Raw genomic sequence first — 112,909 nt, 5'->3', positions numbered from 1 at the left:
CCGCGTCGTCGGCGCTGCCGCTCTTGACCGGCCGCTGCTCCTTCGCGCCGCCGGCCGCGCTGACCGCCTCGCCGCCGAAGCCGCCCAGGATCACGTTGAAGAACGAGCGGTTCATGGCCTTGCACATGATGTAGCTCAGGATCGCGCCCGAAGAGCCCACCAGCGAACCGGCCACGATCAGCATCGCGTTGTTCAGGCTGAAGCCGATGCCCGCGGCCGCCCAGCCGGAGTAGCTGTTGAGCATCGACACCACCACCGGCATGTCGGCGCCGCCGATCGGGATGATGATGAGCACGCCCATCACGAAGGCCAGCGCCAGCATCGCGAAGAAGGCCGGCCAGCTTTCGGTGAACATGAACACCAGCCCGAGCCCGATCATGGCCAGGCCGAGCACGAGGTTCAGCATGTGCTGGCCCGCGAACTGCACTGGCGCGCCCTGGAACAGCCGGAACTTGTAGGTGCCCGAGAGCTTGCCGAAGGCGATGACCGAGCCGCTGAAGGTGATGGCGCCGATGGCCGCGCCCAGGAACAGCTCGAGCCGGTTGCCGGTGGGAATGGCCGCGCCCTTGGCGAGGCCTTCCAGCATGGCCGCGGGTTCGACCACGGCCGCGACCGCGATGAACACCGCCGCCAGGCCGATCATGCTGTGGAAGAAGGCCACCAGCTCGGGCATCTTGGTCATCTCGACCGTCTTGGCGCGGTAGGCGCCGTAGCCGCCACCGGCCACCAGCCCCAGCAACACCCAGCCCAGGCCCGTGAGGTGGCCGCCGGCCAGCTTGTAGATCAACGCGCCGGTGGTCACCACCGCGATGGCCATGCCGGTCATGCCGAAGACGTTGCCGCGGATGGAAGTGGTGGGATGGCTCAGGCCCTTGAGGGCCTGGATGAAGCAGACGCTCGCAACGAGGTACAGCAGCGTGACGACGTTCATGCTCATTGGGAGGCTCCCGCTTCGGCCTTCGGTGCGGCCTTCTTCTCTTTCTTCCTGAACATCTCGAGCATGCGCCGCGTGACGAGGAAGCCGCCGAAGATGTTCACCGCCGCGAGCGCCACCGCGAGCACGCCCATGGTCTTGCCCAGCGTGGTTTCGGTGAGCGCGGCCGCCAGCATGGCGCCCACGATCACGATGGCCGAGATCGCGTTGGTCACGGCCATCAGCGGCGTGTGCAGCGCGGGCGTGACGGTCCACACCACGTGGTAGCCCACGTAGATGGCCAGCACGAAGATGATGAGGTTGATGACGGTATGGGAAACGGGATCCATGATTTGTTCTCCTCGCGTGACCGCTTATTTCTTCGTGACCTGGCCGTCCTGCGCGACGCGGCAGGCGGCGACGATGTCGTCCTCGAGGTCGATCTTGAGCGCGCCCTCCTTCGTGACGATGAGCTTGAGGAAGTCGAGCACGTTGCGCGCATAGAGCGCCGACGCGTCGGCCGCCACCAGCGCCGGCAGGTTGGTTTCGCCCACGATGGTCACGCCGTGCTTGACCACCGTCTTGTCGGCCTCCGACAGCGGGCAGTTGCCGCCGACGCCCTCGGGGCCCTTGCCGGCCGCGATGTCGACGATCACGGAACCGGGCTTCATGGCCTTGACCATGTCCTCGGTGATGAGCGTGGGCGCGGCGCGCCCCGGGATGAGCGCGGTGCTGATGACAATGTCGGCCAGCGCCACGCGCTTGGCCACCTCGACCTGCTGGCGCGCGAGCCAGCTCGCGGGCATGGGCTTGGCGTAGCCGCCGACGCCGACGGCGGCTTCCTTCTCTTCGTCGGTGTCGTAGGACACCTCGATGAACTTGCCGCCGAGCGACTCGATCTGTTCCTTCACGCTCGGGCGCACGTCGGAAGCCTCGATCACGGCGCCCAGGCGCTTGGCGGTGGCAATGGCCTGCAGGCCCGCCACGCCGACGCCCAGGATGACGACGCGCGCCGCCTTCACGGTGCCGGCGGCGGTCATCAGCATCGGGAAGAAGCGCTGGTACTTGTCGGCCGCGATCATCACGGCCTTGTAGCCGGCGATGTTGGCCTGCGAACTGAGCACGTCCATGCTCTGGGCGCGGGTGGTGCGCGGCGCGGCTTCGAGCGCGAAGGCCGTGAGGCCGGCACTGGCCAGGCGCTGCAGGCCCGCGGCGTCGAAGGGATTGAGCATGCCGATGACCACGGTGCCGGGCTTCATGAGCGCGGTTTCGGCATCGGTGGGCGTGCGCACCTTGAGCACCATGTCGGCCGCGAACGCGGCGTTCATGTTGACGATCTCGGCACCGGCGGCCTCGTAGGCGGCATCGGTGACGCTGGCCGCAATGCCCGCACCCGACTGCACGCGGATCGCGTGCCCCGAGGCGACTAGTTTCTTCACCGTCTCGGGCGTCACGGCCACACGGGTTTCGCCGGCCGTCGTCTCGGCAGGCACGCCTATCAGCATAGAGATCTCCTCAGGGCAAGGGCAATACGGGAACGCGGCCAGAGCTTACAGCAAGATTACGGCTGCGCTGTCGCCAAAATCCACCGGCTGTTCGCCGCTTGATGACCGTAGTCATTGCATGTGTAGCTATATAAATGGTAGCGAAGCTGGCGCATCGGAACCGGCGTGCCCGGACATTGGTTGTTTCCCTGCACCTGATCTCCGCCCCCTGAGGTGCCCCAGTCGCCAAGCGCCGCCGCTCAACGCCCTCTTGCCGCCAATAAGCACGTATTTGTTTGCAATTGCTCCCAACCACAAGAAAAATAGCTTCATTTCGTGCATTAGTTGCACGAAGGCTTTTTTCCGAAGACGCAGATAGATACACTTCTTTCGCTCAAAAGCCCGCAGAGGCAAATTCGGCAGGAAGAAGGGGATGGAATGCGTATTGCAGTACTTGATCACGAGCCCGATCAGCTTCAGCTGATCTCCCAAGCGATATCGGGGCTCGGCCACGAATGTCACTCGTACACCGAAGGGCGCGCCTTGCTCCAGGCGCTGCGCCGGCAAACCTTCGATCTCCTGATCCTCGACTGGAACCCGCCGGACATCCACGGCATCGAGCTCGTGAAAACCGCCCGCAACGAGCTCAGGAGCCGCGCGCCCATTCTTTTCGTGACCACGACGCGCGACGAGACCGACGTGGTCGAAGGGCTCAATGCGGGCGCCGACGACTTCATGGTCGCGCCGGCCCGCGCCACCGAGCTCGAAGCCCGCGTCAATGCGCTGCTGCGCCGGTCCTATCCCGCGCAGCACGAAGCGGAACTGGTGTGCGGCCCTTATCACTTCTACCCGCCCGCGCGCGTCCTCAAGGTGAATGGCGCGCCGGTCGAACTGAAGAACCGCGAATACGCGCTCGCGCTGTTCCTGTTCCAGAACCTCGGCCGGCTGCTGTCGCGCGAGCATCTTCACGAGGCGGTGTGGGGCGTTGGCACGGCGGCCCTGTCGCGGACGCTGGACACCCATATCTCCCGCCTCCGGACCAAGCTGGGCCTGGGCCCCGCCAGCGGCTTCCTGCTGCTGGCCATCTACGGCCTGGGCTACCGGCTGGAAATGATCGCGCCGAACACGCACCCGGAAAGCCTCACGCGCTGAAGCTCGGGAATCTCCGCCCCGATACGGGCTCCAAATGGCTTCAGGCTCCTGTGGGCCTCACAAGGAATGAAGCCGATGAAAGTTCTCACGAGGCTGCTGCTGGCCGCCGCATTGTGCTGGGGCGCCTTCGGCACAGCCGCCGCGCAGGATGTGGAAGCCAGCGACCTGGTGCAGGGCGGCATGCGGGCCATCCAGATGATCGACCAGGGCAAGACCGGCGAACTCTGGGACGGCGCCACGCCCGCGACCCGCAAGCGCATCGCGCGCACCGACTTCGCCGCCAAGGTTTCCAGGAGCCGTTCGCCGCTGGGAGCGCCCTTGCAGCGGACCTGGGTGGCGATCAACCGCCAGGCCGTGGCCGACCCTGATGCCGAAACGGCCGGCCAGTATGTCAGCATCGAGTACGAGACCCGTTTCAGCAACAAGCCGGATGGCACCCTGCGCGAACTCGTGAGCTTTCATCTCGATCGCGACCGCATCTGGCGCTTCAGCGGCTACGTGCTGCGCTAAAGAGCCCAAGACAATGACGACCCCGCGCTGGAAACCCAACGTCACCGTGGCCGCGGTGATCGAGCAGAACGGCCGCTTCCTGCTGGTCGAGGAGCACACCGCCCAGGGGCTCAGGCTCAATACCCCGGCGGGACACCTCGACCCCGGCGAATCGCCCATCGAAGGCTGCGCCCGCGAAACGCTCGAGGAAACCGCCCACGCCTTCACGCCCACCGCGCTGATCGGCATCTACATGGCGCGCTCGAGCCATCGGACGGGCAGCAAGGAAGACGTGACCTACATGCGTTTTGCCTTTGCCGGCACCCTCGGCGCGAGGGAAGCAGGCCGCGCCCTCGACGAAGGCATCGTGCGCACCGTCTGGATGAGCGCCGACGAAATCCGCGCCAGCGTGCCGCGGCACCGCAGCCCGCTGCTGCTGCAGAGCGTCGAAGACCATCTGGCCGGACAGCGTTACCCGCTCGACCTGATCCACGTTCACGAATCGGTGCGTTGACAGACCCTAGACGATGACCCCGCCGCCAAGGCAGCGCTCGCCGTCGTAGAGCACGGCCGACTGCCCCGGCGTGACGGCCCACTGCGGCTCGCCGAAGCGCAGGCTGAACCTTGCCGCCGCGTTGCCGCCGCCTTCTTCCAGTTCGCAGGCGGCGTCGGCCTGGCGGTAGCGCGCCTTCGACCCGTAGCGGCCCGGTGCGGGCGCCTCGCCCGAGACCCAGCTCGCATCGCCGGCCGCCAGCGCCGAGGACAGCAGCCAGGGATGGTCGTGGCCCTGCACCACCCAGAGCGTGTTCTTCTCGACGTCCTTGCGTGCCACGAACCACGGCGAGTGGTCGCCCGAGCCGCGCTGCGCGCCCTTCTCCTTGACGCCGCCGATGCCCAGTCCCTGCCGTTGGCCCAGCGTGTAGAAGCTCAGGCCCTGGTGCTCGCCGAGCTTGCGCCCGCGATCGTCCCTGATCGGGCCCGGTTCCTTCGAGATGTAGCGGTTGAGGAACTCGCGGAACGGCCGCTCGCCGATGAAGCAGATGCCGGTGGAATCCTTCTTCTTCGCGTTGGGCAGGCCGATCTCTTCCGCGATGCGGCGCACCTCGGTCTTGTGCAGCTCGCCCACGGGAAACAGCGTCTTCGACAGCTGCGCCTGGTTCAGCCGGTGCAGGAAGTAGCTCTGGTCCTTGGAGGGATCGAGCCCCTTGAGCAGTTCGTGCCTGCCCGTGGCCTCGTTCAGCCGCACGCGCGCGTAGTGGCCGGTGGCGATCTTCTCGGCGCCCAGGCGCATCGCATGGTCGAGGAAGGCCTTGAACTTGATCTCGGCATTGCACAGCACGTCGGGGTTGGGCGTGCGGCCGGCCTTGTACTCGCGCAGGAACTCGGCGAACACGCGATCCTTGTAGTCGGCCGCGAAGTTGACGTGCTCGATCTCGATGCCCAGCACGTCGGCCACGCTGGCAGCGTCCACGAAGTCGATGTTCGACGAGCAGTATTCGCTGTCGTCGTCGTCTTCCCAGTTCTTCATGAAGATGCCGACCACCTCGTGCCCCTGCTGCTTGAGCAGGTGCGCCGTGACCGCGGAATCGACCCCGCCGCTCAGTCCCACCACGATCCGTTGCTTTGCCATAAGCCCGCCATTGTCCCAGCCCCGCGCCTGGGCGGCCGGCGTGGGGGGAATCAGCCCTGGCTGCGCAAACCGGCCAGCAGCTCGTAGGAGCGCAGCCGCGCCACGTGGTCGAACACCTGCGAGGTGATCATCAGCTCGTCGGCGCCCGTGCGCTCGATGAAGGCCTGCACGCCTTCGCGCACCCTGGCGGGCGAACCCACGGCCGAGCACGACAGCACCGAATCGAGCAGCGCGTTCTCCGCCGGCCCGACCTTCTGCCGATAGCCCTCGACGGGCGGCGGCAGGCGCCCCGGCCGGCCGCTGCGCAGGTTCACGAAGGCCTGCTGCCACGACGTGGCCCGGAATTCGGCCTCTTCGTCGGTGTCGGCCACGAACACGTTGAAGCCCAGCATCACGTAAGGCTTCTGCAGCTGCGCCGAAGGCTTGAAGGTCTCGCGGTAGATCTGGATCGCCTGCATCAGCTGCTGTGGCGCGAAGTGCGAGGCAAAGGCGTAGGGCAAGCCCAGGTGCGCGGCCAGCTGGGCGCCGAAGGTGCTCGATCCGAGGATCCATACCGGCACCTCGAGCCCCGCGCCCGGCACCGCGCGCACGGGCTGCTGCGGCGCCTTGGACATGAAGTCCATGAGCTCGACCACGTCCTGCGGAAACTGGTCGGCATCGGATTCGAGGTTGCGGCGCAGCGCACGCGCCGTGCGCTGGTCGGAGCCGGGCGCGCGGCCCAGGCCGAGGTCGATGCGCCCCGGATACAGCGACTCCAGCGTGCCGAACTGCTCGGCGATCACCAGCGGCGAATGGTTGGGCAGCATCACGCCGCCGGCGCCGATGCGGATCGTCGAAGTGCCGGCGCCCACGTAGGCGAGCAGCACCGCGGTGGCCGCGCTCGCGATGCCCGGCATGCCGTGGTGCTCGGCCAGCCAGTAGCGCCGGTAGCCCAGCTTCTCCCCGTGCTGCGCGAGCGAAAGCGAGTTGCGGAACGACTGCGCGGCGTCGCTGCCTTCGGTGATCGGGGAGAGGTCGAGGATCGAGAACGGAATCATGGGCCGGATGATGGCGCGATCCGGCGATCCTTGCTCGTGCAAGCCATTGCGTGCTCTGCTAGGGCCTACGGGCTCCGCTTGCGCCACTGGCCCAGGTCGGCCTCAATGCGTTCGTTGATGTTGCCGCTCCATTGGGCACCGAAGCCGGCCGCGCGCAGCAGCTCGACGATGCGCCTGCCGAGCGCGACGGTGTTGGCCTCGCGCTGGTCGATCTCGGGAATCATGCCGCCGCTGAACGCCAGATGCAGGCGCCCGGTGCGCACGGCGGTGTCGAGATCTTGCGAGTGATAGAAGCAGCAGCCGCGAATGCCCGAGGCAAGCCGGCCCGCGGCGCGCCACTGCTCGCGCACGTCGTCGTGGCCATCGGCCAGCGAGTTGCCGGCGCGATGCAGCGCAATGATCTTCTCGCTGCGCAGCTGGGCGAACACCGCTTCGAGCCGGTCGTATTCGGTCTGCGCGGGCCAGGAGGCCTCGGCGGCGCGCTTGGCGGCGCAGGCGCGCGCCGCCTCGGCCTTGACCCAGGCACGGTCTTCGGCCGTGAGCTCGTCGGGGTCGAGGTACTCGTCGGTGATCATCCATTCGATGTCGCCGTCGGGATGGAAGCCGCACCACGCCAGGCCGTGAATGCGTTCGCGCGTGTCTTCGGGGTCGAGCGTGAGGGCCATGCGTGCTCAGTTCAACCTGCCAGGCGCACGAAGGCGTCGGCTTCGAACCGGCCGGCAGCGTCTTTCAGAACCAGGGTGCAGCTCACGTTGTGGATATTTTGCGGACGGGAGGCCATCGAACCCGCGGTCGATCGATCACCCCCGCCGCGACGGGCACCATCGTACCGGGCTGCGGCCGAACCTCGATGTCCGCTCGCGGAGGCGTCCACCGATTTGTAAGGCGAAAGCATTTGTCCGCGTGGCAAATCAACCACGCCCGGCCCGGCGGGCCGCCGCCGCGCGTGCGGCCAATGGCAAAAAGCCGGCCCATGCTTTCGCATGGCCGGCTTCTGGAGGGCTGGCGCTCGCCGAGCGCCGGGGCCGATTACAGCGGCAGCGCGTCGCCGCGGGCAGCAGCGCGGGCGGCGGCACGCACCGTGGCGCGGTCCACCGTGCTGGCGACGATCGGGGCGACGCCCGACGAAGCGCCTTCGGCGTACGGATCGGCGCTGCGGGCCGCGACAGCGGCTTCTGCACGGACCGCGTCGCGGCTGGTCGACGAAACGAACACCTGGGCCGGGCCTGCATTGGCGCCGGTGGCGTACGGGTTGGCGCTGTGCGCGGCAGCCACGGCCTGGCCGGCGACGTCGGCGCGGCTGGCGGCCGAGGTCAGCTGATGCACGCCTTCATAGGTTTCGGCATGGGCGGCACCGGCAACGGCCATGAGGGCAACAGCAACGGCGGAGAGGATCTTCGAGGCGGTCATTTTGATTTCCTTCAATTCAGTTCAGTTTTGACTTTGGATGATTTCGAACCGGTCTTGGGTGGGTCACCGTCCCTCTTCCTGGGGGGCGGCCACCTCGCTCGGGGCCCTGTTCACCCAGATCGGCTTGGGGGCCGGTCTGTGAGATGAATTGTGCGCCGTGTTCTAAGTAAAAACCCTTAGCAAAAGGAACCACGGCGTTCACGGAAAGGAAACAATCGCTCCGCCAAAGCGGGGACCGGGGCCATGGAGACGCCGGCCTTCGTGGACTGGAAAAACTGCCCCCCTCAAGCGCTGCGGCTAAAGTAGTCGCCCCAAACCGGCCCATCCAGCCACACATACAACACAAGGAACATCAGCCATGGGCGCACAGTGGAAAGCAAAGCACAAGGACCTGGCCGCCAATGCCAAGGGCCGCCTGTTCGGAAAACTGGCCAAGGAAATCATGGTGGCCGCGCGCAGCGGCGCCGATCCGGCCTCCAATGCGCGCCTGCGGCTGGTGGTCGAGCAGGCCCGCAAGGTCTCGATGCCCAAGGACACGCTGGACCGCGCCATCAAGAAGGGCGCGGGGCTCACCGGCGAGGCGGTGCACTTCGAGCATGTGATCTACGAAGGCTTTGCGCCGCACCAGGTGCCCGTGATGGTCGAATGCCTGACCGACAACGTGAACCGCACCGCGCCTGAAATGCGCGTGCTGTTCCGCAAGGGCCAGCTCGGCACCTCGGGCTCGGTGTCGTGGGACTTCGACCACGTGGGCATGATCGAGGCCGAGCCTTCGCGTGCGGATGCCGATGCCGAAGTGGCCGCCATCGAAGCCGGCGCGCAAGACTTCGAGGCGGCCGGTGAAGGCGGCGCCACGGTGTTCCTGACCGACCCCACCGACCTCGACCTGGTGAGCCGTGCGCTGCCGGCCCAGGGCTTCACGGTGCTGTCGGCCAAGCTGGGCTACAAGCCCAGGAACCCGGTCGATCCGGCCAGCCTGAGCGCGGAACACCTCGAGGAAGTCGAAGTCTTCCTGGCGGCCATCGATGCGAACGACGACGTGCAGAACGTGTTCGTGGGCCTTGCAGGCTGAGCCGCTGCCTCTCGTTCGACGGAGAGTCCGGTGAGCAGCCCCGAGAACGCGGCCCCCCGTACGCTCGCCGGCCAGTGCCTCTGCGGCGCGGTCCGCTACACCGTGGCCGACGAGTTCGCCTATGCGCTGAACTGCCACTGCGCCGATTGCAGGCGCGCGACCGGCTCGGCCTTCAAGCCTTTCGCCGGCATCGCGCGGCACAAGCTGGCCATTGCACAAGGCCAGGACGAACTCCTGGTCTTCGGCGAGGAAGACGCGGGCAACGTGCACTGCCGCCGATGCGGCTCGCTGCTCTACTCGGTGGTGCGCGACGGCTTGTTCGTGCATGTGACCCTGGGCACGCTGGTCGACGACCCTTCGATCCGCCCGCGCGCGCACATCTTCGTGGGCTCGAAGGCGCCCTGGTTCACGATCACCGACAACCTGCCCCAATACACAGGCCACGTCGACGACGCCGGCTGAGTCCCGCCTCTCCTACGCCACCCGCTCCCCACGCTTGAGCGGCAGCCAGAGCGTGAACAGCGTGCCCTGCGGCCCCGAGCGCCACGAGACCGCCCCCCCGATGGCCTGCGCCCGCCGCTGCTGGTTCTGCATGCCGCGACCGCCGGCGCCGGCCATGGCCTTCTCGACGTCGAAGCCCTGGCCGTTGTCCTCGATGCTCACCCGCACGCCCGACGCTTGGCGCTCGGTGCCCACCCGGATCCCGGTGGCGCGGGTATGGCGCAACACGTTGGCGATGCTCTCCTGCACGATGCGCAGGATGTGCAGTGCGCTGGTCGGGTCGAGCCAGTCCAGCGCCGGAAGCTCCTGCACCTCCCATTGCAATGCCACGCCCGAACTCTCGAGCCGAGGCCCGAGCCGGTAGCGCAGCGTGGCCAGCAGCAGCAACAGGTCGTCCTCGAGCGGCTCCATCGAATCGATGGTGAGCTTGAGATCGTCGAGGCAGCTCTTGAGCATTTGCGAAACCTTGTCGTCGCTCATGCTGCCGCCTTCCACGGAGCGGATGGCGCTGATCAGCGAAGAGCCCAGGCCGTCGTGCATGTCCTGCATCAGGCGCTGGCGCTCGTCACTGATGGTTTGCATCTTCTCGACCTCGCGCAGCCGCCGATGGCTGAGCTCGAGCTCGGCTTCGCGGGCCTCGAGGCGCCGGGCCAGGCTGGCGTTGACCCGCTCCACCTCGGCAATGGCACTGACGTAGCGCCGGTACATCAGCACCCCGAAGACGCTGAACGTGACCGCGTTGGTGTAGGCGCCCAGGTACCAGCCCTCGGGGCTCACGAAATTGTTCTGCAGCAGCCAGTCGGACACGCCCAGCAGCACGCACACGCCGATGCCCACGGCCACCAGGCGGCCTTCGCCGGACCGGCGCCAGGCGCTGACACCACCCACGAGCGCAACGGCGACACCCATCAGTGCCGCGCCGATGTAGATCAACGGCGTCACCTGCGGCGTGTTCCTCAATATCGCAAGCCCCGGCAGCGTCAGCACGCCGGTCAGGGCCGTCCATGCCACCACCGCGCAGGTCAGCCATTTGAGCCGACGGCCATGCAGCTGGCGCAGCGCGAAGTGCACCACCGCGACCAGCCAGAACAGGGAGTTGACGGTCAGCCAGGCGAACCAGTCGTTGGCGACCGGAACGCCGACATAGAAATGCAGGCTGCGCAGGAAGGACGTGGTCGCCAGGTTGAAGAAGAGCAGGTAGCCGGTCTCGTGGCTGCGCCTGAACCACACGAACAGCGCGAACACGCCCACGGCCATGAAGGCCGCGCTGAGCATGGCCGGCAGCTCCTGCTGGAGCCACTGCCGCATCCGATGCCGGGCTTCCAGCGCTTCGACGGGACCGAGCCACAGCGATGAAACCGCCACCTGCGCGCTTTGCGTGTGTTCCATCCGCACGAGGATCTCGTTCAACGGCGCGCCGTCGGACGCCTTGTTCAGCAAGACCCACAGCGGCGTGCGGGTGCTGTTCCACAACGGCCCCTGCACCTGGGCACGGTGGACCAGCCGTCCATTGGCATACACCGCAATGGTGCCGTCCGTCTTGATGCGCGCGCCATACAGCGCGAGCGGCGCCGGCGTGGCAGGCAGGCCGTGCGTGGAAAGCCGCAGCCAGGTGATGCGGGTTTCGCCCGTCGATGTGCTGCCATCGGCCTGGCGCAGCAAGGCGATGGGCAGGGCCAGCGGCAGCTCGACCGGCTGCCAGGCGGGAGGCAGGGCCTCGCCGTCCACGGCAAGCGGCATCGCACGGAAGCCGGGCGCATCTTCCACCTGCCAGTCGGCATGCGTCAGGTGCAGCGCCGCGGTTTCCTGTCCAGCGTCGGATGCGCTGAAAAAGGCGGCCATGACCACCAGCAGCGCTATCGAGACAACGAGCACCACGTTCGCCCAGAACGATGCGAAGCGGTATCTGGAGAAGTGTTCGAGCAGCCGCGCATGCAGCCGGCGCGCAGATCCGAGGCTCATGCGAGGCTCATCCGCGTGCGGCCTGCCTGGTCCGGCTCAGGAAAAACAGCCGGAAGCAGGTGCGTTCCCGGCAAGCCGCGCGGCTGAAGCAGCGATGGAACGGCTTCAGCCACGGTGCGATTCAACTCAGAACGGAATGTCGTCGTCCATGTCGTCGAAGCCCGACGACGACTTGGCCGGAGCCTGGCGCGGTGCCGGCGCCGGAGCACGCGGTGCTGCCGCGGCCGGTGCGCGGGGCGCGTAGCCACCGCCACCACCGCTGCCTTGCGAGTAGCCGCCGCCACCGCCGCCCTGCGCGTAGCCGCCGTCGTCCTCGGGGCCGCCCGACGGGCCGCCCTGGCCCTGGCGGCTGCCCAGCATCTGCATCTGGTCGGCGCGGATCTCGGTGGTGTATTTTTCGATGCCGTCCTTGTCGGTCCACTTGCGCGTGCGCAGGCTGCCTTCGACATAGACCTGCGAGCCCTTGCGCAGGTACTGGCCGGCGATTTCGGCCAGGCGGCCGTTGAAGACGATGCGGTGCCACTCGGTGGCTTCGCGCATTTCGCCGCTTTGCTTGTCTTTCCAGCGATCGGTGGTGGCCACGGTGACGTTCGCGACCTGGTCGCCGCTCGGGAAGGTACGCATTTCGGGGTCGCGCCCCAGATTGCCGACGACGATGACTTTGTTGACCGATGCCATATGCACTGCCCCTGATAAGTAGATGAAGGAGGAGGAAGAGAACCCTAGATTGTGCCCGATGCCGGCCGGCCGGGACCCCTTCGAAGCACCGTCTCCGTAAAACCGCCGCAACCCGCCCGCTCGCCATGAAATGCCGCTCGGACTATCATGTCCGGTTGCCCTCGGACGATCGCCCCCTTGAATTCCAAAGCCATTGAAGACTTCGCGGAGCGCGCACGCGACGCGGAACTCGAACGTGACACCTACCTCGGCGCGGTGCTTGCGCAGCAGCGCATCAGCATCCGCGGTGCCCGCACCCACAACCTGAAGAACGTCGACCTCGACATCCCGCGCAACAAGCTGGTGGTGATCACCGGCCTGTCGGGCTCGGGCAAGTCGAGCCTGGCCTTCGACACGCTGTATGCCGAAGGCCAGCGGCGCTACGTGGAAAGCCTCTCGGCCTATGCGCGGCAGTTCCTGCAGCTCATGGACAAGCCCGATGTGGACGTGATCGAGGGCCTGTCGCCCGCCATCAGCATCGAGCAGAAGGCCACCAGCCACAACCCGCGCTCCACCGTGGGCACGGTGACCGAGATCCACGACTACCTGCGCCTGCTCTACGCCCGCGCCGGCACGCCCTACTGCCCCGAGCACCACCTGCCGCTGCAGGCGCAGACCGTGTCGCAAATGGTCGATGCCACGCTCGCGATCCCTGACGAGCCCCGCCTGATGATCCTGGCGCCGGTGGCGCGCGAGAAGAAGGGCGAGTTCCTCGAGCTCTTCGCCGAAATGCAGGCCGCGGGCTACGTGCGCTTTCGCGTCGACGGGCAAACGTACGAATACAACGACCTGCCGAAGCTCAAGAAGACCGAAAAGCACGACATCGACGTGGTGATCGACCGGCTGCGCGCGCGCCCCGACATGCAGCAGCGCCTGGCCGAGAGCTTCGAAGCGGCCCTGCGGCTGGCCGAAGGCCGCGCCATCGCGCTGGAGCTGGGCACCGAGGGCGCGCCCGACAAGGAGCACCTGTTCAACGCCAAGTTCGCCTGCCCGATCTGCCACTACTCGCTGTCGGAGCTGGAGCCGCGCCTCTTCTCGTTCAACTCGCCCGTGGGCGCCTGTCCGAGCTGCGACGGCCTCGGCCACCGCGAGGTGTTCGACCCGGCGCGCGTGGTGGCCTTCCCCTCTCTCTCGCTGGCCAGCGGCGCCATCAAGGGCTGGGACCGCCGCAACGGCTACTACTTCAGCATGATCGAGAGCGTTGCGAAGCACTACAAGTTCGACGTCGACGCGCCCTTCGAATCATTGCCCGCCTCGGTGCAGCAGGTGCTGCTGCAAGGCTCGGCGGCCGAGGAGATCAAGTTCAACTACACCATGGAATCGGGCAACTTCGCGGGCAAGAAGCTCACGAAGAAGCATCCCTTCGAGGGGATCATCCCGAACATGGCGCGGCGCTACCGCGAGACCGACTCGGTGATGGTGCGCGAAGACCTCGCGCGCTTTCGCAACCTGCAGCCGTGTCCCGACTGCGGCGGCTCGCGGCTGCGGCCCGAGGCGCGCAACGTGTTCCTGGTGGACGAATCGGCTCGGCCCGCGGATGGCGGCGAGCCGCCGCGCATGGCGATCTTCGAGCTCAGCCACCTAACCTTGCGCGATTCGCTGGCCTGGTTCCAGACGCTCAAGCTGCGCGGCGCCAAGGCCGACATCGCCGACAAGGTGGTGCGCGAGATCGGCCTGCGCCTGAAGTTCCTCAACGACGTGGGCCTGAACTACCTGAGCCTGGACCGCAGCGCCGAAACGCTCTCGGGCGGCGAGGCGCAGCGCATCCGGCTCGCCTCGCAGATCGGCTCGGGCCTGACGGGCGTGATGTACGTGCTCGACGAGCCCAGCATCGGCCTGCACCAGCGCGACAACGACCGGCTGATCGGCACGCTGAAGCACCTGCGCGACATCGGCAACAGCGTGATCGTGGTCGAGCACGACGAGGACATGATCCACGCCGCCGACCACGTGATCGACATGGGCCCCGGCGCGGGCATCCACGGCGGGCGCGTGATGGCGCAGGGCAGCTATGCCCAGGTGGCGGCCAACCCCGATTCGCTGACCGGCCAGTACCTTTCGGGCGCGAAGAAGATCGAAGTGCCGAAGCGCCGCACCGCGTGGCTGCCGGTCGTGAAGAAGCCCGCCTTCAACGAAGGCAGGAAGGCCTCGCGCTTTCCGCCGAGCCCCGCGGCCGAGCGGCGCGCCGCACGCGAAGCGGCGCACCTGGCCTCGCAGACCGACCTGCAGGAAATCCGCGTGGTCGGCGCCACCGGCAACAACCTGCAGAACGTGAGCGTGGCCTTCCCCGTCGGCCTGCTCACCTGCGTGACGGGCGTCTCGGGCTCGGGCAAGTCGACGCTGGTGAACGACACCCTCTACACCGCCGTGGCGCGCACGCTCTACCGCGCGCACGAGGAGCCGGCCGCGCATGAATCGGTCGAGGGCATCGAGTATTTCGACAAGGTCATCAACGTCGACCAGAGCCCCATCGGCCGCACGCCGCGCAGCAACCCGGCCACCTACACCGGCCTGTTCACGCCGATCCGCGAGCTGATGGCCGAGACCAACACCGCGCGCGAACGCGGCTACGGCCCGGGCCGCTTCAGCTTCAACGTGGCGGGCGGGCGCTGCGAGGCCTGCCAGGGCGACGGCGTGGTGAAGGTCGAGATGCACTTCCTGCCCGACGTGTACGTGCCCTGCGAGGTGTGCCACGGCCAGCGCTACAACCGCGAGACGCTCGAGGTTCTGTACAAGGGCAGGAACATCGCGCAGATCCTCGAGATGACGGTCGAGACCGCGCACGAGTTCCTGAAGGCCGTGCCGACCATCGAGCGCAAGCTGCGCACCCTGCTCGACGTGGGCCTCTCCTACATCAAGCTCGGCCAGTCGGCCACCACGCTGTCGGGCGGCGAGGCGCAGCGCGTGAAGCTGGCGCTGGAGCTCAGCAAGCGCGACACCGGCCGCACGCTCTACATCCTCGACGAGCCGACCACCGGCCTGCACTTTGCCGACATCGAACTGCTGCTCAAGGTGCTGCACCAGCTGCGCGACGCGGGCAACACCATCGTCGTGATCGAGCACAACCTGGACGTCATCAAGACGGCCGACTGGCTGATCGACATGGGCCCCGAGGGCGGCGCCGGCGGCGGCACGGTGGTGGGCGAAGGCACGCCGGAAGACATCGCGGCGAACGAGGCGAGCCACACGGGGCGCTACCTCAAGCGGCTGCTGTAGCCGGGCCTGCTCCCAGCACGAATGCGCGGGCCGCGCCACAATCGCGGCCCATGCCTTCCTTCACGCCACGCCAGTTCGTCCTGCTCGTTCTCCTGACCCTTGCATGGGGGTTCAACTGGCCCGTGATGAAGCTCGGCGTGGCGGACTATCCGCCACTCGCCTTCCGCGCCATTTCGATCTGGCTCGGCGTGCCGGTGCTGGGGCTCGCGCTGGTGTGGATGAAGGTGCCGTTCCGCGTGCCGCGCCGCGCATGGCCCGAGCTGGTCTGGCTGGGCGCCACCAACATGTTCATCTGGCACGCCTGCATCATCCTCGCGGTGAAAGCCCTCTCGGGCGGGCGCGCCGCGATCCTGGGCTACACGATGCCGGTGTTCTCCGCGGTGATCGGCGCGCTGCTGTTCTCGGCCGTGCTCACGCGGCGCTCATGGGTGGGCGTGGGCGCGTGCGCGATCGGCGTGGGGCTCCTGCTGTGGCACGAGCTCACCGACCTCGCGGGGCGGCCCGGCTACGTGGCGCTCGCATTGGTGGCGGCCGCGACATGGGCGCTGGGCACGCAGCTGCTGCGCCGCTCGCGCATCGGGCTGCCGACGCTCACGCTGTCGTTCTGGATGACGGCGATGACCGCGGTGGTGATCAGCGTGCTTTCGCTGACCTTCGAACGCGATCAACTGCGGTGGCCCGGCCCGGTGACCTGGGGCTCGATCGGCTACAACGCCGTGCTGATCTTCGGCTTCGCACATGCGGCATGGTTCTACCTCGCGCGCGGCCTGCCGCCGGTGGCCTCGACCTTGAGCGTGATGTTCATTCCGGTGCTGGGCGTGTTCAGCGGCGCGGTGTGGCTCGGCGAAGTGGTGCACTGGCAGGACTGGGTGGCCGTGGCGCTGATGATGGTGGCGATTGCCTCGGTGCTCTGGCCCTCGCGCAGCGCCGCCAAGGCCTGAAGAAAAATCAGGTCGTCGTCTGCACGTGCAGGCGGCTCGTCTTGCAGCGGTGCAGCGCGCGGTAGTGCTCCAGCGGCCGGCCGTTGGCGCCGTAGGCAATCGACTCGATGCGCAGCAGCGGCTCGGGCTGCGGCAGATCGAGCAGCCTGCAGGTTTCGGCATCGGGCAGCACCGCGTCGATCCAGCGCTCGGCGCGCACCAGGCGCAGCCCGTACTGCCGGCGCAGCACGTCGTAGAGCGACCGGTCCTCCAGCCGCGCACGGTGCAGGCCGGGCGCCAGGTCCGCCGGCACCGCCGTTTCGACGAGCAGGCGCAGCTCGCCATCCACGCTGCGCAGGCGCTTGAGGGCCACCACCTGCGTGTCGTCGGCCAGGCCCAGCGATGCGGCTTCGTGCTCGGTGGGTGCGCGCAGTTCCTGCGCGAGGATCTGCGTGCGCACCGAGCGGCCCTTGCGCTCCATCTCGTCGGAGAAGCCGAGCACGGTGGAGACGAAATCCTCGTCGCGTTCGCGCGCCGATACAAAAGCGCCGCGGCCCTTGATCTTGTAGATGAGGTTGTTGCGCACCAGGTCGGCCAATGCCTCGCGCACCACGATGCGCGAGATGCCGAACTGGTCGCCGAGCTCCGCCTCCGAAGGCAGCTTGGCGCCGATGGGCAGCACGCCCTGCAGTATCTGCAGCCGGATGGCGTCGCGGAACTGCGCCCACAGCGGCGATTCGGAATTGCGGTCGAGCACGGTCGAGATGTCGTTGGGACTGTTCACTTTTAGGCTTGGCCGAGGACTGAGCTGGCCATCAATGATGCATCGAAAGAAGGTGCCTCGCCGGCCGCCACCGGGTGCAGGCGCACGTTGTGCCGCTCGCGCAGCGCGGTGGCGCAGGCGCACAGCTCGTTGTGGGCGTGGATGGCGTCCCAGCCCAGCGCCTCGGCCGCCACGCCCGCGATCTCGGCGAGCGCGGCATCGGTGACGAGGCCGCGAATGGCCAGCAGCGTGCGGCGAATGACGAGGTCGTCCAGGTGCACCACGCCGGTCTCCAGGCACAGGTAGGAGAGCTCGGCGGCCGAGTAATCGGGCGCATGCTGCAGCGGCACGTCGCCCGAGGCCGCCAGGCGCTGCGCGAGCGGCAATGCCTTCGAGCCATAGCGGCCGAGCAGGGTCAGTGCGCGCGTGCGGTCCATGCCGGAGGCGGCCATCATCTTTTCGACGAAGCGATCGGCCGCCGGCGCATCGGCCGGCAGTTCCGCGCCGCCGCCGATGGGCAGCAGCGCGGTCGATGCGGTGCGCGAGCGGCCGAGCAGCTGCAGCACTTCGTCGGTGGCTTCCTCGGCCAGCGAGCGGAAGGTGGTCCACTTGCCGCCGACGAGGCCGACGATGGCGATGTCGCGCGTCGCGTTCGGCGGATCGACCACCACCGAGTGGTCGCGCGAGATCTGGCCCGGCTTGTCGGCCTCCGAACGCGCGAGCGGACGCACGCCGACATAGGTGTAGACCACGTCGCCGCGGCCAAAGGCCATGTTCGGGAAGACCTCGCGCAGCACGTCGATCAGGTAGTCGACCTCGGCCGGCTCGGTGACGATCTGGTCCGGGTCTTCGACCGGGATGTCGGTGGAGCCCACCAGCACGCGGTCCAGGAACGGATAGACGATGCACACGCGCCCGTCGACCGCCTCGAAGTAGGCCATGCGGCCGTCGAGCGCGTCGCGCAGCGCGGGATGGTCGAGCACGAGGTGCGAGCCCTTGGTGCCCATCACGCGCGGGCCGGCGCCGCCGAGCACGGCCGCGCTGCGGTCGAGCCAGGCACCGGTGGCGTTCACCACGCTGTCGGCGGTCACGCGCACGAGTGCACCGGTGATCTCGTCGCGCAAGGTGAGGATGTTGCCCGCGCAGCCCATCACGCGGCAGTAGTTGGCGGCCGCGGAGCGCGGCTGGTCGCGGCAGGCATCGGCTATCAGTTCGAGGATGAGCCACTCGGGATGGCTGATCCACGCATCGAAGAAGGTGGCAGTCCAGCGGATGGCCGCGCGGAACAGGCCGCGGTCGGCCAATGGCACGCGGCTGATGCGGTGCCCCGGCATCACGCGCTGGCGGCGTCCCAGCAGGTCGTAGAGCCGCAGGCCCAGCGCCACGGCCAGCAGGCCGCGCGTGCGCTGCGGCGGCGTCCGGCCGAAGAACTTGAGTGCGCTGCTCATCAGCCCGCCGAAGAAGCTGGCGAGCGGCACCACCGTCTTGAGCGGCCGCACCAGGTGCGGCGCATTGCGCAGCAGCAGGTTGCGCTCGCGCGTGGCTTCGGCCACCAGCGAGAAGCTGCCGTTCTCCAGGTAGCGCAGGCCGCCGTGGATCATGCGCGAGGGCGCGCTGCTGGCGCCGGCGCCGAAGTCGCCCTTGTCGACGATCAGGCAGTCGACGCGCTGCAGCGACAGATCGCGGAACACGCCCACGCCGTTGATGCCGGCGCCGACGATCACGGTGGAGAAATGGCGCCCCGCGAGCGAAGCCGGGCGCACGAAGGGAAGTTGCCAGGCGCTCATTTCGCGCTTTCCGCAACGTGGGCGAATACAGGTGACATGCTGTCGATCAGTTCGTTGAAACCGGCGTTGAAGTCCGCGTGGGCGCGTGCCTCCCGCGCATCGGGTTCGATCGCGTCGCAGGGCGCGAGCAGGGGGCTGCCCTGCGCTGCGTCGTCGAGCCCTTGCGACATGGCGGCATAGAGCGCGGCGCCGCGCGCGCCGGTCTCATCGTCGGCGCAGCGCTCGACCGGACGCCCGAGAAAGGCTGCCAGCAGCCGCACGAGGCGCGCATCGCTCGCGCCGCCGCCGAGCACCGTCGTCTGGCCCACGGCGAGGCCGCCCGCGGCCAGTCGCGCCGTGTGCCGCGCATGCAGCGCCGCCACGGCATCGACCACGGCGCGCGCCATGTCGGCGCGCGTGTGATGGCTCTTGAGCCCCACGAGGCCGGCCGTCACGCCGCTGCCGCCATTGACGAAGGGCAGGAAGCGCAGGCCGTTGGCGCCCAGCGGCACCGCCATGGCCAGGTCGAGCACCGCACGCGCATCGGGCAGCGCAAGCGCGCCAGCGAGCCAGGCGATGTTGGCCATCGAAGACGGGCTGTTTTCCATGTAGAGCCGTGCGTTGCCGCGGCCGAAATTCACGATGGCGGCAACGGCGGGCTTGGGCGCCATCACCGGGCCGATGACCGCATTCACGCACCAGGTGCCGAACACCGATACGGCGCGGCCGCGGCCTTCCGCGCGGATCGCGGTCATCGAGGCGAGCAGGTCGATGGCGCCCATCGCCACCGGAATGCCCGCGGGCAGGCCGCACAGCGCGGCCTCGGCGGGCAGGAGCTTTCCGATCACGGTGCCGCTCGGCACGATAGGGCCGAAGGCGCGCGCGCCGAGGTCCGCAATGCCCGAGGCCTCGAGGGCCGTGCGCGACCAGGTGCCGGTGGCAAGCGACACCAGGCCGGCGGTGCTCGCATCGCTGGCGTCGGTGGCGATCTCGCCTGTCAAGAGGAAGCCGAGGTAGTCCTTGGCGAACAGCAGGCGGCGCAGTTCGCCGCGCTGCACGGCATCCGCACCCAGCAACTCGGCCGCGATCACCGTGGGCTGTCCGGGCCAGGGGCTGCAGCCCACGTCCTCGAACAACTGCGCGCCGTGGCTCGCGGCCAGCGCGCGCGCCCGGGCATCGGCGCGCTGGTCGGTGGAGGCGACGGCGCGTCCGCCCACGAGCTGGTTGCCGGCGTCGAGCGCGTAGAGACCGGCGCCGTGGCCGGTGCAGGCCATGGCGCGAACCTCGGCCGCGCGCGGGCCGAGCTGGCGGGCGATGTCCTGCAGCACCCGGGTCAGCGCGGCGCGGATCGCGGGCGCACCCACCTCGCAGCCTCCGCCGGGCAGCCGGTCGTGCGGCAAGGGCATGCGGGACAAGGCGACGGTACGGCCGCTGCCGGTTTCGAGGGCCAGCGCTTTCAGGCTGCTCGAGCCCATGTCGACGCCGATCAATATGTGTGACTTCATGTCATAACAGCTTCGGCGAGTTGAAAGCAGCTTGCCAGTAGAGTTTCCCCTAGTTATCGCGGCGAACGACCCGCGATTACATTCTACCTGTCATAACAGCTGTCGTGACAATGAGGTCCCAAAGATCTGCTCCCCCAAGGCAGGTCGCAAGCTCTGCCAGTCAACGCGAGGAGACAAAGAATGAGGCGAAATTTCCTGAAGTCCGCTGCGGCCGCCGGTATCGGCCTGGCCGGCACCAGCGCATTTGCGCAGTCCACCCCCACGGCCGCCACCACCGGATTGCGCGGCAACGCCAGCGACGTCTACGTGATGAACGTGATGGTGTCGGGCGTCGAATACTGGTTTCCGGTCTACGAAATGATGAAGCAGCTCGGCCGCACGCTGGGCGTGCGCACGCGCTATACCGGCACGCCCGAGTACGACGTCAACAAGCAGCTGGCCTCGTTCGAGCAGGAGCTGGCGCGCAAGCCCGCGGGCATCCTGCTGCACCCGATGAACCCGGACCCGTTCATCGAGCCGATCAACCGGGCGGTGGCCATGGGCATCCCGGTCGTGACCTTCGCGGCCGACTCGCCCAACTCCAAGCGCGCCTCCTTCGTCACCTCGGACAACGACCGCGAGGGCACGCAGGCGGCCGACGCGATCGCAGCGGCGCTGGGCGGCAAGGGCGAATACGCAGTGCTCGAGAACCCCGGCCAGGACAACCACGACCGCCGCATCGCGGCCTTCGTCAACCGCATGAAGACCAAGCACGCGGGCATGAAGCTGGTCGGCCGCGCCGCCAGCAACCAGGACCCGAGCAAGGCCTACCAGGCGGTGCTGAGCCTGGCGCAGGCCAACCCGAACCTGGGTGCGCTGTTCATGCCCGAGGCCAACTCGGCCCTGGGTGCCGCGCAGGCCAAGATCGAATCGAAGAAGAACATCCGCGTGATGTGCTGCGACGTGAACGCCAAGATCCTCGACATGATCAAGGCCGGCGACGTGTTCGGCGCCATCAACCCCAACCAGGGCATGCAGGGCTACATGGGCATGATGATGCTGTTCTTGGCCAAGAACCCGCAGCTCATCGATCCGATGAACGACGCCAAGCGCAACGGCACCAATCCCATGTCGGTGCCGTTCCTGGACAACGGCCTGTCGGTGGTCAGCAAGGCCAACGCGGACGACTTCTACTGGGACAAATACCTCGCGCGCCGCGGCACCAAGGGAATTGGAGAGTGAGCGCACTGCTCGAACTGCGCGGCATCAGCAAGCGCTTCGGCGCTTCGCGCGCGCTCTCGGGCGTGGACTTCTCGCTGCACGCGGGCGAGATCCACGCGCTGTGCGGCGAGAACGGCGCGGGGAAGTCGACGCTGATGAACATCATCGACGGCATCCACCGCCCCGACGAGGGCGACATCCTGCTCAACGGCGCGAAGGTGGTGATCGACGGCCCGGCGCATGCGATGCGCCTGGGCATCGGCCTGGTGCACCAGGAGATCGCGCTGTGCGCCGACGCCACGGTGGCCGAGAACATCTTCATGCCGGAGATCAACGCCGGCAAGCAGGCCTGGATGAACTACGCCAGCCTGAATGCGCGCGCCGCCAAGGTGCTGGCGCGGCTCGGGCAGGACATAGCTCCCGCCACGCCCGTGCGCGAGCTGAGCATCTCGAGCCAGCAGCTGGTGGAGATTGCCAAGGCGCTCACGCTGGACTGCAAGGTGCTGATCCTCGACGAGCCCACGGCCGCGCTCACCGACAACGAGTCGGCCGCCCTCTTCCGCGTACTGCACGACCTGAAGGCGCAGGGCATCGGCATCATCTACATCAGCCACCGCATGGCGGAGATCTTCACGCACGGCGACCGGGTCACCGTGCTGCGCGACGGGCGCAACGTGCACTGCGGACCGCTGGCCGGCCTGACCGCGGACGAGCTGGTCCGCCGCATGGTGGGGCGCGACCTCGGCAACTACTACCCGCCGAAGCAAGAGGCCACCGAATCGTCCGGCCCGGTGTTCGAAGTGAACGACATCGCCGACGGCGAGCGCGTGCACGGCATCTCGTTTGCGCTGAAACGCGGCGAGATCCTCGGCATTGCCGGGCTGATGGGCGCCGGCCGCAGCGAACTGGCGGAGACCGTGTGCGGCCTGCGCACCGCCACGCGCGGCACGGTGCGCCTGCACGGCAAGGCGCTCGCGATCCGCACGTACAGCGACGCGCTGCGCGAAGGCATCGCCTATCTCAGCGAAGACCGCAAGGCGGCGGGTGTTTTTCTCGACCTGCCGATCGCGCAGAACATCTCGTCGATGGCGCTGCGGCGCGTGAGTTCCGGCTGGGGCCTGCTGCAGCGCTCGGCCGAACACCGCCTGGCCCGGGAGCTGGGCGCCAAGCTCAACCTCAAGTCGGACGGCGTGGCGATCGAGGTGTCGAGCCTGTCGGGCGGCAACCAGCAGAAGGTGGCGATTGCCAAGCTGCTGGCCACCAACCCCATGGTGCTGCTGATGGACGAGCCCACGCGCGGCGTGGACGTGGGCGCCAAGTCGGAGATCCACCACATCCTGCGCGAGCTCGCGAACCAGGGCGTGGGCGTGATCGTGATTTCTTCGGAGCTGCCCGAGATCATCGGCCTGTGCGACCGGGCACTGGTGATCCGCGACGGAAGGCTGGCCGGCGAATTGAATTCCAACGAAATGACGGAGGAAGCCCTGCTGCGGCTGGCCTCCGGACTCTGCGAACAGGAGATGGCATGAACTACCCGGCACAACTCGATGCGGGCCTTGCACCGCGCCCATCGGGAGGCGGCCCCGTGAAACCCGCCAACAAGCTCACGAGCATGCGCGAGATGGGCCTGCTGCTGATCATTGCGGTGCTGTGCGTGGCGATGAGCTTCGCATCGCCCTACTTCCTCACCTGGGACAACGTGCGCGCCATGCTGTTGTCCTTCTCGATCGAAGGCATCGTGGTGGTGGGCATGACCATTCTGCTGATCGTCGGCGGCATCGACCTGTCGGTGGGCTCGGTGGTCTGCTTCGCGATGGTGGTCACGGGCAAGCTGTTCCTGATGGGCGTGGACCCATGGATCGCGAGCCTGGTGGCCATCGGTGCGAGCGGGCTCGTCGGCGCGATGATCGGCGGCTGCGTCACGCGCATCGGGCTGAACCATTTCATCGCCTCTCTGGCCTTCATGGTGATCGTGCGCGGGCTGTGCCTGGCGCTCACGCAGGGCACGCCGCAGTCGCTGTTCTCGCTGCCGGCCGAGTTCAAGTTCATCGGGCAGGGCACGCTGTTCGGCATTCCTGCCGTCATCCTGATCTTCGTGGCGATCGTGGTCGTGAGCGACTTCGTGCTGCGCCGCTCGACCTTGCTGCGGCGCGTGTTCTACACCGGCAGCAACGAGAAGGCCGCGCTGTACTCGGGCATTCGCGTGGGCCGCGTGAAATTCTGGGTCACGGTGCTGTGCTCCGCATCGGCGGGCCTGGCCGGCGTGATCTACACGGCCCGCTTCGGCGCCGCCACGCCCACCTTCGGCGTGGGCATGGAGCTCAACGTGATTGCCGCCGCGGTGATCGGCGGCGCGAGCCTCAAGGGCGGATCGGGCACGGTGCTGGGCGCGGTGCTCGGCCTGGCGCTGCTGTCGGTGGTGACCAGCTCGCTGATCCTGCTCGACGTGTCGCCCTACTGGCAGGACGTGATCAAGGGCCTGATCCTGCTCGCGGCCGTGACCATCGACCACCTCCTGAACACGAGAAAGACAACGCGATGACGATGATGAAGAAGACAACGCTGGGCCCGTCGGGCATCGAATGCTCGGCCATCGGCCTGGGCACCTGGGCGATGGGCGGATGGATGTGGGGCGGCGGCGACAATGCCGCGGCCGTGGTCGCCATCCAGGCTTCGCTGGACGCGGGCGTGAACCTGATCGACACCGCGCCGGCCTACGGCCTGGGGCGCTCCGAAAGCATCGTGGGCACCGCGCTCAAGGGACGCCGCCACGAGGCCGTGATCGCGACCAAGTGCGGCCTGGTGTGGCACACGCAAAAGGGCACGCACTTCTTCGAGGAAGACGGCCACCCCGTGTACCGCTACCTCGGCCGCGAGTCGATCTTCCATGAATGCGACGAGAGCCTGAAGCGCCTGCAGACCGACTACATCGACCTCTACATCACGCACTGGCAGGACAGCACCACGCCCGTGGCCGAGACCATGGATGCGCTGCTCGCGCTCAAGAAGCAGGGAAAGATCCGCGCCATCGGCGTGAGCAACGTGAGCCCCGAGACGCTCGCCGAATATCTGCGCCATGGCCCGGTCGATGCAGCGCAGGAGCGCTACAGCCTGATCGACCGCGAGATCGAGCAGACACTGGCGCCCTTGTGCAGCGAGCACGGCGTGGCGGTGCTGGGCTATTCGTCGCTGGCGCTGGGCCTGCTCGCCGGCCCGATCGACCCCGGACGCGAGTTCAAGGGCGACGACCAGCGCGCCACCAACCCGCGCTTCGGCGAGGCCAACCGTTCGAAGCTCAAGGCCTTCTTCGAGGAGCTCGAGCCGCTGCGGGCGCGGCTCGGCTGTTCTTTCGGCCAGTTGATGATCGCCTGGACCATTGCACGCGGCACCATTTCGGTGGCGCTGTGCGGCGCGCGCGTGCGGCAGCAGGCGATCGAGAACGCCGGCGCCGGCGCGGTCGAGCTGGGCCAGGACGCCCTGCAGCTGATCGACGGTGCGGCGAAACACCATCTCGGCAACCTCGCCTGACACCCCCTTCAATTCCGATCCCAACAAGGAGTTCCTTCCCATGTCGAAAGACAAGACAGCGCGGCTCAACCGGCTGCTGAACAACGGCCGCTGCCTGGACATCGCACTCGACCATGGCGTGTGCAACGAGCCCTCGTTCCTCAACGGGCTCGAAGACATGCCCCAGGTCATCGACAGGCTCGTGGCCGCCGGGCCCGACGCCATCCAGCTCAACTACGGCCAGTCCGACCTGCTGCAGGATCGCCCGGGCCGCGACAAGCCAGCGCTCGTGATGCGCATCGACATGGGCAACCCCTACAACGCCACCGCGCACCGCGTGATGTGGGCCGTGCTGCAGAACGAGCACGATCCGGTGCTGCCCGCGATCCAGCGCGATGCGGCCTGCGTGGTGGTGAACCTGTTCATGCTGCCGAACGAGCCCGACCTGTTCCGCCAGTGCGTGCAGAACATCGCACGCGTGCGCGCCGACTGCGACCGCTACGGCATGCCGCTGATGATCGAACCGCTCGTGATGCGCCCGCACAGCGAGCAGGGCGGCTACATGGTCGACGGCGATGCCGAAAAAATCGTCACGCTGGTGCGCCTTGCACGCGAGATGGGCGCCGACATCGTCAAGGCCGATCCGACCAGCGATCCGAAAGATTTCCACCGCGTGGTGCAGGCCGCGCGCTGCCCCGTGCTCGTGCGCGGCGGCGGGCGCGAAGACCTGCAGCAGGTGTTCGCGCGCTCGCGCGTCCTGATGGACCAGGGCGCCGTCGGCATGGTGTACGGGCGCAACGTCTACCAGCATGCCAACCCCTCGGCGGTGGTGAGTGCGCTGATGGCCATGATCCACCGCGGCGCGAGCGCCGAGGCGGCCTGGGCGCTCTACGAATCGGGCGGCGCGAAGTAAGGCAAGGAAAAGCGCCGGCGCAAAAACAAAAAAAGTCAGCACGGCAGGCGATGCACCCGTCGCCTGCCGGGGTGCGTCCTGCGCGCGCACTGGAGAGGGATCGAGCAATGGGTTGCCCTGCGAACTTCTAACAACCTGGAGGCGACGATGAAGATCCGGTATTTCCTGATGGCGTTCCTGGCCCCGCTCGTCACATTGCTGACGCATGCGGCCATCACCGGGGTCAGTCCGATGACGACCCTCAACAACATGGCAACGGCCGCAGCCGAAGCCGTCGCCGACCCGCTCCCGCTGCAGGGGCCGGGCCTGGGCAATCTCACCTATACATCGGCGGAACTCTTCAAGCCGGTGTCGATGATCACGAGCCTCGCGCACCCGCTCGATCCGGCGCACAGCAGCGCCTACGAGTCGCGCGAGGTGCCCGCCACGTACCCGGGCCGCAAGGACTACGGCATGAACGCGGGCATCATGGTCAACGGCTACTTCCTCACTTCCTTCGCGCCGGACAGCGGCCTGGGCCCGGGGGGCTTCCTGCTGTACGACGTGTCGAACCCGCGCCAGATCCAGCTGGTCAAGAAGATCTACGAACCCGAGGCCCGCACCAAGGAGTTCCGCGAAACGCACTCCTTCGGCACAGCGAAGATCGGCGGCAAGACGTACGTGGTGTTGCCCAGCATCTACGGCGTCGAGTTCTGGGACTTCACCGACATCAATGACATCAAGCAGGTGAAGAAGCTGGCGCTGCCCGGCGTCAACGCCGGCGACTACGAAGACGTCAGCTGGCAGCTCTGGTGGCAGGCGCCCTACCTGTACGTGGCCTCGGCGGGCCGCGGCATCTTCATCGTCGATGCCGGGGACCCCGTGAACGCCGTGGTTGCGAACCGCGGCGCCGGCAAGCCCAACCCGGTGCCCACGGGCGAACTCGGCAACTTCCGGATCGGTCCGATCTTCACCATGGGCAACCACATGGTGCTGACCGCGATGGAAAGCAACGGCGGATTCGCGAGCCTGGATATCTCCGATCCGCTCAACCCCAAGGTGCTCGATTCCATCGTGGGCACCACGCCGTTCTACTACGCCACCTGCTTCGACGGCAGGAACCTGCACGCCTCGACGCGCGGCAGCGGCGCCAGGATGTACAGCTACGACCTGAGCGACCGCTCGCGCTTCGTGGCCGAGGACAACCGGCTGGTCATCGACGAACAGCTGTATTGCGCCACGCAGGACAACTATGTGATCCAGGGCGCGCAAACGCGCATCCACAAGGTCGACGTGAGCAATCCGCTCAATCACGTGGAGGTGGGCCGCGGCAGCATCCTGCGCGAGGACGACCCGAACTTCTCGCATTCGGACAACGGCCAGGTCGCGATGTTCGGCAACCTCGTCTTCGTGGGCAACGACCACGGCTCGGGCAGCGGCTTCGTCGTGCATGCGGTGGACCCCGACACCACCAGACCTGAAGTGAAACAGGTTTCGCCGGCCAACGGCGCGAAGCAGCAGGCGCTGACCTCGCGCATCGGCCTGGGCATGACCGACAGCATCCGGCCCGAGAGCGTCAACGCCAACACCTTCATCGTGCGGGCGGTGGGCGGCAACACGCTGGCGGGCACCTACAGCGTGCAGCTGGGCATCATCAACTTCCACCCCGAGCAGCCGCTGTCGCCGGGCACCAGCTATGAAGTGTTCCTGCCCGCCAACGGCGTGAAGGACTATGCGGGCAACGCCATCGGCGCGGACTACAAGTCGACCTTCAACACCGGCAACGCGACCGACATCAACCTGATGCACTACTGGACGCTGGCGGGCAACCTCTCCGACCAGATCGGCAACAACAACGGCACGCCGGTCTCGGGCGACGCGTTCGAAAGCATCGGCATGAGCTTCGCGAACCGCACCGCCGGTGTGCCGCTGAAGAACGATTCGGTGGCCACCGTGCTCGGCGGCACCGCCTCGCTGAGCTTCTACATGAAGACCACGCAGGCGGGCGGCCCGAACTCCTGGACCGCGCCCGGCATCTTCGGGCGCGACCAGTCGGGCGGCGCGGACGACGTGTTCTGGGGCTGGCTCGACGGCAACGGGCGCATCAAGCTGTCGGTGGGCAATGACGCCGGCACCACCTCCACGGCGGTGGTGAACGACGGCAGCTGGCACCACGTGGTGTTGACGCGCGACGCCGCCTCGGGTGCGCAGGCGGTATACGTCGATGGCGTGAAGACCACGTCCACCGGGCTCACGGGCAACAAGGGCCTGTCGAACAAGTTCCAGGTGCTGGGCCAGATCCAGGGCAACGCTGCGCTCTTCAAGGGCACGCTGGCGGAGGTGCGCGTCTACGGCCGCGTGCTCACCGACAGCGAGGTGGGCACGCTGCGTGGGCAGGCCATCATCGGCGACCCGGGCATTGGCGGCGGGCCGAAGATCGTCAACGGCCAGCTGGTCTTCGACCCGGCCACGCTCGGCAGCAGCGGCGCGCAGTTCCGCTGGAACTTCGGTGACGGCACGCAAACGGCCTACTCCACCCAGCCGCGCTACACCTATACCTACACACGGCCGGGGCACTACACCGTGACGCTGACGGTGCGCGACGCGAGCGGCCGCGAGACCTTCTACACCTACAACCTCACGGTGATCGTCCCGGTCACGGCGCGGGCGCCCACGCACACGACCAACATCGCAGGCGATGCGAATTCGGTCTACTCGCTCAACCCCGACAGCGGCACGGTCGCCGCCATCGATGCGCAGACCCTGGCAAAGCGCTGGGAAGTACGCGTGGGCGACGAGCCGAAGACGCTGGCCGTGGGCCCCGATGGGCGCATCTGGGTCACGGTGCAGGGCGAGGACAAGCTGGTGGCGCTCAGCGCGGCCGACGGCAGCCTCTCGGCCACCGTGCCGCTGGCCTACGGCAGCGGCCCCTACGGCGTGGCCTTCACGCCTGACGGCGCGAAGGGCCTGCTGACGCTGGAGAGCAAGTCGGTGCTGATGAGTTTCGACCCGAGCAACGGCACCACCACCGGCGCGGTCGCCCTCGAAGGCAGCCTGCGCGGCATTGCCGTGAGCTCCGACGCGCAGGTGGCCTACGTCACCCGCTTCAAGTCAAGGATGACGGGCGGCCAGCTGCACAAGGTGAACCTGCAGAGCATGAGCGCGATGCCCACGATCGCGCTGCCGGTGGACACCACCACGGTGGACACCGAGAGCCGCGCGCGCGGCGTGGCCAACTACCTGAGCCAAGTGGTGATCTCGCCCGACGGCAGGCGCGCGGTGCTGCCTTCGAAGAAGGACAACATCGTGCGCGGCCGCTTCCGTGACGGTGTGGACCTGACGCACGACCAGAGCGTGCGCTCCATCCTCTCGCAGGTCGACCTGCAGGCGGCCGCAGAAGTGTTCGACGAGCAGATCGACTTCGACGACCGCGCACCGGCGCGCGCGGCGCTGTTCTCTCCGCCCGGGGACTACCTCTTCGTGGCGCAGATGGAAGGCAACCGCGTCGCCATCGTCGACCCGTACAGCCGGGCGGTGCGCGGCGAGATCAACGCGAGCAGCGCGCCGCACGGCCTCTACCTGGACGCAGCGCGCAAGCGGCTGTTCGTCAACAACTTTCTCGCGCGCTCGGTGTCGGTGCACGACGTGGCCTCGGTGCTGTCGTCGGAATCCGCCGCCGCGATCTTTCTCCAGAACGTCTCGACGGTGGCGCAGGAGCCCATGGCGGCCGCGGCCTTGCGCGGCAAGCAGGTGTTCTACAACGCGTCCGACCGGCGCATGAGCAAGGACAACTACATCTCCTGCGCGAGCTGCCACGCGGACGCCGGCGACGACGGCATGGTGTGGGACTTCACGCAGCGCGGCGAAGGCTTGCGCCGCACCATCAGCCTCATGGGCCGGCGCGGCGCGGGCCACGGCAAGATGCACTGGACCGCCAACTTCGACGAAGTGCAGGACTTCGAGAATGACATCCGCAACGAATTCGGCGGCACCGGCTTCCTGACGAATGCGGATTTCGCCGCCACGGCCGACCCCTTGGGCGCGCCCAAGGCCGGCAAGAGTGCACAACTCGACGATCTCGCGGCCTACCTGAGTTCGCTGAACAAGTACATGCGCAGCCCGGCGCGTGCGGCGGACGGCAGCCTGAGCGTCGAAGCGGTGCGAGGCCAGACGGTGTTCAACACGGCACAGTGCGCCACCTGCCACACCGGAGGCACTTTCCGCGACGGTCTGCGGCACGACGTGGGCACGATCCAGCTCTCCTCCGGCAAGGGCATCAACCAGCCGCTGGCGGGCCTGGGCTTCGACACGCCGACGCTCTCGGGCACCTGGAACACCACCGCCTTCTTCCACAACGGGCAGGCGGCCACCTTGCAGGACGTGCTGAACAGCGGCCACGGCAATGCATCGAGCCTGCCGGCGCCGGATGTGGTGGCGCTGCGCGAGTACGTGCGCTCGCTGGACACGGCCCCGGCGGTGGTCACGCGGATCCGCTCGGACCTCAACCCGACGATGTGCGTGAACATCAAGGGCGGGGCGACCGCAAGCGGCACCGTGGCGGTGCAGTGGCCCTGCGGCACCGCGAGCAACGAGAAGTTCACGGTGACGTCGATCACCGGCGGCTATGTGCAGCTCGTGGCCGAGCACAGCGGCCTGTGCCTGGCGCAGAACGGCACCGCGACGACCAACGCGCCGGTGGTGCAGCTGGCATGCACGGCGGGCAGCACGGCGCAGTGGAGCCTGGTCGGCGGCACCCTCCGCAACCGCGGCTCGGGCTCGTGCCTCGACGTGCCCAATGGCTCGACGACGCAGGACACGGCGCTGATCACGTGGACCTGCAATGGGGGCAACAACCAGAACTGGACGCAGCTGCCTTAGGGCTGCCTTAGGGCTGCCTTAGGGCTTACTCTTGTTTCGGGGCGCTCTGGTTCAGGGCGCTGTTGTCCAGGGCGCGCTGCCGGTGTATCGCTGATCAGCGACCGCTCTGATAACGATCACGCCGATGGGGTGCCTTGCGCAGCGAAATAAAGGAGGAGCCGAAGGCGGGGGACATTCGCGGAGCAAGGCACCCCGTCGGCGGGATCGCGCCCACCATCCACAAGCAGCGGCCCGGCGGGGCCGCTCCTACGGTCGCCGTTTTCACCCCAAGCATGACCTCCCAGGTCATCGACCGCACGCACCCACTCTGGGAAAGTACCTCCATCGATCAACCACAGGAGAAAACACCATGACCGGCTTCAACATCCTTCCCCTCGCAGTCGCCCTGCTCATCGGCGTGGCAGCGCTCGGCTCCTGCCTGGGCATCGGGCTGGTCGGCCAGAAGTTTCTCGAAAGCACCGCGCGCCAGCCCGAGCTGGTCGACACGCTGCAGACCAAGTTCTTCCTGGTCGCGGGCGTGACCGACGGCGCATTCATCATCGCCACCGGCATCGGCCTGTGGTTTGCAACCGCCAATCCCTTCGGCTGAATCCGGGAAAGGGCCTACGGAAAACGGACCCCGCGCACCAGGAAGTGACACGAACCACTGGCACCATTCGTGCTAGCACCGTTGACATCGAATTGTTTATGGTTAAAGTATTTAGCTATCAACGGTTCGATGTCTTCGGTGCTGCATGGCGCAGTGCCGGGGCGTCGTTTCACCCTTCCTCTGCCGGAGAATCCATGAGCCACCCGTCCCCGAAGTCGCCCGCGCTGCCGCGCACCCTGCTTTCGCTGCTGCTCTGCGGTGCAGCCCTTGGTGGCGCGGCATCGGCCATGGCCGCGCCCGTGAAGGTGGGCCTGGCGCTCGACATCTCGGGCCCGTTCGCGGCATTGGGCGCCGAGGCGCGCGACGGCTTCGCGCTCGGCATCAAGCAGCTGGGCGGCAAGCTCGGCGGGCAGGACGTGGAGTTCGTGCAGGCCGACATGGCCGGCAGCCCCGACCAGGCCAAGCAGCTGGTCGACCGCATGATCCAGCGCGACAAGATCGACATCTTCAGCGGCCCGATCGGCTCCAACGTCGCGCTGGCCGTGGGCCCGACGCTGTTCAACGCCAAGGTGCCGTACCTCTCGGCCAATGCCGGCCCGAGCCAGTTCGCGGGCGCGCAGTGCAATGCCTACTTCTTCGGCACCGCCTACCAGAACGACCAGTTCCACGAGGCCGCCGGCAAGTTCGCGCAGGACCGCGGCTTCAAGAAGACCGTGCTGATCGCCCCCAACTACCCGGCGGGCAAGGATGCGCTGGGCGGCTTCAAGCGCCAGTTCAAGGGCCAGGTGGCCGACGAGCTCTACACCAAGCTCGGTCAGATCGACTACGCCGCCGAACTCGCGCAGCTGCGCGCGGCGAAGCCCGACTCGATCTACTTCTTCCTGCCCGGCGCGATGGGCATCAACTTCATCAAGCAGTTCGTGGGCGCGGGCCTGTCGAAGGACATCACGCTCGTGACCAGCGGCTTCTCGGCCGACGAGGACGTGATCGGCGCGGTGGGCGAGCCGATGCTCGGCCTGTTCAACACCTCGCACTGGGCGCACGACCTCGACAACGCCGCCAACAAGGCCTTCGTGGCCGCGTTCCGCAAGGAATACAACGGCCGCTATCCGTCGGTGTATGCGGCGCAGGCCTATGACGCGATCCTGGCGATGGACGCGGCCGTGAAGCAATCGGGAGGCAACGCCCAGAACCGCGAAGCCGTGGTCGCCGCGCTGAAGAAGGCCAACTACGCATCGACGCGCGGCAGCTTCAAGTACGCGAACAACCACTATCCGGTCGAGAACTTCTACCTGCGCGTGATCGGCAAGGACGCGCAGGGCAAGGTCACGAACAAGCTGATCAACACGGTTCTCACGAACTACGGCGACTCGTACGCCGACAAGTGTCCCCTCAAGTGAGCGGCATCCTCGTTCTCGAGCAGCTGCTCAACGGCCTCGGCTACGGGCTGATGCTGTTCCTGCTGGCGGCGGGGCTGACGCTGGTGTTCGGCATCATGGATGTGCTGAACCTCGCGCATGGCTCGCTCTTCATGTCGGGCGCGTACGTGGCGGCCGAGGCGCACACGCGCACCGGTTCGTTCACGGCGGCCATCGTCATCGCGGTGGCGGTCACCGTGGTGGTGGCGCTGCTTCTGGAAGTGCTGCTGATGCGGCGCCTCTACACGCGCGACCACCTCGCGCAGGTGCTGGCCACCTTCGGGGTGATCCTGGTGGCCGACGACATCGTCAAGATGGCCTGGGGCCCGTCGCCGGTGATGGCGCCGACGCCGGCCGCGCTGTCGGGGCCGATCGAGCTGGTGGACGGCCTGCCCTACCCGTCCTACCGGCTCGTGATCCTCGCCGGCGGGCTGCTGGTGGCGCTCGCGCTCTACCTCCTGGTCAACCACACGCGCATCGGCATGCGGGTGCGCGCGGGCGCGTCCGACCGGCCGATGGCCGAGCTGATGGGGGTGCGCGTGGGCCGCATCTTCAACGGCGTGTTCCTGCTCGGCGCGGCGCTGGCCGCGCTGGCCGGCGCGCTGATGGGGCCGATCGTCGCGGTGCAGGTGGGCATGGGCGAGGCCATCCTGATCCCGGCGCTGGTGGTGCTGGTGATCGGCGGCATCGGTTCGGTGCGCGGCGCCTTCGTGGCCGCACTGATGGTGGGCGTGGTCGACACCATCGGCCGCGCCTTCGTGCCGATGCTTCTGCGCGCCACGCTGCCGCCGGCCACCGCGGCCGACCTGGGACCGCTGTTCGCCGAAGTCGCGATGTACGCGCTGATGGTGATCGTCCTGATCTTCCGGCCTTCGGGCCTCTTCTCGGCCCGGTCATGAAATCGTCCTCACGCTCTCTCGGCCTCGGGCTGCTCCTCCTGCTTCTCGCGGCCTTTCCGCTGGTCGCGCCCTTGTTCGGGCTCGATTTCTACATCGGATTCGTGCGGCGCGTGCTCGTGGTGGCGCTGGCCGCGGCCAGCCTCAATTTCATCCTCGGCTTCGGCGGCATGGTGGCGCTCGGGCATGCGGGCTTCATCGGCATGGGCGCCTACACGGTGGTGGCGCTCAGCGATGCGGGCGTGGTGTCGGCCTGGGTGATGTGGCCCGCGGCCGCGCTCGTCGCCGGCCTGGTCGCGGCGCTGATCGGCACGGTGGCGCTGCGCACGCGCGGCGTGTACTTCATCATGACCACGCTGGCCTTTGCGCAGATGCTGTACTTCGTGGTGGTGTCGCTGCGGCGCTATGGCGGCGACGACGGCTACACGCTGATGAGCCGGCCCGGTTTGCTGCCAGGGCTCGACCTGGGCAACGAATCGAACTTCTACTGGGTGGTGCTGGTCATCGTGGCGCTCGCGCTCTGGTGGCTGCACCGCGCGACGCAATCGCGCTTCGGCCATGCGCTCATGGGCATCCGCGACAACGAGACACGCATGCGGGCGCTGGGCTACCCGGTGTTCAAGCTGCAGCTCGTGGCGTTTGCGATCGCCGGCGCCATCGCGGGGCTGGCCGGCGCGCTGCTCGCGGGCGGCAATGGTTTCGTGAGCCCGGCGACGATGCACTGGACGCAGTCGGCCACGCTGCTGGTGATGGTGGTGATCGGCGGGCTCGGGCGCAGCTGGGGCGGGCCTGTCGGCGCCGTGGTCTGGCTGGTGCTCGAGGAAGCGCTGAAGCAGCACACGGAGCATTGGCACATGCCGCTCGGGCTGCTGTTGATCGCTGTCGCGCTGTGGGCACCGAAGGGGCTTGCTGCTCTTTATCGGCGCCGCCTGCCCCTCACCCCCACCCTCTCCCCAGAGGGGCGAGGGAGCAAGGCAACACCATGAGCCTTTTCAGGATCGAAGGGTTGGTCAAGCGCTTCGGCGGCTTGCTCGCAACCGACCATGTGAACCTCACCGTGGAGCGCGGCGAAGTGCATGCGCTGATCGGGCCGAACGGCGCGGGCAAGACCACGCTGGTCAACCTGATCACCGGGCTGCTCAAGGCCGATGCCGGGCGCATCCTGCTCGACGAGAAGGACATCACCGGCTTCAAGGACCACCAGCGCGTGGCAGCCGGCATGTCGCGCTGCTTCCAGGTGACGCGCGTGTTCGCCAAGGAAACGGTGCACGACAACCTCATGCTCGCGGCGCAGGCCCATGCGGGCAGCAGCCTGCGCTTCATGGCACCACGCGCGACGGAACGCGGCCTGGTGGAACGCGCCGTGGCGCTGGCCGACCGCGTGGGCCTCGGCAGCGAACGCCACCGCATCGCGGGCACGCTACCGCACGGCGCGCAGCGCGCGCTCGACGTGGCGCTGGCGCTCGCGGCCGAACCCAAGCTGCTGCTGCTCGACGAGCCGATGGCCGGCATGGGCCCGGACGAGTCGGCGCGCATGGTGGACCTGATCGAATCGCTGCGCGAATCGATGGCGATCCTGCTGATCGAGCACGACATGGACGCGGTGTTCCGCCTGGCCGACCGGCTCACGGTGCTGGTGCAGGGGCGCGTGCTGATGAGCGGCACGGCCGACGAAGTGCGCGGGCATCCCGATGTGCAGGCGGTGTACCTCGGTACGGAAGCAGAGGGACACGCATGAGCGCGACGACGAGAACGACCAAGGCCTTGCTCGAAGCGAAATCCATCGAGGCCGGCTACGGCGCGAGCCAGGTGCTGTTCGGCATCGACCTCACCATCGGCGCGGGCGAAGTGCTCGCGCTGCTGGGCCGCAACGGCATGGGCAAGAGCACGCTGCTGAAGGTGCTGACCGGCACGCTGGCGCCGATGCGCGGCAGCGTGCATTTCGGCAGCGACGCCATCGGCGGCCACAAGCCCGATGCCATCGCCCGGCGCGGCGTGGCCATCGTGCCCGAGGGGCGGCACGTGTTCCCGAATCTCAGCGTCGAAGAGCACCTGCGCGCGTTCGCGCGGCCGCGTCCGGGCAGCGCGCCGCGCTGGACGGTCGAGGCGCTCTACGGCCTGTTCCCGCGCCTCGCGGAACGCAAGGCCAACGCGGGCAACCAGCTCTCGGGCGGCGAGCAGCAGATGCTGGCGATTGCGCGGGCGCTGTCCACGCATCCGCGCCTCTTGATCCTCGACGAAGCCACCGAGGGCCTCGCCCCGGTGATCCGCGAGGAGATCTGGCACTGCATCGCCACGCTCAAGGCCGAGGGCGAAGCGATCCTGGTGGTCGACAAGTACGTGCAGCGCCTGCTGCCGCTGGCCGACCGCCATGTGATCCTCGAACGCGGGCGCGTGGTGTGGCAGGGCGATTCGGCCGCGCTCGATGCCGACCGGTCGCTCTGGACGCGCTACCTGGGCGTGTAGGTCTCGGTTCGCTACAGCGGACGGCACGCCAGGAAGTTGGCCCACGTCACGTTGTCGCGGCCGATCCACTGGCTGTCCCAGCGCGTGCGCAGGCCCGCCGCTGCAAGCGCTTCGGCGAACCGGTCCTTCGCCCAGTACACGGTCTGGTAGTCGCCGTTCGTCTCGCCTTCGCCGATGCGCATGGCCGCCAGGAAAACCCCGCCGGGCTCGAGTGCGTCGAACACCTTGCGCAGGACCGGAGCGATCTGCGCGCGATCGACATGGATCAGCACGCACATCGCGAGGATCGCGCTGTAGGGTCCGCCCAGCGCATCCGTGACGACGTTGAGCAGCTCGCCCTTCTTGCCGCGCTCCGCCTGCAGATCGAGAAACGCCTGAACCGCATCGGTGCGCCTGACGACCCCGCCCAGGGCCTCGACGAAGTCGGCGTCCTGCCCCGAACCGGAACCGATCTCGAGCACGGCGCCGCCGGCGGGCACGAGTTGCATCATCCGGCGCAGCGCATCCTCGATCTCGGGTGGCCGGTGGCCCGCGATGATCGCGTTGTATTCGCGGGCGGACGCTTCGTAGGACTCGATGGTGCGGTGCATGTTCTTCAGCACCGGGGCGGGAATTTTCATGGAACCCTTTCCGCTCCATCGGACATCCGACGGGAACTGGAAAGGCTAGATGCAAGGCACCACCCGGCTCATGAGGAAAATCACCTAGCTCATTCGGGCGCAGCGTCGAGCCGCAGGATCAGGTCGCGGCTGGCCTGGTTGAGCCCGGCGACCTCCACCACGCTGCCGTGCTTGCGCAGACGCTCGACCACCTTGTTGAGCGCGGCCACCGCGGTCACGTCCCAGAGATGGGCTTGCGACACGTCGATGTGCACCGGCGCGCCGTCGATCTCGCGCACGTCGAAGGCATCCACCAGCATGTCGGCCGAGGCGAAGAACACCTGGCCCGTGACGCGGTAGACCCGCGCGCCGCCTTCGCCGGTTTCCTGGTGCACGTGCAGCAGCCGCGCCACCTTGAAGGTGAAGAACACGCCGCTGAGCATCACGCCGGTGGCCACGCCCGCGGCCAGGTTGTCGGTGGCGACGGTAACGGCCACCGTCGCGAGCATCACCGCGCTCGACATGCGCGGATGGCGCACCAGCGCGCGCAGCGAACCCCAGTCGAAAGTCGAGGCCGAGACCATCACCATGATCGCGACCAGCGCCGCCACCGGCACCTGCGACACCCAGGGCTTGAGCAGCACCATGAGGATCAGCAGGAACGCGCCCGCGAACAGCGTCGACAGCCGTCCGCGGCCGCCGTAGCGCACGTTGCTCACGGTCTGGCCGATCATTCCGCAGCCCGCGATGCCGCCGAAGAAGCTTGCCGCCACGTTGGCCACGCCGAGGCCGCTGCATTCGCGGTTCTTGGAGCTCGGCGTGTCGGTGAGGTCGTCCACCACGCTGGCGGTCATCATCGATTCGAGCAGGCCGACCATCGCGATGGCGAAGGCCGGCAGTGCGATGATGCGCAGCGTCTCGAGCGTCAGCGGCACCGACGGGAACGCAAGGGCCGGCAGCGCATCGGGCAAGTGCCCCAGGTCGGCCACGGTCTTGAGCGGCAGGTCCAGCCATAGCCCGGCGAGCGTCACCACCACGATGCACACCAGCGGCGACGGCACGGCCGTGGTGATGCGCGGCAGCAGGTAGATGATGGCCAGACCCAGGCCCACCATGGCCCAGGTCGCGGTGTTGGCGCCAATGAAGTGCGGCATCTGCGCCGCGAAGATCAGGATCGCGAGCGCGTTGACGAAACCCGTGCGCACCGAGGTGGAGACGAAGCGCATCAGCACGCCGAGCCGCAGCAACCCGAACACGATCTGCATCGCACCCGCCAGCACGCCGGCCGCCAGCAGGTACTGCAGCCCGTGCGCATGCACCAGCGGCGCGGCCACCAGTGCCACCGAGCCGGCCGCGGCCGACACCATGGCCGGCCGCCCGCCCGTGAAGGCGATGACGATGCCGATGATGAAAGACGCGAACAGCCCGACCGCCGGATCGACGCCAGCCACGAAGGAGAAGGCAATGACTTCGGGAATGAGCGCGAAGGTGGCGACGGCGCCGGCCATGAGTTCGCGCGGAATGCTCGGGCACCACTCGGTGCGCAGGCGGCTGTGTGGAGAAGACATGGATGGAGAAAACAGCCCGTGCGCGGCGACAGGGGCCGCGCCTCACGGGCAGGTGGTCTCGATTGTAGGTAGAGCCTCGGGCACCCGGCCGCTGGCCGTCACACCGAGCGCGTGATGCCGCCGTCCACGCGCAGGTTCTGCCCCGTGATGTAGCCCGCGCCTTCGGACGCGAGAAAGCCGATCACGGCCGCGATCTCGCTGCTCTTGCCGTAGCGGCCCATCGGAATGCGCGAGCGGAACTCGGGCTTCTCGGGCAGGCTGTCGATGAAGCCGGGCAGCACGTTGTTCATGCGCACGTTGTCCGCCGCGTACTTGTCGGCGAACAGCTTGGTGAACGCCGCGAGGCCGGCGCGGAACACGCCCGAGGTCGGAAACACGGGGTCGGGCTCGAAGGCGGCGAAGGTCGAGATGTTGATGATCGTGCCCCCGCCCTGCTTCACCATCAGCGGCGCCACGAGCCGCGCGGGGCGCACCGCGCTCAGCAGGTAGACGTCCATGCCGCGGTGCCAGTCTTCGTCGGTGATGTCGAGGATCGGCGCGCGCGGACCATGGCCCGCGCTGTTGACTAGCACGTCGACGCGGCCCCATTCGCCGGCCACCCGGTCCACGAGCCGCTTGAGGTCGTCGTTCGATTGGTTGGAGCCGGTCACGCCGATGCCGCCGAGTTCGGCGGCCAGCGCCTCGCCCTTGCCCGAAGACGAGAGGATGGCGACGCGAAAACCGTCGTCCGCGAGTTTGCGCGCCGCGGCCGCGCCCATGCCGCTGCCGCCGGCGGTGACGATGGCTACTTTTTTCTGTGCTTCGGAAGACATGTGGGTCCTTGGTTCATGCAAAGCTCGCAATTTAGCCAAGGATTCGGGGCGCTTGCACAGGCTGGGGCTCGGGCGCCGTTGTTCAGGGCGCGTGTACAGGCCACCGGGTACTCCCCTCCGCGAATGCGGAGCAAGGTACCCCGTCGGCGGGAGTGCGCCCTGAACCGCGCCCTACACCGCAGGCAAGGTCGCCTGCATCGAAGCACGCTGATTGAACGCATCGAACCACTTCGCGCTGTTCGGCGCACCCGCGCGCCAGTCGACCGCGGGGAAGCGGAAGTCCATGTAGCCCAGCGCACAGCCGAAGGCGATGGTGCCGATGTCGACGCGGCCGCCGAAAGAAGGCGCCGCCGTTTCGAGCCATTCGAGCCCGGTGCGCACCTTGGCCAGCTGACCGTCGGTCCACTCGGCCCAGCGCAGCTCCTCGGGGCGCAGCATGTTCTCGTAGCGGGCGAGCAATGCGGCGGCGGTCATGCCGTCGGCGAGCGCGAGTTCGGTCAGGCGCGCCCAGCGCTCCTTGCCGCCGGCGGGAAAGAGCTGGCCCGATTGCGTGGCGTCGAGGTACTCGCAGATCACGCGGCTGTCGAACAGCACCTGGCCGTCGTCGGTGATGAAGGTCGGCACCTGGCCGAGCGGGTTCTTCGGAATGATGGTGGCATCGCGCTTCACCGGACCGGCCGCGCTGGGCAGCTTCTCGATGCGGTCGGCGATGCCGAGCTCGTGGGCCACGACCATGCACTTGCGCACGAAGGGGGAAGCGGGGGAGAAGAAGATTTGCATGATGAGGTATGTGTTTTTCAGGCGTGTTCGACGGTGCCGCGGGCCAGGTGCATGCCGGCCACCCAGCCGAAGGTTAGCGCGGGCCCGAGCGTGATGCCCGGCGCAGGATATTCGCCGCCCATGACCGAGTGCATGTCGTTGCCCGCAACGTAGAGGCCGGCGATGGGCGCGCCCTGCGCATCGAGCGCGCGGGCGTTGCCGTCGGCGCGGATACCGAGCGCTGTGCCGATGTCGCCGGGGTACACCTTCACCGCATAGAACGGCGCCTGCTTCACCGGCGCGAGGCAGGCATTGGGCTGGTGATCGGGATCGCCGAGGTAGCGGTTGTAGGCGTCGCCGCCCTTGCCGAAGGCCGGGTCCTGCCCCTGCGCGGCGAGTGGGTTGTAGCGCGCGACGGTGCCCGCGAGGCCGGCCGGGTCCACGCCTGCCTGCTTCGCCAGGTCTTCCAGCGTGTCGGCGCGATAGAGATATCCTGCGCGCACGAGGTGCTCGCGCGGGCGACCGCCGGGCAATGCAAGGCCCAGGCCCCACTTCTCCATGAACGCGCTGTCGCACACCAGCAGCGCGGGAATGCTGGTAGCTTTGTCGTTCCCTCGGTACATGCCGCGCACGAATTCGTGGTACGAGGTCGCTTCGTTGACGAAGCGCTCGCCGCGCGCGTCGACGGCGATGAGGCCGGGCTTGGCCCGGTCCCACACGAGGTGCGGGTAACGCAGCACGCTGCCGTCGGGCCGCGTCAGCAGCGACACCGGCGCCCACAGCGCCGGCCCCGCGTGGCCCGTGCCGAGCACGCCGCCGGCCTGCTGCGCCATGGCGATGCCTTCGCCGGCATTGTCTTGCGGCGACATCGAATAAGGCCCGGTGGGCACTGGATAGTGCTGGCCGCGCATGGCCGCATTCCATGGAAATCCGCCGGTGGCGATGACCACGCCGCGCCGCGCATGCACCGTGATCTCCTTGCCGTCGCGGCACAGCTTCACGCCGGTGACCGTGCCGTTCGCATCCGTCTCCAGGCCGAGCGCCGGCGTGTCGAGCCAGAACGGAACGCCCTGCTGCAGCACGCTGTGAAAAAGCCGTGCCGCAAGCGCATTGCCCAGCAGCAGCCGCGTGCCACGGTGATGGCCGCTGAGGCGGTCACCAAAGTAGCGCAGCAACATCTTCACGCCGTTCTTCCATGAGGCGAACGAGCGCCAGACGCCGAGCAGATGCTTCACGTCGGTCATGTTGACCATCATTCCCCCGAGCACACAGAACTCGGGCAGGGGATCGCGCAATGTCTTGAAGTGCGCGCCGAGCAGCCGGCCGTCGAACTCGATGGGGTCGAGCGAACGGCCGCCCATGGCGGCGCCTTCGCGGTCGGGGTAGTAGTCGGGCGAGTAGGTGCGCGCGGCCAGTTGCACGTCGGTGCGCTCGCGCAGGTAGCGCAGCGCACGCGGACCTGCGTCGAGGAATGCGTGGCGCACTGCCTCGTCGCCGGCCGCGCCGACGGTGTTTTGCAGGTAGGTCCAGGCCTTGTCATGCGTGTCGGGATGGCCGGCCGCCTCCGCCTGGTCGTTGAGCGGCACCCAGACCGCACCGCCGGAGATTGCGGTCGAGCCGCCGATGCGGTCGGTCTTCTCCACCACCAGCACGTCGAGGCCTTCGAGCTTCGCGGTGAGCGCAGCCGAGAGTCCGCCCGCACCACTGCCGATGACCACGACGTCGTATTCGCTCTTCTCTTGCTGCTGCGCCATCAGGACCCCGAGCCGCCAAGCGACTTGCCGCCGTCGACGAAGAGCACCTGCCCGGTCACGAAGCAGGTCGCGGGCGACGCGAAGAAGGCGACTGCGTGCGCCACATCCTCGGGCTTGCCCGCGGCCCCCGTGGGCTGCAGCGCGAGCTGCGCGGCCAGCCGCTCGGGCGACAGCGCGCGCAGCAGCGGCGTGTCGATGAGTCCCGGCGCGATGGCGTTGACCATGATGCCGCGCGGCGCCAGCTCCATCGCGCTGGCGCGTGTGTAGCCGACCAGCGCGGCCTTCGAGGCCACGTAGTGCGGATGGTTCTTCGCGCCGAGGTACGCGCGCGACGCGATGTTGACGATGCGCGCGCCGTTGCCCATCTTGCGCGCAGCCTCCTGCGTGAGCGTGGCCACGGCCAGCAGGTTGACTTCGTACATGCGGCGGAAGTCGGCCGATGTCACGTCGAGGAATGCACGCTCGTCGAAGATGCCCGCGTTGTTGACCAGCGCCGCGAGCGGCGGCAACTGCTGCACCATCGCGCGCACCGCAGCCTCGTCGGTCAGATCGATGGCGCGGCACTCGACATCGAGCCCCGCCGCGCGCAGCACGGCGGTTTCGCGCCCGGCAAGCTCGCCGTTGTAGTCGGCCATCACCACGCGCCAGCCGTCGCGCGCCATGCGCTCGACGATGGCGCGGCCCATGCCGCTGGCGCCGCCGGTCACGAGGACGAGCGGTTTGTCTTGACTGGTGTTGTTCATGGTTGTTCCATTGGAAGGCAGCGCTCAGACCGCCAGGTAGCCACCATCGACCGGCAGCACCACGCCATTGACGTAGCTGGCCATCGAGGACGCAAGAAAGACAACCGGCCCGGCGATCTCGTCGGCCTCGCCGTGGCGCTTGGCGGGCACGCGGCTCAGGTACCAGTCGGTGCCGTGCTCGGTCTCGCGCTGGCCCGCGGTCATGTCGGTGACCATGAGCCCCGGCGCGACGGCATTCACGCGCACTCCGTAGGGTGCGAGGTCGCGCGCGAGCACCTGCGTGAGCGAGCGCACGCCACCCTTCGCCACCACGTAGCCGGCCGAAGAGATGCCCGCACCGAAGGCCACGATGGACGACAGGTTGACGATGTTGCCGCGCGTGCGCTTGAGCGCCGGCACGAAGGATTGCGTGACGTTGAAGACGCCCTGCAGGTTGACCGACATCACGCGGTCCCAGGCCTCGCGCGCGCCGGGCTCGTCGAACTTCGAGCGCGCGGAGATGCCGGCGTTGTTCACGAGGATGTCGATGTCCCCATGCGACGCGGCAATGCGCGCAGCAAGCGCATCGACCGCAGCCGCATCGCTCACGTCGACGCTTTCCGCATCGGCTCGGCCGCCGGCTTCGCGGATCGATGCGGCCACCTGCCGTGCGACTTCCAGATCGCGGTCGACCACGACCACAAGCGCGCCTTCAGAGGCCATGCGGCGCGCGATGGCCTCGCCCAGGCCGCGCGCGGCACCGGTGACGAGCGAGAGTTTGTCTTTGAGAAGCATGAACTGTCCTTCAGGGGGAAACGGCGTCAGACGCCGAGGTAGGCGCGCCGCACGGCCTCGTCGTTCGCGAGCCGGGCAGCAGGCCCGTGCAGGGAGATCTCGCCGTTCTCCAGGATGTAGCCGTAGCTCGACACCGCCAGCGCGAGCTGCACGTTCTGCTCGACCAGCAGGATGGTGATCTTCTGCTCGCGGTGCAGCCGCTCGATGATCTCGAACATCTGCTCGACCAGCAGCGGCGACAGGCCCATCGACGGTTCGTCGAACAGCATCACGCGCGGCCGCGCCATCACCGCGCGGCCGATCGCCAGCATCTGCTGCTCGCCGCCCGAAAGCGTGGCGGCCATCTGGTGCTGACGCTCCTTGAGGCGCGGGAACATCGTGTAGACCGCTTCGAGATCGCTGCGGATGCCCGCGCGGTCACGGCGCAGGTAGGCGCCGAGGTCGAGGTTCTCGCGCACGCTCATGTCGCGGAACACCTGGCGGCCCTCGGGCACCTGCACGATGCCGCGCTTGACCAGCGCGTCGGAGCCGAGCCTGTCGATGCGCTCGCCGGCCAGGCGCACCTCGCCGTGCGTGCAGTCCACGAGGTTCGAGATGCAGTTGAGCGTGGTCGTCTTGCCCGCACCATTGCTGCCGAGCAGCGCGACGATCTCGCCCTCGGGCACGTCGACCGACACGTTGCACAGCGCCTGGATGCGGCCATACGCGGCCGAGATCGAGCGCAGCGACAACAAGGCTTCAGCCATGTGCGGCCCCTTTTTCATTTCCTTTTCCCAGATAGGCTTCGATGACGCGGGCGTTGCTGCCGATCTCCGCAGGCGTGCCTTCCGCGATCTTTTCTCCGAAAGCCATCACGGTGATGCGGTCCGAGATCGACATCACGAGCTGCATCACGTGCTCGACCAGAAGCACGGTAATGCCGTCGCGCGCGACCAGTTCCTTCAGCAGGCGGTCGAGGCTTTCGATCTCGCGGTTGCGCAGGCCGGCAGCGGGCTCGTCGAGCAGCAGCAGCTTGGGGCGAATGGCGAGCGCCCGTGCGAGTTCGAGCAGCTTCTGGCGGCCGAAGTCGAGATCGCGCGCCGGCTGGTGCCGCTCGCCGGCCAGGCCCACGCGCTCCAGCAGGTGCAGCGCGAAGTCCTCGGTCTCGCGGTCGGGGCGGCGCAGCAGCCGGCCGAGCGTGTTGGCCCCGTGCGCATGGGTGCCGAGCAGCACGTTCTCCAGCACCGACAGTTCGGCGAATAGCTCCAGGTTCTGGAAGGTGCGCGCGATGCCGAGGGACGCCATGCGGTGCGGCGACACGCGCGTGAGCTCGCGCCCTTCGAAGCTGACGCTGCCGCTCGTGGGCGTGTAGAAGCGCGAGATGCAGTTGAAGGTGGTCGACTTGCCCGCGCCGTTGGGCCCGATGAGTGCATGGATACGGCCCTGCTCCACCTGGAACGACAGCCCGTTCACCGCCTTGAGGCCGCCGAACACCACGCTGACGTCGCGCACGTCGAGAAATGCCGTGGCGTTCATGCCTGCTTCTCCATCACGGCCACCGATGCGGCGCGCTGTTGCTTGCGGCGCGCCGCGAAGAGCGATGCCATGCCCTTGGGCAGGAACATCATGAAGAGCATGAGGATGCCGCCGTAAATGATTTCCTGGTACGAAGGGGCCTGCCGCAGCAGCTCCGACACCAGGCCGAACACGATGGCGCCCGCCACCGCGCCGCGCACCGATCCGAGCCCGCCGACCACCACCATCGTGAGGATCAGGATCGTGGTCTGGAAGCCCAGGCTCTCGGGATGGATGAACGAGGTGAAAAGCGTGTACATGCCGCCCGCCACGCCCGCGAAGGCCGCCGACAGCACGAAGGCCGTGACCTTGACCGCGCGCGTGTTCACGCCCATGGCAATGGCCGCCACGTCGCTCTCGCGCACCGCGCGAAACGACGAGCCCAGCCGCGAACGCGACAGCGCCACCGTGAGCCACAGCATCAGCGCCGCGATGGCCACCACGAAGGGGTAGGCCTGCAGGTCGTTCATCAACTGGTAGCCGCCAAGGGAGGCCGGCTTCATCTGCAGGCCGTTGGAGCCGTTGGTCACCCGCTCCCAGTTCAGGAACACCCATTGCATCGCCTCGCCGAACGCGAAGGTCGCGAGCGCCAGGTAGATGTCGCGCATGCGCAGGGCCAGCAGGCCGATCACCCAGCCCAGCACGGCCGAAAGCACCGCACCCGCGAGGATCGACACGAAGAACGGCGGCTGCCACTGGTTGTTGATGAGCCCCGCCGTGTAGATGCCGATGCCGAAGAAGGCCGCATGCGACAGCGCGAACTGCCCCGTCTCGCCGATGACCAGGTGCATGCCGAGCGCGAGCACTGTGAACACCATCAGCAGATTGACCACGTACAGCACATAGCCGCTGGTGGTGAAGGGCAGCACCGCGAGCACCACCGCCATGGCGAGCAGCACCGTGCGATCCCACCAGGGAGAAGAAATCGAAGAGGCACTCATACCTTCTTCACCTGCGGCTTGCCGCCGAGCAGCCCCTGCGGACGCACCAGCAGCACCACCATGATCGCCACGAAGGGCGCGACCACGATGGCGTTGGACGAGATGAACAGCCCCACCAGGTTCTCGACGATGCCGATGATGAAGCCGCCGACCACAGCGCCCGGCAGGCTGGCGAAGCCGCCGACGATGGCGGCCGCGTAGGCCAGGATCGCGATGTGCCCGATGTCGGGCGTGATGAGGATCTTGGGCGTGATGAGCAGCGCCGAGATGGCCGAGATGACGCCCGTGAGCGCCCAGATCTTCATGCGGATCGTGCCGAGCTTCACGCCCACGATCTGTGCGCCGCGCGGGTTCATGCCCACCGCGCGCATGGCCTGCCCGGTGCGGGTGCGCGTGAACATCAGGTACAGCAGCACCATCACCACCACGGCCGAGCCAAAGATGGCCAGGTCGAGCAGCGTGAGCGAGGCCTGCCCGATCATGACCGGGTCCTGCGGCACCAGCGAAGGCAGCGAGCGCGGCGTGTCGCCCAGCCCCGTCTTGCGCACCAGGCCCTTAAGCAGGTAGGCGAAGCCCAGCGTGGCGATGACGAGCTGCACGCCTACGCCGCGCGACGCGGTCACGCGCTGCATCACCACGCGCTGGAACGCTGCGGCGAGCAAGGCGGTGACCGCGATGCTCGCAAGCACCGCGCCCCAATAGGGCCAGCCCCATACCACCAGCGGGAAGAGCGCCGCGTAGCCGCCGGCCATGAAGATCTCGCCCTGCGAGAAGTTCGGCACGTCGGTGGTCTTGAAGACCATCACGATCGCCACCGCGAGCAGCGCATAGACGCTGCCCGTGACGATGCCGGACAGCACGCCCTGCTGCACGAAAAGCCAGATGTCGGAAGGGCTCATGCGATGCTCGCCCTCAGGGCTTGTACTTCCACACGCTCTTGTAGCTGCCCGGCACCAGCGCCATGTTGCTGCCGTCGAACTTGATGTAGATCGCCGCCTCCTGCGCCGCGCGGTCGTCCGGGCCGAATTCGATCGGGCCGGCCATCACGCCGGAGTCGAACTTCATCGTCGAGAGCGCCGCCAGCACCTTCTCGCGCGTGGGGTTCGGGCCCGCGGCCTTCAGAGCGTTGACCACCGCCATCGCCGATGGAATGCCGTAGGGCATGTAGGTCTGCGGGTAGCCGGGTTTCGAGGCCAGGTCTGGGTAGGCGGCCTTGTACATGTCGTACACCCACTTGAGCTTGGGGCCGCCGGGAAGGTCGGCCAGCACTTCCTGGATGTAGACGTTCTTGAAGGCGTCCTTGTTGCCCACGTTCTCCACCAGTTGCTTCAGGTCGGCGGTGGAGTTGACGGCCAGCACGATGGGCTTGTTGAAGCCCAGTTCGAAAGCGCGCTTGACAATCAGGCTCACGGGTCGCGCATAGGTCGTGAGCAGCAGCACGTCGGGGTTGGCAGCCTTGATCTTGAGCATGGGCGCCGTGACGTCGGTGATGTTCGGATTGACCGACTGCACCTGCAGGTCGACGCCGCCGAGCGCCTTGGCCTGCGCCTGGGCCGATTCGAGGTTCCAGCCGCCGTAGGCGTCGTCGTGGTTGATGTAGCCGATCTTCTTCGCCTTGAGCTGCTCGCTCGCGAACTGCACCATGGAGCCGCCCACGGCGTGCTGCGAGATCGAGAACGCGCCGTAGATGTACCTCGACGGCGGATACAGCGCCCCGTCGCCCGAGGCGTTGAGCATCACGAGCGGGATCTTCGCGCGCTCGACGTATTCGCGCGCGCCCACCACGGCCGCGGAGCACGAGCCGCCGTTGAGCAGGAACACCTGGTCCTGCTCGGTGAGCTTCTTCACCGCGGCCAGCAGGTCGTTGGCGTTGCAGCGGTCGTCCTCCACCACGAGCTCGATCTTGCGGCCGTTCACACCGCCTTCCTTGTTGACCTTGTCGTAGTACATCCTGGCGGCGTTGATCACGTCGAAGCCGTAGTTCATCGACGCGCCCGACATCGGCGAGAACATGCCGATCTTGATGGTCTTGTCGGTGAGGCCGGGTTCGGACTGCGCGAACGCGGCGGGCACCAGCGCGCACAGTGCCGCGCTGGTGGCCAGGGCCGAAAGCAGGTTCTTCTTCATGGTGCTGTCTCCGTTGGAATAAAGGGAAGGCGGGCCGTGGGCCCTACTGCATGCGGTAGCCGCCGTTGACGTCGATCACGTTGCCCGTGATGTAGGCCGCCTGCTCCGAGGCAAGGTAATCGACCGCACCCGCCACGTCGTCCACCGTGCCGATGCGCCCGAGCGGGATGTTGGCGGCCGCCGCCTCCAGCGCGCCGCTGCTGCGCACGGTGCCGCGCAGCATGTCGGTGTCGATGAGGCCGGGCGCCACCGCGTTGACGGTCACGCCCAGGTGCGCCGATTCGCGCGCCATGGCCTTGGTGAGGCCGAGCACCGCCGACTTCGCGCCGATGTAGGTCGCGCTCGAACGGTAGCCGCCGAGCTGTGCCGCCACCGAGCCGAAGGTGACGATGCGGCCATGCGCCACAGGTGCCACCTCGCGGCGGCGCAGGTAGGCGCGCCCGCACAGGAACACGCTGCGTGCGTTCACTGCGAAGGTGCGTTCCCAGTCTTCGAGCGTGGTGTCCTTGATGAGCGAGCGCTCGCCGCCGGGCATCAGCAAGATGCCGGCCACGCAGACCAGCGCGGCGACCGGACCGAGCTTGCTTTCGACGTCGTCGAATGCGGCTTCGACGGCAGCCTCTTCGCTCACGTCGAACTGGCGGAAGTGGTGGCCTTCGCCGAGAGCCTCTGCCACGGCGCGGGCGTTGTCGCCGTCGATGTCGGCCACAACGACGCGATAGCCGCTGGCCGCGAGACGGCGGCACACGGCCTCGCCGATACCCCGGCCGCCACCGGTCACGAGGGCCAGCCGGCCGTGGGGTTGTGCATGATGTTCCGCCATGGCAGCAGGGTCTCCGGGCCGCGCTCATGCGGCTTGAAAGTTGATCGAGGATCGCATTGTGTATACATGGCAACATGAATGCGCCCTCGTTTTCCCTAATAACTCGAACCATTGCCCAAATTTACAGGCATCATGTATACCTGACATGGACACACTCTCTCAACAAGTCACCGAGACGCTGCGCGCCTGGATCCTTCACGGGCGGCTTGCGCCCGGCATGCGCGTGGAGGAAGTGCCCATCGCGGAAAGCCTCAAGGTGTCGCGCACGCCAGTGCGCACCGCGCTGGCCGCGCTGGCAATGGAGGGGCTGATCGATCACCAGCCGAAGAAGGGTTACCTCGTGCGCTCGTTCGCGCTCGAGGACATCCTGGCGGCCTACGAGGTGCGCTCGGTGCTCGAGGGGCTGGCCTGCCGGCGCTTTGCCGCGCTCGGCGTGGACGAGCCGACCGCCGCGCTACTGCACGAATGCCTGCGCGAAGGCGACGAAATACTTGCGAAGGGCAAGCTGCTGGTGGAAGACCTCGCGCCCTATCAGCAGATGAACGTGCGACTGCACAACGCGCTGATGCAGGGCGCCCGCAATCCGTGGGTGATGCGCTTCGGCGCGCAGGCGCAGGCGGTGCCCTTCGCGTCGGACCGGATCATGCTGTGGAACGACCACGGCGTGATCCTGCGTTCGCACGACGACCACCACCGCATCGTGCATGCGGTGATTTCGGGCGACGCGGCACGCGCGGAGCAATTGATGCGCGAGCATGTGTACTACGCGGGCATCCTGCTGCGCGACAACTACCAGCGGCTGCTCGACGAGCGCAGCCGCGACGGCGCCTCGGGACCGCTGACCGCCGAAACGCCGCCATAGCGGCAACCAGCCCTTCAGCGCCTGACGCGCAGCATGCCCTCTTGCGCCGTGGACGCCACCAGCCGCCCGTCGCGCGTGAACAGGCTGCCGCGGCACAGGCCGCGCGCGCCGCTGGCGCTCGGCGAATCCAGCACGTAGAGCAGCCAGTCGTCCATGCGGAAATCGCGGTGGAACCACATCGCGTGGTCGAGGCTCGCGGGGCGCACCTGGCCGCTCATGAAGCTCAGGCCGTGCGGCAGCATCGCAGCGCGCAGCAGGCCGTGGTCGGAGGCATAGGCGAGCAGCGCGCGGTGCACCACCGGGTCGTCGGGCAGCGGCGCGATGGCGCGCATCCAGATCGCGCTTTCGGACGGACGCACCTCCGGCGTCAGCAGATCGTCGGCCTCGACGCGGCGGTATTCGATGCCGTGCGGCTCCAGGCCCTTGATGCGCCAGCGTTCGGGCAGGCGCTCGCCAAGCGCGAGGCGCTGGTCGAGTTCGCTCGCGAGCCCCTCGGGACCAACGACAGTGGGCATGTCGAACTGGTGCTCGACGCCGTCGTCCACCGTCTGGAAGGAGGCCGACATCTCGAAGATGATGCGTTCCTGCTGGCGCGCCACCACGTGCCGCGTGGTGAAGCTGCGGCCGTCGCGCACGCGGTCCACGCTGTATTCGATGGGTGCATGCTCGCCCGGCAGGAGGAAGTAGGCGTGCATCGAATGCACGGGGCGGTCGGCACCGACCGTGAGGCTCGCGGCCGCGAGCGACTGGCCGAGCACCTGGCCGCCGAACACGGCGGGCGTGCCGATGTCTTCGCTCTGGGCCAGGAAGCGGTCGCCCCCGAGCGGCTCGAGCTGCATGAGCGCGACGAGTTCGTCGACAAGGCGGGCGGCGGTGGCGGGATCGGTGGTCATCGGGGGCGTTCAATGCGAAAGAAGCAACCCTCGACCATAGCAAAGGCCGCGCCCGCGGGCTGTCGCGGGGCGGTCAGTACCCGCCAGGGGCTCAGCGATCGAGATCGGCGCCGTCGGCGGCCAGCTTCTTCTGAAGCGCAGACACGTCGACGTCCGCGAACTTCGCGCTGGCGCCCAGCGAAGCCGCGGCCGTACCCGCCGCCTGCCCCATCACGAAGCAGCCGCCGCTCGCACGCGCAGCCGACTGGCCTGCGTGCGTCATGGCGGCGCAGCGGCCAGCCACCAGCAGGTTGTCGACCGTGCGCGGCACCAGCATGCGCCAGGGCAGCTGGTTGTAGGTGCGGTTGCCGTCGCGCGGGAAGGCCCACTCGATGCGGCCGTCCGCATGCATTTCCATGGGCCAGGCATTGATGCCGATGCTGTCGTCGAACCTGGCCGAAGACAGGATGTCCTCGCCCGTGAGCGCATAGAGGCCCTCGATGCGGCGCGTTTCGCGGATGCCGACCTGCGGCGCGATCTCGACGATGGCCGCCCCGGCGAAGCCCGGCACCTCGGCCTTCATGAACTTGAAGTACTCGGCAATCTGGCGCCGGCCTTCGAGTTCGCCTTCGGTGAGTTCGCGCGCATCGACGCCGTTCATCGCGCGGCCGGCTGCATTGCGGATCTGCGTAACGTTGGCACGCCATTCGCGCGGATCGATGTTGGGCCGCAGGATCGCGCCTTCGCGCGGAAATTGGTAGACACCGGGCTTGCGCTCCTGCACCTGCGCCATCAACTCGTTGATGGCCTTGAACTCGCCCACGGCCGCGAGTGCGGGCTGCGCATCGACCTGCCCGACGCGGAACATCGTGGTCGGAAACAGGCCGCTGCCATGGCCGTCGCCCACTTCGAAAGGCACGCCCGCAAAAGCCGCCACGTCGGCGTCGCCGCTGGCGTCGACGAAGGCGTTGGCGCGAATCGCCTGCCGGCCCGACTTGGTTTCGACCACCAGCGCCGCGATGCGGTCGCCCTCGCGCACCACCGCGGCCGCCCAGGCGTGGAACAGCAGGTGCACGCCGGCGTCGAGCAGCAATTGGTCGGCCGCGATCTTGTAGGCCGAGGTGTCGTAGGAGCGCACGCGGATGCGGCCCTGCATCCCGTCCTGGGGGGTGTTGAGGCCGCCCAGCGCGTCGATGCGTGCCAGCAGGTCGTCGGCCACGCCGCGCACCAGCAGCGTCATCTCGCCGTTGCGCCTGCCGTAGAGGCCCGCGAAGTTGGTCACGCCGCCCGCGGTGCCCATGCCGCCGAGGAAGCCGTAGCGCTCCACCAGCAGCGTGTTCGCGCCGTGGCGCGCCGCGCTCACGGCGGCGGCAATGCCGGCCGGGCCGCCGCCGACCACCACCACGTCGTATTCGCCGAAGACCGGCAGCTCGCGCGCCGGTTCGCTCAGGGTCTTCTTCTGCTGGACGGCGGTCATCACTGGATCTTGATGCCGCGGGTCGAGATGATGCGGGTCATGATCGCCGCTTCTTCCTTCACGCGCAGGCGCATGCCGTCGGGCGAGGTGCCCACCGCCTGCCAGCCTTGTTCGAATAGCTTCCGGCGCACTTCGGGCTGCTTCATGATCACCTCGATCTCGCGGCTGATGCGCGCCTGCGCGGTCTTCGAGAGGCTGGCGGGCCCGAGCAGTGCCACCCACACCTCGAGGTTGAAGTCGCGCACGCCGGCTTCGGCGAGCGGCGGCAGCTCGGGCACCAGCGCGCTGCGGCCGCCCGTGAGGCCGATGGCCTTGAGCTTGCCGGCGCGCACCTGCGGCATGGCCACGCCCGGCGGGATGAGGGCCATCTGCACCTGGTCGCCGAGCATCGCGGTCACGACCTGCGGGTTGCCCTGGTAGGGCACGTGCTCGGGATTGAAGCCGGCCACGCGGCTCTTGAGCAGTTCCATGCCCAGGTGCCCGACCGAGCCCACGCCCACCGACCCGTAGTTCCACTTGTCGCCGCCCTTGCGCGCCGCATCGAAGAAGGCGGTGCCCGAGGGCAGGCTGTTCTGCGCCACCAGCACCAGCGGGGCCGTGGCAATCAGCGAGAGGTAGGTGAAATCCTTCGCGGGGTCGTAGGGCAGCCGCGGGTACAGCATCTTCGACGAGGTGAGATTGCCGTTGATGACGATGCCCAGCGTGTGGTCATCGGTGGCCTTGGCCACCATGTCGGCCGCGATGTTGCCGGAGGCACCGGGCTTGTTGTCCACCACCACGGGCTGGCCGAGCGCCTTGGCCAGCGGCTCGGCGATGGTGCGGGCGGCGATGTCGGGCGTGGAGCCGCCCGGAAAGCCCACGAGCAGGCGGATGGGCTTGGTGGGCCAGGCATTGTTCTGTGCGCTGGCCGCCAGCGGCAGCGCGGCGGCGGCCAGGCCGCAGGCGATCAGGAGGGCTCTCTTGGTGGCGTGCATGGAAGGTGAAAATGAAATGTGAAAAAACGTAATAGTAATGAGGGCCGCTAGTCGAGGCTGATGTTGCCCCGGCGGACCAGTTCGCCATACACCTTGGACTTGGCCTCGGCGTTGCGCTCGATCTCTTCGGGCGACCAGGCCAGCGGCTCGAAGGCGAAAGTGTCGAAGCGGGCGCGGATCTCGGGATCGGCAATGACCTTGGCCACGTCGGCGTTGATCTTTGCCTTGACGGCCGCCGGCACGCCCTTGGGCGCGAGCAGCGAGACGAAGGAGTTGACCTCGAGCGAGGCCGGTCCGCCCGCCTCGGCCATGGTCGGCACGTCGGGCATCTGCGGAATCCGCCTGGGCGCGGCAATGGCCAGGTAGCGCAGCTTGCCGGCCTTGTAGATGCCCTGGCTCGACGGAATGCTGGCAAAGCTCCACGGCACTTCGCCCGTGCCCACGTTGGAGAACAGCTGCGACACCTCGCGGAACGGCGCATGCCGCATGCGGATGCCGCTGAGCGCCTCCAGCTGCTGCGCGCCCAGGTGGCCCGGGCTGCCCACGCCCCAGGAGCCGTAGACGATGGCGTCGGGGCTGGCCTTGGCGGCCGCGATCAGGTCGCTCATGTTCTTCCACTTCGACTCGCTCGAAACGGCCACGAAGAAGGGCGTGCGAAACAGCGAGGCCACGGGGTCGAAGTGCTGCAGCGTCACGAAGTTGCGCGACTTGTACAGGTGCGGCAGCGCCGCGATGTGCTCGCTGTCCAGCTGCAGCAGCGTGTAGCCGTCGGGCGCCGCGCGCCGTGCCTGGTCGATGGCGATGAAGCCGCCGCCGCCCGGCCGGTTGTCGATCAGCACGCGCTGGTTCCACAGCCGCGAGAGCTTGTCGGACACCAGCCGCAGCACCGCGTCGGGCCCGCTGCCGGCGGCGAAGGGCGTGACCAGCGTGACCGGCTTGTTCGGATAGTCGCCGGCCTGCGCCAGCGCGCCGGTGGCGGCGGCCAGCGACGCCAGGGCCAGGATGCCGGTGCGCAGTGCGCGCGTCGAAAAGGTCATGACTTGTTGTCTCCTGGGCCTGTGGCCTCGAATGGTGATGATGAAAGAAACCCGCTCGATCAGTGTGGCGAAAGCACGGCGGCCGCCTCGCTGCCGGGCACCGCGACGGAGCGCAGCAGCGGCGGCGGCGCGTCGTCCATGCAATGCTCGGGCCGCCAGGCATAGAGCCACTCGACCGCATCGTAGAAGCGTTCGGGCGTGCGGCCCACCCAGAGGCTGTTGCGCACCAGCCGCTCCACGCCCTTGGCGTGATAGAGCCGGCCCATCTCGCGCACCGACAGCACCACGCGGGCGGTACGGGGAATGCGTGCGGCCTCGTAGAGCTTGAAGGCGGCCGGCATGTCGAAATCGCAGGCCTGCACCGCGGCGCCCAGCGTGACCGCGTCCTCGAGCGCCATGCAGGCGCCCTGCGCGAGGTACTGCATCATCGGATGCGCGGCATCCCCGAGCAGCGTGGCCGGGCCGTCGCTCCAGCGCTCCACCGGATCGCGGTCGGCCGTGCTCCAGCGGCGCCACGACGTGGGCCGGTCGAGCAACTGGCGGGGGCGCGCATGCACGCCCTCGAAATAGGAGTGCACTTCCTCCTTGCTGCCTTCGGAAACGCCCCACTCTTCCTGCTCGCGGCTGTGGAAGGTGACGACCAGGTTGTATTGCTCGCCATGGCGCAGCGGATAGTGCACCAGGTGGCAGTTGGGGCCGGCCCAGACCACGGGCGCGTTCCAGCGCAGGTCGGCCGGCATGTCAGCCACCGGCACCACCGCGCGGTAGACCACGTGGCCGGAAACGCGCGCCTCGTCGCCGACGAGCCTGGCGCGCACCACCGACTTCACGCCGTCGCAGCCCACGATGGCATCGGCCTTGAAGCGCCGGCCGTCGCGCGTGGTGGCGACCACGCCCTGCGTCTTGCCCGCGCCGATGTCGAGGGACTCGACCTGTGCCGAGGTGTGGAAGCGGATCAGCGGATGCTGCTTCACGGCCTCGTGGATGGCACCGTGCAGGTCGGCGCGGTGGCTCACCGCATAGGGGTTCCTGAAGCGCGCGCGGAAGGCTTCGCCCACCGGCACCGAGGCCACTTCGCCGCAGTCGACCGCATCCATCATCACGAGCCGGTCGGTGAAGACCGAGTTGCGGCGCACCGCCTCGCCCACGCCGAGCGCGTCGAGCGCCGCGAAGGCATTGGGGCCGAGCTGCAGGCCGGCGCCGATCTCGCCGATGGTGGCGCTCTGCTCGAGCAGGTCGATGGAAACGCCGAGCCGCGCCAGCGCCAGCGCGGCGGCCATGCCGCCGATGCCGCCGCCGACGAGCAGCACGGTGGGGGGATTCTTCGGGAGAGATGTGCTCATCGCGGGGCCTTCTGCGCTGCGTTTGCTCAGTCGATGCGGACGGTGAGCGACGGGAGCCTGTCGATGCTCACCTTGAGGGTCTGGCCGGGCTTCACCGCGCCCACACCCTCGGGCGTGCCCGTGAAGATCAGGTCGCCGGGCTGCAGCGTGAAGAGCGTCGAGAGATTGGCGATCACCTCGTTGACCGACCAGATCAGGTGCGTGATGTCGCTGTTCTGGCGCACCTGGCCGTCCACTTCGAGCCTGATGGCGCCGGCATTGATCTCGCCCATGTCGGCCAGCGTGCGCAGCGGCGCGATGGGCGCCGAGAAATCGAAGGCCTTGCCGATTTCCCACGGCCGGCCGGCTTCGCGCATCTTCATCTGCAGGTCGCGGCGCGTCATGTCCAGGCCCACGGCATAGCTGTGGATGTGGCCGGCTGCCTGCTCCACCGCGATGTCCTTGCCGCCCTTGCCGATGGCCACCACGAGCTCGGCTTCGTAGTGGTAGTTGCTCGTGAGCGGCGGGTACGGAATGGCGCCGGTTTCGCCTTCGGCCACCGGCACCACCGAGGCGTCGTCGTTGGGCTTGCAGAAGAAGAACGGCGGCTCGCGGTCGGGGTCGAAGCCCATCTCGCGCGCATGCGCCGCGTAGTTGCGGCCCACGCAATAGACCCGGCGCACCGGGAACAGGTCGCTCGAACCCACGATGGGCAGGCCGACGACGGAAGGAGGCGTGAAGACGAAGGACATGAAGGCTCCTGCCGCGCGCGGCGGCACATGGTCAAGACAAGGAAAAAAAGGAGAAAAGAGGTTCGGGCGGCTCTCAGGCTTCGTCGAGGAAGGCCTCGCGCAGGATGCCCATGGCCTGCTGCACGGGACGGTCGGAGAAGCTGAAGAGCACCACGTCCTCGCCGGGCGCCGAAAGCCGCAGCGGCGCCCACGAGGGCACCACGAAGGTGTCGCGCGGGCCGAACTCGAAGCGCCGGCCCGCGATCTCGGCAATGCCGCGGCCTTCGACCACGCTGTAGACGGTGCCATCGGTGGCGCGATGCGTCTTGCCCGCGAAGCCCCGGGGCAGCAGCTGCAGCTGGGTGCCGATGGTGGGCATCGGCGCGCCGCCCGTCAGCGGGTTGATGTAGCGCAGCTTGTGGCCCAGCCAGGCATCGGGCGCTTCCTGCTTCTGCAGCAGGGCCAGCACCTCGCGGCTGCGCGCATAGGGGTAGTTGAAGATCGGCGAGGTGGCGGACCCGTGGTCGTGGCGCACCGGCACCATGTTGTGGCCGAAGCGCGCCAGGCTGTTGCCTTCGGGGCGCACCACGTGCTGCACCTTGGCGTCGTCGTTCTCGGCAAAGCCGGCGTCGAAGAAGCGCAGCATCGGAATGTCGAGCCCGTCGAGCCAGACCACCGGCTCCACCATGCCGCCGACGCCCTCGTTGCCGTGGTCGTGCCAGGCCCAGGAAGGCGTGATGATGAAGTCGCCCGGGTACATGGTGGTGCGCTCGCCGCCCACCGTGGTGTAGGCCCCCTTACCGTCGACGATGAAGCGCAGCGCAGACTGCACATGGCGGTGCGAGGGCGCGACCTCGCCCGGCATGATGAGCTGCAGGCCGGCGTAGATCGACTGCGTGATCGACGAGCTGCCGGGCAGCGCCGGGTTCTCGAGCACGAGCACGCGGCGCACCGCTTCCTCGGCGGTGATGAGCGCCGCCGATTCCATCAGCAGCGGGCGGATCTCGTCGTAGCGCCAGAGCGCCGGCACGCAGGGCGTGGCGGGCTCGCGCGGCACCAGCGCATGCAGCGACTCCCACAGCGGCGTGAGGTTCAGCGGGCGAATGCGCTCGTAGTAGTCGCGGCGCTCCGCGGCATTGGCAGGCGCCGGGGCGGCGGGTTTCTGGGCGGTGGGGTTCATGAATGGCGGTTCCGGCCGTCGTGCGGCGGTTGTCTCCGGGAAGCGGCCATCTTCCGCCGGTACTACTATTGGCGCAATGGGGTCATGGCGATAGGCCTGATCTTGTTTATTGATAGTGGTGGCGGCAAAGGAGTTGTTTCATGGCCCAGCTCGATCTCGAATGGCTGCTGGCGTTCGACGAGGTCTACAAGACGGCCAACGTGTCGAGCGCCGCCGAGCGGCTCGGCATTTCCCAGTCGGCGGCCAGCACCGCGCTGGCCCGGCTGCGCACGCATTTCGGCGACAAGCTGTTCGTGCGCACCTCGCGCGGCATGGAGCCCACGCCCTACGCGCGGCAGATCCAGCCGCTGGTGCAGGACATCCTCGACCGGCTGAACCGCGCCAAGGGCGGACGCGCCAGCTTCGACCCCGCCAGCGCGGCGCGCAGCTTTCGCATCTGCATGACCGACATCAGCGAGGTGGTGCTGCTGCCCGGCCTGCTCGACCATCTGCGGCGCAAGGCCCCCGGCGTGCGCATCGAGACCGAGATCATCTCCACCGAGAGCGGACGCCGGCTCGAGGACGGCGCGGTGGACCTGGCGGTGGGCTTCATGCCGCAGCTGGACGCGGGCTTCTACCAGCAGACGCTCTTCATGCAGAACTTCGTCTGCCTGGCCGCGCGCAACCATCCGCGCATCGGCGAGCGGCTCACGCGCAAACGCTTCGAGACCGAGGCGCATGCGGTGGTGGCCTCATCGGGCACCGGCCACGCCATCGTCGACAAGACCATCGCCCGGCTGGGGCTCAGGCGCAACGTGGTGGCCAGCCTGTCGAGCTTCCTGAGCGTGGCACGCATCGTGGCGCACACGGAGCTGATCGTGATCGTGCCCAGCATCCTCGGCAAGGTGCTGGCCACGCAGGAGCCGGTGAAGCTGCTGGAGCCGCCCTTCGAGCTGCCGGCCTACGCCGTCAAGCAGCACTGGCACGAGCGCTTCCACGCGGACGCCGGCAACGCCTGGCTCCGGCGCACACTGGCGGAGCTGTTCGGCGGCGGCGGCTGAACGTGCGTGCCGCGCCGACCGGCGGCGCGCGCCGCGGTGGGCACTCGCTCGCATAATCGGAACCCCATCCACGGCCCACAAAAAAAGGCGGCGCATGTCCTCCATCACCCTTCGCTTTCTGGCCGAGCCCAGCACCGTCAACTTCGGCGGAAAGGTCCATGGCGGCACCGTCATGAAATGGATCGACGAGGCCGGCTACGCCTGCGCCACCAGCTGGGCCAAGCGCTACTGCGTGACGGCCTTCATCGGCAGCATCCGCTTTCACCATCCGATCATGATCGGCGACCTGGTCGAGGTCGAGGCCCGGCTGGCCTACACCGGCACCACCAGCATGAACATCTCGGTCGAGGTGCGAAGCGGCGACATGAAGGGCGGCACCATGGACAAGACCACCGAATGCCTGATCGTCTTCGTCTCGGTCGATTCGCACGGCCGCCCCCTGCCGGTGCAGCCCTTCGTGCCCGGCACGCCCGGCGAAATGGCGCTTGCCGAACGCGCCAAGACCCATCTGGACGCCAGCCGCGCCGCCGGGCAATAGGCACGCCCCCAGTCTTCGCGCACTTCGTGTCGCTACGCCAACCCCCTACCGGGGGCAACACCAGCGGCCCGGCAAAGCCGGTTCCGCGGTGTTCCACGAAGGATCCAGGTCATAGATACAAAGCCCTAAAAACAAGCGGGCCGAGCGGCTAGAGTCGCTCGTTGGTTTCACAGGAACATTCGCACCATGGCTACCCAGGACGACGACCACGGCAACAAGGGCTCCGACCGCATCAAGGATTCGGCCCAGCAGATCTGGCTTGCGGGGCTTGGCGCCTTCGCCAAGATGCAGCAGGAAGGCAGCAAGGCTTTCGAGGCGCTGGTGAAGGATGGCGCCGGCATGCAGAAGAAGACCCAGCAGGCCGCGGAGGAAACCCTGGCGCAGGCGCAGACGCGCATGGCCGGCTTCGCGAGCGAATTCGGCACCAAGGCCGCGGGCCAGTGGGGCAAGCTCGAGAACATCTTCGAAGAACGCGTGGCGCGCGCACTCGAAAAGCTGGGCATCCCCTCGGCCGCCGAGCACGCCGCGCTGCAGGCCCGTGTGGCGGCGCTCGAGGCCGAGCTGCAGCGCCGCCAGGGCAAGCCCACCGCGACCACGGCACGCACCGCGAGCCGCAAGACCGCGGGTCGCAGCGCAGCACCGGCGGCCGCCACCAAAAAGACCGTGCGGCGCGGCACCAAGGCGGGCTGAAACCCTCCCCGGCCGACTTTTTTTGCGGCGGTGCACAACGCGTGCCGCCGCAAAACATTGCCCTGCACCGTTCATGGTGCGGTGCACATACGCTAGAGTGTCCCCAAGAGATAAAAAACGGGGACTGACATGGCCAAGAAGGCGCCACGCCGCACAGCGCAACGCATCCTCGAAGCCGCACTGGAGTTGTTCAACCGCTTCGGGGAACCTAACGTCTCCACCACGCTGGTGGCGGGCGAACTCAACATCAGCCCCGGCAATCTCTACTACCACTACCCCGCCAAGGAAGAGCTGATCAACAAGCTCTACGAAGGCTACGAGGCCGAGCTCAACGAGCTCCTGCATGCCAGCGAAGGCGTGCACGATGTGGAAGACGCCTGGTTCTTCATGCACAGCCTGTTCGAGCTGATCTGGCGTTACCGCTTTCTCTACCGCGACCTGAACGACCTGCTGAGCAAAAACCGGCATCTCGAAACGCAGTTCCAGCTGGTGCTCAAGAACAAGGCGCGCGCCATCCGCGTGCTGATCGCGGGGCTGAGCCGGGCCGGGCACCTGGACATCGATGCCCACGAGGTCGACACACTCGCCCAGAGCATGGTGGTGGTGCTGACCTACTGGCTCAGCTACGAATACGTGCGCAATCCGCGCGAGGCGCTGGAACCCGCCCACGCCCAGGGCGCGCTGATGCGCGGCGGCCAGCACACGCTGCATCTGCTCGCGCCCTATCTCGGAGGCGAGCAGCGGCGGCATTTGCTGACACTCAGCCATGCCTACAGCGGCGAAGATTCGGCAAGCACGCCGCCTCCAGCCGCGACAGTCGATTTGGCAGCCCAGGCCTAGACCATGCCCCAGTCAAACTTCAAACCGCTTTCGCTGATGTCAGTCAGTCCCATGACCGCGGGAGAGGAACCCTGGACGCCACTGCCCTACACGGACGCGCCGCGCTACGACGCGCAGACGCTGCTGTCGCATTGGTCCCGGCTGCACGCCGGCCACGCCTTGCCGCCTCCGCCCGGCGAACATCCGCTGGCCGACGGCTGGGCGCTGTATCACAGCGGCGAATTCGAGCGCGCCGCCGCGCTCGGCCTCGCGCACGGCGCGGATGGCCTGTTGCTGGCCAACCAGGCCACCGCCGTCTATGCCAACTACCTCGAGCCACGCGAATCGGTCCGGCTTTCGATGTTCCGCCAGGTCATCGAGCGGGCCGCCGCGCAGGCCACCGCCGAGCCCGACAACTGCCATGCGCTCTACTGGCAAGCCTATGCGCTCGGGCGCTACAGCCAGGGCATCAGCGTGGCGCGCGCCCTGGCGCAGGGCCTCGGCAGCAAGCTCAAGGGCGCACTCGAGCGCGTGATCGAACTGCAGCCGCTCCATGCCGATGCGCACGTCGCGCTGGCCGCCTTCCACGCCGAGGTGATCGACAAGGTGGGTGCGCTGGTCGGCCGCATGACCTACGGCGTGCGCGCCGAAATGTCGGTCGAGCTGTTCGAGCGCGGCCTGGAACTGCATCCCCATTCGCCCAGCGCGCTGATGGAATACGGCCGCGCGCTGCTCATGCTGCATGGCGACGCACACATGGGCGAGGCCACGCAGCTCTACGAAAAAGCCGCGGCGCTGCAGCCGGCGGACGCGAAGGAACGGCTGGACGTGGAACTGGCGCGGGCCGGGCTGGCGGACTGAGGCCGGTTGGTACCGGCGAGTACCGTGCGCTTTAAGATGCGGGTTTCCCGCTTTTCAATCGACCACCATGTCCGACCTCAACGCCCTGTTCGAAGCCGCCCAGGCCAACTCCAAGCTGCTGGCGGAGCGCCCCGACAACCCGACGCTGCTCAAGATCTACGGCCTCTTCAAGCAGGCCACCGAGGGCGACAACACGGCCAAGAAGCCCAGCTTCAGCGACATCGTCGCGCGCGCCAAGTGGGACGCCTGGACCGCGCAAAAAGGCCTGGGTGCCGACGAGGCGAAGCAGAAGTACATCGACCTGATCGAATCGCTGCGAGCCTGACCCGCACCGCTCAGCCGACGATCCCGCGCGCATGCAGCGCGGCGATCTGCTCCGCGTTGAGGCCGATCTCCTTCAAGACCGCGTCGGTGTCCGCGCCCAGCGCCGGCGCGTTGTACCGGTGGCTGGCCGGCGTGAGCGAGAGCTTGGGCACGAAGCCCGGCACCGCAAGCGCGCTGCCGTCGGGCATCCTCACCTGCTGCAGCATGCCGCGCGCGGCGTAGTGCGGGTCGGCCGCGATGTCGGCAATGGTGTAGATGCGGCCGGCCGGCACGTGCGCGGCGGCCAGTGCGGCGAGCACCTCGTCCACCGAGCGCTCTGCGGCCCAGTCGCCGATGGCGGCATCGAGCATCTCCACCTGCGCCACCCGGCCCGTGTTGCCGGCCAATGACGGATCGGCCGCGAGGTCGGGCCGGCCGATGCATTCCATCAGCCGGCGGAAGATGCTGTCGCCATTGCCCGCGACGATGGCGTAGCCGCCGTCGGCGCAGCGGTAGGCGTTGGTCGGCGCGATGCCGGGCAGCGCACTGCCGGCCGCCTCGCGCACCGCGCCGAACGCGCCGTACTCGGGCAGCAGGCTTTCCATGCAGTTGAACACCGCCTCGTAGAGCGCCACGTCGACCACCTGGCCCCTGCCCTTCGGGTAGTTGGCGCTGACGGTCGCGTGGCGGTGCTGCATCGCCACCAGCACGCCGATCACGCCGTGCAATGAAGCCAGCGTGTCGCCGATCGACACGCCCACGCGCACCGGTACGCGGCCGGGCTCCCCCGTGAGATGGCGCAGCCCGCCCATCGCCTCGGCCACCACGCCGAAGCCCGGCCGGTCGCGGTAGGGGCCGGTCTGGCCGTAGCCGCTGATGCGCAGCATCACGAGCGCGGGGTTGGCGGCCAGCAGTTCGTCCGGGCCGAGACCCCAGCCTTCCATCGCGCCGGGGCGGAAGTTCTCGACCAACACGTCGGCCTCGGCGGCCAGCTGCCGCACCACGGCCTGTGCCTCGGCCTGGCGCAGGTCGAGCGCGAGCGAACGCTTGTTGCGCGACTGCACCTGCCACCACACCGAGGTGCCGTCCTTCAGGAGCCGCCAGCTGCGCAGCGGATCGCCCGCGCCCGGCGGCTCGATCTTGATGACCTCGGCGCCGAAGTCGGCCAGCGTACGCGCCGCGAAGGGCCCCGCGATCAGCTGCCCGAGCTCGATGACCTTGAGGCCGGCCAGCGGGCCCGCGGGCGAGGGAGAAGAAGAGGTGTTCGTCATGGCGCCAGAGTGTGCCGTGCCGCTGCCGGGCCTTCACGAGGGCGGGAAAACACCTATGAATTCTTGACATGCCATTTCCGGCGCTTGCGGCAGTGCAGCAATCTCTCCGCGGCGCCGCCTCTCCCCCCGAGGAGAAAGGCGTTTGCTGCAATGCAATGCCTTCGCCCGCGGGCTTGCACAAAGGTCAAGAAAGTATCAGTTTCGAGCACCATCTCTGGTTGTTGGCGTCCGGCGCGATTCGTACAGTGCGCCCCGAGACAAGGAAAAAGGAACGTCCATGCAGCCCGATCTGGAAATCGTCGAAGTCCGCGGTGACGAATCGTTCACCGCCTGGGCGCACGGCTATCCGTATCGCACGGTGCGCTGGCATTTCCACCCCGAGTACGAGATCCAGCTGATCGTCGAGACCCGGGGCGTGTATTTCGTCGGCGACCACGTCGGCCACTTCGAGCCCGGCAACCTCGTGCTCATGGGCCCCGACCTGCCGCACAACTGGATCAGCGACGTGCCCGCGGGCCAGAGCGTGGAGCGGCGCGGCATCGTGATCCAGTTTCCGGCCGGGCTGGCGAAGAACATGGCGGCCACCTTTCCCGAGTTCGAGCGCATTGCGCCGCTGCTCGCCGAATCGGGTTCGGGCCTGCTCTTCTCGGCCGAAACCGCCGCCGCCGCCAAGCCCCTGATGGAGTCGCTGCTGGAAGCGCGCGGACTGCGCCGCGTGATCCTGCTGCTTTCGCTGCTCGAACTGCTGGTGGACAGCCGCGACCGCCAGCGGCTCGCGAGCCCCGCGTTCAAGCCCGATCCCAAGGCCTTCATGTCGCACGCCATCAACAACGTGCTCGCGCACATCGCGGCCAACCTCGGCGACGACCTGCGCGAGCCGATGCTGGCCGAGCTGGTGGGCCAGAGCCCGAGCGCGTTCTCGCGTTCGTTCCGCAAGCACACCGGCCAATCGTTCGTGCGCTACGTGAACCGGCTGCGCATCAGCCGCGCCTGCGAGCTGCTCACCAGCAGCGAGAAGCCGGTGCTCGACGTCTGCATGGACGTGGGCTTCAACAACGTGTCGAACTTCAACCGGCAGTTCCTGCTGCACAAGCGCATGCCGCCGACCAAGTTCCGCAATTTTCATCGCATGCAGGCCGCGCAAGCCGCGAACCTGCGTGCCGCCAGCCCGCCGTAGCCGGCCTTCCCTGTTTCCCGCGTCGTCATCGGCGCGGCGCTTCGGGCGCCGCGCGGGGCGCGCCTTTGCCCGCGCTTTTCCAAGACAGCCACAACCCCAGGAGACAGCCACCATGAAGAACCTTCTCAAAGCCACCGCCCTCGTCGCCGCACTGGCCTGCGGCGCATCCGCCGCACAGGCGCAGACCCCGAAGCAGCCGCTGCGCATCGGCATGACCTTCCAGGAACTCAACAACCCCTACTTCGTGACGATGAAGCAGGCGCTCGAAGAGGCCGCGGCCAGCATCGGCGCGACCGTGGTCACCACCGATGCGCGGCACGACGTGGCCAAGCAGATCGGCGACGTGGAGGACATGATCCAGAAGAAGATCGACATCCTGCTGCTGAACCCGACCGACTCCACCGGCGTGCAGTCGGCCGTGCGCTCGGCCAAGAAGGCGGGGCTGATCGTGGTGGCGGTGGATGCCAACGCGCAGGGCCCGGTCGACTCGTTCGTCGGCTCGAAGAACATCGACGCAGGCCGGCTCGCCTGCGAATACCTCGCGAAGAGCATCGGCGAGAAAGGCGACGTGGCCATCCTCGACGGCATTCCGGTCGTGCCGATCCTGGAGCGCGTGAAAGGCTGCCGCGAAGCGCTCGCCAAGTACCCCGGCATCAAGGTGGTAAGCACGCAGAACGGCAAGCAGGAGCGCGCCACCGCACTCACCGTCACCGAGAACATCCTGCAGGCCAACGGCAACCTGAAAGGCATCTTCAGCGTGAACGATGGCGGCTCGATGGGCGCGCTCGCCGCCATCGAGGCCAGCGGCAAGGACGTGAAGCTCGCCAGCGTGGACGGCGCGCCCGAAGCCATCAAGGCCATGCAGAAGCCGGGCTCGAAGTTCATCGCCACCACCGCGCAGTACCCGCGCGACCAGATCCGCCTGGCCATCGGCATCGCGCTTGCCAGGAAGTGGGGCGCCAACGTGCCGGCCGCCGTGCCGGTGGACGTGAAGCTGATCGACGCCGAGGGCGCGAAGACCTTCAGCTGGTAACCGGGCCTGGCCATGACCTCCTCCGCACAAGAGATGCTCCGGCTGGAAGGCGTGTCCAAGCGCTTTCCGGGCGTGAAGGCGCTCTCGGGCATCGACCTCTCGATCCGCAAGGGCGAGGTGCATGCGCTGCTCGGCGAGAACGGCGCGGGCAAGTCGACGCTGATGAAGATCCTCGGCGGCATCTACCAGGCCGACGAAGGGCGCATCTTCATCGAGGGCAGCGAGCGCCAGTTCGCAGGCTACGGCGACGCGATCGCGGCGGGCATCGGGATCATCTTCCAGGAGTTCAGCCTGGTGCCGTACCTGAACGCGGTGGAGAACATCTTTCTCGGCCGCTACCTGAGGAACCGCTTCGGGCTGATGGACAAGGCGGCGATGAAGCGTTCGGCGCAGGCGCTGTTCGACGAGCTGGGCGTGCAGATCGACCTCGGCGTGCCGATCTGCCGGCTCTCGGTGGCGCAGCAGCAGTTCGTGGAGATCGGCAAGGCGCTGTCGCTCGATGCGAAGCTGCTGGTGCTCGACGAGCCCACCGCCACGCTCACGCCCAACGAGGCCGGCCACCTGTTCAGGATCATGCGCGAGCTGCGTGCCAGGGGCGTGGCGATGATCTTCATCTCGCACCACCTCGACGAGATCTTCGAGGTGTGCGACCGCATCAGCGTGCTGCGCGACGGCGCCAATGCGGGGCATGCAGAGGTGGGCGCGACCGACGTGGATGCGCTGGTCGAGATGATGGTCGGCCGCAGGATCGAGCACAGCTTTCCGTCCAAGCCGCAGCCCGCGCCGCGGGGGCGCAAGGTGCTCGAGGTGCCCGAGATCCAGCTCGCCAAGGGCGGGCCGGTCAACAGCTTCGACCTGCATGAAGGCGAGATCCTCGGCTTCGCCGGGCTGGTCGGTTCGGGCCGCACCGAGCTCGCGCTGGGCATGATGGGCGCCGACCGCGTGCACCGCAAGACGGTGCTGCGCGACGGCCGGCCCGTGCGGCTGAACGACCCGACGCAGGCGCTCGCGAACGGCATCGGCCTGTTGCCCGAGAGCCGCAAGGTCGAGGGGCTGATCACCGACTTCACGATCCGCTTCAACATCTCGATGAACAACCTCGGCAGCCACAAGCGCGCGGGGCTCGTGAGCCAGAGGTCGGAAAAGCAATCGGCCACCGGACTCTCGAAGCGTGTGGGCGTGAAGGCGCCGGGCATCGAGACGCGCGTGGCCACGCTGTCGGGCGGCAACCAGCAGAAGGTGGTGATCGCGCGCTGGCTCGGCCACGATTGCGAGGTGCTGATCTTCGACGAGCCCACGCGCGGCATCGACGTGGGCGCCAAGGCCGAGATCTACGGCCTGATGCGCGAACTCACGTGGCAGGGCAAGGCCATCATCATGATCTCGAGCGAGCTGCCCGAGATCGTCGGCATGTGCGACCGCGTGGCGGTGTTCTCGGGCGGGTCCATCGTGGCCACGCTCGAGGGCGACGCCATCAATTCGGGCGACATCATGCGGCACGCTACTTCGTCTGGGGGCTTGCAATGATTGAGCAGCTTTGCTTTCCCTTGCGTCGCGTTGTGCTTGACACGCGCCGTTCAGGGCGCGATCCCGCCGACGGGGGACATTCGCGGAGGGGAGTACCCGGTGGCCTGTGCACACACCCTGAACAACAGCGCCCATCTTCAAGCAATGCGCCATGGAGCACCTGAAATGAATGCAACCGCCACCCACCCGACACCGCCGGCGCCTGATGGAGGACTCTTCACCCAGCTGCGCCGCTCCACGGCCTTTCTTCCACTGGTAGGACTGGTAGCGATTTCGGTCTTCATGATCGTCGCGACCGACAACTTTCTCTCGTGGGGCAACGTGCAGAACATCGCGCTGCAGTCGTCGATCAACGCCATCATCGCGGTCGGCATGACGGCCGCGATCCTCACCGGCGGCATCGATCTCTCGGTCGGCGCGGTGGTGGCACTGTCCGGCACGCTGGCCTCGGGAATGATGGTGCAGTTCGGGCTGCCGCCCATGCTCGCCGTGCCGCTGGGCCTGGCCGTCGGCGTCGTGATCGGCCTCTTCAACGGCTACTGCGTCGCCTACCTGCGCATGCCACCGATCATCGTGACGCTGGCCACGATGGGCATCGCGCGCGGCATTGCGCTGATCTATACCGGCGGCTATCCGATCGATGGACTGCCCGACTCGTTCGCCTTCCTCGGCGGCGGCGTGCTCGCGGGCATCAAGGTGCCGATCCTCATCATGCTGGCGACCTACCTCGTGGCGTACGTGCTGCTCAACATGGCGCCCTTCGGCCGCTACGTGTATGCCATCGGCGGCAACGAGGAGGCGACGCGGCTCTCGGGCGTGCGCGTGTCGCGCTACAAACTGCTGGTGTATGCGCTGAGCGGCTTCACCGCCGCCGTCGCGGGCATCGTGCAGGCGGCGCGCGTGACCAGCGGCCAGCCCGGCGTGGGCGTGGGCTTCGAGCTCGATGCGATCGCGGCGGTGGTGATGGGCGGAACGTCGATTGCCGGAGGGCGCGGCGCGATCGTCGGCACGCTGGTCGGTGCGCTGCTGCTGGGCGTGCTGAACAACGGGCTCAACATGATCGGCGTGTCGCCGTACCTGCAATTGATCATCAAGGGCGGGATCGTCTTGCTCGCCATCTTCATCAGCCGCGAAGCCAAGAGATGAGCTCGCCCCCAGTCTTCGCGCACTTCGTGTCGCTTCGCCCACCCCCTACCGGGGGCAACACCAGCGGCCCGGCAAAGCCGGGTCCGCGGTGTTTCACGAACAACCCCAACCCTTTCGAGAAAAGAGAATCATGAGCTATCAGAAACTCCAGCCCGGCGCCTCGGGCGCCATCGGCCAACTCGCCGCCATGCAGGCCGTCGTCTGCCACGGCCCCAAGGACTACCGCCTCGAAACCGTCGCGATGCCCAGTATCGGCCCGAACGAGCTGCTGATCTCCATCGCCGCCTGCGGCATCTGCGCCTCCGACTGCAAATGCCACTCGGGCGCGAAGATGTTCTGGGGCGGCGACGGACAGCCCGCGTGGGTCAAGGCGCCCGTGATCCCAGGCCACGAGTTCTTCGGCTATGTCGAAGCGCTCGGCGAAGGCGCGGCCGAGCACTTCGGCGTGGAGAAAGGCGACCGCGTGATCGCCGAGCAGATCGTGCCCTGCGGCAAGTGCCGCTTCTGCACTTCGGGCAAGTACTGGATGTGCGAGGTGCACAACATCTTCGGCTTCCAGCGCATCGTGGCCGATGGCGGCATGGCCGACTGCATGCGGCTGCCGCCGACCTCGCGCGTGCACAAGATCCCCGACGGCATCTCGCTCGAGGACGCGGCCATCATCGAGCCGCTCTCGTGCGCGATCCACACGGTGAACCGCGGTGACATCCAGTTCGACGACGTGGTCGTGATCGCCGGCGCCGGCCCGCTCGGCCTGATGATGGTGCAGGCCGCGGCACTCAAGACGCCGAAGAAGCTGATCGTGATCGACCTCGTGCCCGAGCGCCTCGCGCTGGCCAGGAAGTTCGGCGCCGACGTGACGATCAATCCCAGGACCGAGAACGCCGACGCCATCGTCAAGGGCCTGACCGAAGGCTACGGCTGCGACGTGTACATCGAGACCACCGGCGCGCCCATCGGCGTGACGCAGGGGCTGGAGATGATCCGCAAGCTCGGCCGCTTCGTCGAGTTCAGTGTGTTCGGCTCGGAGACCAGCGCCGACTGGTCGATCATCGGCGACCGCAAGGAGCTCGACGTGCGAGGCGCGCACCTGGGGCCGTACTGCTACCCGATTGCCATCGACCTGCTGGCGCGCGGGCTCGTCACCTCGAAGGGCATCGTGACGCACGACTTTCCGCTGACCGAATGGGAACGCGCCTTCGCGCTGGCAAACTCGCTCGATTCCATCAAGGTGCTGCTCAAGCCGCAGCCACGCACAACATGAAATACGTGATCGGCGTCGACATCGGCACGCAGAGCACCAAATGCCTGCTGGTCGGCATCGACGGCAAGGTGCATGCGCAGGCCAGCGTCGCCTACCAGCCCGAAACGCCCAAGCCGCTGTGGGCGCAGCAGGACTGCGCTGTGTGGTTCGACGCGGTATGCGAGAGCGTGCGCGCCTGCGTGGCGAAGAGCGGCATCGCATCGCCAGACATCGCGGCGATGTGCGTGAGCAGCCTGTATGGCGGCGCGGGCATCCCGGTCGATGAGGCGATGCAGCCGCTGCACCCCTGCCTGATCTGGATGGACCGGCGCGCCACCGCCGAGGTCGATGCGGTGAATGCGAACGTCGATGTGGCACGCTTGCAGGCGATCACCGGCAACGGCGTCGACAGCTACCATGGCTTCACCAAGATGCTGTGGATCCGCGAGCACCTGCCCGAGGTGTGGGCGAAGACGTGCTATTTCCTGCCGCCGAACAGCTACGTCAACTGGCGGCTCACCGGCGAGCTGGCCGTGGACCACAGCTCGGCCGGCAACATCGGCGGCGTGTACGACGCGGCGCAGCGCAGCTGGTCCCATGAGGCGCTCGGCATGCTGGGCATTCCGGCGCGCATGATGCCGCCGCGCCTGGTCGAGTCGAGCGATGTGGTGGGTGGGCTGAGCGCCGAATGGGCCGCGAAGCTCGGCCTCGCCGAAGGCATGCCGCTGATGGCCGGCGGCGTCGATGCGGCCGTGGCCACCTTCTGTGCGGGCGTCACCGGCAGCGGGGATCACGTGGCGATGATCGGCACCAGCATGTGCTGGGGCTTCGTGAGCCCGACGGTGGATGCGCGCCACAGGCTCATCACGATGCCGCACGTCTACCGCGGCGCGGACCGCAGCTATGTGTTCGGCGGTGCGATCACTGCGGGTGCGGCCGTGACGTGGTTCCGCGAGACCTTCTGCCAGGCCGAGGTGGCTGAGGCCGCGCGCACCGGCGAGGACGCGCATGCGCTGATCGAGCGCAAGGCCATCGAGGTGCCGCCCGGCGCCGAAGGCCTGGTCTTCCTGCCCTACCTGATGGGCGAGCGCAGCCCGATCTGGGACGCGCAGGCCAAGGGTGCCTTCATCGGCCTCTCGCTCGCGCACAGCCGCGCGCACCTGTACCGCGCGGTGCTCGAGGGCGTGAGCTTCGCGCTGCAGCACAACATCGAGGCCGGCCGGCAAAGCGGCCAGCCGCTGGACGATCGGCTGATCGTGGTCGGCGGTGCGGCGCATTCGGACCTGTGGATGCAGATCGTCGCGGACGTCACGGGCTATCCGGTGTTCACCATCGAGGAAGAGGTCGAGGCAGCCCTCGGTGCGGCGATGCTCGCGGCGCTCGGCGCGGGGCTGGTCGATGCGGCCACTGCGGAGCGCGGCTGGGTCACGCTGGCGGAACGCGCGCGGCCCGAGGCTGCGGCGCAAGCTGTCTATCGCGAGCGCTTCGAGATCTACAAGTCGCTTTATCCGGCGTTGCGCGATGCGATGCATCGGCTGAAATGAACCCATTCAGGGCGCGATCACGCCGACCGGGGACATTCGCGGAGGGGAGTACCCGGTGGCCTGTGCACGCGCCCCGAATGCACCCGAGGACATCACATCACCGCACCCGAAACAACTGACATGACCACCTCTTTCGATTTTTCGGGCCGACGCGCACTGGTCACCGGCGCCAGCAGCGGCATCGGCCGCGCAGTAGCCGTGCGGCTCGCGCAATCAGGCGCAGCCGTGACGGCCGTGGGACGCAATGCCGTCGCACTCGACGCACTGCACGCAGCAGCCGGCTGCACCCCCCTGACGGTCGACGTGGCCAACGCAGCCGAACTGGAACGCGCACTCGCCACGTTGCCAGCCTTCGACCTCGTGGTGAACTGCGCCGGCATTGCGCTGCTCGAACCGGCGCTCGACCTGCAAGCCGAAAGCTTCGACGCCGTGATGGCCGTCAACGCACGCGCAGCAGCCTTGGTCGCCTCGCGCTGCGGCAAGGCGATGATCGCGGCCGGCGTGCGCGGCAGCATCGTCAACGTGTCGAGCCAGGCCTCGCTGGTCGCGCTCGACGCGCACCTTTGCTATTGCGCATCGAAGGCCGCGATGGATGCGGTCACGCGCTCGCTGTGCCTCGAATTCGGGCCGCACGGCATTCGCGTGAACAGCGTGAATCCGACCGTCACGCTCACGCCCATGGCCGAGCAGGCCTGGGCCGATCCCGCCAAGAGCGCGGCGGCGCTCGGGAACATTCCGCTGGGAAGATTTGCGCAGGTCGAAGAGGTGGTGGCGCCGGTCCTGTTCCTGCTCTCCGACAGCGCATCGATGATCAGCGGCGTGGCGCTGCCGGTGGACGGCGGCTACACCATCGTCTGATCGACGCCCGCTCAGGCGAAGCGGGTGCCGCCACCGCCACTGGGCGATTCCAGCAAGGCATCGAGCTTGCGCGCGATCTTCTGCTCGATCTGGTCGCTGAAGCTGCTGAACAGAAAGCCCAGCGTCGCCTCCAGCGTCAGCGTGTCCGCCGTGACCTCGACTGTTCCGTCGATGCCTGCGCGGCTGAACTGCGCGACGTCGCAGGTCTCGCCCTCGGTGTAGGTACATTCCAGGCCGTAGTCCTGCCCGACCTGCTGGATCCATTGGCGTGCGACTTCGCGTGCGCCGGCAATGCCGAGTGCGTGGTTTCGTTCGATATGGATGTCAGGCACCGTGCTCTCCGTTGTTGTTGTCGTCATGGCTGGAATTCGTCTGCAGCATTCCTGTGGCCGTCTGCAACGCGTTGCGCCGTTCCTCCATCGTCGGCAGCGCAGCGATGCGGCGGACCTCCTTGTAGAAGCGCGGCCAGTTGCGGTTCTCGCGCGCGAACAAGGCCTCGAAGCCCGGAACCAGGTCGTCGTAGGCACCCTGGGCCCCGAAAGTCGCATTGTTGGCGCGCGCCACCCAGACATCGTAGGCGCCCTGGCGCGGGCCCTGCCATTCTGTGCGCAGCCTCGCGTAGCGCTCGCGAAAGGCGTCCATCGCCGCCTTCTTCATGGCGTCGACCGCGCTCCAGTCGCCGGCCTTGGCCGCTGCGGATTCGTAAGCCTCGTTGAGCGCGCGGCGCGTTTCGAGGGCCAGCGCGCGAAACTGCTGGCGCTGCGCGTCGAAGCGCGCGTACTCGCTGCGCGCCGCCTCGCTGGCCTCGCGCTGCAGCCACATCGCGCCGCCGATGCGTTCCACCGCGGTGGCGTACGACTCGTTGAAGACGATGTCGCCGGGCACGTAGAGCACCTGGTGCGCGAGTTCGTGGAACACGATGCGGGCCAGTTCGCCTTCGGGGTAGCCGATGAAGGTGGAAAGCAGCGGATCGCCGCCGGCCCAGTTCATCCAGCCCAGCGTGGAATACGCCGGCACGGGGTACACCGCCGCTTCCAGGCCCTTGGCGTGCTGCGCCTCGGCCTCGGCCTTGGCGGCGGCCTCGTCGTAGTAGCCGCGGTAACCCACGCAGCCCGCCACCGGGAAGCACCAGTTCTTGAGCGTGAGCGAATACGGCGGCGCGGCCACCACGTTCCACACTGCCGCGCGGCGGTGCAGATCCGCGTACGACGTGTAGCTGGAGTTGTCGGGCAGGGCCAGTTCGGTGACGGCGAAGCGGCGGATGCGCTGCGCGAGTTCGAGCTTGGCCTTCAGCGGCGCGGAAACGGCGGGGTCCGCCAGCCATTCGGGCACCGGCTTGGCAACCCGCAGGATGCCGAGGTGGCCGCTGGCCGACTGCCAGTAGTAGCCGAGGTCGGCGCAGCCACCGAGCAGCAGTGCGGCGGCCAGCGTGATGGCGCGCTCAGGCCTCACTCCGGCCCGCTCCCGGCGGCGGAGGAAGAAGGAGCAACACGCTCGACCTCGACCAGGCAGTCGTAGAACGTCGGCCCGCGGCCGATGTCGGTCAGGCGCTGGCTGGTGAGCTGGTTGACGTTGGTGCCGTCCAGGCCGAGCTTGCGCCACCAGATGCCCATGCCGTGCACCACGCCCGGCCGCGCGCGGCGCGACACCTCGGCGCGGCAGCGGTGCTCTCCGCGCTTGTTGAACACGCGGACCACGGCACCGTCCTCGATGCCGCGGGCAGCGGCGTCGGCCTCGTGGATCTCGAGCAGCGGCTCGCCCTCGATGGCGCGCAGGCTCGTCACGTTGACGAAGGTCGAGTTGAGGAAATTGCGCGCCGGCGGCGAGATCATGGCGAGCGGAAACTCGGTGGAGCTGCCCGCCGGTTCGTAGTTGGGCAGATGGTCGGGCAGCCCGTCCATGCCTTGCGCCTGAAGGCGTGCGCTGAAGAACTCGCAGCGGCCCGAGGGCGTCGGGAAGCGGCCTTCGGCAAAAGGCGCTTCGGGCAGCTTCAGGCTGGTGAAGCCTTGTTCCAGCAGCTGCGCGTGGTCGATGGCGCCCGGTGCAAAGGCGCTGCGGCACAGCGCCTCGTCGTCGTCCGAGAAGCAGGGCTCGTCGAAGCCCATGCGGCGCGCGAGTTCGCGGAACACCCAGGCATTGCTGCGCGCTTCGCCGCGCGGCGCCACCGCGGGCCGGTTCAGCAGCACGTCGGTGTGGCCGTAGCTGCAGTGGATGTCCCAGTGCTCGAGCTGGGTGGTGGCGGGCAGCAGGTAGTCGGCGTAGTCGGCGGTGTCGGTGCGGAACTGCTCCAGCACCACGGTGAAGAGATCTTCGCGCGCGAAGCCCGCCACCACCTTGCCCGACTCGGGCGCCACCGCGACCGGGTTGCTGTTGTAGACCACGATGGCCTTCACGGGCCTGGCCTCGTCGAGCAGCGCATCGCCGATGGTGCTCATGTTGATGGTGCGCGGCTGGCGGCCGGCGAGCAGGTCGGGGCGCTGCAGCGCGGCCCGGTCGGCCGGAAAGTGGCCCGAACTGCTCAACAGGAGCCCGCCCGCGCGGTCGCGCCAGGCGCCCACCAGCGCGGGCAGGCAGGCGATGGCGCGCGCCGCGTTGCCGCCGCCGCGCACGCGCTGCATGCCGTAGTTCAGGCGGATCGCGGCCGGCCGGGTGGTGCCGTAGGCCTGCGCCAGCGCCACGATCTGCGCCTCGGGCACGCCGCACACGGCGGCCGCGCGCGAAGGCGGCCATTGCAGTGCGCGCTCCCGCAACTGCTCCCAGCCCAGCGTGTGGTCGGCGATGAAGCCGTGGTCGAGCCAGTCGTGCACGATGAGTTCGTGCATCAGCGCCAGGGCCAGTGCGGCGTCGGTGCCGGGCAGCAGGGCGATGTGCTCGTCGCACTTGTCGGCGGTTTCGGTCTTGCGCGGGTCGATGCACACCAGCCGCGCACCGGCCCGCCTGGCGGCCTGGGCGTGGCGCCAGAAATGCAGGTTGCTGGCAATGGAGTTGCTGCCCCAGATCAGGATCAGCTTCGCCTCGGCGAAGAACTCGATGCGCATGCCCACCTTGGCGCCCAGGGTGTGGACCATCGCCTCGCCGCCGGCCATGGAGCAGATGGTGCGGTCCAGCAGCGTCGCGCCCAGCTTGTGGAAAAAACGACGATCCATCGACTCGCCCTGCACCAGGCCCATGGTGCCGGCGTAACTGTAAGGCACAATTGTTTCCGGATCTGTCTGCAATGCACGAAGATGCGCGGCGATGTCGTCAAGAGCGACGTCCCAGCTCACAGGTTCGAACTGACCGCTGCCCTTGGGACCGGACCGCCTCATGGGCTGGACGAGCCTTTCGGCATGGTCGTTGCGTTCGATGTAGCGCGAAACCTTGGTGCAGAGAACGCCAGCGGTGTGCGGATGGGCCGGATTGCCCTGCAGCTTCACGGCCACGCCGTCCCTGACGGTGGTGACCAGCGCGCAGGTGTCCGGACAGTCGTGCGGACAGGCGCCCAGGACCGTGGAAGTGTTGGTGGGGGGGACAGCAGTTGCGGAGACCGGGGCATCGACCATCCGGCAAGTCTAAAGTTTTCCAGGCAGTGGCGCGGCAAGGCGCGAAGGAGGTTTCACATGATCAATCGCAGGCATTTTTCCCTGGCCACCGGCGCGGCGGCGCTGGGCGGCTTTCAATTGGCACGGGCGCAAGGCGATGTGCCGCTCGTGCTCGGCCAATCGGCCCCCTTCACCGGCCCGGCGGCGCAGCTCGGCATCCAGTTCCACCAGGGCGCCAAGCTGTTCCTGGACCAATACAACGCCCAGCCCGGCCGGCGCAACGTGCTCATCAAGAACCTGGACGACGGCTACGAACCCGACCGCTGCGCCGCCAACACGCAAAAGCTGATCGAGGAAGACGTGTTCGCGCTCTTCGGCTACATCGGCACGCCGACCAGCATGGCGGCGCTGCCGCTCGCGGTGAAGGAGAAGGTGCCTTTCGTCGCGCCTTTTACCGGCGCGATGGCGCTGCGCGAACCCTTCCACAGGAACGTGTTCCACCTGCGCGCCTCGTACAACGACGAGACCGCGCTGATCGTGAAGCAGCTCACGCACCTGGGCCTGAAGAAGATCGCGGTCTTCTACCAGAACGACGCCTACGGCAAGGCCGGGCTCGACGGCGTGACGCTGGCGCTCTCGCAGCAGGAGCTCAAGCCGGTGGCGCTGGCCACGGTGGAGCGCAATTCGGTCGACGTGGCGTCGGCGGTGAAAAGCATCACGGCGGCGCGGCCCGACGCGGTGGTCCAGGTGGGCGCCTACAAGGCCTGCGCGGCCTTCATCCGCCAGGCGCGCAAGGCGGGCTACGGCGGTACTTTCTTCAATGTGTCTTTCGTGGGCACCCAGGCGCTGGCCGACGAGCTCGGCAAGGAAGGCGCGGGCGTGATGGTGACGCAGGTGGTGCCCTCGCCCTACAACCCGGCCAACGCGATCACGCGCGAATTCAGCGAGGCGGTGAAGAAGGCCGGCGCCGGGGCGAGCGCCAATTTCTCGAGCATGGAGGGCTACCTCGCCGCCAAGGTGCTGACCGAGGGCCTGCGCCGCACGCCGGGCAAGGCCTCGCGCGACGGCCTCGTCGCGGGGCTGGAAAGCATCGACCGGCAGCAGTTCGGCGGCTTCGAGGTGTCGTTTTCGGCCAAGAACCACGTGGGATCGAAGTTCGTCGAACTGTCGATGATCACTGCCGACGGCCGGGTAAGAACCTGAGCGGCCCCGCCCAGGCTCAGCCGCTCAGGCCGTCGACGGCCTGGAACATCGCCTGCCGCGCCTGGCTGACGACCTGCCCGCGCCAGGCGTCGGTGTCGGTATAGAAGGCCTCGCGCATTCGCGCGCGGATGCCATTGGCCAGATCGGCCGGTGCCTCGGGGTGCTTGTGCAGCCAGTGGTCGGCGCGCAGGGCAGCCAGGACTTCCAGCATGGGCAGCGTGCCGTATTCGAGCGCGATGCCGGTGTATTCGGCCTGCGGGCACTCCTGGTGCGCGGTGTCCCACATCAGCCCGCGCAGCAGCGCCGCGCTCGAAGAACCGTCGTAGATCGACGTGACGGGCGCCGCGGGCGTGCCCCACCAGGCATTGGCGCGCGCGTAGGCGGCCTTGTCGTCCCGGCAGGCAAAGATGCGCTCGCCAAGGCCGTTCGGGCCGAGCCCCGTGTGCAGGTCGATCCAGGCCAGCCGGCGCGCACTTGCGGCATGCCGGCGCAGCACGCCGCGCAGCGTCTTGTTGCTCCAGGTCTGCGCCTTGCCGCCGAAGAACAGGCCGTCCTCGAACTGATACTGCCCGCTGGTGATGGCCTCCTGGTAGGCGTCGGCGCCATGCTTGCCGATCCACTTCTCGATGGCGGCCTGGTTCTCCGGCGTGGGCGGCCAGGTGTCGGGCACGAGCAGCGGGTGCAGCTTGGCGTAGGGCTCGTTGACCGGAAGCGGCTTCGAGAAATCGACGAAGTTGCGGTTCAGGTCGACCTTCTCCTGCGTGACGCGCCGGCCGTACGAAAAACCGTGCGGGTTGAGCGCATGCACATAGAGCACCGCCACGCCCTGCGCCCTGGCCTTCTCGCGCCATTCGGCGTCGTGCAGGGCGAACACCTGCACGCCGCTGCCGCAATGGCCCTCCACGCCGTGGCAGGCGCTGGAGACGATCAGCAGGCGCTCGGCGTCCGCAGCGCCGTCGAGCGCCACGTCCATCGAGAGCTCCTCGCCGCCCTGCCCCTTGCCCGGGTGCGCGTGCGGCTCGACCGTGAGGCCCGCGCTCACGCAGGCCTGCAGGAACTTCTGGCGTGCCTGGGCGTAGCGCGGCGAAAACGCCTCGCCGATGCCGATCAAGGCGCGGCTCCTCCGGGCTTCAGGAACTGCTCGGCCAGTTGCACCCAGCAGGTGGCGCCCAGGGGAATGAGGTCGTCGTTGAAGTCGTAGCTCGCGTTGTGCAGCGTGCACGGCCCTTCGCCGTGATGCACGTCGCGGTGCGAGCCGTCGCCGTTGCCGATGAAGGCATAGGCGCCGGGCTTGGCCTGCAGCATGAAGGCAAAGTCCTCGGAGGTCATGGCGGCTTCCTGCCGCAGCACGTTCTCGGCGCCGACGATCTCGCCCATCACGCGGCGCGCGAAGTTGGCCTCGGCCTCGGTGTTGATGGTGGGCGGGTAGTAGCGCTCGAAGCGGAAGTCGCAGGCGGCGTCGTGCGCGGCGCAGATGTGTTCGGCGATCTGCCTCATGCGCGATTCGATCATGTCGAGCACCTCGATCGAGAAGGTGCGCACCGTGCCCGTCAGCTCGCAGTTGTCGGGGATCACGTTGTTGGTTTCGCCGGCATGGATGGTGGTGACCGAGATCACGGCCGAGTCGGTCGGCTTCATCTTGCGCGTGAGGATGGTCTGGAACGCCTGCACGATCTCGCAGGCGATCGGCACCGGGTCGATGCCGGTCTGCGGCAGCGCGGCATGGCCGCCCTTGCCGATGACGTTGACGTAGAACTTGTTGCCCGACGCCATCACCGGCCCCGGGCTCACCGCGAACTGGCCGGCCTTCATGCCGGGCCAGTTGTGCATGCCGAAGACGGCGTCCATCGGGAACTGCTCGAAGAGCCCTTCCTTGATCATCTCGCGCGCGCCGCCGCCGCCCTCTTCGGCCGGCTGGAAGATCAGGTAGACGGTGCCGTCGAAATTGCGGTTCTTGGCCAGGTGCTGCGCAGCGGCCAGCAGCATGGCGGTGTGGCCGTCGTGCCCGCAGGCGTGCATCTTGCCGTGGTGCGTGCTGGCGTGGGCGAAGGTGTTGAGCTCGGTGACGGGCAGCGCGTCCATGTCGGCGCGCAGGCCGACGGCGCGGTTGCTGGTGCCGTTCTTGACGATGCCCACCACGCCGGTGGTGCCCAGGCCGCGGTGGATGGGAATGCCCCATTCGGCGAGCTTGCCTGCCACCACGTCGGCGGTGCGGACTTCTTCGAAGCAGAGTTCGGGATGGGCGTGGAGGTCGCGCCGCACGGCGGCGATGCCGGCCGCCTGCGTGACGAGCGAATCGATGAGTTTCATGGGCACAGTCTATGCAATAAGCACGCCCCCAAGGCTACGCCTTCCCCCTACCGGGGGCAACACCAGCGGCCCGGCAAAGCCGGTTCCGCGGTGTTCCACGAACAGAAACTCAACGGCCGAGGCTCTTCAGGTAGTCGGCGCGTGCAGCGATCGCGGTGTCGGTGAAGTCGGTGAACACGCCGTCCACGCCGAGCTTGTAGTAGACCGCGTACTCGTTCCTGCCGTCCTTGTTGTAGTCGGCCGCCAAGCGGCGCGATTCGTTGCGGAAGGTAAACGGGTGTACGAAGAGCCCTGCCTTGTGCGCATCGGCAACGAGCGTGGTGGGCGAGACCGAGGTGGCGTCGGCATCGTTGATCTTGCCGTCCTTGTTGACGTCCAGCGGCTTGCCATCGGAGCCGATGCTGCCCTTGATGCTCACGATGTAGCGCTTCCACGGGCCGATGCCGTCGGCATAGGTCTTGATCTCGGCCAGGCCTGCGGGCGTGACCATGACGTCGAAGTTGCGCTTGTCGCCCGCCTTGGTCCATTCGTAGGGGCGGTCGACCGGCACGGCGTAGGTCATGGCGCCGGTCTTCATGTCGATGCCGTCGCCGTCGATCAGCTGGATGAGCCGGGTGTTCAGGCCCTTGGCCTTCATGTACTTGAGGCTGCCGGGCTCGAAGGACTGCACGTAGATGGGCGCGGTCTTGCTGTTCCAGCCGGCGGCGTTGATGGCGGCGATCACCTTGTCTTCCATCGGCAGCCCCAGGTCGCGGAAGTAGGTCGGGTTCTTGGTCTCGGGGTAGATCGCGATGGTGCGGCCGGTTTCCTTCGATTTGGCCTTGGCAAAGTCGATGATCTCCTGGAAGGTGGGGATCTTGAACTTGCCGTTGAATTCCTGCGGCCGCTCGGCGTCGGTCGAGATGCCGCCCAGCGTCTTGATCTCGGCCAGCGTGAAGTCGTTGCTGAACCAGCCGGTCTGGGTTTCGCCGTCGACCTTGATGGTCTTCTTGCGCGGGGCGAAGCGCGGGTGCTTCGCCACGTCGGTGCTGATGGCCAGGTTGGGGTCGTGGCGGGCGATGAGCACGCCGTCCTTGGTGGAGACCAGGTCCATCTCGATCACGTCGGCGCCGAGTTCGATGGCGCGCGCATAGGCTTCGAGCGTCTGCTCGGGCAGGTAGCCCGAGGCACCCCGGTGCGCGATGACCAGCGGCGGGTTGCCGTCGAGCGTGAGCAGCTTGTTTGCGGGGCCGGTGGTGCTGCAGGCCGCCAGGCCAAGGGCGACGGTCGCGGCAAGGGCGAAGTGAACGGTGCGCATCGTCTTTTTCTCCATCCAAAAGAGGCGCAGGGTACCCGCTGTGCATGACAACCTGGGCGCCCGTCGGCGCGCGGCGCCGACTTCTTGGACAATGTGTTGCATGTCCCCTACGCTTTCCCCCCAAAGCCTCGCACTGGCCCAGACGCTGGTGCGCATGAACACCGTCAGCGCGAACAGCAACCTCCAGCTGATCGACCTTGCTCAAAGCCACCTGGCCGCCCTGGGCGTGAAGAGCCGCATCACCTACAACGCCGAGCGCACCAAGGCCAACCTGTTCGCCACCCTCGGTGAAGGCAAGCCGGCCGGCGTGATCGTCTCGGGGCACACCGACACGGTGCCGTGGGACGGGCAGGACTGGAGCGTCGACCCGCTTTCCGCCACGGTGCAGAACGAGCGTCTCTATGGCCGCGGCTCGGCCGACATGAAGAGCTTCATTGCCATCGCCTTGTCCAATGCCAGGCGTTTCCTCGAAAGCGACTCGCCCTTCGCCGTGCACTTCGCGTTCAGCTATGAAGAAGAGATCGGCTGCTTCGGCGTGAAGGAACTCATCGCCGACATGCGCGACGCCGGCATCAAGCCCCTCGCCTGCATCGTGGGCGAACCCACCAGCATGGTGCCGGCCATCGCGCACAAGGGCGTGTACCGCTACCGCTGCTGCGTGCGCGGCAAGGAGGCGCATTCGTCGCTCACGCCTAAATCCGTCAACGCCATCGAGATGGCTGCCCGCGTGGTCGGCAAGGTGCGCGACATGGCCGAAGGCTTCGAGCGCAGCGAACCGCGCTACGAAGGCTTCGACGTGCCCTTCAGCACCGCGAGCGTGGGCCAGTTCCATGGCGGCATTGCCGACAACGTGGTGCCGCGCGATGCCGAGTTCCGCTACGAATTCCGCGACCTGCCCACAGCCGATGCGAAGCGCATGCAGGCCGACGTGCGGGCCTACGCCGAGGGCCTCGAGCCCGCGATGAAGAAGGTGGCGCCCGATGCGGGCTTCAGCTTCGAGACCATCTGCGAGATCCCGAGCTTCCTCGGTGCGGCCACGGATCCGGTCACGCTGCTCGCGCAGCGCCTGGCGGGCGAGGACCGCACCACGCTGGTGGCCTTCGGCACCGAAGCGGGACTGTTCAAGAACGCCGGCATCCCCACCGTGGTGTGCGGCCCGGGCAGCATCGAGCAGGCGCACCAGCCCGACGAATTCGTGAGCCTCGAACAACTCGCGCGCTGCGAGCTGTTCATGGAGCGCCTCGCGACCTCGCACACCATTGGCTGAAGACCACGGCAGCGGCGCGCTGCAGCGGATGAAGCGCGTCGCGCTCGGCCTGCTGTGCGCGGCGGCCCTGCTCTATGCGCTGGCCAGCGCGCTGCATGCGCAGCATCCGGCCTGGGGCTACGTGGCCGCGTTCGCCGAAGCCGCGATGGTCGGCGCCATTGCCGACTGGTTCGCCGTGGTGGCCCTGTTCCGGCATCCGCTCGGCCTGCCGATTCCGCACACCGCGATCATCCCGAGCAACAAGGACCGCATCGGCGCCAAGCTGGCCGGCTTCATCTGCAACAACTTCCTGAGCACCGCGCAGGTGCTCGCCAAGCTGCGGCAGTTCGACGCGGCCGGGCGCATCGCCGACTGGCTGGCACGGCCCGCCAGCGGCCAGAAGCTCGGCGAATGGGGCGTGGCGGCCGCGCGCTACGGGCTCTCGGCATTCGACGACGAGCGCGTGCGCGGCTTCATGGGACGCGCCGCCGCGGCGGGCCTCGAGAAGATCGATCTCTCGCGACTGATGGGCCAGGCGCTGGATGCGCTCACGGCCGGCGGGCGCCACCAGGCACTGCTCGACGACGTGCTGCAGCAGGTGGCCGGCCTGCTCGAAGGCGAGGAAGTGCAGGCGCACATCACGGAAGCCATTGCGCGCGAGATCAAGACGCTGCGATACGTGGGCCTGGACCAGGTGGCGGCCAAGCTCGCCACGCGCAAGATCGTGGCGGCCGTGGCGCGCACCATCGCCGAACTCGCGGCCGAGCCCGACCATCCGATGCGCCGGCGCTTCGACCATTTCGTCGACGACTTCGTGGTGCGGCTCAAGCTCGACCCCGAATTCCAGCAGCGCGGCGAGCAGATCCGCGCCGAACTGATGGCGCATCCCGCGCTCGGCGACTACCTGCACGGCATCTGGGGCGAGCTGCTGGCCTGGCTGCATGACGATCTCGGCCGGGGCGACTCCACGATCCGCCGGCGCATCGCATCGATGGCGGGCGCGCTCGGCACGCGGCTGCAGGCCGACGAGGCGATCCGCCGCTGGATCAACGAGCAGATCGAAGCGGCCGCGCCGCTGGCCATCGAGCGCTACCGCGAGGACATCCGCCGCTACATCGAAGAGCGCGTCGGGGAATGGAACGCCAGCGAGATGACCGACGAGCTGGAGCGCCACATCGGTCGCGACCTGCAGTTCATCCGCATCAACGGCACGCTGGTGGGCGGGCTGGTCGGCCTCTCGATCCACACGGTGACGCAGCTTCTTCGTGGATGAGCCTCCGCTGAAGGGCGGGTAATCCGCAGCGAACGAAAGTCCGCATGTCCCGGGAGAGACTGCGCCATCTCCCCTGCCTGCTTCTAGACTGCCTGCACGTCGCAAGACAGGACGCATCCACGAGAAGGAGAGAAGACATGCCCCGCCGCCCGCTGCGCGCCGCCGCACTCATCGCCATCCTCGCCCTGCTGGGCGCCTGCGGCACCATCGCACCGCCGCCACCGCCCACCCGGCCCGCCTCGTGGTCCGAGCCCGAAGCACTGGTCGCGCCGTCCTCGTTCGCCGGCGTCCACGGCCTGGCCATCGACCAGAAGGGCCGCCTGCTCGCGGGCTCGGTGCTCGGCAACACGCTGTGGGAGGTCGACCGCAGCACCGGCGCGGCCAAGGTCCTGGTCGACGCGCCCGAAGGCCAGGCCGACGACATCGCGGTCGGCCCCAAGGGCGAGCTGGCATGGACCAACTACCTCATGGGCATGCTGCGCTACCGCGAGAGCGACGGCGCGCCGATGCGCGTGCTCGCCAAGGATCTGCCCGGCCTCAACTCGCTGGACTTCGACCGCAGCAGCGGCAAGCTCTACGCCTCGCAGGTGTTCCTGGGCGACGCGCTCTGGGAAATCGACCGCACGGGCCAGAAGCCGCCGCGGCTCATCAAGAAGGACATGGGCGGCTTCAACGGCTTCGAGGTCGGCCCCGACGGCATGCTCTACGGGCCGCTGTGGTTCAAGGGCCAGGTGGTGAAGATAGCTCCCGCCGACGGCGCCATGACCGTGATCGCCGACGGTTTCAAGATCCCGGCCGCCGCCAACCTCGACGGCAAGGGCAACCTCTGGGTGGTCGATGCGCGCAGCGGCGAGCTGGTCAAGGTGGACCTCGCCACGGGCCGCAAGACCGTCGCCAGGCAATTGCGTCCGTCGCTCGACAACCTGGCCATCGCCCCCGACGGCACGATCTACGTGTCGAACATGGCCAACAACGAAGTGCAGGCCTTCGACCCCGCCACCGGCGCGCTGCGCGCGCTCACCAGCGGCAAGCTCGCGGCGCCGGCGGGGCTCAAGATCGAGGGCCACACGCTCTGGGTGGCCGATGTGTTCGGCTTCCGGCAGGTGGATGTGCGCTCGGGCGAGGTGCGCGACGTGTTCCGCATGCAGCGCGACCCCGAACTCGACTATCCGTTCGCGGTCGGCCTCTCGGGCACGCGCTTCGCGCTGGCCTCGTGGTTCACCGGCACCGTGCAGCTGGTGGATCGCCAGACGCTCAGGACCGTCGAAACCATCCACGGGCTGAAGGCGCCGTTCGACGCCATTCCCATGGCCGACGGCAGCGTGATCTATGCCGAGATCGCCACCGGCAGCATCACCCGTGCACGGGGCCCGCATTTTGCAGAGAAGCAAGTGCTCGCCAGCGGGCTGGGCGGCCCGGTGCAGATGATCGTCGGCCAGGACGGCGCGCTCTACGTCACCGAAGCCGCCGGCAAGCTGACCCGCATTCCGCTCGACGCCAGCGCCCCGCTGCGCGCGATTGCCGAAGGCCTGGCGCTGCCCGAAGGCGTGGCGCAGACACCCTGGGGCAGCTTCATCGTGGCCGAAAGCGCGGCGCGCCGGCTGGTGGAGATCGATCCGCTCAACGGTTCGCGCCGTACGGTGGCGGAAAACCTGCCGATCGGGATGGCCGCGGGACCGGGCCTGCCGCCGCCTTACGTGGTGACGGGGGTCGCGGTGGGCGGCGATGGGAGCATCTACATGTCGGCCGACAGGAACAACGCGATCTATCGAATCCGTCCAAAAAATTGAAACGGCGGCAAGGCATGAAGAAGTGATTTACTTTTAAAAACAACTATTACAAACTCCTGGGCGGACGACTCGTTACACATTTGGCCGCCCGACCGGCGGCGGCGAGTCGTTCTTTTTTCAGGAGAAGAAAAGACATGACACCTCTCGTCGTAGGCCAACTGCTGTCACCCGAGTATTCGCTCGGGCTGGTGGCGCTCTCGTTCCTCATCTCGTTCGCGGGCTCCCTGGTGGCACTGATCTGCGCGGGGCGCATGGTCGGCGCCGACGGCAAACCCAACCTCGCGGTCGTCGCCTGCGCCGCCGTGGCGCTGGGCGGCATCGGCATCTGGTCGATGCACTTCATCGGCATGCTGGCCTATCGCCTGCCGGTGGGCATTTCGTACAACGTGCCGCTGACGGTCGTTTCCCTGGTGGCGGCCATCCTGATCTCGGGCATTGCGCTCTACATGGCGGGCGGCCGACGCAGGTTCAGCCGGGCCGGCTGGCTGGCCGGAAGCCTGCTCGCGGGGCTGGGCGTGTGCGTGATGCACTACATGGGCATGTTCGCGATGAACATGCGCGCCTCGATGGACTTCGACCCCACCATGGTGGCGCTGTCGGTGGCCATTGCCATCACCGCGGCCGGCGCGGCCCTGTGGCTGGCCTTCAACCTGCGCCGGCTGAGCCACCAGATCGCCGCGGCGGCCGTGATGGGCGTGGCCGTCTGCACCATGCACTACGTGGGCATGAGCGCGGCCAGCATGATCTGCATCGCGGCCGCCCCCACCGACGCGCTGGCCATCGGCGGCAGCTACATGGGCCTGTCGGTGTTCGGCACGGCCGGCGCGGTGCTGATCTTCATCTACTGGGTGATCACGGGCACCAGCCTGGACGCGCCAGCGGTTTCGCGCCGGGCCCGCACCAGCTAATTGGCGCAAGCCGGGCGCGCGCCGGCGCCCTAGAGTCAATGCAGAGCGAAAGCGATCTGCATTGACTCCTCCATGCCCGTCATCGAATCCCGGCTGAACGCGGCCAGCGAATCCTTCCAGGCCCATCGCGCCGGCATGCTGGCCTTGCTCGGGCAGGTGCGCGCGCACGAGGCCCGCGCGGCGGCGGCTTCGAACGCCTCGGCCGAGCGCTTTGCCCGGCGCGGCCAATTGCTGCCGCGCGAACGGCTCGCGCTGCTGCTGGACACCGGCGCCCCCTTTCTGCCGCTGGCCTCGCTCGCAGGGCTGGGACACGACAACGAAGACCTCGGCCGGAGCGTGCCCGGCGGCGGCGTGATCGCGGGCATCGGCCGGGTCTCGGGTGTGCGCTGCATGGTCAGCGCCTCCGACTCGGGCATCGACGCCGGCGCGCTGCAGCCCATGGGGCTGGACAAGCAGCTGCGCGTGCAGGAAATCGCGCTCGAGAACAAGCTGCCCTACGTCCAGCTGGTGGAAAGCGCGGGCGCCAATCTCATGCAATACCGGGTGCAGGACTTCGTGCGCGGCGGCGGCATCTTCCGCAACCTGGCACGGCTTTCCGCCGCCGGCCTGCCCGTGGTGACGGTGACGCACGGCTCATCGACCGCGGGCGGCGCCTACCAGACTGGCCTTTCAGACTACATCGTGATGGTGCGCGACCGCACCCGCGCCTTCCTGGCCGGCCCGCCGCTGCTCAAGGCGGCCACCGGCGAAATCGCCACCGAAGAGGAACTGGGCGGTGCCGTGATGCACACCCACATTTCAGGCCTCGGCGACTACCTGGCCGAGGGCGACCGCGACGCCATCCGCATCGCGCGCTCGATCCTCGGCGGCATCGACTGGGCGCGCGACGAGGCGCCGCGCCGGTTCGCGCCGCCGCTCTACGCGGCCGAGGAACTGCTCGGCATCATGCCGAGCGACGGCCGGCGGCCGGTGGACATGCGCGAGGTGATCGCGCGCATTGCCGACGGCTCCGAGTTCCTCGAATTCAGCGCGCACTACGGCAGCGCCACGGTGTGCGGGCAGATGCGGCTCGAAGGCCATGCGGTGGGCATCGTCACCAACAACGGGCCCATCGACTCCGACGGCGCCACCAAGGCCACGCACTTCATCCAGGCCTGCTGCCAGTCGCGCACGCCCATCGTGTATCTGCAGAACATCACCGGCTACATGGTGGGCCGCGCGCACGAGGAGGCCGGCATCATCAAGCACGGCGCCAAGATGATCCAGGCCGTGACCAGCGCCACGGTGCCGCAGGTCACGCTGCATTGCGGCGCCTCCTATGGTGCGGGCAACTACGGCATGTGCGGCCGCGGCTTCGCGCCGCGCTTCTGCTTCTCGTGGCCCAACGCGCGCACCGCGGTGATGGGCGGCGAGCAGGCGGCGCAGACCATGGCCATCGTGATGGAGGCCGGCATGGCGCGAAAGAACGGGGGCAAGGATGCGGTCGACCACGCGAAGATCGACGCCATGCGCCAGCAGATCCTCGAGCGCTTCGAGCGGCAGACGAGCGTGTTCACCACCAGTGCGATGCTGCTCGACGACGGCGTGATCGACCCGCGCGACACGCGCGCGGTGCTGGCCGAAGTGCTTTCGGTGTGCCGCGATGCCGATGCGCGTGTGCCGCAGGCGATGCAGTTCTCGGTGGCGCGGCCATGAGCGCAGCGCCGGGCCGCCCCAAGCAAGCTCGCGCCGCAGCGCGAAGCGCGGAGGCTTCCCGATGTTTCCACAAGATCCTCGTCGCCAACCGCGGCGAGATCGCGGTGCGCGTGATGCGCACCGCGCGCGCCTTGGGCTATCGCACGGTGGCCGTGTATTCGAGCGCCGACGCCGATGCGGAGCATGTGCGGCAGGCCGACCAGGCCGTGTGGATCGGCGAGCCGCTGCCTGCGCAAAGCTATCTGAACATCGTCGCCATCGTCGAAGCCGCGCGTTCGAGCGGCGCCGAAGCGGTCCATCCGGGCTACGGCTTCCTGGCAGAGAACGCCGAGTTCGCGCAGGCCTGCCGCGATGCGAGGCTGGTCTTCATCGGCCCTTCGCCTGAAGCCATTCGCGCCATGGGCGACAAGGCGGGCGCGAAGCGGCTGATGCAGGCGGCCGGCGTGCCCTGCATTCCCGGCTACCAGGGTGAAGACCAGAGCGCGGCCACGCTCGCTGCCGAAGCCGCGCGCATCGGCTGGCCCGTGATGATCAAGGCGACCGCCGGCGGCGGCGGGCGCGGCATGCGGCTCGCGCCTTCGGCCGATGCCTTTGCCGAACTGCTGCAGAGCGCGCAGTCCGAGGCGCTCCATGCCTTCGGCGACGCGACGGTGATCCTGGAGCGCGCCATCGCCGCGCCGCGCCACATCGAGATCCAGGTGTTCGCCGACCGGCACGGCAACGCCATCCACCTTGGCGAGCGCGACTGCTCGGTGCAGCGCCGGCATCAGAAGCTGATCGAGGAAACGCCCTCCCCCGCCGTCTCCGGGGCATTGCGCGAGCGCATGGGCGCGACGGCGGTGGCGGCGGCCGAGGCCATCGGCTACGAAGGCGCGGGCACGCTCGAATTCCTGCTCGATGCGAAGGGAGAGTACTGGTTCATGGAAATGAACACCCGGCTGCAGGTGGAGCATCCGGTGACCGAAGCCGTGACGGGACTCGACCTGGTCGAGCTGCAGCTGCGCATTGCGGCGGGCGAGCCGCTGCCTCTTGCACAGCAGGACGTGCGCATGAGCGGCCATGCCATCGAAGTGCGGCTGTGTGCAGAAGTTCCGCAGCAGGGCTTCGTGCCGCAAAGCGGCACGCTGGCCGCGTGGCGCCCCTCGGCCGCCCTGCGCATCGAACACGCGCTGCGAGACGGCGCCGCGGTGCCGCCCTTCTACGATTCGATGATCGCCAAGCTGGTGGCCCACGGCCGCACGCGCGAAGAAGCGAGACGCCGGCTGATCGCGGGGCTGCAGGACACGGTGGCATTGGGCCTTGCGACCAACCAGCGCTTCCTTCAGCGCGCGCTGTCGCATCCGGCGTTTGCCGGCGGTTCGGCCACGACGGCGTTCATTGCCGAACACGCCGAGGCATTGCTTGCGCCCGATCCCGCCATGGAGCGCCGCGCCGCATGGCTGGCGGCGCTGCTGCTGCAGCTGGGCGAACGCGGATGGCCCTCGCCGCTCGCGCATACGCTGCCCAACGCCTTGCGCTTTTCGCTCGACGGCATGGTGCATGCGGCGCGCGTGACGCCGCAGGGTGCGGGCCGTTTCGATGTCGCCCTCGATGCAGCGGCACCGGCCCGGATCGAACTTCTTTCGCTGGCCGGCGATGGCGCCTTGTGCTTCTCGTGCGATGGCGTCTCGGAGCAGGCCATGGCGGTGCGCGAATCCGCCGTTCGCCAGTGGATCCATTTCCGCGGCCAGGCCTTCGAATTCCAGGACCTCACGCATGTCGCGGTGCCGCGCACCGGCGCCGCGGGTGGCGACGGCCTGCTGCGCGCCTCGATGAACGGCCGCGTCGTCGCGCTGCTCGTGGCGGAAGGCGACGCCGTCGCCGCCGGCCAGCCGATCGCCACGCTCGAGGCGATGAAGATGGAACATGTGCACTGTGCACCGCGCGCCGGCCGTGTCGCCGCGTTGCATGTGACGGTGGGCGCGCAGGTGGCCGCGCGCCATGTGGTGGCCGAGATTGCCGACGCATGACGGCGCACACTGCGCCTTTGAAGTCTTTCCGGAAGCCTGACGCATGAATGCCTCTTCCCGTTATCGCTCCGTGTTCTCGCCCGGCCTGTTCGCCGGGCAGGTGATCGTCGTCACAGGCGGCGGCTCGGGCATCGGCCGCTGCACGGCACACGAACTCGCATCGCTGGGCGCGCAGGTGGTGCTGGTCGGCCGCAAGGCCGAAAAGCTGCAGCAGGTGCAGGCCGAGATCGCGGGCGCCGGTGGCAAGGCCAGCATCCAGGCCTTCGACATCCGGCAGGAAGAAGCCGTGCGCGCTGCCATCGCCGACATCGTTGCAACGCACGGCCGCATCGACGGTCTCGTCAACAACGCGGGCGGCCAGTACATCACGCCGCTCGCCGCCATCTCGGCCAAGGGCTGGGAGGCGGTGATCCACACCAATCTCACAGGCGGCTTCCTGGTCGCGCGCGAATGCTTCGTGCAGAGCATGCAGGCCAGGGGCGGCGCCATCGTCAACATCGTGGCCGACATGTGGGGCTCGATGCCCCACATGGGCCACAGCGGTGCCGCGCGCGCGGGCATGGTGAGCTTCACCGAGACCGCCGCCCTCGAATGGGCCGCAAGCGGCGTGCGCGTGAACGCCGTGGCACCGGGCTACATCGCGTCGAGCGGCATGGACCACTACCCGACCGAGGCCGGCGACATGCTGCGCGCTATGCGCGACACCGTGCCCGCGGGCCGCTTCGGCAACGAGGCAGAGACCTCCGCCGCCATCGCCTTCCTGCTGAGCCCGGCGGCGAGCTTCATCAGCGGCAGCGTGCTGCGCGTGGACGGCGCGCGGCCGCAGGTGCGCATGGGCTGGCCGATGGCACTGCCCGATGCACAGGTGCGGCAGCGCACCGCCGTGCGGCCTTTCGACGGCTTTCACCTGGCGCGGACGCCGCGCGTGTTCCAGGACGGCGGCGAACCGAACGATTGATTGGAGACAACCGCATGCAGTACACCCACGAGCACCTCGAGATCCAGAAGACGCTGCGCCGCTTCATCGACGACGAAATCAATCCGCACGTGGACGAATGGGAAGAGGCCGAGATCTTTCCCGCGCACGAGGTCTTCAGGAAGCTCGGCAGCCTGGGCATGCTGGGCCTCAACAAGCCCGAGGCCTTCGGCGGCGCCGGGCTCGACTATTCGTATGCCATGGCCATGGCCGAAGCGCTGGGCCACGTGAGCTGCGGCGGCGTGCCCATGGCCATCGGCGTGCAGACCGACATGTGCACGCCCGCGCTCGCGCGTTTCGGCAGCGACGAGCTGCGCCGCGAGTTCCTGGCGCCCGCCATCGCAGGCGACACGGTCGGCTGCATCGGCGTGAGCGAGCCCGGCGCGGGCAGCGACGTGGCGGGCCTCAAGAGCCATGCGCGCAAAGACGGCGGCGACTACCTCATCAGCGGCCAGAAGATGTGGATCACCAACAGCCTGCAGGCCGACTGGATGTGCATGCTGGTCAACACCGGCGATGGACCGGTGCACCGCAACAAGTCGCTCGTGATGGTGCCGATGGACAGCCCCGGCATCGAGAAGGCGAAGAAGATCCGCAAGATCGGCATGCACTCGAGTGATACCGGCCTGATCTATTTCGACAACGTGCGCGTGCCGCAGCGCTACCGCATCGGCGAGGAAGGCCAGGGCTTCGTCTACCAGATGCAGCAGTTCCAGGAAGAGCGCCTGTGGGCCGCCGCGAGCTCTCTCGAACCGATGGAGGACTGCATCGCGCAGACCATCGAATGGGCGCAGCAGCGCCAGATGTTCGGCGCCACGCTGGCCGACCAGCAGTGGGTGCAGTTCAAGCTGGCCGAACTGAAGACCGAGGTGGAAGCGCTGCGCGCCCTCGCCTACCGCGCCTGCGAGCTGCACGTGCAGGGCCAGGACGTGCTCGAACTGGCCTCGATGGCCAAGCTCAAGACCGGCCGCCTCACGCGGCAAGTCGCCGACACCTGCCTGCAGTTCTGGGGCGGCATGGGCTTCACGCTCGAGAACCGCGTCTCGCGGCTGTACCGCGACGGGCGGCTCGGCTCCATCGGCGGCGGCGCCGACGAAGTGATGCTGGGCATCCTCGCCAAGACCATGGGCATCGCCAAGCGGCCGCCGCGCGGCTGAAGCGCATGGACGCCGAACTTCGAGCCGACCGCGCGGCGCTCGCCGACACGGTGCGGCGCTTTGCCGAAAGCGAGATCGCGCCGCATGTGCAGGCCTGGGATGACCTGGGCGAATTTCCCCGCGCGCTCTATACGCGCGCGGCAGAGTTGGGCCTGCTCGGCCTCGGCTACCCCGAGGCATTGGGCGGCACGCCGGCCTCGCATGCGCTCAAGCTCCCGGCATGGATCGCGCTCGCGCGCCATGGCAGGAGCGGCGGCGTGCTCGCGAGCCTGTTCTCGCACAACATCGGCCTGCCACCGGTGGTGCTGCATGCGAGCGACGCGGTGCGCAGCGAAGTCGTGCCGCCCGTGCTGCGCGGCGAGAAGATCGCCGCGCTTGCCATCACCGAGCCCGGCGGCGGCTCCGACGTGGCGGCACTGCGCACCACGGCAAGGCGCGACGGCGAGCACTACGTGGTGAACGGCGAAAAGACCTTCATCACCTCGGGCATGCGCGCCGACTGGATCACGGTGGCGGTGCGCACGGGCGAGGAGCGCGGTGCCGGAGGCATCTCGATGCTGCTGGTACCGGGCGATGCGGCCGGCCTCACGCGCACGCGGCTCGCCAAGATGGGCTGGTGGTGCTCCGACACCGCACAGCTTCACTTCGACAACGTGCGCGTGCCCGCGCGCTACCTGCTCGGCGAAGAAGGCGCGGGTTTCCGCATGGTCATGGGCAATTTCAACGGCGAACGCATCGGCCTGGCTGCGGGCGCGCTCGGCTTCGCGCAGGCCTGCCTCGACGAGGCACTGGCATGGTCGCGCGAGCGCAAGACCTTCGGCGCCGCACTCATCGAACACCAGGCGGTGCGCCACAAGCTGGTGGACATGCAGATGCGCATCGCCTCCACCGAGGCGTGGCTCGAGGCCGTGTCCGCAGAAGGCGATGCACACGAGGCGGCCGGCCGTTTCAACGCACCCGAATGGGTCGCTCAGGTCTGCATGCTCAAGAACCACGCCACGCAGACCATGCAGTTCTGCGCCGACCAGGCGGTGCAGATCCTGGGCGGCATGGGCTTCATGCGCGGGACGGTGAGCGAGCGCATCTACCGCGAGGTGAAGGTGATGATGATCGGCGGCGGCGCCGAGGAGATCATGAAGGAGCTGGCGGCCCGGCAGATGGGCTGGTAACCCCGGCGCTGCGCGCGTTATTCGGCCCCGGCGCGGAACGCCCGCGCGCACCGAAGGTCCAACAGCCCAGCGCTGTCGCTGGGTCGCGGGAGACCACCATGTTCACTTTCGGCATCGGCACCGTCTTGCTTGTCTTGCTGGGGGTGCTGCTTTTTTCAGCAATCTGGATCTTTCGCGAATACGAGCGCGGCATCGTGTTCACCCTGGGTCGCTTCTCCAGGGTCGCGGGGCCCGGGCTGGTGATCGTGATTCCCGCCATCCAGCAGGTCGTGCGGGTCGATCTGCGCACCGTGGTGCTCGAGGTTCCGACCCAGGACGTGATCTCGCGCGACAACGTGTCGGTGAAGGTCAGCGCGGTGGTCTACTTTCGCATCGTCGATGCGGAAAAGGCCATCATCGAAGTCAAGGATTTCTTCAACGCGACCAGTCAGCTGGCGCAGACCACGCTGCGCTCGGTGCTGGGCAAGCATCAACTGGACGACATGCTCGCCGAGCGGGAAAAGCTCAACCTGGATGTGCGCGAGTCGCTCGACGTGCAGACGGCTTCGTGGGGCATCAAGGTCTCCAACGTGGAGATCAAGCAGATCGATCTCACCGAATCGATGATCCGCGCCATCGCGCGGCAGGCCGAGGCGGAGCGTGAGCGGCGTGCCAAGGTGATCCATGCCGAAGGCGAGCTGCAGGCCTCCGAGAAGCTGTTCCAGGCCGCGCGCGTGCTGGCGCAGGAGCCGCAGGCGATCCAGCTGCGCTACCTGGAAACGCTGACGGTGATCGGCGCGGACAAGAACACCACCATCATCTTCCCGCTGCCGGTGGACCTGCTCGCGAGCTTCCTGCACAAGCCCGCGTAGCGCGCATCCGATGAACTGCGCGCCGGGCTGAATGGCGCCGGTCAGTCGTTCTTTTCGCCCGCATCGTGTTGCGCGGCAGCGAGCGCGGCCGCCGCGCGCAGCTTGTCCTTCTTGCTCGGCCGCTTGCCCTTGATGCCGCCGGTGCCCGAGGCATCGACCATTGGCACAGGCGCCTCCGTCGGCTCGAAGCCTTCGATGCGCTCGCGCGGCAGGTGGAGGCCCTGGCGCTTCTCGATCAGGCGAAAGTGCGCCTCGGTGGCCGCGCTCACGAAGCTGATCGCCAGCCCGCTTTCGCCCGCGCGGCCCGTGCGGCCGATGCGGTGGATGTAGTCGGTGGGTGAGCGCGGCAGGTCGTAGTTGATCACCACGGGCAGCTGCGCAATGTCGATGCCCCGCGCGGCGAGGTCGGTCGCAATCACCACGTCCCAGCGGCTCTCCTTGAACTGCGCGAGGATGCCGGTGCGCGTGCCCTGTGCGATGTCGCCGTGGAAGGGCACCGCATAGACGCCGTTCTTGTAGAGCTTCTCGGCCACGGTCTGCGCCGCATGCTGCGTGGCGACGAAGACCAGCACGCGGTCCCAATCGTTTTCCTTCAGCAGATGGCGCAGCAGCTGGGTGCGGCGGTTCGCGTCGACCTCGATCACGCGCTGCACGATGGCGGGCTCGGTGCCGGGCTCGCCCTGCACGTCGATGACTGCGGGGTCGCGCAGCGTGCCGTCGGCCAGCGCCTGGATGGCGGGCGGGAAGGTGGCCGAGAACAGCAGGTTCTGGCGCTGCGCCGGCAGCAGCGCGAGGATGCGGCCCAGCTCCTCGGCAAAGCCGAGGTCGAACAGGCGGTCGGCCTCGTCGAGCACGAGCATGGACACGGCGCCGAGCTTCAGCGCGTTGTGGTCCACCAGGTCGAGCAGGCGGCCCGGCGTGGCCACCACGATGTCGGCGCCGCCGCGCAGGCTCATCATCTGCGGGTTGATCGACACGCCGCCGAAGGCGATCGCGATCTTGAGCCGCTCGGGCAGGTGCTGCGCCAGGCTGCGCATGGTCTCGCCGACCTGGGCCGCGAGTTCGCGCGTGGGCACGAGCACCAGCGCGCGCACGCGCCGCGGCGCCTGTGCGGGTTCTGCGGCCAGCCGCTGCAGCAGCGGGAGGGAAAATGCGGCCGTCTTGCCGGAACCGGTCTGCGCCGAGCCCCGCACGTCGCGGCCTTGCAGAATGGCGGGAATGGCCGCAGCCTGGATGGCGGTCGGCGCGGCATAGCCGCTTTCGGCGGCGGCCTGCACGAGCGCGGGGGCCAGGCCCAGTGAGTCGAATGGCATGTGAGCAGACAGAGGGATGAACCGGGAGACAGGGAAGAAGTGAAGAAGAGATCGATCGAATGGCAACGATGAAATGCAATCAGGTCAGCGCCCTGGTGTACTCCACCGAGGCGGGCGGCCGCATGTGCCCCGATTGCCGCGCGCCCATGGCGCAGTGCCGCTGCAAGGAAACCAGCGCGCGCATTCCGGCCACCGACGGCATTGTGCGTGTATCCCACGAGACCAAGGGCCGCAAAGGCAAGGGCGTGACCGTGGTCAAGGGCCTGGCGCTCGATGCGGCGGCGCTCGCGGCCCTGGGCAAGCAGCTCAAGACGGCCTGCGGCTCGGGCGGCACGGTGAAGGACGGCATCATCGAGATCCAGGGCGACCACCGAGGGCCGGTGATCGCCGCGCTCTCGAAGCAAGGCCACACCGTCAAGCGCGCAGGAGGCTGAATTTCAATGAAACCCGAAGACCTGCAGCGCCTCGTCACGCTCGAAATGCCCTTCGGCAAGCACAAGGGCACGCTGATTGCCGATTTGCCCGGAAATTATCTGAATTGGTTCGCACGCGAGGGTTTTCCCGCGGGCGAAATTGGCCGGCTGCTCCATTTGATGCATGAAATAGACCACAACGGGCTCTCCGGCCTGCTGCAACCGTTGCGAAACCGCCCGTCAGGGCGTGATGTTTCGTAATAAGCACGGATTTCGACACGCTTTTCCCGGATCGGATTGATAATCCGGCCTACGTGTCTGTGAGCTTGCTCCCGTGCACGTAATTCGGTGATCGGTCAGTTTCGCGCCACAGCGCATTTGTTTGTTGTGATTCTGGGACTCCATCGCTTTGTCTTGTTGGTTTGAATTAGGAGTCCCTCAATGGGCAAGAAACTCTACGTAGGCAACCTCGCCTACTCCGTGCGTGACAACGACCTGGAACAGGCTTTCGGCGAGTTCGGCTCGATCGTCAGCGCCAAGGTCATGATGGAACGCGACACCGGTCGCTCCAAGGGCTTTGGTTTCGTGGAAATGGGCACCGACGCTGAAGCGCTGGCAGCCGTTGAAGCCATGAACGGCCATTCGCTCCAGGGCCGCGCCCTGACCGTGAACGAAGCACGTCCGATGGAAGCTCGTCCCCCCCGTACCGGTGGTGGCGGCGGCTACGGCGGCGGCGCTGGTGGTGGCGGCTACGGCGGTGGTGGTGGTGGCGGCGGCTACGGTGGTGGCGGCGGTGGCCGCAGCGGTGGTGGCGGTGGCTACGGCGGCGGCGGCGGTGGTCGCGGCGGCTACTAAGCCCTCCCCCCGAGACCTCGCTCTCAAGTAAAAAAGCTCCTTCGGGAGCTTTTTTCGTTTCCGCCTTCTCCCTTCGCCCGCTTGCGCAAGGCTCGCGGGAGAACCCTTGTACGCATTTGTCCTTACCGGGCCGGTCAGCCAACGGTCAGCCGTGGGCGACGACCCTCACCTGTCCAATCAAGAGGGTCGAGACAATGCGTATCAAGAGTCAGGCTGACTTCTTTTCAGGAGTCATGTTCACAGCCGTGGGCGGTGCTTTCGCCATAGGCGCCACCACCTACAACATCGGCGACGGTGCCCGCATGGGCCCCGGCTACTTCCCGCTCATGCTGGGCATCCTGCTGGCCATCCTGGGAGCGTTCATCATGTTCCAGGCGATGGTGGTCGAAACCGCCGGCGGCGACAAGATCGGCAAATGGGCCTGGAAGCCGCTGGCCTTCGTGCTCGGCGCCAACCTGGCGTTCGGCGTGCTGCTTGGCGGCCTGCCGAGCATCGGCCTGCCCGCCATGGGGATGATCGTCGCGATCTACGCGCTCACCATCATCTCGAGCATGGCCGGCCAGCATTTCAAGCTGCGCGACGTGCTGGTGCTGTCCACCATCCTGGCGGCCGGCAGCTACGTGGCCTTCATCTGGGCGCTCAAGCTCCAGATCCAGGTCTGGCCTACCTTCATTTCGGGTTGAGGAGCACACCGCCATGGAACTGTTCCACAACCTCGCGACCGGCTTCGGCGTCGCCTTCACTTTCACCAACCTGCTGTACTGCCTGGTCGGCTGCATCCTGGGCACGCTGATCGGCGTGCTGCCGGGCATCGGCCCGGTCGCGACCATCGCGATGCTGCTGCCCGCCACCTACGCGCTGCCGCCCGTGTCGGCGCTGATCATGCTGGCCGGCATCTATTACGGCGCGCAGTACGGCGGCTCGACCACCGCGATCCTGGTGAACCTGCCGGGCGAATCGTCCTCGGTGGTCACCTGCATCGACGGCTACCAGATGGCAAGGCAGGGCCGCGCAGGCCCCGCGCTCGCTGCCGCGGGGCTGGGTTCGTTCTTTGCCGGCTGCGTGGGCACGCTGATCCTGGCCGCCTTCGCACCGCCGCTGACCGAGCTGGCCTTCAAGTTCGGCCCGGCCGAGTACTTCTCGCTGATGACCCTGGGCCTGATCGGCGCGGTGGTGCTGGCTTCGGGCTCGCTGCTCAAGGCGGTGGCCATGATCGTGCTGGGCCTCTTGCTCGGCATCGTGGGCACCGACGTCAATTCGGGCGTGGCGCGCTTCAGCTTCGACATTCCCGAACTCACCGACGGCATCGGCTTCGTGGTGATTGCCATGGGCGTGTTCGGCTACGGCGAAATCATCGGCAACCTCTCGCAGCCCGACGACGAGCGCGAGGTGTTCACGCACAAGGTCAAGGGCCTGTGGCCCACCAAGGATGACTTCAAGCGCATGACACCCGCGGTGCTGCGCGGCACGGCGCTGGGTTCGGCGCTCGGCATCCTGCCCGGCGGCGGCGCGCTGCTGGCGGCCTTCGCGGCCTACGCACTGGAGAAGAAGATCAAGATGCGCCCCGGCGAAGTGCCGTTCGGCAAGGGCAACATCCGCGGCGTGGCATCGCCCGAGTCGGCCAACAACGCCGGCGCACAGACCTCCTTCATCCCGCTGCTGACGCTGGGCATTCCGCCCAACGCGGTGATGGCGCTGATGGTGGGCGCGATGACCATCCACAACATCCAGCCCGGCCCGCAGGTGATGACCAGCAACCCCGAACTGTTCTGGGGCCTGATCGCCTCGATGTGGATCGGCAACGCGATGCTGATCGTGCTGAACCTGCCGCTGATCGGCATGTGGATCAAGCTGCTGACGGTGCCCTACAAGTTCCTGTTCCCGGCGATCGTGCTGTTCTGCGCGATCGGCGTGTACTCCACGAACAACAACACCTTCGACGTGTGGATGGTCGCGATCTTCGGCTTCATCGGCTACCTGTTCCTGAAGCTCAGGACCGAGCCTGCGCCGCTGCTGCTGGGCTTCATCCTCGGGCCGATGATGGAAGAAAACCTGCGGCGCGCGCTGCTGCTGTCGCGCGGCGCCTGGAGCGTGTTCGTCACGCGGCCGCTGTCGGCGGGCCTGCTGGTGGCCGCGGCGCTGCTGCTGGGCATCGTGCTGCTGCCGTCGATCAAGGCCAAGCGCGAAGAAGCCTTCGTCGAGGAATGACCCACCCCCGTCCCTCGCTCACTTCGTGTCGCTCGACTCCCCCTCAAGGGGGCAACACCAGCGGCCCGGCAAAGCCGGTTCCGCGGTGGCACTTGGCTCGCCCCCAGTCTTCGCGCACTTCGTGTCGCTTCGCCAACCCCCTACCGGGGGCAACACCAGCGGCCCGGCAAAGCCGGTTCCGCGGTGTTCCTGGAATGTCCCGCTCCCGTCTCGCGTTCCAGGCTAACGCACAAGCAGTTGCCAAGCCATGCCGGCCAGCGCGGAGCCGAGCACCACCGGGATCACGCCGGCCTTGAAGCGGAAGAGCGCGATGGCCGCGATGGCGCCGATGAGGGCGGAGGGGATCTCGAAGCGGCCGGACAAGCCTGCGGGCCAGAGCACGTGGTAAGCGAAGAAGACCGCCAGGTTGACGATCACGCCGACCACGGCCGCGGTGATGGCGGTGAGCGGCGCGGTGAATTTCAGGTTGCCGTGGGTCGACTCGATGAAGGGTCCGCCCAGCAGGATGAACAGGAACGACGGCAGGAAGGTGAAGAAGGTCACCACCGCCGCCGCCGCTGCACCCGCCGCGAACAGCGCCTGCGGACCGAACAGCGCCTGGCCCCAGCCGCCGACGAAGCCCACGAACGAAACCACCATGATCAACGGCCCGGGCGTGGTTTCTCCGAGCGCCAGCCCGTCGATCATCTGCGTGGCGCTGAGCCAGTGGTAGTGGTCGACCGCGCCCTGGAACACATAAGGCAGCACCGCATAGGCGCCGCCGAAGGTCAACAGCGCCGCCTTGGTGAAGAACCAGCCCATCTGCGCGAGCGCGCCGTTCCATCCATACAGAGCGGCCAGCGTGCCGAGGGCGCCAAGCCATAGCAGGAGAAACACCGCCAGCACGCGCGCGAAACGGCCCCAGCCGAAGCGGGCGTGCGCCGGCGTCGGGGTGTCGTCGTCGATCAGCGCCGGCCCGGCCGATGCCGCGGCGGCGCCGTGGCCGCCGCCCGGCGCGAAATACGCCGGCGCGAACCGGCTGCCGAAGTAGCCGATGGCCCCGGCGGACAGCACGATCAGCGGGAACGGCAGGCGCAGCGCGAAGATCGCCACGAAGGCCGCCACGGCAATGGCCCAGAGCCATGCGTTCTTGAGCACCCGCGAGCCGATGCGCCAGGCGGCGAACAGCACGATGGCCGTCACCGCAGGCTTCACGCCGTAGAGCAGGCCCGCCACGGCCGGCACCTGGCCGTAGGCCATGTAGGCCCACGACAGGCCAATCAGGATGAAGAGCGACGGCAGCACGAAGAGCACGCCTGCCGCAATGCCGCCCCAGGTGCGGTGCATGAGCCAGCCGATGTAGGTGGCCAGCTGCTGCGCTTCGGGGCCGGGCAGCAGCATGCAGTAGTTCAGCGCGTGCAGGAAGCGCTTCTCCGAGATCCAGCGCCGGCGCTCGACCAGTTCCTGGTGCATCAGCGCGATCTGCCCGGCCGGGCCGCCGAAGCTGATGAAGCCGAGCTTGAGCCAGTAGGCGAAGGCCTGCCAGAAGCTGACGGGGGCGGGAGGTTCGACAGGCTCAGGTGGCCGCATGCAGGAGGACTTTCGGGTTTCGCTATTTCAGGAATGCGTCATAGGCGGTCTTCAGGATCAGCGCGCTCACCACGACGATGAACACCACCCGCACGAAACCGGCCCCGTGCTTCAGCGCAACACGCGTGCCCAGCAGGCTGCCGGCCACGTTGGCCACCGCCATCACCAGCCCATAGTGCCACCAGACGTGCCCCTTGAGCGCGAGCAGCAGCAGGGCCGCGGCATTGGTGAGCGTGTTGATGATCTTGGCCGAGGCCGACGCGTTCAGGAAGTCGTAGCCCATCCAGCGCACGAACAGGAAGACCAGGAAGCTGCCCGCGCCGGGGCCGAAGAAGCCGTCGTAGAACCCGATCGAGAGCCCGATGGCGCAGGCCGCCAGCGTTTCGGCCCGGCCGCTGAAGCGCGGGACATGGTTGCGGCCCAGATCCTTGCGCGCCAGCGTGTAGAGCAGCACGCCCAGCAGCACGACGGGCAGTGCGCGGCGCAAAAAGTCGCCCGGGAACACGGTCACGCCCCAGGCGCCCAGCATCGAGCCCATGAAGCCGAGCAGCGCGGCCGGCCACAGGGCGCCCCAGCGCATCTGGACCCGCTGGCTGAACTGGGCCGCGGCAGCCGCCGTGCCCCAAATAGACGCGCTTTTGTTGGTGCCCAGCAACGTGGCCGGCGGCGCGCCCGGAAAGACGGCAAAGAGCGCCGGCACGAGGATCAGCCCTCCTCCGCCCACGATCGAATCGACAAAGCCCGCGAGCAGCGAGGCACCCGTGACCACCAGCATTTCCATGGCGGGATTGTCGCACCCGGATTGCTATCAAAAAAGGAGCTTCAACCAGAAGCGGGACAGGCGCAAGAGTCCTCTTCGGCCAGAGGAAAATGCCTCGATGGGCGGGCTGCGGCGGGCAAAAAAAAGGCGCCGACCAGCGGCGCCTTTTCAAGTTCAGCACGGCTTCTCGATCGGAAGCCTTGAAGAATTTTTGTTGTAGACCGAATTTGTCTCCTCGGACCCTCGGCAGTACGAGCTGGGCCCGTTCGCGAGTGGGCAGACTTTAGGCGGTGCACCGCCCCAGTGCATTGGGAATTACCCGCTTTGCCTTACCTCCAAGGGCCTGTTCGCAAACCAAAGTGTTTCGGACCGTTAACGGCATGGCATGACTTGTGCACGCTAACGCTTGATCCATCCATGGAGACCGTCATGTCCATGTCCGAAAGCGAACGCATCGCCCTGGCCGCGCGCCTGCACGTGGCCCTCAGGCGAAAGCACGGGCGCGTGACCGACACCGAATGGATGGCCACCAATGCGGAGTACGCCGCGGAGATCGTGCGCATGACGCGCGCGCACGCCGTCGAGACCAAGGACGAGGATCTGTACCTGCTCGCCACCCGCCTGGAGCAGGCCATGGAGCCGCTGGCGCGCGCCGCACGGCTGGCGGCGCGTACGCCCGACGGCAATTCGCCGAACCCGCTGCCGCGCTATGCGGACGGGCTGCGCTGATCTTCTTCAGCCAGCAGCGAGAGCGGCCTTGCGGATCGACTGGAGCGTGCTGCCCGGCGTGATGGCTTCCGGATCGAGCAGGCAATGCAGGATCGCGGGCTTGCCGCTCGCGCGGGCACGCGCCAGCGCGGGGCCGAACTCCGCGGTGCTGGCCACGCGCTCGCCGTGGCCGCCGAACACCTCGGCATAGCCGCGGAAGTCGGGATTCCTGAGCTGCGTGGCGCTCACGCGGCCCGGGTAGTGCTTTTCCTGGTGCATGCGGATGGTGCCGTACATGGCGTTGTCGAGCAGCACCACGAGGATCGGCAGGCCGTACTGCACCGCGGTGGCGAACTCCTGCCCGTGCATCATGAAATCGCCGTCGCCCGCAAACACCACCACCTCGCGCTGCGGCCACAGCCGCTTGGCGCCCACGCCGGCCGGCAGGCCGTAGCCCATCGATCCGCTGGTGGGCGCCAGCTGGCTCGCAAACGCGCGGAACGGCCAGAACCGGTGCACCCAGGTCGCGAAGTTGCCCGCGCCGTTGCAAAAGATGGTGTCGGCCGGCAGCACCTCGCGCAGGTGCTGCATGACCTCGCCCATCTGCAGCGGGCCGGGAATGCGGATGGGGGCCGGATCGCTCCAGCGCAGGAAGTCTTCGCGCGCGGCCTTCGTCTCGGCCTGCCAGACGGGCGGCGAGGCTGGGCGCAGCGCGGACACGGCTTCGGCGAAAGCCTGCGGCGTGGCGTGGATGCCCTGCGTCGGACGGTAGAGCTTGCCGAGTTCGTCGGCATCGGCGTGCACATGCACCAGCGCCTGCTTCGGCTGCGGGATGGCGAGCAGTTCATAGCCCTGCGACGGCACTTCCGACAGGCGCCCGCCCACCAACAGCACCAGGTCGGCGTTGCGGATGCGCTCGAGCATGCGCGGATTCGCGCCCAGGCCCAGGTCGCCCGCGTAGCAAGGATGCTCGGCCGACAGCAGCATCTGGCGGCGGAACGAGCAGTACACCGGCAGCGAGAACGCCTCGGCGAAAGCCGCGAACTGCTGCGTGGCAGCCTCGGACCAGCGGCTGCCGCCCAGGATGACCACGGGACGCTCGGCCTGCGACAGGCGCTGCTGCAGTTCGGCGATCTGCGCCGCGCCCGGATGGGTCTCGACCACCGCACAGGGCTGCGCATCGGCCACCGTGGCGGCTTCGGTCAGCATGTCTTCGGGCAGCGCGATCACCACCGGACCCGGCCGGCCCGAGGTGGCGACGTGGAAGGCCCGCGAGACCAGCTCGGGCACGCGCGCCGGATCGTCGATCTGCACCACCCACTTGGCCATGGTGCCAAACACCGCGCCATAGTCCAGTTCCTGGAAGGCTTCGCGGCCCAGCGCCTCGCGCGCGACCTGGCCCACGAACAGCAGCAGCGGCGTCGAATCCTGGTGCGCAATGTGCACGCCGGCCGCCGCATTGGTGGCACCCGGGCCGCGCGTGACGAAGCAGACACCGGGCTTGCCGGTGAGCTTGCCCTGCGCCTCCGCCATCATCGTGGCGCCGCCTTCCTGGCGGCACACGGTCACGTCGATGGATGCGTCATGCAGCGCGTCGAGCACGGCCAGAAAGCTTTCACCGGGCACGCAGAAGAGCTGCTTGACGCCATGGGTGATGAGCTGGTCGACCAGGATCTGGCCGCCGGTGCGGGAAGAAGTCATGCTGTGTCCAATCAGAAATTCATGTGAGAGCTTCGCATGCCGACGCAATGCGCGCACACGCCTCCTCGAGCTGCGCCATCGACGTGGCATACGAAATGCGGAAATACGGCGCCAGCCCGAACACGCTGCCCGGCACCACCGCCACTTCGTAGTCCTGCAGCAGGTAGCTGCAGAAATCGCTGTCGGTCTGCAGCAGCGTCCCGCCCCGGGTGCGCCGCCCGAGCAGGCCCGCGCAGCTGGCAAAAGTATAGAAAGCGCCCTCGGGCATGCGGCAATGCAGGCCCGGTGCGCGGTTCAGTGCGGCCACCACGAAGTCGCGCCGTGCCTGGAAGTCGTCGCGCCGCTCGGCCACGATGTCCTGGGGCCCGGTCAGCGCCTCGATCGCAGCGGCCTGGCTCACCGACGACGGGCACGAGGTCGACTGGCTCTGCACCACCGCCATGGCCGCGATCAGCGCGCGCGGCCCTGCGCCGTAGCCCACGCGCCAGCCGGTCATTGCATAGGCCTTGGACACGCCGTTCACCGTCAGCGTGCGGTCGCGCAGCCGGGGCTCCACGGCCGCCGGCGTGGCGAACGCGAGTCCGTCGTAGAGGATGTGTTCGTAGATGTCGTCCGCCAGCACCCACACCGACGGATGCCGCAGCAGCACCTCGCACAGCGGCGCGAGCTGCGCCGCGCTGTAGGCCGCGCCGCTCGGGTTCGACGGCGAGTTCAGGAAGAGCCAACGCGTGCGCGGCGTGATGGCCGACTCGAGCTGTGCGGCATCCAGCCTGAAGCCGTTGGCCTCGCTGCAGGGCACGCTCACCGGCACGCCGCCGCAGATCTGCACGATGTCGGCGTAGGAGGTCCAGTAGGGCGCGGGCAGGATCACCTCGTCGCCCGGATCCAGGCTGGCCATCAGCGCGTTGAAGATCACCTGCTTGGCGCCAGCGCCCACGCTGATCTCATCGAGTGCAAAGTCGAGTGCGTTGTCGCGCCTGAACTTGAGTTGCACCGCGGCCTTCATGGCCGGGCTGCCGTCGAGCACGGTGTAGCGCGTGTCGCCGCGCTCCATGGCGCGGGCCGCGGCGGCGCGGATGTGCTCGGGCGTATCGAAGTCCGGCTCGCCCGCGCCCAGCACGATCACCGGCCGGCCGGCACGCTTGAGTGCGTTGGCATGGTCGGTGATGCGCAGGATTTCCGAAACCCCGATGGCGCGCACGCGCTGCGCGGGCTCGAACGCGGAAGTCGAAAGCGCGGGATCGAGAACGGCGGATGTCACTTCGCGTAGGCCTCCAGCGGCTTGTCGTTGGGTTCGGCGATGAGCTGCTTCAGCGCCGCGCTCATCGGCAGGTTCAGGCTGGTGTTCTTCGGCGGAATCGGCGCGACGAACCACCTGGTGTAGATCTTCTCGAGCTCGCCGCTCTTCATGAGGCGGCGCAGCGCGTCGTCCACCGCGGCCTTGAAGGCCGGGTCGTCCTTGCGGAACAGCAGCGCGATCGGCTCGGAGCCCAGCGCATCGCCCACGATGCGGTAGGCCGACGGGTTCTTCGCGTTCGCGATGATGCCGGCGAGCAGGTTGTCGTCGAGCACGAAGGCATCGGCGCGGCCCGACTCCATCAGCAGGAAGCTTTCGAGGTGGTCCTTGCCGAGCATCGTGGTGATGGTGGTGTTCTGCGCGCGCTCGCGCTTGCGCAGCAGCTGCACGGCGGTGGTGCCGGTGGAAGCCGACACGGTGCGGCCCGCCAGCTGGTCGAGCGAGCTGATGCCCGAATCGACCCGCGTGGCCATGCGCACCTCGCTCACATAGGTGGTGAGCGCGAACGCCACCTGCTGCTGGCGCGCGGTGTTGTTGGTGGTGGGGCCGCAGCCGATGTCGAGCGTGCCGTTCTGCACCAGCGGGATGGTGTTCTGCGCGGTCACGGCCATGTATTCGAGCCTGGCCGAGGGCGCGATGTCCTTCAGCACGCGCTCGCACAGCTCGACGTGATAGCCCACGTATTTGTCGTTCGCGCCCAGCATGTAGGCCATGGGCGGCGAGGCCTCGCGCACGCCGAGCACGGCGCGGCCGCTGCTCCTGATCTTGTCGAGCGTGCCGCCGGCGGGGGCCTGCTGCGCGGCGGCGCCGAGGGCGAGCGCGAGCAGCGCGGCGGCGGTGACGAGGGTCTTCAATTGCATCTTCATGTTCTCTGTCTCCTGGTTGTTTTTCTTGGGCACGCACGGCCGCTGCCCCGCCGCTGCGGCGAAACGCCGCGCGGCAAGAACAGAAGGCCGGAGTCGGTCAGTCGTTGATCTCGAAGGTCACGCCCTGGGCGAGCGGCAACGCGGTCGAGTAGTTGATGGTGTTGGTGGCGCGGCGCATGTACGCCTTCCAGCTGTCGGAGCCGGCTTCGCGTCCGCCGCCGGTTTCCTTCTCGCCACCGAAGGCGCCGCCGATCTCGGCGCCGCTCGGGCCGATGTTGACGTTGGCAATGCCGCAGTCCGAGCCCGCGCTCGACAGGAAGCGCTCGGCCTCGCGCACGTTGAGCGTGAAGATCGACGACGACAGGCCCGCGCCCACGGCGTTGTGCCATTCGATGGCGTCGTCGAGCGAGGTGTAGCGCACCACATAGAGAATGGGCGCGAAGGTCTCGCGCAGCACCGGGCCGCCGTGCGACTTCAGTTCGACCAATGCGGGGCGCACGTAGAAGGCGTCTTGGGTACCGATGCCCTCCACGCGCTGGCCGCCATGCACCGTGGCGCCGATCTCGCGGCTTTCGCCCAGGGCCTTCTGCATGCCGTCGAACGCCGCGCGGTCGATCAGCGGACCGACCAGCGTGCCGGCCTCGCGCGGATCGCCCACCTGCACGTTGCCGTACACCTTGGCGAGCTTGGGCACCAGCGCGTCGTACACGCTGTCGTGCACGAACAGCCGGCGCAGCGTGGTGCAGCGCTGGCCGGCCGTGCCCATGGCCGAGAACGCGATGGCGCGCAGCGTGAGGTCGAGGTCGGCCGAGGGCGTGACGATGGCCGCGTTGTTGCCGCCGAGTTCGAGAATGGCACGCGCGAAGCGCGCGGCCAGCTTCGGGCCCACCTGCCGGCCCATCGCGGTGGAGCCGGTGGCCGAGAGAATCGGCACCCGGTGGTCGTCGACCAGCACCTCGCCGATGTCGCGCTGGCCCAGCAGCAGGCCGAGCAGGCCTTCGGGCGCATCGCCGAAACGCGCGAGGGCGCGCTGCGCAATGGCATGCACGGCCAGCGCGGTGAGCGGCGTTTTTTCGGACGGCTTCCACACCACCGAATCGCCGCAGACCAGCGCCAGCGCCGCGTTCCACGACCACACGGCCACCGGAAAGTTGAAGGCCGAGATCACGCCGCACACGCCCAGCGGATGCCAGGTTTCCATCATGCGGTGCTCGGCGCGCTCGGTGGCGAGCGTGAGGCCGTAGAGCTGGCGCGAGAGGCCGACCGCGAAGTCGCAGATGTCGATCATTTCCTGCACTTCGCCCGCGCCTTCGGACGGAATCTTGCCGGCCTCGAGCGTGACGAGGCGGCCGAGGTCGGCCTTGGCGGTGCGCAGTTCTTCGCCCAGCAGGCGCACCAGTTCGCCGCGGCGCGGCGCCGGCACGCTGCGCCACGCCTTGAAGGCCTCGTGCGCGTGGCCGATGGCCGCGGCCGCTTCGGCGGCGGTGGTCTGCGGCACCTGCGCAATCACCTCGCCCGTGACCGGCGAACGCACCGCGAGCTCGCCGCCGGTATGGGCGGAGCTCGGAACGCCGAGGCGCTGCAGCAACGGCTCGATTTCGGCGGCAACGGAAAGGGGGGCTTGGGCTTCTGGCATGGACGCTCCGGCGGGGAGAAGAGAGAACAAAACGAAGGGAAGGCGACGCGGCAACGGCTCAATATCTGCGAATAGTGCCTGCTTGCATAGCGAAAAAACGGAAGGACTTGGTGCGTTTCAGGAATGAACTCTCGCACTGGTCATGCGCTCAACGCACAAAAAACACCTCAGGTCGCGGGTCCCGGCGGCTCGGGCAGGCTGATGCGCTGCCCCGCCGGCGAACCCGCCAGGCTTTGCGCCGGCCGCCTCAGCGTCGCGTCGAAGGGGTTGATCTTCGGCCCGATGGCCGCCGCCTCGCGCTTGAGCAGCTCCACCACCGTGGGCATGCGGTCGGCATTGAGCCGGTCGGCGATGGTGCCCACGCTGAGCGCGGCCACCGCGCGGCCCTCGCGGTCGAGGATGGGCACCGCCACGCCGGCCATGCCTTCGAGCAGGCCGGTGTTGCGCCCCGCGTAGCCGGCCTGGCGCACGCGCTCGATCTCGGTGCGCAGGTACACCTCGTCGTACACGCCGTACTCGCGCACGCGCGAAAGATTGAAGCGGATCACTTCCTCGCGCTCCGCCTCCGGCAGGAAGGCCAGGATCGCGAGCGCGCCCTGCCCCACGCCCAGCGCGATGCGCCCGCCGATGTCGCCCGTGAACGAGCGGATCGGGAACGGGCCTTCGCTGCGGTCGAGGCAGATCGCGTCGAAGCCGCTGCGCGCCAGCAGAAAGATGCTGTCGCCCAGGCTCGCACACAGGCGCAGCAGCACGGGGCGGCAAATGGAGCGCAGGTCGCCGGGGTTGCCGGCGCTGGCCGCGAGCGCGAAGAAATCGATGCTCAGCCGATAGAGCTTGCTGCGCTCGTCCTGCTCGACCATGCCTTCGGCCATGAGCGATTGCAGCAGGCGGTGCGTGGTCGCCTGCGTGAGGCCCACGGACCGTGCGATCTGGGTCACGCGGCCGCCCTCGGCCTGCACCGCGCCGAGGGCGCGGATCACCGAAAAGACACGCGGCACGCCGCCGCTGGCTGCCGAGGGGGTTTCCATACCTTGCTCCTGTGGAATTCTCGAGATCGATTTTTCGCATGATATTCCATTGAATGGAATAAATTGGATAAAGATTCTGATTAATGGAATACCCGAGGCGATCTGGCGCGATCGTTGCAATAGAGTGAATTGAAAGTTCTCTCTTGTCCGCGGCGTGCACCAAGGTGCTGCACGCCATCAAGACCCCGCAGAAAGGCCCTTCCATGTCATTCCTACGGCTCACCGACGTGACCAAGTTCTATGGCGCCACGCGCGCCGTGTCGGCCATGAACCTCACGGTGGAGAAGGGCGAGTTCGTCTCGCTGCTCGGCCCCTCGGGCTGCGGCAAGACCACGACGCTGCAGATGATTGCGGGCTTCGAGGCGGTGTCGAGCGGGCGTATCGAGCTGGCGGGCAAGGACATCACGCATGCCAAGGCCAACACGCGCGGCCTGGGCATCGTGTTCCAGACCTATGCGCTGTTCCCGCACATGACGGTGGCCGACAACGTGAGCTTCGGCCTCGAGATGCGAAAGATGCCGAAGTCCGAACGTGCCGAGCGCGTCAAGCAGGCGCTGGCGCTGGTGCATCTGGAAGCACACGCCACGCGCTACCCGCGCGAGCTCTCGGGCGGGCAGCGCCAGCGCGTGGCACTGGCCCGCGCACTCGTGATCGAGCCGCCGGTGCTGCTGCTGGACGAACCGCTGTCCAACCTCGATGCCAAGCTGCGCGAAGAGATGCAGTTCGAGCTGCGACAGATTCAGCGCAAGGTCGGCACCACCACGGTGATGGTCACGCACGACCAGAGCGAGGCCATGTCGATCAGCGACCGCGTGGTGGTGATGGAAGGCGGCTGCGCCACGCAGATCGACCATCCGCACCGCGTGTACGAGCATCCGAGCACGCGCTTCATTTCCACCTTCGTGGGCAAGGCCAACCTGCTGAACGGGCGCGTCACGGCCAGCGGCGCGCGCAGCTGCCATGTGGCGGTGGGCGCCCTCGCGGTCGAGGTCGACGACACCGCCTACATGCCGGGCGATGCGGTGCTGATGAGCGTTCGCCCGGAAAAACTGCAGCTGGTGGAGGCCGGCCGCGGCCGCCTCGACGGCCAGGTCCTGGAGCGCTTCTTCCTCGGCAGCCAATGGCTCTATCGCCTGGGCACGCCCGCCGGCGATCTGATGGTGCTGAGCCCCAACGACGGCCGCGACGCGCTCGACGAAGGCCATGCCGCCGGCATCGACTGGCCCGCGCATTGCACGCGGCTGCTGCCGGCCGACGAGGCGGTGGTGGCATGAAGAACAAGGCCACGCCCTGGTGGCTGTCGGGGCCCGCGCTGCTGCTGTTCGTGGCTTTGCTGGTGGTGCCGCTCGCGCTCACCGCGGTGCTGTCGTTCAACGTCTACGACCCGGCCACCGGGCCGAAGGCCGGCGAGTTCACGCTCGAGCACTACGCGCAGGTGTTCACCGACTCGTACTACCACGGCATCTTCTGGCGCACCTTCTGGATCTCGGGCCTCGTCACGCTGATCTGCGTGCTGGTCGGCGCGCCCGAGGCCTACGTTCTGAGCCGCATGCGCAACCCGTGGCGCTCGGTGCTGCTGCTGGTGGTGCTGGCGCCGCTCCTGGTGTCGGTGGTGGTGCGCGCCTTCGGCTGGAGCATGCTGCTCGGGCCCGAAGGCGCGGTGAACGGGCTGCTGCGGCTGGCGGGCATCGGGCCGGTGAAGATGCTCTACACCGAGACGGCGGTGATCGTCGCGCTGGTCCACGTGATGCTGCCCTTCATGGTGATTCCGGTCTGGACCTCGCTGCAGAAGCTCGATGCGGGCGTGGAAAACGCGGCGCTCTCGCTCAAGGCCTCGCACGTCACCACGCTGCGGCGCATCGTGCTGCCGCAGGTGATGCCGGGCATTCTCTCGGGCAGCCTGATCGTGTTCGGCCTGGCCGCGAGTTCGTTCGCGATTCCGGGGCTGCTCGGCGGGCGCCGCTTGAAGATGGTCGCGACGGTCGTGTACGACGAGTACCTGCACGAACTCAACTGGCCGCTCGGCGCCGCCGTCGCGCTCACGCTGCTCGCCGCGAACCTGATCGTGATGCTGAGCTACAACCGCCTGGTCGAAGGCCGCTACAAGAAAGCGCTCGGGTGATCAGATGAGCAAGAACGGCCCCCTCGCCCTCGCGTTCAACGCGCTCGTCATCACCTTCATGCTGGCGCCGCTCGTGGTGGTGTGCATCGTCGCGTTCACGCCAGAGAACACGCTGACGATTCCCACCACGCACTTCTCGCTGCGCTGGTTCAAGGCGGTGTTCGCGCACCCGGACTTCATGCAGTCGTTCTGGAACAGCCTGTGGCTCGCGCTGGCCTCGGCCACCATCGCCACGCTGCTCGCGGTGCCGGCCGGCATGGCGATCACGCGCTACGAATTTCCGGGGCGCGACTTCCTCAACGGCCTGTTCCTCTCGCCGCTGATCATTCCGCACCTGGTGCTGGGCGTGGCCTTGCTGCGCCTGTTCGCGCTGGTGGGCGGCACGGGCAGCTTCGGCTGGCTGGTGATGGCGCATGCGCTGATCGTCACGCCCTACACGCTGCGGCTCGTGGTGGCCGCGCTGGTGGGCTTCGACCGCAGCGCCGAGCAGGCCGCGCTCTCGCTGGGCGCGAGCCAGGCCACGGTATTCCGGCGCATCACGCTGCCGATGATCCTGCCGGGGGTCACGGGCGGCTGGCTGCTGTCCTTCATCAACAGCTTCGACGAAGTGACGATGTCGATCTTCGTCACCTCGCCCAGCACGGTGACGCTGCCGGTGCGCATGTACATGTATGCCACCGAGTCGATCGATCCGCTGATGGCGGCGGTGTCGGCGCTGATGGTGGCGGTGACGGCCATCGCGATGGTGGTGCTCGACCGCGTCTACGGACTGGACCGCGTGCTGGTGGGGCGCCGATAGATGAGCTTGCCAAAGCTCCAACCGCTGCTGCATCGCGTGGCCGAGACGGGTCGCGCCGCGGTCCTCTTCACCCTCGACGGCCAGCCCGCCTCCGCCCTCGTGGGCGACACGGTGCTGACGGCCGTGCTCACGCAGGCCGCCCAGCTGCGGCGCAACGAGTTCAGCGGCGCCCCGCGCGCGGGCTTCTGCATGATGGGCGCCTGCCAGGATTGCTGGATCGCCACCGAGCAGGGCGAGCGCCTGCGCGCCTGCTCCACCTTCATCGCGCCGGGCATGGCGCTGGTCACGGGAAGGGGCGGCGCATGACGGCTTCTTCTGCCGCATTGCAGCCGGTGATCGTCGGCGCCGGGCCGGCGGGCGTGCGCGCCGCACAGGCGCTGGTGGCGCACCGCCTGCGGCCGGTGGTGATCGACGAGGCTTCGCGCGCCGGCGGCCAGATCTACCGGCGGCCGCCCGCGAGCCTGGCCCAGCGCAGCGCGCGGGCGCTCTACGGGTTCGAGGCCGGCCGCGCCGATGCGGTGCACGCCGCTTTCGACGCGCTCCGCGAACACATCGACTACCGCCCCGACAGCCTGGTGTGGAATGCGCAAGGCGGCCGGCTCGACGTGCTGCACGGCCCGACGCGCAGCACGGCCAATGTCCCGTACGGCCAGCTGATCGTTGCCACCGGCGCCACCGACCGCGTGCTGCCGGTACCGGGCTGGACACTGCCCGGCGTCTACACACTGGGCGGCGCGCAGGTGGCGCTCAAGTTCCAGGGCTGCGCCATCGGCGAGCGCGTGGTGTTCATGGGCACCGGCCCCCTGCTCTATCTGGTCGCATATCAGTACGCCAAGGCCGGCGCGAAGGTCATCGCGGTGCTCGACACGGCGCGGCTTGCCGACCAGTTGGCCGCGGCGCCCGCGATGCTGCGGCAGCCCGCCGTATTCGCGAAGGGCGTGTACTACGTGGCCTGGCTGCGTGCGCACGGCGTGGCGCTGCACAGCGGCGTGCGGCCAATGCGCGTGCTCGGCGATGCGCAAGAGAGCCGTGTGGCTGGCGTGGCGTGGCACGACGGCCGCGAAGAACGCACGCTGGCCTGCGATGCCGTCGGCGTCGGCTATGCGCTGCGTTCCGAAACCCAGCTGGCCGACCTGCTGGGCTGCCGCTTCGAATTCGCGCCGCTGCACCGCGCCCATCTGCCGGTGCGCGATGCGGCCGGCCGCTCCAGCGTGCGGGGCGTGTACCTTGCGGGCGACGGCGCCGGCATCATGGGTGCCGATGCGGCCGAATGGGCCGGCGAACGCGCCGCGCTGGCGCTGCTGACCGACCATGGCGTGGCCGTCGACGCCGCACGCGCCGAGGCGCTCGAACGCAAGCTCCACAAGCTCGGCGGATTTCGGGAAGGGCTGGAACGCGCCTTCCCGCTGCCGTCCGACTGGGCCGCGCATGCGCCCGACGAGCTGGTGGTCTGCCGCTGCGAGAACGTCACGGCCGGCACGCTGCGCCAGACCGTGGCGGTCAACGGCGCCGATGAAATGAACCGGCTGAAGGCGCTGTCGCGCGTGGGCATGGGCCGCTGCCAGGGCCGCATGTGCGGCGCGGCTGCGGCCGAGATCCTCGCGCATGCCACGGGGCTGCCGCTGCAGCAGGTGGGCCGGCTGCGCGGGCAGGCGCCGATCAAGCCGATTCCGATTCACCTGGCCGCCGCGCCATCCACCGGAGGCGCCGGCGAATGACCGGGCGCAAGACATTGCGCACCGACGTCGCGATCGTCGGCGGCGGCATCGTCGGCGCGTCCGCCGCGCTGGCCTTGCGGCAGATGGGCATCGGCGTGGTGCTGCTGGAGCGCGACCTGTGCGGCTCGCGTTCGAGCGGCGTGAACTACGGCGGCGTGCGGCGCCAGGGCCGTCCGATCAATCAGTTGCCGCTGGCGCAGCGCGCGCACCGCATCTGGGGCCGCCTGCGCGAAACCATCGGCGCCGACGGCGAGTACCTGCGCTCGGGCCACTTCAAGATCGCGCGCAGCGAGGCCGACATGGCGTCGCTGGAACGCTACCGTGCGCAGAGCCGCGACTTCGACCTGGGGCTCGAGCTGATCTCCGATGCCCGCCTGCGCGAACGCTGCCCCTGGCTCGGCACGCGGGCCATCGGCGGCTCGCTGTGCGCGGAAGACGGGCAGGCCAATCCGCGGCTGGTGTCGCCGGCCTTCGCGCTCGCGGCGCAGCGCGCGGGCGCGCAGATCTTCGAGCGCCACAAGGTCGACGAGGTGGCACACGATGGCCAGGCGTTCATGCTGCGCTCGGGCAACGCGCTCGAAGTGCATGCGCCGGCGCTGCTCAACTGCGCGGGCGCCTGGTCCGGCCCCATCGCCTCCGAGTTCGGCGAAGCCGTGCCGCTGCGCTCGAGCCACCCGGTGATGGCCGTGACCGAGCCGGTGCCGCACTTCATGGACTGGAGCCTCGGCGTCGAGGGCGGCGGCATCTACTGCCGGCAGGTGGCGCGCGGCAATCTCGTGCTCGGCGGCGGCCGGGGCATTGCGCTCGACGCCGACCGCGCCCGCGCCGACCGCGACGCCATCGCCACGCTGGCAGCGCAGGCCGTCGAACTGCTGCCCACGCTGCGCCATGCGCATTTCATCCGCACCTGGAGCGGCACCGAGGGCAACCTGCCCGACCACCAGCCGGTGCTCGGCCCCAGCCGCACCACGCCCGGCCTGTTCCATGGCTTCGGCTTTTCGGGCGCGGGTTTCCAGATCGGCCCCGCTGCCGGCGAAGTGCTGGCCGAACTCGTGCGCGACGGCCGCAGCAGCACGCCGATCGAGAGCTTCTCGATCGAACGCTTCTTCGCGGAAGAAGAAGCACCCACCATCACCCCCACCTCCCCCTGAAAGGAAAACACCATGTCC

At 68.1% G+C, this 112,909-nt stretch carries 104 protein-coding genes (2 of these 104 running past the window's edge); 57 read left to right on the top strand and 47 right to left on the bottom strand.

Annotation, left to right across the window (positions count from 1 at the left end):
• The 3 genes in view from VAPA_RS02340 to VAPA_RS02330 are tightly spaced (at most 24 nt apart) and all read right to left on the bottom strand, a layout consistent with a single transcriptional unit that may run on beyond the window.
• Positions 1-937: the 5' portion of an NAD(P)(+) transhydrogenase (Re/Si-specific) subunit beta gene (locus VAPA_RS02340; RefSeq protein WP_021005163.1), read on the bottom strand. It extends 491 nt beyond the left edge of the window; the window shows 937 of its 1,428 coding nt (coding positions 1-937); its start codon is at positions 935-937; the stop codon falls past the left edge of the window.
• Positions 934-1,263, bottom strand: coding sequence for an NAD(P) transhydrogenase subunit alpha part 2 (locus VAPA_RS02335; RefSeq protein ID WP_021005162.1), 330 nt, complete (start codon positions 1,261-1,263; stop codon positions 934-936). Before VAPA_RS02335 ends, VAPA_RS02340 begins: the two co-directional genes overlap by 4 nt.
• 24 nt (positions 1,264-1,287) lie before the next feature.
• Complete coding sequence (locus VAPA_RS02330) at positions 1,288-2,418, bottom strand: Re/Si-specific NAD(P)(+) transhydrogenase subunit alpha (RefSeq protein ID WP_021005161.1); 1,131 nt, start codon at positions 2,416-2,418, stop codon at positions 1,288-1,290.
• Positions 2,419-2,835: 417 nt separating this feature from the next.
• On the opposite strand from VAPA_RS02330, the gene VAPA_RS02325 reads away from it, so the two are divergent.
• The 3 genes from VAPA_RS02325 (at position 2,836) to VAPA_RS02315 (ending at position 4,552) form a co-directional block, all read left to right on the top strand.
• Positions 2,836-3,549: a response regulator transcription factor gene (locus VAPA_RS02325; RefSeq protein WP_021005160.1), complete on the top strand. Its 714-nt coding sequence runs from the start codon at positions 2,836-2,838 to the stop codon at positions 3,547-3,549.
• Between the two features lie 75 nt (positions 3,550-3,624).
• Positions 3,625-4,059 carry a DUF4019 domain-containing protein gene (locus VAPA_RS02320; protein WP_021005159.1) on the top strand — a complete coding sequence of 145 codons (435 nt, stop codon included), beginning with the start codon at positions 3,625-3,627 and terminating at the stop codon, positions 4,057-4,059.
• A gap of 13 nt (positions 4,060-4,072) precedes the next feature.
• Complete coding sequence (locus tag VAPA_RS02315; RefSeq protein WP_021005158.1) at positions 4,073-4,552, top strand: NUDIX hydrolase; 480 nt, start codon at positions 4,073-4,075, stop codon at positions 4,550-4,552.
• A gap of 6 nt (positions 4,553-4,558) precedes the next feature.
• Here VAPA_RS02315 and mnmA read toward each other — a convergent pair whose 3' ends face one another.
• The 4 genes from mnmA to VAPA_RS02295 all read right to left on the bottom strand — a co-directional run bounded on the left by mnmA (position 4,559) and on the right by VAPA_RS02295 (position 8,115).
• A complete protein-coding gene (gene mnmA, locus VAPA_RS02310) occupies positions 4,559-5,668 on the bottom strand; it encodes a tRNA 2-thiouridine(34) synthase MnmA (protein ID WP_021005157.1) in 1,110 nt (369 codons plus the stop codon).
• A 50-nt stretch (positions 5,669-5,718) separates the two neighbouring features.
• Positions 5,719-6,705, bottom strand: a complete 987-nt coding sequence (locus VAPA_RS02305; protein WP_021005156.1) for an LLM class flavin-dependent oxidoreductase — start codon at positions 6,703-6,705, stop codon at positions 5,719-5,721.
• 65 nt (positions 6,706-6,770) lie between these two features.
• A complete protein-coding gene (locus tag VAPA_RS02300) occupies positions 6,771-7,370 on the bottom strand; it encodes a DUF6891 domain-containing protein (RefSeq protein WP_021005155.1) in 600 nt (199 codons plus the stop codon).
• A 364-nt stretch (positions 7,371-7,734) separates the two neighbouring features.
• Positions 7,735-8,115 (bottom strand): hypothetical protein, encoded by a 381-nt coding sequence (locus VAPA_RS02295; protein ID WP_021005154.1) that lies wholly within the window; start codon positions 8,113-8,115, stop codon positions 7,735-7,737.
• A 358-nt stretch (positions 8,116-8,473) separates the two neighbouring features.
• Here VAPA_RS02295 and VAPA_RS02290 point away from each other — a divergent pair, with 358 nt between their 5' ends.
• Together VAPA_RS02290 and VAPA_RS02285 are read left to right on the top strand one after the other, a co-directional pair.
• Entirely contained in the window at positions 8,474-9,187 is a 714-nt protein-coding gene (locus VAPA_RS02290; RefSeq protein WP_021005153.1) for a YebC/PmpR family DNA-binding transcriptional regulator, read from the top strand.
• A 30-nt stretch (positions 9,188-9,217) separates the two neighbouring features.
• Complete coding sequence (locus tag VAPA_RS02285; protein WP_021005152.1) at positions 9,218-9,649, top strand: GFA family protein; 432 nt, start codon at positions 9,218-9,220, stop codon at positions 9,647-9,649.
• Between the two features lie 12 nt (positions 9,650-9,661).
• On the opposite strand, the gene VAPA_RS02280 is transcribed toward VAPA_RS02285, so the two are convergent.
• Both VAPA_RS02280 and ssb read right to left on the bottom strand, forming a co-directional pair.
• Positions 9,662-11,650 carry a sensor histidine kinase gene (locus VAPA_RS02280; RefSeq protein ID WP_021005151.1) on the bottom strand — a complete coding sequence of 663 codons (1,989 nt, stop codon included), beginning with the start codon at positions 11,648-11,650 and terminating at the stop codon, positions 9,662-9,664.
• A 126-nt stretch (positions 11,651-11,776) separates the two neighbouring features.
• Positions 11,777-12,328 (bottom strand): single-stranded DNA-binding protein, encoded by a 552-nt coding sequence (gene ssb, locus VAPA_RS02275; protein WP_021005150.1) that lies wholly within the window; start codon positions 12,326-12,328, stop codon positions 11,777-11,779.
• Between the two features lie 147 nt (positions 12,329-12,475).
• On the opposite strand from ssb, the gene uvrA reads away from it, so the two are divergent.
• Together uvrA and VAPA_RS02265 are read left to right on the top strand one after the other, a co-directional pair.
• Complete coding sequence (gene uvrA, locus VAPA_RS02270; RefSeq protein ID WP_021005149.1) at positions 12,476-15,583, top strand: excinuclease ABC subunit UvrA; 3,108 nt, start codon at positions 12,476-12,478, stop codon at positions 15,581-15,583.
• 50 nt (positions 15,584-15,633) lie between these two features.
• Positions 15,634-16,524: a DMT family transporter gene (locus VAPA_RS02265; protein ID WP_021005148.1), complete on the top strand. Its 891-nt coding sequence runs from the start codon at positions 15,634-15,636 to the stop codon at positions 16,522-16,524.
• 7 nt (positions 16,525-16,531) lie between these two features.
• Here VAPA_RS02265 and VAPA_RS02260 read toward each other — a convergent pair whose 3' ends face one another.
• From VAPA_RS02260 to VAPA_RS02250, 3 genes are read right to left on the bottom strand one after another with little or no spacing between them, the layout of a single operon-like run.
• Complete coding sequence (locus VAPA_RS02260; protein WP_021005147.1) at positions 16,532-17,287, bottom strand: GntR family transcriptional regulator; 756 nt, start codon at positions 17,285-17,287, stop codon at positions 16,532-16,534.
• A gap of 2 nt (positions 17,288-17,289) precedes the next feature.
• On the bottom strand, positions 17,290-19,053 hold the full coding sequence (locus VAPA_RS02255) for a glycerol-3-phosphate dehydrogenase/oxidase (RefSeq protein ID WP_021005146.1): 1,764 nt from the start codon (positions 19,051-19,053) through the stop codon (positions 17,290-17,292).
• Positions 19,050-20,537: an FGGY family carbohydrate kinase gene (locus tag VAPA_RS02250; RefSeq protein WP_021005145.1), complete on the bottom strand. Its 1,488-nt coding sequence runs from the start codon at positions 20,535-20,537 to the stop codon at positions 19,050-19,052. Before VAPA_RS02250 ends, VAPA_RS02255 begins: the two co-directional genes overlap by 4 nt.
• 180 nt (positions 20,538-20,717) lie before the next feature.
• Between VAPA_RS02250 and VAPA_RS02245 the strand changes: the two genes are divergently transcribed.
• From VAPA_RS02245 to VAPA_RS02190, 12 genes are all read left to right on the top strand, one after another.
• The gene (locus tag VAPA_RS02245) at positions 20,718-21,758 is read left to right on the top strand and encodes a substrate-binding domain-containing protein (RefSeq protein WP_021005144.1); all 1,041 of its coding nucleotides are present in this window, start codon (positions 20,718-20,720) and stop codon (positions 21,756-21,758) included.
• Positions 21,755-23,266, top strand: a complete 1,512-nt coding sequence (locus tag VAPA_RS02240; RefSeq protein ID WP_021005143.1) for a sugar ABC transporter ATP-binding protein — start codon at positions 21,755-21,757, stop codon at positions 23,264-23,266. Before VAPA_RS02245 ends, VAPA_RS02240 begins: the two co-directional genes overlap by 4 nt.
• Positions 23,263-24,279 carry an ABC transporter permease gene (locus tag VAPA_RS02235; RefSeq protein WP_021005142.1) on the top strand — a complete coding sequence of 339 codons (1,017 nt, stop codon included), beginning with the start codon at positions 23,263-23,265 and terminating at the stop codon, positions 24,277-24,279. Before VAPA_RS02240 ends, VAPA_RS02235 begins: the two co-directional genes overlap by 4 nt.
• A 5-nt stretch (positions 24,280-24,284) precedes the next feature.
• Positions 24,285-25,265 (top strand): aldo/keto reductase, encoded by a 981-nt coding sequence (locus VAPA_RS02230; protein ID WP_041946299.1) that lies wholly within the window; start codon positions 24,285-24,287, stop codon positions 25,263-25,265.
• 40 nt (positions 25,266-25,305) lie between these two features.
• Entirely contained in the window at positions 25,306-26,157 is an 852-nt protein-coding gene (locus VAPA_RS02225) for a class I fructose-bisphosphate aldolase (RefSeq protein WP_021005140.1), read from the top strand.
• Between the two features lie 147 nt (positions 26,158-26,304).
• The gene (locus VAPA_RS02220; protein WP_021005139.1) at positions 26,305-31,014 is read left to right on the top strand and encodes an RICIN domain-containing protein; all 4,710 of its coding nucleotides are present in this window, start codon (positions 26,305-26,307) and stop codon (positions 31,012-31,014) included.
• A gap of 349 nt (positions 31,015-31,363) precedes the next feature.
• Positions 31,364-31,603 (top strand): F0F1 ATP synthase subunit C, encoded by a 240-nt coding sequence (atpE, locus tag VAPA_RS02215; RefSeq protein WP_012745530.1) that lies wholly within the window; start codon positions 31,364-31,366, stop codon positions 31,601-31,603.
• Between the two features lie 194 nt (positions 31,604-31,797).
• Positions 31,798-33,003 carry an ABC transporter substrate-binding protein gene (locus tag VAPA_RS02210; protein ID WP_021005138.1) on the top strand — a complete coding sequence of 402 codons (1,206 nt, stop codon included), beginning with the start codon at positions 31,798-31,800 and terminating at the stop codon, positions 33,001-33,003.
• Positions 33,000-33,920, top strand: a complete 921-nt coding sequence (locus tag VAPA_RS02205; protein ID WP_021005137.1) for a branched-chain amino acid ABC transporter permease — start codon at positions 33,000-33,002, stop codon at positions 33,918-33,920. Before VAPA_RS02210 ends, VAPA_RS02205 begins: the two co-directional genes overlap by 4 nt.
• Positions 33,917-34,903 (top strand): branched-chain amino acid ABC transporter permease, encoded by a 987-nt coding sequence (locus VAPA_RS02200; RefSeq protein WP_021005136.1) that lies wholly within the window; start codon positions 33,917-33,919, stop codon positions 34,901-34,903. The genes VAPA_RS02205 and VAPA_RS02200 overlap by 4 nt, the downstream gene beginning before the upstream one ends.
• A complete protein-coding gene (locus tag VAPA_RS02195) occupies positions 34,900-35,655 on the top strand; it encodes an ABC transporter ATP-binding protein (protein WP_021005135.1) in 756 nt (251 codons plus the stop codon). The genes VAPA_RS02200 and VAPA_RS02195 overlap by 4 nt, the downstream gene beginning before the upstream one ends.
• Positions 35,652-36,383, top strand: a complete 732-nt coding sequence (locus VAPA_RS02190) for an ABC transporter ATP-binding protein (RefSeq protein WP_021005134.1) — start codon at positions 35,652-35,654, stop codon at positions 36,381-36,383. Before VAPA_RS02195 ends, VAPA_RS02190 begins: the two co-directional genes overlap by 4 nt.
• An 11-nt stretch (positions 36,384-36,394) precedes the next feature.
• Here VAPA_RS02190 and VAPA_RS02185 read toward each other — a convergent pair whose 3' ends face one another.
• The 13 genes from VAPA_RS02185 to VAPA_RS02125 all read right to left on the bottom strand — a co-directional run bounded on the left by VAPA_RS02185 (position 36,395) and on the right by VAPA_RS02125 (position 48,837).
• The gene (locus VAPA_RS02185) at positions 36,395-37,003 is read right to left on the bottom strand and encodes a methyltransferase domain-containing protein (RefSeq protein ID WP_021005133.1); all 609 of its coding nucleotides are present in this window, start codon (positions 37,001-37,003) and stop codon (positions 36,395-36,397) included.
• Positions 37,004-37,092: 89 nt separating this feature from the next.
• Positions 37,093-38,550 carry a SulP family inorganic anion transporter gene (locus VAPA_RS02180; RefSeq protein ID WP_021005132.1) on the bottom strand — a complete coding sequence of 486 codons (1,458 nt, stop codon included), beginning with the start codon at positions 38,548-38,550 and terminating at the stop codon, positions 37,093-37,095.
• Positions 38,551-38,648: 98 nt separating this feature from the next.
• Positions 38,649-39,362 (bottom strand): SDR family oxidoreductase, encoded by a 714-nt coding sequence (locus tag VAPA_RS02175; RefSeq protein WP_021005131.1) that lies wholly within the window; start codon positions 39,360-39,362, stop codon positions 38,649-38,651.
• 171 nt (positions 39,363-39,533) lie between these two features.
• Positions 39,534-40,142: a glutathione S-transferase gene (locus VAPA_RS02170; RefSeq protein ID WP_021005130.1), complete on the bottom strand. Its 609-nt coding sequence runs from the start codon at positions 40,140-40,142 to the stop codon at positions 39,534-39,536.
• Between the two features lie 17 nt (positions 40,143-40,159).
• Positions 40,160-41,875, bottom strand: a complete 1,716-nt coding sequence (locus VAPA_RS02165) for an FAD-dependent oxidoreductase (RefSeq protein ID WP_021005129.1) — start codon at positions 41,873-41,875, stop codon at positions 40,160-40,162.
• On the bottom strand, positions 41,875-42,618 hold the full coding sequence (locus tag VAPA_RS02160) for an SDR family NAD(P)-dependent oxidoreductase (protein WP_021005128.1): 744 nt from the start codon (positions 42,616-42,618) through the stop codon (positions 41,875-41,877). Before VAPA_RS02160 ends, VAPA_RS02165 begins: the two co-directional genes overlap by 1 nt.
• A 24-nt stretch (positions 42,619-42,642) precedes the next feature.
• Entirely contained in the window at positions 42,643-43,392 is a 750-nt protein-coding gene (locus tag VAPA_RS02155) for an SDR family NAD(P)-dependent oxidoreductase (RefSeq protein ID WP_021005127.1), read from the bottom strand.
• Between the two features lie 26 nt (positions 43,393-43,418).
• Positions 43,419-44,138 carry an ABC transporter ATP-binding protein gene (locus VAPA_RS02150; protein WP_021005126.1) on the bottom strand — a complete coding sequence of 240 codons (720 nt, stop codon included), beginning with the start codon at positions 44,136-44,138 and terminating at the stop codon, positions 43,419-43,421.
• Positions 44,131-44,907: an ABC transporter ATP-binding protein gene (locus tag VAPA_RS02145; protein WP_021005125.1), complete on the bottom strand. Its 777-nt coding sequence runs from the start codon at positions 44,905-44,907 to the stop codon at positions 44,131-44,133. Before VAPA_RS02145 ends, VAPA_RS02150 begins: the two co-directional genes overlap by 8 nt.
• Positions 44,904-45,887: a branched-chain amino acid ABC transporter permease gene (locus tag VAPA_RS02140; RefSeq protein WP_021005124.1), complete on the bottom strand. Its 984-nt coding sequence runs from the start codon at positions 45,885-45,887 to the stop codon at positions 44,904-44,906. The genes VAPA_RS02145 and VAPA_RS02140 overlap by 4 nt, the downstream gene beginning before the upstream one ends.
• Complete coding sequence (locus VAPA_RS02135; RefSeq protein ID WP_021005123.1) at positions 45,884-46,786, bottom strand: branched-chain amino acid ABC transporter permease; 903 nt, start codon at positions 46,784-46,786, stop codon at positions 45,884-45,886. Before VAPA_RS02135 ends, VAPA_RS02140 begins: the two co-directional genes overlap by 4 nt.
• 13 nt (positions 46,787-46,799) lie before the next feature.
• On the bottom strand, positions 46,800-48,014 hold the full coding sequence (locus VAPA_RS02130; protein ID WP_021005122.1) for an ABC transporter substrate-binding protein: 1,215 nt from the start codon (positions 48,012-48,014) through the stop codon (positions 46,800-46,802).
• Positions 48,015-48,057: 43 nt separating this feature from the next.
• The gene (locus VAPA_RS02125; RefSeq protein WP_021005121.1) at positions 48,058-48,837 is read right to left on the bottom strand and encodes an SDR family NAD(P)-dependent oxidoreductase; all 780 of its coding nucleotides are present in this window, start codon (positions 48,835-48,837) and stop codon (positions 48,058-48,060) included.
• Between the two features lie 145 nt (positions 48,838-48,982).
• Here VAPA_RS02125 and VAPA_RS02120 point away from each other — a divergent pair, with 145 nt between their 5' ends.
• The gene (locus VAPA_RS02120) at positions 48,983-49,699 is read left to right on the top strand and encodes a GntR family transcriptional regulator (protein WP_021005120.1); all 717 of its coding nucleotides are present in this window, start codon (positions 48,983-48,985) and stop codon (positions 49,697-49,699) included.
• A 14-nt stretch (positions 49,700-49,713) separates the two neighbouring features.
• On the opposite strand, the gene VAPA_RS02115 is transcribed toward VAPA_RS02120, so the two are convergent.
• From VAPA_RS02115 to gtdA, 7 genes are all read right to left on the bottom strand, one after another.
• Positions 49,714-50,592: an acyl-CoA thioesterase gene (locus VAPA_RS02115; RefSeq protein ID WP_021005119.1), complete on the bottom strand. Its 879-nt coding sequence runs from the start codon at positions 50,590-50,592 to the stop codon at positions 49,714-49,716.
• 91 nt (positions 50,593-50,683) lie between these two features.
• Entirely contained in the window at positions 50,684-52,048 is a 1,365-nt protein-coding gene (locus VAPA_RS02110) for an FAD-dependent oxidoreductase (protein WP_021005118.1), read from the bottom strand.
• Entirely contained in the window at positions 52,048-53,022 is a 975-nt protein-coding gene (locus tag VAPA_RS02105; protein ID WP_021005117.1) for a Bug family tripartite tricarboxylate transporter substrate binding protein, read from the bottom strand. The genes VAPA_RS02110 and VAPA_RS02105 overlap by 1 nt, the downstream gene beginning before the upstream one ends.
• A 47-nt stretch (positions 53,023-53,069) precedes the next feature.
• On the bottom strand, positions 53,070-54,059 hold the full coding sequence (locus tag VAPA_RS02100) for a Bug family tripartite tricarboxylate transporter substrate binding protein (protein ID WP_021005116.1): 990 nt from the start codon (positions 54,057-54,059) through the stop codon (positions 53,070-53,072).
• Positions 54,060-54,118: 59 nt separating this feature from the next.
• A complete protein-coding gene (locus VAPA_RS02095) occupies positions 54,119-55,402 on the bottom strand; it encodes a 3-hydroxybenzoate 6-monooxygenase (RefSeq protein ID WP_021005115.1) in 1,284 nt (427 codons plus the stop codon).
• Positions 55,403-55,428: 26 nt separating this feature from the next.
• The gene (locus tag VAPA_RS02090) at positions 55,429-56,133 is read right to left on the bottom strand and encodes a fumarylacetoacetate hydrolase family protein (protein WP_021005114.1); all 705 of its coding nucleotides are present in this window, start codon (positions 56,131-56,133) and stop codon (positions 55,429-55,431) included.
• Positions 56,134-56,206: 73 nt separating this feature from the next.
• Entirely contained in the window at positions 56,207-57,292 is a 1,086-nt protein-coding gene (gene gtdA, locus VAPA_RS02085; RefSeq protein WP_021005113.1) for a gentisate 1,2-dioxygenase, read from the bottom strand.
• Positions 57,293-57,432: 140 nt separating this feature from the next.
• Here gtdA and VAPA_RS02080 point away from each other — a divergent pair, with 140 nt between their 5' ends.
• The 6 genes from VAPA_RS02080 to VAPA_RS02055 all read left to right on the top strand — a co-directional run bounded on the left by VAPA_RS02080 (position 57,433) and on the right by VAPA_RS02055 (position 61,565).
• A complete protein-coding gene (locus tag VAPA_RS02080) occupies positions 57,433-58,332 on the top strand; it encodes a LysR family transcriptional regulator (protein ID WP_021005112.1) in 900 nt (299 codons plus the stop codon).
• Positions 58,333-58,426: 94 nt separating this feature from the next.
• A complete protein-coding gene (locus tag VAPA_RS02075) occupies positions 58,427-58,870 on the top strand; it encodes an acyl-CoA thioesterase (RefSeq protein ID WP_021005111.1) in 444 nt (147 codons plus the stop codon).
• Positions 58,871-59,056: 186 nt separating this feature from the next.
• Positions 59,057-59,560, top strand: a complete 504-nt coding sequence (locus VAPA_RS02070; RefSeq protein ID WP_021005110.1) for a phasin family protein — start codon at positions 59,057-59,059, stop codon at positions 59,558-59,560.
• Positions 59,561-59,689: 129 nt separating this feature from the next.
• On the top strand, positions 59,690-60,400 hold the full coding sequence (locus VAPA_RS02065) for a TetR/AcrR family transcriptional regulator (RefSeq protein WP_021005109.1): 711 nt from the start codon (positions 59,690-59,692) through the stop codon (positions 60,398-60,400).
• 3 nt (positions 60,401-60,403) lie between these two features.
• The gene (locus VAPA_RS02060; protein ID WP_196232538.1) at positions 60,404-61,240 is read left to right on the top strand and encodes a tetratricopeptide repeat protein; all 837 of its coding nucleotides are present in this window, start codon (positions 60,404-60,406) and stop codon (positions 61,238-61,240) included.
• Positions 61,241-61,307: 67 nt separating this feature from the next.
• On the top strand, positions 61,308-61,565 hold the full coding sequence (locus tag VAPA_RS02055) for an acyl-CoA-binding protein (RefSeq protein ID WP_021005107.1): 258 nt from the start codon (positions 61,308-61,310) through the stop codon (positions 61,563-61,565).
• A gap of 10 nt (positions 61,566-61,575) precedes the next feature.
• Here the strand turns inward: VAPA_RS02055 and VAPA_RS02050 are convergent, their stop codons facing one another.
• Positions 61,576-62,814 carry a CaiB/BaiF CoA transferase family protein gene (locus VAPA_RS02050; protein ID WP_021005106.1) on the bottom strand — a complete coding sequence of 413 codons (1,239 nt, stop codon included), beginning with the start codon at positions 62,812-62,814 and terminating at the stop codon, positions 61,576-61,578.
• Positions 62,815-63,091: 277 nt separating this feature from the next.
• On the opposite strand from VAPA_RS02050, the gene VAPA_RS02045 reads away from it, so the two are divergent.
• From VAPA_RS02045 to VAPA_RS02015, 7 genes are all read left to right on the top strand, one after another.
• Complete coding sequence (locus tag VAPA_RS02045; RefSeq protein ID WP_021005105.1) at positions 63,092-63,991, top strand: helix-turn-helix domain-containing protein; 900 nt, start codon at positions 63,092-63,094, stop codon at positions 63,989-63,991.
• A 112-nt stretch (positions 63,992-64,103) separates the two neighbouring features.
• Entirely contained in the window at positions 64,104-65,024 is a 921-nt protein-coding gene (locus VAPA_RS02040; protein WP_021005104.1) for an ABC transporter substrate-binding protein, read from the top strand.
• A 33-nt stretch (positions 65,025-65,057) separates the two neighbouring features.
• Positions 65,058-66,551: a sugar ABC transporter ATP-binding protein gene (locus VAPA_RS02035; RefSeq protein ID WP_021005103.1), complete on the top strand. Its 1,494-nt coding sequence runs from the start codon at positions 65,058-65,060 to the stop codon at positions 66,549-66,551.
• Positions 66,552-66,716: 165 nt separating this feature from the next.
• Positions 66,717-67,697, top strand: coding sequence for an ABC transporter permease (locus VAPA_RS02030; RefSeq protein WP_021005102.1), 981 nt, complete (start codon positions 66,717-66,719; stop codon positions 67,695-67,697).
• Positions 67,698-67,827: 130 nt separating this feature from the next.
• Positions 67,828-68,961 (top strand): alcohol dehydrogenase catalytic domain-containing protein, encoded by a 1,134-nt coding sequence (locus VAPA_RS02025; RefSeq protein ID WP_021005101.1) that lies wholly within the window; start codon positions 67,828-67,830, stop codon positions 68,959-68,961.
• Positions 68,958-70,484 carry an FGGY-family carbohydrate kinase gene (locus VAPA_RS02020; protein WP_021005100.1) on the top strand — a complete coding sequence of 509 codons (1,527 nt, stop codon included), beginning with the start codon at positions 68,958-68,960 and terminating at the stop codon, positions 70,482-70,484. Before VAPA_RS02025 ends, VAPA_RS02020 begins: the two co-directional genes overlap by 4 nt.
• 120 nt (positions 70,485-70,604) lie before the next feature.
• Positions 70,605-71,342 (top strand): SDR family oxidoreductase, encoded by a 738-nt coding sequence (locus VAPA_RS02015; RefSeq protein WP_021005099.1) that lies wholly within the window; start codon positions 70,605-70,607, stop codon positions 71,340-71,342.
• Positions 71,343-71,353: 11 nt separating this feature from the next.
• Here the strand turns inward: VAPA_RS02015 and VAPA_RS02010 are convergent, their stop codons facing one another.
• From VAPA_RS02010 to VAPA_RS02000, 3 genes are read right to left on the bottom strand one after another with little or no spacing between them, the layout of a single operon-like run.
• Positions 71,354-71,674 (bottom strand): polyhydroxyalkanoic acid system family protein, encoded by a 321-nt coding sequence (locus tag VAPA_RS02010; RefSeq protein ID WP_021005098.1) that lies wholly within the window; start codon positions 71,672-71,674, stop codon positions 71,354-71,356.
• Positions 71,667-72,794 (bottom strand): aminopeptidase, encoded by a 1,128-nt coding sequence (locus VAPA_RS02005; RefSeq protein ID WP_021005097.1) that lies wholly within the window; start codon positions 72,792-72,794, stop codon positions 71,667-71,669. The genes VAPA_RS02010 and VAPA_RS02005 overlap by 8 nt, the downstream gene beginning before the upstream one ends.
• Positions 72,791-74,884 carry a molybdopterin-containing oxidoreductase family protein gene (locus VAPA_RS02000; protein WP_021005096.1) on the bottom strand — a complete coding sequence of 698 codons (2,094 nt, stop codon included), beginning with the start codon at positions 74,882-74,884 and terminating at the stop codon, positions 72,791-72,793. The genes VAPA_RS02005 and VAPA_RS02000 overlap by 4 nt, the downstream gene beginning before the upstream one ends.
• Before the next feature lie 57 nt (positions 74,885-74,941).
• Between VAPA_RS02000 and VAPA_RS01995 the strand changes: the two genes are divergently transcribed.
• Positions 74,942-76,066: an ABC transporter substrate-binding protein gene (locus VAPA_RS01995; RefSeq protein WP_021005095.1), complete on the top strand. Its 1,125-nt coding sequence runs from the start codon at positions 74,942-74,944 to the stop codon at positions 76,064-76,066.
• A gap of 16 nt (positions 76,067-76,082) precedes the next feature.
• On the opposite strand, the gene VAPA_RS01990 is transcribed toward VAPA_RS01995, so the two are convergent.
• The 3 genes from VAPA_RS01990 to VAPA_RS01980 form a co-directional block, all read right to left on the bottom strand.
• Entirely contained in the window at positions 76,083-77,177 is a 1,095-nt protein-coding gene (locus VAPA_RS01990) for a M14 family metallopeptidase (RefSeq protein ID WP_021005094.1), read from the bottom strand.
• Complete coding sequence (locus tag VAPA_RS01985) at positions 77,174-78,376, bottom strand: M20 aminoacylase family protein (protein ID WP_021005093.1); 1,203 nt, start codon at positions 78,374-78,376, stop codon at positions 77,174-77,176. The genes VAPA_RS01990 and VAPA_RS01985 overlap by 4 nt, the downstream gene beginning before the upstream one ends.
• A gap of 109 nt (positions 78,377-78,485) precedes the next feature.
• Positions 78,486-79,673 (bottom strand): glycerophosphodiester phosphodiesterase, encoded by a 1,188-nt coding sequence (locus VAPA_RS01980; RefSeq protein WP_021005092.1) that lies wholly within the window; start codon positions 79,671-79,673, stop codon positions 78,486-78,488.
• Between the two features lie 100 nt (positions 79,674-79,773).
• On the opposite strand from VAPA_RS01980, the gene argE reads away from it, so the two are divergent.
• From argE to VAPA_RS01930, 10 genes are all read left to right on the top strand, one after another.
• Entirely contained in the window at positions 79,774-80,940 is a 1,167-nt protein-coding gene (gene argE, locus VAPA_RS01975) for an acetylornithine deacetylase (protein WP_021005091.1), read from the top strand.
• Complete coding sequence (locus VAPA_RS01970; RefSeq protein ID WP_230558947.1) at positions 80,933-82,192, top strand: DUF445 domain-containing protein; 1,260 nt, start codon at positions 80,933-80,935, stop codon at positions 82,190-82,192. The genes argE and VAPA_RS01970 overlap by 8 nt, the downstream gene beginning before the upstream one ends.
• 137 nt (positions 82,193-82,329) lie before the next feature.
• The gene (locus VAPA_RS01965) at positions 82,330-83,982 is read left to right on the top strand and encodes a Vgb family protein (protein WP_021005089.1); all 1,653 of its coding nucleotides are present in this window, start codon (positions 82,330-82,332) and stop codon (positions 83,980-83,982) included.
• Positions 83,983-84,116: 134 nt separating this feature from the next.
• A complete protein-coding gene (locus VAPA_RS01960; protein WP_021005088.1) occupies positions 84,117-84,890 on the top strand; it encodes an MHYT domain-containing protein in 774 nt (257 codons plus the stop codon).
• A 72-nt stretch (positions 84,891-84,962) separates the two neighbouring features.
• Positions 84,963-86,585, top strand: a complete 1,623-nt coding sequence (locus VAPA_RS01955) for an acyl-CoA carboxylase subunit beta (RefSeq protein ID WP_021005087.1) — start codon at positions 84,963-84,965, stop codon at positions 86,583-86,585.
• On the top strand, positions 86,582-88,594 hold the full coding sequence (locus VAPA_RS01950) for an acetyl/propionyl/methylcrotonyl-CoA carboxylase subunit alpha (RefSeq protein WP_021005086.1): 2,013 nt from the start codon (positions 86,582-86,584) through the stop codon (positions 88,592-88,594). Before VAPA_RS01955 ends, VAPA_RS01950 begins: the two co-directional genes overlap by 4 nt.
• Positions 88,595-88,637: 43 nt before the next feature.
• Positions 88,638-89,552 carry an SDR family oxidoreductase gene (locus VAPA_RS01945; RefSeq protein WP_021005085.1) on the top strand — a complete coding sequence of 305 codons (915 nt, stop codon included), beginning with the start codon at positions 88,638-88,640 and terminating at the stop codon, positions 89,550-89,552.
• A gap of 14 nt (positions 89,553-89,566) precedes the next feature.
• Complete coding sequence (locus tag VAPA_RS01940) at positions 89,567-90,727, top strand: acyl-CoA dehydrogenase family protein (RefSeq protein ID WP_021005084.1); 1,161 nt, start codon at positions 89,567-89,569, stop codon at positions 90,725-90,727.
• Positions 90,728-90,732: 5 nt separating this feature from the next.
• The gene (locus tag VAPA_RS01935; RefSeq protein WP_021005083.1) at positions 90,733-91,896 is read left to right on the top strand and encodes an acyl-CoA dehydrogenase family protein; all 1,164 of its coding nucleotides are present in this window, start codon (positions 90,733-90,735) and stop codon (positions 91,894-91,896) included.
• A 98-nt stretch (positions 91,897-91,994) separates the two neighbouring features.
• Positions 91,995-92,747 carry a slipin family protein gene (locus VAPA_RS01930; RefSeq protein WP_021005082.1) on the top strand — a complete coding sequence of 251 codons (753 nt, stop codon included), beginning with the start codon at positions 91,995-91,997 and terminating at the stop codon, positions 92,745-92,747.
• Between the two features lie 41 nt (positions 92,748-92,788).
• Here the strand turns inward: VAPA_RS01930 and VAPA_RS01925 are convergent, their stop codons facing one another.
• Positions 92,789-94,060 (bottom strand): DEAD/DEAH box helicase, encoded by a 1,272-nt coding sequence (locus tag VAPA_RS01925; protein WP_021005081.1) that lies wholly within the window; start codon positions 94,058-94,060, stop codon positions 92,789-92,791.
• 59 nt (positions 94,061-94,119) lie between these two features.
• On the opposite strand from VAPA_RS01925, the gene VAPA_RS01920 reads away from it, so the two are divergent.
• The 5 genes from VAPA_RS01920 (at position 94,120) to VAPA_RS01900 (ending at position 97,536) form a co-directional block, all read left to right on the top strand.
• Positions 94,120-94,494, top strand: a complete 375-nt coding sequence (locus tag VAPA_RS01920) for a translation initiation factor Sui1 (protein WP_021005080.1) — start codon at positions 94,120-94,122, stop codon at positions 94,492-94,494.
• A gap of 6 nt (positions 94,495-94,500) precedes the next feature.
• The gene (locus VAPA_RS01915; protein ID WP_021005079.1) at positions 94,501-94,734 is read left to right on the top strand and encodes a DUF3820 family protein; all 234 of its coding nucleotides are present in this window, start codon (positions 94,501-94,503) and stop codon (positions 94,732-94,734) included.
• Between the two features lie 180 nt (positions 94,735-94,914).
• The gene (locus VAPA_RS01910) at positions 94,915-95,328 is read left to right on the top strand and encodes an RNA recognition motif domain-containing protein (protein WP_021005078.1); all 414 of its coding nucleotides are present in this window, start codon (positions 94,915-94,917) and stop codon (positions 95,326-95,328) included.
• Between the two features lie 194 nt (positions 95,329-95,522).
• Positions 95,523-96,011, top strand: a complete 489-nt coding sequence (locus tag VAPA_RS01905) for a tripartite tricarboxylate transporter TctB family protein (protein ID WP_021005077.1) — start codon at positions 95,523-95,525, stop codon at positions 96,009-96,011.
• 13 nt (positions 96,012-96,024) lie between these two features.
• Entirely contained in the window at positions 96,025-97,536 is a 1,512-nt protein-coding gene (locus tag VAPA_RS01900) for a tripartite tricarboxylate transporter permease (protein ID WP_021005076.1), read from the top strand.
• A gap of 222 nt (positions 97,537-97,758) precedes the next feature.
• Here the strand turns inward: VAPA_RS01900 and chrA are convergent, their stop codons facing one another.
• A complete protein-coding gene (gene chrA, locus VAPA_RS01895) occupies positions 97,759-99,105 on the bottom strand; it encodes a chromate efflux transporter (protein WP_021005075.1) in 1,347 nt (448 codons plus the stop codon).
• A 22-nt stretch (positions 99,106-99,127) separates the two neighbouring features.
• Complete coding sequence (locus VAPA_RS01890) at positions 99,128-99,886, bottom strand: TSUP family transporter (RefSeq protein WP_021005074.1); 759 nt, start codon at positions 99,884-99,886, stop codon at positions 99,128-99,130.
• A 408-nt stretch (positions 99,887-100,294) separates the two neighbouring features.
• Here VAPA_RS01890 and VAPA_RS01885 point away from each other — a divergent pair, with 408 nt between their 5' ends.
• Positions 100,295-100,594, top strand: coding sequence for a hypothetical protein (locus VAPA_RS01885; RefSeq protein ID WP_021005073.1), 300 nt, complete (start codon positions 100,295-100,297; stop codon positions 100,592-100,594).
• A gap of 6 nt (positions 100,595-100,600) precedes the next feature.
• Here the strand turns inward: VAPA_RS01885 and VAPA_RS01880 are convergent, their stop codons facing one another.
• The 5 genes from VAPA_RS01880 to VAPA_RS01860 form a co-directional block, all read right to left on the bottom strand.
• Positions 100,601-102,274: a thiamine pyrophosphate-binding protein gene (locus tag VAPA_RS01880; RefSeq protein WP_021005072.1), complete on the bottom strand. Its 1,674-nt coding sequence runs from the start codon at positions 102,272-102,274 to the stop codon at positions 100,601-100,603.
• Between the two features lie 19 nt (positions 102,275-102,293).
• Complete coding sequence (locus VAPA_RS01875; RefSeq protein WP_021005071.1) at positions 102,294-103,535, bottom strand: pyridoxal phosphate-dependent aminotransferase; 1,242 nt, start codon at positions 103,533-103,535, stop codon at positions 102,294-102,296.
• A complete protein-coding gene (locus VAPA_RS01870) occupies positions 103,532-104,437 on the bottom strand; it encodes an amino acid ABC transporter substrate-binding protein (protein WP_021005070.1) in 906 nt (301 codons plus the stop codon). The genes VAPA_RS01875 and VAPA_RS01870 overlap by 4 nt, the downstream gene beginning before the upstream one ends.
• Positions 104,438-104,534: 97 nt before the next feature.
• A complete protein-coding gene (gene amaB / locus VAPA_RS01865; protein WP_021005069.1) occupies positions 104,535-106,073 on the bottom strand; it encodes an L-piperidine-6-carboxylate dehydrogenase in 1,539 nt (512 codons plus the stop codon).
• A gap of 167 nt (positions 106,074-106,240) precedes the next feature.
• Positions 106,241-107,101 (bottom strand): IclR family transcriptional regulator, encoded by an 861-nt coding sequence (locus VAPA_RS01860; RefSeq protein ID WP_021005068.1) that lies wholly within the window; start codon positions 107,099-107,101, stop codon positions 106,241-106,243.
• Positions 107,102-107,304: 203 nt separating this feature from the next.
• Between VAPA_RS01860 and VAPA_RS01855 the strand changes: the two genes are divergently transcribed.
• The 7 genes in view from VAPA_RS01855 to VAPA_RS01825 are tightly spaced (at most 12 nt apart) and all read left to right on the top strand, a layout consistent with a single transcriptional unit that may run on beyond the window.
• Complete coding sequence (locus tag VAPA_RS01855; RefSeq protein WP_021005067.1) at positions 107,305-108,375, top strand: ABC transporter ATP-binding protein; 1,071 nt, start codon at positions 107,305-107,307, stop codon at positions 108,373-108,375.
• A complete protein-coding gene (locus VAPA_RS01850) occupies positions 108,372-109,223 on the top strand; it encodes an ABC transporter permease (protein WP_021005066.1) in 852 nt (283 codons plus the stop codon). Before VAPA_RS01855 ends, VAPA_RS01850 begins: the two co-directional genes overlap by 4 nt.
• Before the next feature lie 4 nt (positions 109,224-109,227).
• Positions 109,228-110,022, top strand: a complete 795-nt coding sequence (locus VAPA_RS01845; protein ID WP_021005065.1) for an ABC transporter permease — start codon at positions 109,228-109,230, stop codon at positions 110,020-110,022.
• Positions 110,023-110,328: a (2Fe-2S)-binding protein gene (locus tag VAPA_RS01840; protein WP_021005064.1), complete on the top strand. Its 306-nt coding sequence runs from the start codon at positions 110,023-110,025 to the stop codon at positions 110,326-110,328.
• Positions 110,325-111,740 (top strand): FAD/NAD(P)-dependent oxidoreductase, encoded by a 1,416-nt coding sequence (locus VAPA_RS01835; protein ID WP_021005063.1) that lies wholly within the window; start codon positions 110,325-110,327, stop codon positions 111,738-111,740. The genes VAPA_RS01840 and VAPA_RS01835 overlap by 4 nt, the downstream gene beginning before the upstream one ends.
• Positions 111,737-112,891 carry an NAD(P)/FAD-dependent oxidoreductase gene (locus VAPA_RS01830; RefSeq protein ID WP_021005062.1) on the top strand — a complete coding sequence of 385 codons (1,155 nt, stop codon included), beginning with the start codon at positions 111,737-111,739 and terminating at the stop codon, positions 112,889-112,891. The genes VAPA_RS01835 and VAPA_RS01830 overlap by 4 nt, the downstream gene beginning before the upstream one ends.
• A gap of 12 nt (positions 112,892-112,903) precedes the next feature.
• Positions 112,904-112,909, top strand: partial view of an ABC transporter substrate-binding protein gene (locus VAPA_RS01825; RefSeq protein ID WP_021005061.1) — the beginning only. Its footprint extends 1,068 nt past the window's final position; 6 of the gene's 1,074 nt are visible here — the first part of the coding sequence; it begins with the start codon at positions 112,904-112,906; its stop codon lies off the right edge, out of view.

Source organism: Variovorax paradoxus B4, from assembly GCF_000463015.1.
GTDB classification, from domain to species: Bacteria; Pseudomonadota; Gammaproteobacteria; order Burkholderiales; family Burkholderiaceae_C; genus Variovorax; species Variovorax paradoxus_E.
This window is presented reverse-complemented; position numbering and strand designations above follow the sequence as displayed.

Excerpts from the sequence above, each read along its gene's own strand:
- VAPA_RS02315 (WP_021005158.1), top strand. The coding sequence starts at position 4,073 with ATGACGACCCCGCGCTGGAAACCCAACGTCACCGTGGCCGCGGTGATC.
- VAPA_RS01955 (WP_021005087.1), top strand. The coding sequence starts at position 84,963 with ATGCCCGTCATCGAATCCCGGCTGAACGCGGCCAGCGAATCCTTCCAG.
- VAPA_RS02255 (WP_021005146.1), bottom strand. The coding sequence starts at position 19,053 with ATGAGCGCCTGGCAACTTCCCTTCGTGCGCCCGGCTTCGCTCGCGGGG.
- amaB (WP_021005069.1), bottom strand. The coding sequence starts at position 106,073 with ATGCCAGAAGCCCAAGCCCCCCTTTCCGTTGCCGCCGAAATCGAGCCG.
- VAPA_RS02185 (WP_021005133.1), bottom strand. The coding sequence starts at position 37,003 with ATGAAAATTCCCGCCCCGGTGCTGAAGAACATGCACCGCACCATCGAG.
- atpE (WP_012745530.1), top strand. The coding sequence starts at position 31,364 with ATGACCGGCTTCAACATCCTTCCCCTCGCAGTCGCCCTGCTCATCGGC.
- VAPA_RS02195 (WP_021005135.1), top strand. The coding sequence starts at position 34,900 with ATGAGCCTTTTCAGGATCGAAGGGTTGGTCAAGCGCTTCGGCGGCTTG.
- VAPA_RS02265 (WP_021005148.1), top strand. The coding sequence starts at position 15,634 with ATGCCTTCCTTCACGCCACGCCAGTTCGTCCTGCTCGTTCTCCTGACC.
- VAPA_RS02100 (WP_021005116.1), bottom strand. The coding sequence starts at position 54,059 with ATGACCTTTTCGACGCGCGCACTGCGCACCGGCATCCTGGCCCTGGCG.
- VAPA_RS02000 (WP_021005096.1), bottom strand. The coding sequence starts at position 74,884 with ATGGTCGATGCCCCGGTCTCCGCAACTGCTGTCCCCCCCACCAACACT.
- VAPA_RS02045 (WP_021005105.1), top strand. The coding sequence starts at position 63,092 with ATGCAGCCCGATCTGGAAATCGTCGAAGTCCGCGGTGACGAATCGTTC.
- VAPA_RS01980 (WP_021005092.1), bottom strand. The coding sequence starts at position 79,673 with ATGCGCACCGTTCACTTCGCCCTTGCCGCGACCGTCGCCCTTGGCCTG.
- VAPA_RS02120 (WP_021005120.1), top strand. The coding sequence starts at position 48,983 with ATGGACACACTCTCTCAACAAGTCACCGAGACGCTGCGCGCCTGGATC.
- VAPA_RS02170 (WP_021005130.1), bottom strand. The coding sequence starts at position 40,142 with ATGCAAATCTTCTTCTCCCCCGCTTCCCCCTTCGTGCGCAAGTGCATG.
- VAPA_RS01885 (WP_021005073.1), top strand. The coding sequence starts at position 100,295 with ATGTCCATGTCCGAAAGCGAACGCATCGCCCTGGCCGCGCGCCTGCAC.
- mnmA (WP_021005157.1), bottom strand. The coding sequence starts at position 5,668 with ATGGCAAAGCAACGGATCGTGGTGGGACTGAGCGGCGGGGTCGATTCC.
- VAPA_RS02305 (WP_021005156.1), bottom strand. The coding sequence starts at position 6,705 with ATGATTCCGTTCTCGATCCTCGACCTCTCCCCGATCACCGAAGGCAGC.
- VAPA_RS02110 (WP_021005118.1), bottom strand. The coding sequence starts at position 52,048 with ATGACCGCCGTCCAGCAGAAGAAGACCCTGAGCGAACCGGCGCGCGAG.
- VAPA_RS02015 (WP_021005099.1), top strand. The coding sequence starts at position 70,605 with ATGACCACCTCTTTCGATTTTTCGGGCCGACGCGCACTGGTCACCGGC.
- VAPA_RS01910 (WP_021005078.1), top strand. The coding sequence starts at position 94,915 with ATGGGCAAGAAACTCTACGTAGGCAACCTCGCCTACTCCGTGCGTGAC.
- VAPA_RS02335 (WP_021005162.1), bottom strand. The coding sequence starts at position 1,263 with ATGGATCCCGTTTCCCATACCGTCATCAACCTCATCATCTTCGTGCTG.
- VAPA_RS01870 (WP_021005070.1), bottom strand. The coding sequence starts at position 104,437 with ATGAAGATGCAATTGAAGACCCTCGTCACCGCCGCCGCGCTGCTCGCG.
- VAPA_RS02145 (WP_021005125.1), bottom strand. The coding sequence starts at position 44,907 with ATGAACGCCACGGCATTTCTCGACGTGCGCGACGTCAGCGTGGTGTTC.
- VAPA_RS02180 (WP_021005132.1), bottom strand. The coding sequence starts at position 38,550 with ATGTCTTCTCCACACAGCCGCCTGCGCACCGAGTGGTGCCCGAGCATT.
- VAPA_RS02030 (WP_021005102.1), top strand. The coding sequence starts at position 66,717 with ATGAATGCAACCGCCACCCACCCGACACCGCCGGCGCCTGATGGAGGA.
- VAPA_RS01935 (WP_021005083.1), top strand. The coding sequence starts at position 90,733 with ATGGACGCCGAACTTCGAGCCGACCGCGCGGCGCTCGCCGACACGGTG.
- VAPA_RS02075 (WP_021005111.1), top strand. The coding sequence starts at position 58,427 with ATGTCCTCCATCACCCTTCGCTTTCTGGCCGAGCCCAGCACCGTCAAC.
- VAPA_RS02040 (WP_021005104.1), top strand. The coding sequence starts at position 64,104 with ATGAAGAACCTTCTCAAAGCCACCGCCCTCGTCGCCGCACTGGCCTGC.
- VAPA_RS02330 (WP_021005161.1), bottom strand. The coding sequence starts at position 2,418 with ATGCTGATAGGCGTGCCTGCCGAGACGACGGCCGGCGAAACCCGTGTG.
- VAPA_RS02140 (WP_021005124.1), bottom strand. The coding sequence starts at position 45,887 with ATGAGTGCCTCTTCGATTTCTTCTCCCTGGTGGGATCGCACGGTGCTG.
- VAPA_RS02125 (WP_021005121.1), bottom strand. The coding sequence starts at position 48,837 with ATGGCGGAACATCATGCACAACCCCACGGCCGGCTGGCCCTCGTGACC.
- VAPA_RS02055 (WP_021005107.1), top strand. The coding sequence starts at position 61,308 with ATGTCCGACCTCAACGCCCTGTTCGAAGCCGCCCAGGCCAACTCCAAG.
- VAPA_RS02095 (WP_021005115.1), bottom strand. The coding sequence starts at position 55,402 with ATGAGCACATCTCTCCCGAAGAATCCCCCCACCGTGCTGCTCGTCGGC.
- VAPA_RS02190 (WP_021005134.1), top strand. The coding sequence starts at position 35,652 with ATGAGCGCGACGACGAGAACGACCAAGGCCTTGCTCGAAGCGAAATCC.
- VAPA_RS02295 (WP_021005154.1), bottom strand. The coding sequence starts at position 8,115 with ATGACCGCCTCGAAGATCCTCTCCGCCGTTGCTGTTGCCCTCATGGCC.
- VAPA_RS01860 (WP_021005068.1), bottom strand. The coding sequence starts at position 107,101 with ATGGAAACCCCCTCGGCAGCCAGCGGCGGCGTGCCGCGTGTCTTTTCG.
- VAPA_RS01855 (WP_021005067.1), top strand. The coding sequence starts at position 107,305 with ATGTCATTCCTACGGCTCACCGACGTGACCAAGTTCTATGGCGCCACG.
- VAPA_RS01905 (WP_021005077.1), top strand. The coding sequence starts at position 95,523 with ATGCGTATCAAGAGTCAGGCTGACTTCTTTTCAGGAGTCATGTTCACA.
- chrA (WP_021005075.1), bottom strand. The coding sequence starts at position 99,105 with ATGCGGCCACCTGAGCCTGTCGAACCTCCCGCCCCCGTCAGCTTCTGG.
- VAPA_RS02090 (WP_021005114.1), bottom strand. The coding sequence starts at position 56,133 with ATGTCCTTCGTCTTCACGCCTCCTTCCGTCGTCGGCCTGCCCATCGTG.
- VAPA_RS02290 (WP_021005153.1), top strand. The coding sequence starts at position 8,474 with ATGGGCGCACAGTGGAAAGCAAAGCACAAGGACCTGGCCGCCAATGCC.
- VAPA_RS01930 (WP_021005082.1), top strand. The coding sequence starts at position 91,995 with ATGTTCACTTTCGGCATCGGCACCGTCTTGCTTGTCTTGCTGGGGGTG.
- VAPA_RS01900 (WP_021005076.1), top strand. The coding sequence starts at position 96,025 with ATGGAACTGTTCCACAACCTCGCGACCGGCTTCGGCGTCGCCTTCACT.
- VAPA_RS02115 (WP_021005119.1), bottom strand. The coding sequence starts at position 50,592 with ATGACCACCGATCCCGCCACCGCCGCCCGCCTTGTCGACGAACTCGTC.
- VAPA_RS02060 (WP_196232538.1), top strand. The coding sequence starts at position 60,404 with ATGCCCCAGTCAAACTTCAAACCGCTTTCGCTGATGTCAGTCAGTCCC.
- VAPA_RS01835 (WP_021005063.1), top strand. The coding sequence starts at position 110,325 with ATGACGGCTTCTTCTGCCGCATTGCAGCCGGTGATCGTCGGCGCCGGG.
- VAPA_RS02220 (WP_021005139.1), top strand. The coding sequence starts at position 26,305 with ATGAAGATCCGGTATTTCCTGATGGCGTTCCTGGCCCCGCTCGTCACA.
- VAPA_RS01850 (WP_021005066.1), top strand. The coding sequence starts at position 108,372 with ATGAAGAACAAGGCCACGCCCTGGTGGCTGTCGGGGCCCGCGCTGCTG.
- VAPA_RS02250 (WP_021005145.1), bottom strand. The coding sequence starts at position 20,537 with ATGAAGTCACACATATTGATCGGCGTCGACATGGGCTCGAGCAGCCTG.
- VAPA_RS02065 (WP_021005109.1), top strand. The coding sequence starts at position 59,690 with ATGGCCAAGAAGGCGCCACGCCGCACAGCGCAACGCATCCTCGAAGCC.
- VAPA_RS01925 (WP_021005081.1), bottom strand. The coding sequence starts at position 94,060 with ATGCCATTCGACTCACTGGGCCTGGCCCCCGCGCTCGTGCAGGCCGCC.
- VAPA_RS02235 (WP_021005142.1), top strand. The coding sequence starts at position 23,263 with ATGAACTACCCGGCACAACTCGATGCGGGCCTTGCACCGCGCCCATCG.
- VAPA_RS02165 (WP_021005129.1), bottom strand. The coding sequence starts at position 41,875 with ATGGCGCAGCAGCAAGAGAAGAGCGAATACGACGTCGTGGTCATCGGC.
- gtdA (WP_021005113.1), bottom strand. The coding sequence starts at position 57,292 with ATGAACCCCACCGCCCAGAAACCCGCCGCCCCGGCGCCTGCCAATGCC.
- VAPA_RS02325 (WP_021005160.1), top strand. The coding sequence starts at position 2,836 with ATGCGTATTGCAGTACTTGATCACGAGCCCGATCAGCTTCAGCTGATC.
- VAPA_RS02080 (WP_021005112.1), top strand. The coding sequence starts at position 57,433 with ATGGCCCAGCTCGATCTCGAATGGCTGCTGGCGTTCGACGAGGTCTAC.
- VAPA_RS01950 (WP_021005086.1), top strand. The coding sequence starts at position 86,582 with ATGAGCGCAGCGCCGGGCCGCCCCAAGCAAGCTCGCGCCGCAGCGCGA.
- VAPA_RS02070 (WP_021005110.1), top strand. The coding sequence starts at position 59,057 with ATGGCTACCCAGGACGACGACCACGGCAACAAGGGCTCCGACCGCATC.
- VAPA_RS02135 (WP_021005123.1), bottom strand. The coding sequence starts at position 46,786 with ATGAGCCCTTCCGACATCTGGCTTTTCGTGCAGCAGGGCGTGCTGTCC.
- VAPA_RS01920 (WP_021005080.1), top strand. The coding sequence starts at position 94,120 with ATGGCAACGATGAAATGCAATCAGGTCAGCGCCCTGGTGTACTCCACC.
- VAPA_RS01845 (WP_021005065.1), top strand. The coding sequence starts at position 109,228 with ATGAGCAAGAACGGCCCCCTCGCCCTCGCGTTCAACGCGCTCGTCATC.
- VAPA_RS01940 (WP_021005084.1), top strand. The coding sequence starts at position 89,567 with ATGCAGTACACCCACGAGCACCTCGAGATCCAGAAGACGCTGCGCCGC.
- VAPA_RS01960 (WP_021005088.1), top strand. The coding sequence starts at position 84,117 with ATGACACCTCTCGTCGTAGGCCAACTGCTGTCACCCGAGTATTCGCTC.
- VAPA_RS02035 (WP_021005103.1), top strand. The coding sequence starts at position 65,058 with ATGCTCCGGCTGGAAGGCGTGTCCAAGCGCTTTCCGGGCGTGAAGGCG.
- VAPA_RS01880 (WP_021005072.1), bottom strand. The coding sequence starts at position 102,274 with ATGACTTCTTCCCGCACCGGCGGCCAGATCCTGGTCGACCAGCTCATC.
- VAPA_RS02245 (WP_021005144.1), top strand. The coding sequence starts at position 20,718 with ATGAGGCGAAATTTCCTGAAGTCCGCTGCGGCCGCCGGTATCGGCCTG.
- VAPA_RS02160 (WP_021005128.1), bottom strand. The coding sequence starts at position 42,618 with ATGAACAACACCAGTCAAGACAAACCGCTCGTCCTCGTGACCGGCGGC.
- VAPA_RS02320 (WP_021005159.1), top strand. The coding sequence starts at position 3,625 with ATGAAAGTTCTCACGAGGCTGCTGCTGGCCGCCGCATTGTGCTGGGGC.
- VAPA_RS02280 (WP_021005151.1), bottom strand. The coding sequence starts at position 11,650 with ATGAGCCTCGGATCTGCGCGCCGGCTGCATGCGCGGCTGCTCGAACAC.
- ssb (WP_021005150.1), bottom strand. The coding sequence starts at position 12,328 with ATGGCATCGGTCAACAAAGTCATCGTCGTCGGCAATCTGGGGCGCGAC.
- VAPA_RS02230 (WP_041946299.1), top strand. The coding sequence starts at position 24,285 with ATGAAGAAGACAACGCTGGGCCCGTCGGGCATCGAATGCTCGGCCATC.
- VAPA_RS01985 (WP_021005093.1), bottom strand. The coding sequence starts at position 78,376 with ATGAAACTCATCGATTCGCTCGTCACGCAGGCGGCCGGCATCGCCGCC.
- VAPA_RS02020 (WP_021005100.1), top strand. The coding sequence starts at position 68,958 with ATGAAATACGTGATCGGCGTCGACATCGGCACGCAGAGCACCAAATGC.
- VAPA_RS02150 (WP_021005126.1), bottom strand. The coding sequence starts at position 44,138 with ATGGCTGAAGCCTTGTTGTCGCTGCGCTCGATCTCGGCCGCGTATGGC.
- VAPA_RS02210 (WP_021005138.1), top strand. The coding sequence starts at position 31,798 with ATGAGCCACCCGTCCCCGAAGTCGCCCGCGCTGCCGCGCACCCTGCTT.
- VAPA_RS02105 (WP_021005117.1), bottom strand. The coding sequence starts at position 53,022 with ATGCACGCCACCAAGAGAGCCCTCCTGATCGCCTGCGGCCTGGCCGCC.
- argE (WP_021005091.1), top strand. The coding sequence starts at position 79,774 with ATGTCCCCTACGCTTTCCCCCCAAAGCCTCGCACTGGCCCAGACGCTG.
- VAPA_RS01945 (WP_021005085.1), top strand. The coding sequence starts at position 88,638 with ATGAATGCCTCTTCCCGTTATCGCTCCGTGTTCTCGCCCGGCCTGTTC.
- VAPA_RS02300 (WP_021005155.1), bottom strand. The coding sequence starts at position 7,370 with ATGGCCCTCACGCTCGACCCCGAAGACACGCGCGAACGCATTCACGGC.
- VAPA_RS02175 (WP_021005131.1), bottom strand. The coding sequence starts at position 39,362 with ATGTCTTCCGAAGCACAGAAAAAAGTAGCCATCGTCACCGCCGGCGGC.
- VAPA_RS01965 (WP_021005089.1), top strand. The coding sequence starts at position 82,330 with ATGCCCCGCCGCCCGCTGCGCGCCGCCGCACTCATCGCCATCCTCGCC.
- VAPA_RS01915 (WP_021005079.1), top strand. The coding sequence starts at position 94,501 with ATGAAACCCGAAGACCTGCAGCGCCTCGTCACGCTCGAAATGCCCTTC.
- VAPA_RS02225 (WP_021005140.1), top strand. The coding sequence starts at position 25,306 with ATGTCGAAAGACAAGACAGCGCGGCTCAACCGGCTGCTGAACAACGGC.
- VAPA_RS02130 (WP_021005122.1), bottom strand. The coding sequence starts at position 48,014 with ATGAAGAAGAACCTGCTTTCGGCCCTGGCCACCAGCGCGGCACTGTGC.
- VAPA_RS02200 (WP_021005136.1), top strand. The coding sequence starts at position 33,917 with ATGAAATCGTCCTCACGCTCTCTCGGCCTCGGGCTGCTCCTCCTGCTT.
- VAPA_RS01995 (WP_021005095.1), top strand. The coding sequence starts at position 74,942 with ATGATCAATCGCAGGCATTTTTCCCTGGCCACCGGCGCGGCGGCGCTG.
- VAPA_RS02155 (WP_021005127.1), bottom strand. The coding sequence starts at position 43,392 with ATGCTTCTCAAAGACAAACTCTCGCTCGTCACCGGTGCCGCGCGCGGC.
- VAPA_RS01830 (WP_021005062.1), top strand. The coding sequence starts at position 111,737 with ATGACCGGGCGCAAGACATTGCGCACCGACGTCGCGATCGTCGGCGGC.
- uvrA (WP_021005149.1), top strand. The coding sequence starts at position 12,476 with ATGTCCGGTTGCCCTCGGACGATCGCCCCCTTGAATTCCAAAGCCATT.
- VAPA_RS01840 (WP_021005064.1), top strand. The coding sequence starts at position 110,023 with ATGAGCTTGCCAAAGCTCCAACCGCTGCTGCATCGCGTGGCCGAGACG.
- VAPA_RS01890 (WP_021005074.1), bottom strand. The coding sequence starts at position 99,886 with ATGGAAATGCTGGTGGTCACGGGTGCCTCGCTGCTCGCGGGCTTTGTC.
- VAPA_RS02025 (WP_021005101.1), top strand. The coding sequence starts at position 67,828 with ATGAGCTATCAGAAACTCCAGCCCGGCGCCTCGGGCGCCATCGGCCAA.
- VAPA_RS02050 (WP_021005106.1), bottom strand. The coding sequence starts at position 62,814 with ATGACGAACACCTCTTCTTCTCCCTCGCCCGCGGGCCCGCTGGCCGGC.